Below are 113,669 nucleotides of genomic sequence, written 5' to 3'. Positions count from 1 at the left end.
ATGTCGTGGGCGCGGGCCACGGTGTTGATGCTGTCCAGTTGCACAAAACCCAACCTCTGGATCAGGTCCAGAAGGTCTGCACCTTTGGCGCTGCCCGTCGGCGGTTCAAGAAGCGCGTGCCGATCCATGAACACGGCCCGCGCTGTTCGGTTGTCCAGTTGACGAAGCGCCATCAGGTCAGCGTCGTTTCAACGTGTCACCATAGCTGATCTTGGGGGTCAGGGTCACGCGGGTGTCGACCTCGGCATTCGGGTCGGCAAGCTGCGCGGCGATGATCTCGGCCGCTTTGCGCCCGATCTCCAACCGGCAGGCGTCCATCGTGGCCAGCTTGCGCGGCAGACCTTGCAAAAGCTCAACATTATTGAACCCCGCCAGACCGATCTGGCCGGGCACGTCGATGCCCTGATCCAGCAGGTAAAGCAGGCCACCCGCGCCAATCATATCGTTGGAATAATACAGAAAATCCAGTTCGGGTGAGCGTTCCAGCATGGCCTGCGTCATCTCGCGCCCCTTGGCCAGCGCAGAGCCACCAGAGTAGAACTCACGATCTTCGATTTCGACGCCGTTCTTGCCCAGCACTTCGGTAAAGCCCTCAAACCGTTTACGAGCACGGTGGTCCAGCGGCATCTTCGTGCCCATGAACCCGATATGTTCATAGCCCGCCTTGAGGATCGCCTGAGCCATCTCACGCCCGGCCCGACGGTGCGAGATCCCGACCATTGCATCCACTGGCTTACCGTCGGTGTCCATGATCTCGACCACTGGTATCCCGGCCGAATCCAGCATGGCGCGGGCCGCGTCCGTGTGTTCCAGCCCAGCGATGATCACACCAGAGGGCCGCCACGAGAGCATCTCGTACAGAACTTTTTCTTCTTTTTCCGGCAGGTAATCGGTGACGCCGACCACGGGTTGCAACTCGGTATCTTCCAAGACCTGATTGATGCCGGTCATAACTTCGGGAAAGACCATGTTGGCTAGCGACGGGATGATGACCGCCACCAGATTGACCCGGCTTGACGCCAGCGCGCCTGCGATTTTGTTCGGGACGTAACCCAGCTCTTTCGCGGCGGCTAGAACGCGGGTCCGGGTGGCGTCGGACACATCCCCGCGGTTCCGCAGAACCCGGCTGACCGTCATCTCGGATACGCCGGACGCCTCAGAGACATCGCGAAGGGTAAGCGGGCGTTTTGTATCTGTCGTCACTGGGGCACCTGCGTTGTTGTTTTGAGGAATGGTAGCGTGAACAGAACGCATTTTACAACTGTTGCGCAAAGGTCATGACAACCAGAAAAAACACAGGTAGAGAGAGCCTTGCGCGGCCCCGTGGCTCAACTGGATAGAGCAGCCCCCTCCTAAGGGGCAGGTTGCAGGTTCGAATCCTGCCGGGGTCGCCAGCCGGAACCTGCAAATCAGCCCTTTTATGCCCGCAAAGTCCGGGTGGCAGGCTCATCCGCCCGAATATCAACCTGCTTCTGCGCTGCTGGGCCGTATTATTCTGCGACTTCCGCTTTCGCCTCGGGGTTTTTGAATTGTTCTTCAAACAGGCTGCGGAAGTTGCCGTTCTTTTGCATGAGTTCTTCCAGATTGCCTTGTTCGACCACTGCGCCGTCCTGAACGACCATGATCGTGTCGGCCTCAAGTATCGTGGACAACCTGTGTGCGATCACAACAACCGTGACGTCCTTTGTCAGCGCATCCAGTGCTTCTTTAACCAGAGATTCGGATTTTGCGTCCAGCGCGCTGGTTGCTTCGTCCAGCAGCAGAATCTCAGCTTTGCGCAAAATCGCGCGGGCGATGGCGATTCTCTGTTTTTGACCGCCCGACAGGAACGTGCCGTTTTCACCAACGGGTGTGTCATAACCGTTGGAAAGCTCGGTGATAAAGTCATGTGCGTGTGCGGCTTTCGCGGCAGCGATCACTTCTTCGTCGGTTGCATCCGGCGCTGAACAACGCAGGTTTTCCATGACCGAAGTGGAAAACAGGAATGTATCCTGACCAACATAGGAAATCTTGCGCCGCAGCGATGAGTAACTGGCGTGCCGCACGTCCTTTCCGTCGATTTCGACACTGCCTTCGTCCGGGTCAAAAAAGCGCATGATCAAACCGAAAATCGTCGATTTACCCCCGCCGGACTGACCCACAAGCGCGGTTGTTTTGCGGGCCTGGAATGTCAGGCTCATGTCTTCGATCACAGGCACCGAACCTTGATACCCAAAGGTGACGTTGCGCAGTACAACCTCACCCGGTCCGTCGCCGAGGTCATGGGCGTCCGGGCTTTCCAGCATCGAGTCTTCCTGGTCCAGAAGCCCAAACAGCAGACCAACGCCGACCATAGCTGTTTCGATCTGAACACGCATCTTGGACAGCCGCTTTGCCGGCTCGTAAGCCATTAGTAGCGCGGTAATAAACGACATCAATTGACCGGCCGTCGGCTGTTCGCTGCCTGCGATTCCGGTTGTGCTGACGATCAGGACGCCGGCGACGGCCAAACCTGCCAGAAATTCCATCAGGGGGCTGGCGATGGATTGAAGCCGCGCAATATCGTTGGCCCGCTTCTCGACAGTGCGGATCGCTGTGTCCATTCGATTGATCATCCGGTCTTCCAGAGAAAAAACCTTGATCACTTTGATGCCGGCCGAGGTTTCCTGCAGAACGCGAATGATCTCTGCCAGGGACTTGAATTCGGCCTGCATGATCGAACGGACGCTTTTCAACAGGTACCGCACCCCGACCAGAGCGATGGGACCAACGACAAAGAACATGACGGACAGAACCGGCTGTTGGTACACCATCACGATGACAAGGCCCACCAATGTCAGCGCGTCGCGGACAAAGCCGGTCACGAGAACGTCGATCAGTTTCCTGGCGGACTGCGCCCCGTTGGTCGTTCGCATCAGCAGGTTCGACGAATCGTTGTCCGAAAAGAACGAAACTCCGTGCCTAAGCAGTTTGCGATAAACTTTTTCCTGCTGCGCTGCCACGATCCGGTTTCCGGCACGGGCCAGAAACACCGCCTGAACATATGACGCCAGAGCCTTCACAAGAAACAGGGCGATGACGCCCAGAGCAATCAGATGGGCCCAGCCGCGCATTTCGGGGCTGGTCATGGCGTCCACGATGTATTCCATCATGTAGGCGGACCCTGCAGTGGTTGCCGCAACCGCGATCATCGCAACAATCGCCACGGTGTACAGCCCGCCCTGGGCAAAGAAGCTCTCGCTGATGAGGCGGCCCATATAGCCCGACCGCCAATTGTCCCAGGCGCGCTTTATCATTGCGTTCTCCAGATCGTGAAACTGTGCGCTCGCTCAGATAACCTATAACCGTTCTTCTCTAAAGTGCAGATGAAACGAAATGACCTTACGGTCCGTTTCGACAGCATGACGAGTGCCAGATAGGTATCCGTACCGTATTGGGCAAGTGCTGGCGAAAACATAGATAATCCTCACGGGTGGCCTGCAGCGGCTTTTCGTCGCCCCGGCGCGCGTGCCTGTGATTTATGTGAATTGTGCGGCCAGATAAGGGGCTGAAAAATATAGCTATTTTTTTGAGCTCGCCGTGCCGGGGCGTGCAGCAGGCCAAGCGCTTTTCCTGATTTTACAGTGTGTTACCAGCAGCGCGGCTTACTCCGACGCCGATGCCCACGCGGTGAACGTGTTCAGGTGCCGGATTGGGGTTTGAAATTGCGCGGTTTTTTGCCGCTGTGGACTTTTGGTCCGTCTTTCAAAAAAAACACTCGTTCTTTCGCGTTTCTGCTGCTTAAATGTTAGTATTAGCGACGCGGTAATTTCAATTGGTATCAAGACAGTGTCGATCACGGCCGTAATCCTCAGCCTGCCAAAAGATGTAGAGCGGCGACGTTTCTGCGAAGCAGAGCTTGCACGTCTGGGCGTGCAGCATAAATTTTCTGATGCCATATCTGGCGACCAGTTGGGCGGGTCCGAACTGAAGCGCATCTATGATGCCGAGATGAACCGCGCCAAGTTCAAACGTCCCCTTAGCCGCAACGAAGTTGCCTGCACTCTGGGACATCGACAAATCTGGCAGCACATCGCAGCATCCGATGACAGTGTCGGTCTTGTCCTGGAAGATGATGCAACGTTTATTCGGGATCCCAGATCGTTCCTGAGCGCGCTTTCAGAATGTCCCGAGTGTTTTGAAGATGTGATGATCAAACTGGATGGCGTACCGGGCAAAAATGTTCAGGTCATCAAAGAGTTTGCCGATCAGAACCTTGTTTTGTCGGATATCCTGCCACCCAGAACCACCGGTTATATTCTTGGCCGCCGGGCCGCGGCTCGGTTGCTGCAGGTAGATGCGCCGATTGCCCGCCCTGTTGATATCGACCTGAAATTCTATTGGGAGCATAAAGTGCCCATTTTGACCCTCGGCAAGCAGATGGTGGCTGAGCGGAATTCGCAAGACAGCAACATTGAATCCCATCGGAGAAAAGCCAAACCGGGCTCGCGGCTTGAACGATTTGTCCGCAATCTCGTGTATCAGGCGAAATTCACCCACGGTCGACTAAGCCACCCGCTGAACCCGGACATGATCGACGGGCTTGGCCCCCTGTTGCGGACCGATAGCCATATTCGGAACCACGTATGAACAAAAGCCTTGTGGTTGTCCGGGCAGGCGGCAAGTCGCTGCATAGTCGGTGGCTGGAAATCCCTTATGATGATCGCAACTACGATCTTTTGATCAGCTATTTTTCAGACGAAGCATATGCGGAATTCGTACCAGAGCCGGGCGTGGACGCAGTATTGGTCAAGGGCGGAAAATGGGACGGTTTGTATAAAACTCTCTCGGACCGGGATCTGGATCAATATGAGTACTTTTGGCTGCCTGATGACGATCTGGACATCAGCGCGCAGGATGTGAACGCTCTGTTCGAGGCGATGCGGTTCTACGGTTTGCGCATCGCACAGCCTTCTCTTAGCCCGAACAGCTACTTTTCGCACTTTGTGTTCAGCCAATGCCCCGGCTTCGTGCTGCGTTATACGAACTATATCGAGATCATGGCCCCATGCATGCATAGGGACATTCTGAAAAAGGCGTTGCCGCTGTTCCAAAACACCATGAGCGGTTTCGGGCTGGATTATATCTGGTGCCGCTGGGCCGAAGCCGGGGCATTCCGAACAGCCATTCTGGACGAGATCGCGATGCACCACACGCGACCGGTCGGTAAGAACCTAAAGGCGGCAATGGCCGAGACGGGCAACCTCAGTTCCGAAGAAGAGGAAGCCGTCCTGAAAGAGATGTTCGATCTGTCCCGGCGCACCGTTCCCGTGATCTTTGCCGGAATATTGCAAGGTGGGCAGCCTGTTTCGGGCAGGATTCAACTGGGGTGGCGTATGTGTCGTGGTTGGCTTTCGATGATGTCCAGCTTTCGCGATGCTGGAGAAGCGCGCGCGGGCATTCTGAAAATTGCCCGGCGGCAGTTGATCAAGCCTTTGGACATGACGACGATATCACCAAGACAAGAAGGTGTTTGAATGGAAGCGGGTCGATTTCTTATGGTTGGTGCCGGTTTGTCCGGTGCCGTAATTGGTCGTGCACTGGCAGAGGAAGGCCATGAGATCACGATAGTTGATAGCCGCGACCATATCGGCGGCAACTGCCATACGCAGCGCGACGCCGACACGGGTGTCATGATCCATGTCTATGGCCCCCATATCTTTCATACCGATGACGAAGAGGTCTGGGCCTACGTCAACCGGTACGCCAATTTCCTGCCCTACAAGAACCGGGTGAAGACAACCTCGCGGGGGCAGGTCTTTTCGCTGCCGGTCAACCTGCACACGATCAACCAGTTCTTTGGCAAGACGATGCGCCCGGACGAAGCGCATAGCTTTATCACCGAAGAACAGGCTGACACCTCGATCACCGATCCGCAGAGCTTTGAGGAGCAGGCCATGCGGTTCGTCGGGCGTGACCTTTACGAGGCGTTCTTCAAAGGATACACGATCAAGCAGTGGGGGTGTCACCCGTCCGAACTGCCTGCGTCGATCCTCAAACGTCTGCCGGTGCGGTTCAACTACGACGACAATTACTTTTTTCATCGATTTCAGGGGATGCCCGAAAACGGCTATACCGACATGATCGCGGGTATCCTTGATCACCCCTCGATCACCGTCAAACTGAACACGACCTTTGACCGCAGCATGGCCGAGGGGTTTGACCACGTCTTCTACTCGGGGCCGCTGGACGGCTATTTCGACTATGAGCTTGGGCGTCTGGGGTATCGGACGCTGGATTTTGAACGCTTTACCTATGACGGGGATTATCAGGGCTGTGCCGTCATGAATTACGGCGAAGAAGACGTCCCTTATACGCGCATCACCGAACACAAGCACTTTGCCCCGTGGGAGACCCATGACGGGTCGGTCTGTTATCGCGAGTATTCGCGCGCGGCCGAACCGGGCGACATTCCCTATTATCCGATCCGGCAGGTGAAGGAAAAAGCGCTGCTTGGTGAATATGTCGAGCTGGCCAACAAGACTGCGAACGTGACCTTTGTTGGCCGGTTGGGAACCTATCGCTATCTGGATATGGACGTCACGATCCGTGAGTCTCTGGATACGGCGGCGGCTGTTCTTTCATCGCTGGAACGGGGTGACGATCTCAAACCGTTTTTTGTTTCGGTGCTCTAAGCGCGGTCATGCCTTTTGCGTGACTGCCGAATCAGGAAACCGGCTGCGCGTGCGGTTCGCAAAAGCCACGAGTGACAGCATCACCGGCACTTCGACCAGAACCCCCACAACGGTTGCCAGGGCCGCGCCCGAGTTCAGCCCGAACAGGCTGATGGCGACGGCCACGGCCAGCTCAAAGAAGTTGGACGTGCCGATCATGGCGCAGGGTGCAGCGATGCGATGGGGCACTTTCAGCGCATAGGCCGCGCCATAGGCCAGTGCAAAAATGCCGTAGCTTTGGATCAAAATGGGCACTGCGATCAGCACAATCACCAGCGGCTTGGCCAGAATGGTTTGCCCCTGCAGGCCGAACAGGATGACCACCGTGGTGATCAGGCCCAGCACGGACCACGGCTTTACCCGCGCCGAGAATGCGTCAATGGCGTCCTGCGATCCCAGCTTGCGCCGTGTGAGCAGACCGGCAAGCAAGGGCAGTACCACATAGAGAACTGTTGCCAGAACCAAAGTCTGCCACGGGACCGAGATGTCAGTGACCCCTAACAGGAACGCGACGATCGGGGCAAAGGCCACGACCATGATCAGGTCGTTCACCGACACTTGCACCAGTGTATAGGTCGCATCCCCCTTGGTCAGTTGAGACCAGACAAACACCATCGCCGTACAGGGGGCCGCGCCCAACAGGATCAGGCCAGCCGTGTATTGCGCGGCGTCTTCCGGTTTGATCCACGGCGCAAACACGTAGTCAAAGAACAAAACAGCCAGCAAAGCCATTGTGAACGGCTTGATCAGCCAGTTGACCACCAGCGTGACGATAAGACCCTTGGGCTGACGGGCGACCCCAGCGACCGCGCCGAAATCGACGCTGACCATCATCGGATAGACCATGGCCCAGATCAGCACGGCCACCACAAGATTGACGCTGGCAAACTCGGCCGATGCGATCAATGCCACCAGACCGGGGGCTGCCAGACCGATCAGCACGCCTGCGATCATGGCAAGGGCGACCCATACGGTCAGGTAACGTTCAAAAATGCTCATGAGTACGCCTCGTTCGTCTGATCGCTGAGCTTGCCAGAGGTCAGTGCCGCAAGCGCGACCATAATAGCAGCAGTTCCCAGCACCAGTGGAAGGCCGCCGATCTGATAGGTCAGGCCGGATAGGACAGTGCCCAGCAAACGGCCCGTCGCGTTTGCCATGTAATAAAAGCCGACATCCATCGTGACCCGCTCGGACTTGGTGAAGGCAAGGATCAAGTAGGAATGCAGCGAGGAATTGACCGCGAATATCGCCCCGAACACCAGCAATCCAAGTACCAATGTCAAGGTCAGCCAAGTTTCCGGTCCCGAAGACATCAGGACAGCGACCGTCAACGCAGCCGGGACGCAGAACAAGGCCAAAGCCCAATTGCGGGCAGCCCGGATCAGGTCGCCCTCGGTCCGCTCGGACGCGCGCAGGATTTTCGGTGCGCTGGCCTGAACCGCTCCGTAGAGGATGACCCAGACGGCCATGAAGGTGCCGATCATAAAGAAAGTCGCGCGGTTTCCTTCTTCGGTCCCGTCGGACAGGACCGCGTAGAAATAGATCGGGATACCAACCACGAACCACACATCCCGCGCGCCAAACAAAAACACACGCGCTGCGGATAGCCAGTTCACGTTTGCGGATTTGGAAAAGACCTCGGAGAACTTGGCGCCCTTGCGTCCTTGCGGCAGGCCGGGTGGCATCAACACAAAGACCGCAACCAGAATGAGTGCCAGCACAATGGCCATCGCCAGTGTCGCCCACATAAAGCCCACCGTTGCCAGCAGACCGGCCCCCAGCAGAAAGCCCAAACCTTTGACTGCGTTTTTCGATCCGGTCAGAAGGGCGACCCAGCGAAACAACCCTCCGCCCGTTGTTGGGGCCAGCAGTTTTACGGCGGATTTGGATGACATCTTGGCCAGATCCTTGGCCACTCCGCTGGCGCCCTGCACGATCATCACGAAGACGACTTTGACTGGAATTGCCCAGTTAGGGTCTAATTGCGTCAGCACCAGCAGCGCCCCGACCTGTAGCGCAAGCCCTGCATACAGCGTCGAGGTCAGGCCGAACCTTGCCGCGATCCAACCGGCGGCCAGGTTTGTGACCATCCCGGCGATTTCGTACAGGACGAACAAATACGCCAGCTGCACCGGCGAGAACCCCATCGTATGAAAGTGCAACAGCACCAGCATCCGCAAGGCTCCGTCGGTCAGCATGAAAGCCCAATAAGCCGCCGTGACCGCAATATAGGCCGACAGTCCTTCGGGCCGGTCGGTCACAGCGCGTCCCCGACCATCAGCGCCACATCAACCAGACGATGCGCATAGCCCATCTCATTGTCATACCACGCGTAGATTTTCACCTGCGTTCCGTTCACCACCATGGTCGAGGGCGCGTCAACGATCGAAGACCGCTCGTCATTGGTATAATCGGTCGAGACCAGCGGCCGCGTTTCATAGCCCAGAATGCCCTTCAGTTCGCCCTCGGCAGCGGCTTTGAAGAAGGTGTTGACCTCTTCGGCGTTTGTCTCACGCGCGACCTCGAAGACGCAATCGGTCAGCGAGGCGTTCAGCAACGGCACCCGCACCGCGTGACCGTTCAGACGGCCCTTCAGTTCGGGATAGATCAGCGTAATGGCCGTGGCCGACCCGGTGGTGGTCGGGATCAGCGAATTCAGCGCCGAGCGTGCGCGGCGCAAGTCCTTGGCGGGGCGGTCCACGATGGTTTGGGTGTTGGTCACATCGTGGATCGTGGTCATCGAGCCATGGCGGAGGCCCAGATTTTCATGGATGACCTTGACCACAGGGGCCAGACAGTTCGTGGTGCAGGACGCCGCCGTCACGATGTGATGCGTGGCGGGGTCATAGGTGCCCTCATTCACGCCCATCACGATATTGGCGGTCGGGCCGTCCTTGACCGGGGCCGAGACGACAACCTTCTTCACACCGGCCTCGAAGTAAGGAGCCAGCTTTGCCTCGGTCTTGAAAACACCGGTGCAGTCGATCACCACATCTACGCCGTCCAGCGGGAGGGCGTTCAAATCCTTGGTGCCAATAAACGGAAGGCGCGTGCCATTGATGGTTACACTATCTGCGTCGTGCGCGAACTCGGCATCCCAGCGGCCATGCACCGTGTCGAACTCCAGCAGATGCGCGTGCATCTCGGGGTCACCGACCCCGTCGTTGATCCAAGCGATCTTGGCACCCTTTTCCAGTAGGGGCTTCAGGGCCAGTTTTCCCATCCGGCCAAGGCCGTTTACCGCGAAAGTGGTCATTTCGTTTCCTCAACAGGAGTTCTGCCGATGTCATCGACAGCAGTTTGCAATGCGATCCGATCCAGACTTTCGACCGGCAGAGAGGTGAACGCCTCAATCCGACGTTTCAGTGCGCCATAGGCGTTCTGGAAGGCGAGGCTTTTCTCGGCATCCGTGCCGGTCGCCTTGACCGGGTCGATCATACCCCAGTGGCCGCTGATGGGCTGGCCTTCCCAAGCCGGGCACTCTTCGTTGGCCGCCTGATTGCAGACCGTAAAGACGAAATCCATATCGGGCGCGTCCTCTGCGGCAAACTCGGACATGTGCTTTGATCGCAGGTTCGACGTATCGTGTCCCTTGTCGCTGAGTACCTGAACGGCGAAAGGGTTAAGTTCTGACGTAGGTTGCGTGCCCGCGGAATAGACGTTGAACCGATCCCCGCCCAATGTCCGCAGAAGGGATTCAGCAAAGATCGAGCGGGCGGAATTCCCCACACATAGAAACAGAACGTTAAATTTCCGATCCGTCATTTTCTCAGGTCCTTGCGGTGAGGCCATGCAGATATCAGGCCGTCCACGGCAGCAGTCGTTCAGCAGGAAATCCAGCATGTGCTGCACGTTCTTCATTTCAACCGAATAGAGCAGAGAGGTGCCCGACCGGTCCTGCGTTACCAGACCCGACCGCTGAAGCGCATTCAGGTAGTTCGACAAGGTGCTGGGCTTGATCCCCAGTTCCGCCGCCAACTCACCTGCCGGGACCGAGTCAGGAAATCGTCGCATTAACATGCGAAACACCGAAATACGCTGCGGGTGGCCCAGAATGGCAAGTTGGTTGGTTATCTGTTCTATCATATTTCATGAAATATAGAAATAGTGATGAGTCGGCAACGTCTGATCTGTATCGTTACAAATAATTCACAATCGAAGACCGAGAGCACAGTGCAAGCCGGTTCGATGGGCCAAATCCAGCGGATGAAGACTTGCACGCCACTTCGGGACCGTTTAAACGATCCTTCGCTTGCCTCAATAGCTCAGCTGGTAGAGCAGGTCCTTCGTAATTAGCGGGTCCCCGCGAGAATGGCTTGCGAAACCAACAAGTTCGCGGCAAAGGAGTAGAACTAGTAGGGCCATAGTAGGGTCCAGGAAGCCGCTGTAGCTCAGCTGGTAGAGCACGTCATTCGTAATGATGGGGTCGGGGGTTCGAGTCCCTTCAGCGGCACCAGTTCTTCTTCAATATTCAAAGATTCAACACTCAAAGTCACAGATATTTACGTTGTCGTTAGTTCAGCTTCGCCAGGTGCTACATTTACTGGGGGCTGCAAGAGCATCTCTTCAAATGCCCGCGCCATCGTCTTCTCTTCTGCCACTAGGTCTGAAGAACTGAGGTCAAACGCATAGGCAAAGAGCTTCACTGAGTTAATGGTTCCCAAGAGTCTGATACCTCTTTGTCCAGTAGCGCTACGCTGGTGCAGGAGTATCGCATTTTTGGTTTTGTAGGAGTTGGCGTAGGTAATCGCCTGATTGATATCGTTTCTGTTGGGTTTTTCTTTATACTTCACCTCAACAACCAAACAGGTGTCTCCAACTTTCTTGCGTAGCACAATGTCAGGCTGCGCCGGAGGCGAATCTTTATCATCGAAGAGCGGTTTTTTCCCAGAGCTATTTCCGTCAAGTACATGCATCTCTTTGTTGCAGTTAAGTCTCAGCGAGTTCCTGAGGTAGTCTTCAAAAAGCGTCTCAAAATTGACCACGAAAGTCCCCAATTCAATATCTTCGCCAAATTGATCAAAGGAAACCGATCTTTCCGAAAGTATCAGAGTTGCAATATCAAGAGCGCGCAAATAATAATCGCGGCCTCTTGCTAATTTCCTACCCTGAACTGCTGCGCTAGCGGCCACTAAATCACTGGGACGCAGTCTTTTGACTTCTCGGGGAATCAAACCATGAGAAGAATTCAGATTTTTGATTAGTGACGACGACAACTCGGTGCCAATTGTCTTTCTTGTCAGAATAAATTCCAACGCCGACTTTATAACCCGGTTTACTGGAACATTGGTGGTCTGTTCATGCCGCACAGTCTGTAACCACAGAGGATGACCTCGGCTGTGGCACTCCACTAATGTCCCTTGGACGCTTATCTTTCCGCGACTTCGGGAAGAGTTCTCCTTCATCGGAACGTATTCTTTGAGGAAGCCGCTGCTAAATATGGGGGACAAAGAATCGAGATAATTTCGGACAAGGAACTCGAAAGCACTTGCGCTTTTGGACATCTCTGAAGAATAGAATCTGTTGTAGCTTGATAAGTAGTCGACTTTGCTGCGCGCCATGTCCAATACATGCGCCACATTGCTGACTGGCTCCTTTGGACGAACATCAACGATTACGTTTGGCGACAAAGGAATTAAACCAATGTATGGACCTGCCGACAGTGCTACTTTCGACTTTCGGAAGTTCAAAAAGAGAAAGCCTCGTTCCTCAACGTGAGGGAAGACGCTGATTGTCCCATCTTCCATAAGCTCTTGGAGGCTTATCTCGGTGGTTTCCCGAGAATTGAGAACAATTGTCTTCACTTCTTCGTTCCGTTCCGCCTACTTTATAATCTCTTAAATCTATTTCAGATTAATGATTAGGAGTTCCCATCAGTCGTTTCTTCGTTAGTGCCTTGTGCAGCAATTTCAGCCTCACAAGTATCCCAGAGCCCCTCAACTTCCGCCAGCGCCTCCGAATCGAACCGAAATTTCTTTTGAGCGAGATGATGGATCTGAGTGGTCCAGACCCTAGAAAGGGATTCCTGGTTCTTCACTTTCCGAAAGAACGCGTGCCCGATAGAAATATGATCTTGAAGAGAATTGAAGAACTTCAATGTTGGGCCCATCAGTTCTGCTGGGTGTTGGTTGTCTTCTAGAAATTTGCGCAAAACGTCCGGATCAGGACGTAGATGTATTTTTGCCCAACGCCTTTCCATTGCGTCATCCATTTCGTCGACCGAACGGTCGTCAGGATTCATTGTCGCCAGAAAAACTAAGTTCTTGGGTATTTCGGCGAGGCGACCGGACGGGAGGTAGAATTGCACCCCGCGTAGTGAGCCTTCCATGTATGTAAGTGTTTCCCCCAATACTCTTGCTGGGTCGGTACGGCTGAATTCATCGATTACGAGCACGGTAGGGTCGCTATGCCCTTGGGCTTTATGAACCATTTGCAGCAGATGACGATCAACTAGTTCAAAGCCCTCATCTCCCCTTGGGATGTAGCCTTCCACGAAGTCTTCATACTGGTACGATGGGTGGAATTGAACCTCTCGTATAAAGTCGCTTTGGCCATTAGTAAGCTTAATTGCTAGCTGGCGGGCGTACCAGGACTTCCCGGTTCCTGGAGCTCCAACAAATAGAACACCGCCTACTTCGTCTTCAAAAATCAGTTTCTCAACTTCCTTGAGAACTGGATCGTCTGGTTCGAGTTGAGATTCTAGGCGCTCGCTTCGCCCCGATTCGTCATTCAGAGGCTTAGAAACGTCCTCCGTAAGGTAGTCAACGCGGAACGAATAAAAAATGACTATGCCGACCGAATTCTTGGAACACGGACCTGAAGCGGCAAACGCAACGATCTTGTTTGCGCACGGCGCCGGTGCGCCGATGGACTCCCCTGCAATGACAGCAATCGCGGATGCGTTGGCCGAACGGGGTCTTAGAGTGGTCCGATTTGAGTTCTCCTACATGGCTGCCCGCCGAACTGAAGGCACCAGGAAGCCCCCGCCACGCGCTGAAAAACTGAACTCGGAGTACCTAGCCGCAATCAACGCGCTCGATGTCGACGGCCCGCTGATAATAGGCAGAAAATCCATGGGCGGACGCGTCGCCAGCATGATTGCGGATGAGCTGTTTGACGCAGATCGCATCACTGGGTTGCTCTGCGTGGGCTACCCGTTTCATCCAATTGGAAAGCCTGAGAAGCTCCGGACCGAGCACCTGCAACACCTGCGAACCCCAACACTGATTTGTCAGGGAACGCGCGACCAGTTTGGCTCGAAGGATGAAGTCATTGAGTATGAGCTTTCCTCAGCAATCCAGATGAGCTGGTTTGAAGACGGCGATCACGATCTGAAACCGCGCAAGCGCGTTTCGGGCTTCACCCAGGCCAATCACATCAAATCCATGGGCAGAGCGGTTTCAAAATGGGTGTAAGATCTTGTTGGTTAGCAAGCCCCTGGAGCGCCGGGTTTGCCTTGTTTGCAGGGTTTGCTTTGCCGCCTGCAGGGCGCAAAACCAACATTTTACATAAGGGCGCTTATAAGAAGGTTTGCGAACTATCTGCCGAACACATCTAGCATCCAGACGATTGGGTTTATCAATCGATGTTTTCAGTCGGCTGGAGGTCAGCAGCTTGTTCAAAATCCTGAAGAGTTTGTGATGGGGGCAGACCGTAGGCATCCCGCATTTTGTTCCAAAATAGGTGCAGCGAGGTTCGAATATCCTCGCTAGATGCCAGTTTCAGTTCGTTGGCACTTTCGACAAACGTGTCCACTGCCTCAAAATGCTCAAAGTTGTAAGCCCCAGGCCACGAGGTTTCAGAGATATCTCCGGCGCCGAGCCTGAGTCCAAATGGACCGGCTCCGCCGACCGCCTTTATTGTATCAGCGGCATTAACCAGAAATCTCTCCAAAGGAGCAAAAGGTACTTTGGATCCAAAGATAACACGTCCGTTGTATTCATGAAACGGAGCTGTGCTAACCGCCCATACTTCGCCGGTTTTCTGAAACCACTGTGTAGCGCTGACTACTGTCATCTCCTCAGGGGCGGCTAAACCCCAAACCGACAAGGCTCCCTCTCGGTTAAGTCCCCAGTCACCATCCCTTTCACGCATGTGCAATCCCAGTTTAGACACGCGTTGTTCCATGTCGCTCCTGGTAGGGTTGGCCCATTTTGACGGTACTATCCTTGCGTAGATGCGTGTTCCTGGACTCAAACTGAGTTTGCGCTTTGGCATGCTCAAAGAAGCGTTCCTGAACTCCATCGGCTCGTCCGCCCCTTGCCAGACACATGGGTCGTCCGCTGCATGTGTTTGCCAGGCAATTTCAGCGGCCGAAGAAGCCAGCTCTTGTTTTGCCAAGATGGGAAGAATCAAAGCCTTCAACAAGTTGGCAAAACGCTTACGTTCAACATTGATCTCAGCTTTGGTCGCACCGTCGGGCAGATTGTAGGTTTTGGGCCCGCTGCGGTGCCGCCAATCGAACGGGAGCGCATCCGCCCCAGGATAATGCGCGCCATTGGCAACCAGGATGATTTTGTCCTGGCCAAGCGCGCGCTCGGCATAGCCTAATTCTGACATAACGTTAGGGTTCTGTAGATACTTGGGGCTCGGTAGTTTGTCCTTCGATGTTTTCGGTTGGAGTGAGGAAGGGTCTGTAATTCCAACCGGTGTTAGATCAGCAACAAACACATTTGCGTCGGATATCTTAGTGAGAATTGTTGAGGCAATGTCAGGCGTCCCAGCGGTGTTTTTTGTGTCGTGGTCGACTTCCGGCCTGTCAGCCTCTGTGTATTCAGGATCCTTCGCTATCATCTTGCAGGCTTCTTTGAGCGCATCTCGAACAAAGTAGTGATGTAGCTTTGGGTTACGATCACTCTGCCACGACCAGAAAACCTTCATAGAGCGCCTCAAATTAGGAAGTTTGTGCTCCAGACCATTGGTCAGTTTCGGCTGCTAGTGTCAACACAGCTTTGTCGTAGGGCTACGTTTCAAAAACTTGTCCGTTACCATTACGAGGTTCAAGGCGTTACTTGCTAGCAGTTTACATTATGGACCCTATCGGCCCGTCGTAGCTACTTCTCTCGACCGCCAAGGCCCTGAAAGATCGTGTTGATTTCCGACTCCAAGTGCTGACCACTATAAACAAACGAAGTCTCATGTCGCGCGTACTTGCCGTGTCGGTCAGCGCTAAGCCAGTTATACGATCCAATCGCCAATAGATCGTCGTCAACGGCTACGATCTTGCTGTGCAGCCGAGGCACTTCGTGGAGACGCACGCCAATCTTGGTGAGCGTGTCTTTTGCCAGCGACATTTGGGTTTGACCATCACTCGCCACGTTGGCGTTCAGAAGGGGATCTGAGAATACATCTACGCTCGCACCCCGACTTATCGCATTCTCAAAGGCAGTCAGGAAGCCGACGTTCTCCATAGTGCGGGCGATGATCCAGGGGCTAACTATCGAGTATCGGCGTCCATTACCTGCGAGAGCATCGATAAGGAAAGCATCGTGCTCAGCAGCATCGCGAAGCATCTGGAGCTCGCCACTTTCATCCTGCAGATCGCTCCTGGGCTCCGTCTCGAACTCAAGTGCGTTGTCTGTTGAGCTGAACAAAAAATCACCAAGTATTGAACGTGGTGACCCCGGAACGGCAGTAGTCAGAACGTCCATGTCACCAAAAACAAGACAACTGTCCTTGGCGCGGGATACGGTAACGTTGAGCATGCTGGCCGAGGCGTCGATGAAATTACCATCCGCATGTTTCGAATAGACCGGCGAGAAGATAACCACCGGTCTCTCTGCACCCTGCAGTGAATGAACCGTGCCGATCGTCATGCCGTCGCGCAAATCAACTGAGATACCTCTACTCGCACAGGCGGTCCTAATTTCACGCACCTGCCGTCCAAATGGCGTCACAACGCCCACGATTTGTTCGAGGCGCGCCCGATAGCGACTCTCCAGCTCCGATCTGTTGGCATCCAGCCATGCAGCAATCGTCCGGGCCTCCAACAGATTTGCGCGACTACTTCCCAGGCGAATTGCCCGCCCATCGACATGCAAATACCCCAATCCTGGTAGCTTGGCGTCGGCTGGGACTGGGCCTCGAAGTGGACGCAGTTTTCCCTTGTAGCAAAGTGCGTTGCTATACTCGATGATCTCATCAAAGCAGCGACGATGTTCGAATAGGTACAGCCCCTTTTCAAGTTCAGCATAGGGTGAGACGCGGCAAGCTTCTTGTGCAACCCGCATGGCGCTTCCGGATGTGGTGCAAAAACCTCTTTCCGACAACGCGTTCCAATCGTCATCGTTCTGCAGCAGGCCAACTTCTCGGAGGTTCCCGATATCAACTGGTTTCGGCACAGACGAGATGGGCTCAATCTGCTGGGTGTCACCAATCACGAGAGCTCGCTTCGCCAGAGAAAAACTCGCTCCGGCAACTTCCGGCAAGACTTGTCCGGCCTCATCCACAATCATTAGATCAATGAAGTCGTACAGGTACTCTTTCGCCCATTTGCCCCCAGTCTTGCGACTGTATGTCAGTTTTCCTGGCAAGCTGGCAAAAGTGGCAACGGCGCAAGGCGTAAGCATCATACGTCTTTGCCAGCGCGGAACGAGTGTTGCTTTGCCTTTCTTGTTTGATGAACCTGTGATGCCAGCGAGGTCTTCCTCCATAGCCAGCAACCAACGTCCTTCCCAATAGTGGGTCGCCAGAAGAAAGAGTTTGAAGCGAATGCTAAGATCGGCGGCGCTCTCCAGCTCTTCCACTGTATCGGCGACAGCACGCTTTGCGCGATCCCATTGGTTCTCGGCGTCCGCCAGCGAGGAACGAAGACGACGAGCCTTTTCTAGTTCCTGTTCAGCCTGCTTCGTCAACAGCTCGACAGATTGCAGTCTTTCAGCGACATGAGCTTCCACATCTGTAACGCGGTGGAACCCGTCGGCGTCCGGCAAGAACCCATGGATTGCCTGTCGGGCCGACAGCACCCGTTTCTTCTTGATGGCTGGCAGAAAACCGAAAAGTGCCAAGAATGTAGACTCCGCTGCGAGGTATGCTTCCAGGGAGGTTTTAGCGGCCTTAACCCGTTCTCGGTTCTGCTGCGCCTCGTCAGCTGCCTTGGTCAGCGCCTGTTCCGCTTCAGCAGGGCTCTCGCCGAGGGTTGCCTTTACCGCCTCTTGAGCCTTAGCCAGGGTTTTGGAGGCCTGATCTAGTTTGGAGAGCTTCTTAGCCTCTTTTGCCATTTCACTCTGAATGGCTTCCAATATGAGCTCTACGCGAGCTTCCGACACAGCAGGAAAAGCGACCTGCGCGGCTTGAAGGTATTCCTCCTTAGCCCGTGAGAAATACTCAACGCTTTCGCATGCCGTCTGAAAATCTTCTGTTTGATACTTCTTCGCAGCCTCCAACTTACGAGAGTGCGACGGCAGGAAGATTCCGAAACTTCCGATGTCGGGGAGCCACCGCCCAGCGAAAGGCCCTTTTCCCTTGGCGAAGTCTTTCCCAAAAGCATCAATAATGTTTGTGACTGCCTGGTTGTTGGTGGATGCGGCAACGATGATTGGTGGGTTCTCACCCTTGAGTGCAGCTTTGATCCAGAGGCTTGCCACCGCCGATAGCAGCATTGTCGTCTTGCCCGTACCCGGCGGTCCGTTCACCGCAATGACTTCTGCAGGAGACAACACATCAAGGTAAGATAAAACCTGGCGCTGATGCTCTGACAAAGGGAAGTGAGGGTTGGAGTGGCCTAGGCGGCGACTGAATTCACCCTCTACTTTAGGGTCAGGAGAGAATGTCGTTTTGCGAGGCGCAGCGACCTGTGTCAAAAGAGGCACGTCTGGCTTTTCACTCAGCAACTTGTCGTAGAGATCCACAATGTTGCGGATCGTGGCACTGGCATCCTCTGCTAACTCAAGGAAACCGAAGCCCATCGACTGGTAATCTTCGTCGCCATTCGGCCAGCCCTCTGCGACAGCATCAACCATCTTGCGACAATGACCGAGGTATTCCGGCCATGAATCTTCTACGATCATGTCTGGTAAAGGTGTCTTCGTGAGAAAGTCATCGAGATCGTCTACACTGCCGATTGAGAACTCGCCGGATGGAAGTGGTGACAGCACGTCTCGCGCCAGAGCGTTGCGCAACGGTGTGATCTGCCCGTCACTCTCGACTGTTGCTTCCGTAACAACTGGCGCGACGATCTCTGGTAAGCCATCGACGCGGGCCGCTCCATGAGAAGATTTTCGAGCCATCACAAGCGGCCAAAAACGTACGGCAACACTTTTCGCTGACTTCCGTCCGCCAAATACTCTATCGAGCATCGCGTCTGGGAGTTTCCCTGACCGGACTGCCTCCCCGGATACCTCGATGAACCGTTTCCGGTCTCTTTGGGTGAACTTACCGTCCCCTAGCGCACTGTCGGCCAGAGAAACACGCCAATACTCGAGGATCTTCTCAACGTCTTTGTCCATAATATACTTTGTAGCCAGGGCTCCGTGCGGATGGTCTTTTGGGAAGTCGAGCCAGCGACACAGGTAGGTCGAAGATTCGAACGCTTAGTCTGATTTGAAACCTTAGCGCATTGTTTTGCAAAGATTATGGCACCAGGTTAGGTGTAACCAGGGCGAAAAAGGCCACTGTTTTAGGTTTGCCGCACACAATCCGCTCAGAAATCCACGGGTGGATGAAAGAGAGTGTGGACCGGGCGAGCGCCTGCCGCTTGCAGCCACATTAGCCGTCTATGGGGTGGGGTGGCGAGACGGTTGGAAGTGTCCAGGTGCAGTAGAGCCTAACTTAACATAGTGGACCTTATCAGACTCAGTCTGGGAATTAAGGCACTATCGCGAAGACGCCGCCTTCGGAAAGATTGGTCACGTGGGTAACCCTGCTGCCGTCCCAATGATAGCGATAGTGACTGGCTTGCGAAGGAATGCGCGGCACGTTGGGATAGAATAGTGCCACGCACAAACCGCCTGGGTAGCGGACACTGGGGTAAAGGACCCCGCTCGATTCTTGTTCGCGCAGTTCAGTCGCAATACGTTGGCTTGCTTTGTACGAGCCGGGATCCAAACAATCGGCAAACGCCGGATCGCTTACGTCATGCAAATCAGCTTCGATTTGCCCAACAAGTTCCCGGAAAGTTGCTGAGCAAGGTGGCTCGTCTGTAGCCCTAAGAAAGTTCTCAAAATGGTATATTGTCTCAAAAAGCGCTACCTCAGAACTGTCGCCCGCGTAGTACGCGCCTTCTTCGCCACTGTGAAATCTGCCCGGACGATCTGGGCTGGCATGTACAAATGGAGCCATCACCCAACTTGCGCCTGGACCAGCCACACGTCTCTCACTCGGAACAAGCGCCAGATTTCCGACCCCTTCGAACAGCCTCGGGTTTGTTTTGCTTTCGGCAGAGGCTAAAAGCTCCCAATCGGCTGGATCGGCAATGTCCTCAAATAGAGACACCGGCGGGTATTTGCTGTTGATGATGCGATGTGCGCTAGTCCAGACAACATGTGCAATCGGGGGTAATGGTGCTGTCACCACACCCCCCTTTGCGCATCAAGATATCGCCTCACACGCATCAGGTCTGTCAGCTGTCCACCGAGCATTATTTGGAGTGCACTTAGATCGCTGAAAGCACTGTTTGGTCGTTTGATCCAACCGTAAGCCCGTGCCGGATCGTCGAATAGCAATCGCAGCGCCTTATGAATGCCAAGCAAGTTAGACATCCGAGCTTGAAGGTCGATACTTGTTCGGCCGAGGTCTCCGGACTTCCACCGCGAGAACGTCCTTAGGCCAATGCCTCCCAACAGAGTGCATGCTTCATCGTCGGTTAGCTCCCACTTGGCGAAAAGATTGACGATTGCGCGCTGCATAGCCTGTGCCTCTTCAAGAGAGATATTAGGCGCTTGAGGCGCAGGTGGTTGAGTAACAAGTTCCAGATGCGGCATGTTTTTCTCCTGCCATTTGGCGTAAGTATAGTATTATTTCGCCAGATGACAAGCTCTGTGAGTATTGGGTTGCGACGCGCCTGAGCCTAGGGTGAGGCGCGCCGCCTTTGTGAGAAATATTCACGTCTTGTCGCCGGATGGATGATTCCGACTTGGTGGGCTCCGCACGGGTTCGCCGCCATCCCCACCGCCGCACTTGATCCGCCCCACCGTGCGGCGTCTCCTGCGGTCCCCGCGCTTCCATGGGTGCGGGTCCCCGAACGCAGATCAGCCGAAATTGACCGAACTGCTAGGATCAAAAGGCCAAGGCCTCTGTCTCCGTGATCTTTTCGAACTCAGGCAGAAACTCGGAATGATACATCTCGAGATACCGCGTGACGCGTGCATTGGTTATGAGCTTGGAGACGTAGCCACGCGCGAGAACCAGATCGAGGTGATCACTGCCATAGGTGTCCTCGACGAGGCGCAGCTCTCTCTCAAGGTTCGCAGATTCACGCTCCATAAGTTCAAGCTGCTGACGGGAGATCCCTTTCACAGCTTTCGGCTTCTCCGGATCTTTCAGCTGGCTGGCCGGCGTCGCAGCCAAAAGCGAGCGGGCATAATTGACGGTGTATTTGTTCATCGTCACCATCAGTTCCGCAGCCTCGATCTGACGCAGCGGTTTCATCTTCTTGAGAATTTGGAACCCGGTCAGCGCGACCTGTTTATCTTTGAGGAGCTCTGCTGCCTCTGGGCAGATCCCATCCAGCAACCGCTTTTTGTCCTGCAGGGATTTTACATTCACATTGAGGGCTCGCGCCAGTCGCTCCTCCGGCACGCCGCGTTCGAGCGCCTTCAGGATCATCTTGTATTCCTGAATTGTGGCAAGGCGGCTGATGCGCTTGTTGTAGGTAAAGGCCTCGTCGTCCGTTGAAACCTGACACAGCGCATCCGGCTCACCGAGATCCGACAGGATCGCGAGGCGTACGTGTCCATCGAGTAGCATGTGTTTTTCGGGATCGGATTGGTCGCGGACGACGACAAGGGGCTCGACGAGACCAACTTCTTTGATGGAAGCGACGACCTGGCGGTACTTAACCGTATCCTTGGTTTCTTTGCGAACGGCGTAGAGCGGGCAGATCTGATCGAGCGGCAGCTGAATGAGGTCTTTCTCAAACGCCATGTTGATTGATTTGGAGCGTCCGGATCGTGCCATCAGAGGTCCCCCGTTCGAGCGGCCAGGCGGTCAGAAAGGTTCTTCGGGATCGTCGCCAACCCTTCGGCCCTTAGAAGGGTGACGAAGTTTTCGTCATTCAGGAGTTTGCGCAGGGCCTCTGTGATGAACATCAGCTCGTTGCGAGTCGCCGTCGCCTTGCGCAGGAGGACTTGTTTCTTCTCGACGTCGTTTTGATAGGTGCGGATCAGGCTGTCGACTGAAAGCGTTCGTTTCTTCTTTTGGTCCGCGCTCGGTTGTCCTTTCCCGTATTGCTGACGTGCTTCGACCAAGCGTTTCGCGGCCATCAGTCGGCCACCGCGCAGCTGGTTGTTCTCATAGGCCTGACGCAGAACGTCCTGAACTTCTGTATCTTTTGCTTCAGCGATATCGACGGCAACACTAACGGGAAGTTTTCCGCTTTCAACGGCTCTGAGCAGTCTATGCTCGCCGCTCTCGAGGAGCCGAAGGACGCCACGGACATATTTGAGAGAAAGCTGGGTCTTGCGTGCGATCTCGGGACCTGAGTAGCCGCGCTCATTCAAGCCTTTGATATCGCGCAGAAGATCAAGGGCGCGATGCTGTCGGCGCGCCAGGTTTTCCACGAGACTCATCACCAAACAGTCTTCGCTACTGGCCTCGATGACGATCGCCGGGATTTCTGTTTGTCCTAGTTCCTGAAACGCCTCAAATCGCCCCTGTCCACAAACCAGATCGTAACTCAAACCATCCTCATTGGTTCGCGCTGCAACAGTGATCGGCCGTTTCAGCCCGAGCTCGGCGATGTTGTCGACAATCTGTTTGAAGGATTTTCTATTTCTGATGCGCGGGTTAACTATGGTGATACGATCCATCGGGATCAATTCAGCTGCTTGCGGATGCAGGTTTTCCATCAGGCCACCTCCGGTACCGGGACATGAACCGCCATGTCGAACAAGGGGTCCAGCGTTTCGAAGCGATACGCATCAAGCGACAAGCCGTTGTGTTCAGCCAGGCGGATGCGGTTGAGAGTCATGTCGAGGCCCGGCAGCAGATAATAGTCCAGCGGCTTCTGGTTTAGCCGATCCATGCGCACGGCGATTGTGATGTCGGGTTTGAGGCTTGTGTCAAAGCGGATATTCCACCTGAGAGAACCCGCATTCGTTTCGCTGCACCGGACGATCACGAGGGATGCGGTGAATTCACTATTGATGGTGAGCAAGTCCGTTCTGGGGTGTCGTTCCACTTTGCCACCCGAAGCTTCGATGCCTGCAATCGTCTCGGTGACGATATTGGGATGAAGCTCGCGCAAGCGTCGATTGATCTCGATGTATCTGTAGTCCCGATCCGGTTTGAATCCGACGAGCTTGTAGGCGCGTAGCAGGCTACCAAACCGTGATCGATACGCGCTGCTCGAAGGGAGCGAGTCGGATTCATCTATTACGAGGCCGGACAGAAAGCCCTGGGCCTCGAATACCTCTTTCAAGCCCTCGAGCATTTCGTTGTCGGTGAGCTTGTTGGATCGCGCGTTGATAATTGCGTTTGCGGCGGCAAAGAGGTCAGGATCGACGATCCCCTCGAAAGCGCCCTCGGCTCGAACCCAGATGTTGGGATCGTTTTGGACCCGTCGCTTCTTCAGTTTGAAGGAGCTTCGGTTCCAGACGTTGTTCCCTATATATTTCTCGTTGATCAGTATTTGGTGAACGGTTCCCCGGGTCCAGGCACGATCGAGGTCCGTTAGAATGCCGCGTGCATTGAGCAGCTCAGCAATTTCGGTCTCAGACTTACGCTCTTCGACAAAAGCGAGGAAGATCTCTCGGACGATGGCGATTTCTTCGGCGGGCCCCGGAACCAGAGTAACGCGATCTGTCTGAATGCTTTTGTGTTCACCGCGCTCTAGGATGCCTTTCGCAACCCCATGCTCGTCGATCAGCATACGCCGCAGGCCGAAGCCGGGTGGACCGCCTTGGCGATAGCCGAGTTCTATTAGGCGACATTGGCCTGTGAAGACCTTCTGCGAAAGCTCGCGGCTGTACTCGCCCGCCATGGCGCGCTTGACGCCTTTGACGATCGTGGAGACCGGGCTGCCATCGTTTTCGAACTGCTCGGCGCAATAGATTATGGAGATGCCGGCGCGTTTGCAGATGTATTCGTAGTAGGCGCTTTCGTCCGCATCTTGAAACCTCCCCCAGCGGCTGATGTCGTACACCAGCACGGCCTCGTAATCTGCGCGACCGGATTGAATGTCGTCGATGAGCTGCTTGAGCCCATCGCGGCCCTGGATCCTTAAACCGCTCTTACCCTGATCCGAATACGTACGGACGATCTCGATCCCGCGTTGCTCCGCGTAGTGCGCGATCGCGTCCGACTGGTTCTCGGTCGAATAGCGTTGGTGCTCGGTCGACATGCGGACGTATTGAGCGGCGCGGCGCGGCGGCGCCCTCTTGGGAGCCATTGCCCTCTGGTCATGTTCATCCCTCCAGCTCAAGTTCCGAGCCCTTCATCTTTTGTCTTTCGCCAAATTAGTGGGAATGCTCGTGATTCCATGGGGCCGAAGCATAAACGCGGAGGTTCGGAAAAATGTTTCCTAAGATGGGCAAGAATTTTCAAGATGACGACGAAAGGAAGGTCGATCGATCAAAATACCAAATGGCCATTGCAGCCGCGCTCAAGCGGGAACTCGGCGGATCTCATCGGGCGATCAAGACATTGGTTAAATGGACAGATGTTTCGGAGCGTACCGCTAAGAATTGGCTTTCTGGGAGCCATGGGCCGTCTGGCGAGCACCTTATCAATTTGATGCGGTGTTCCGACGAGGTGCTTCTTGCCGTTCTTGAGATTGCTGATCGTGAAAGTAGCAAAGCGGGCATCCTGTTGTCAGAGTTACGTACAGCGCTGCTGCAAATGGCATCAATTGTTGACGACACGATGAAATCGTGAGTCCTAGACACTGTTCTGTGGATCGTAGATTTCCGTGCAAGCCACTGAGGGAGCGTCGAACAGGCGGCGGCCAACCTAAGGTCCTCTAAGCGGCCGTGCATGGGGTGGGGTATGCCATTTAGTAGGGGATTAGTAGGGAATGTTCATCAAACGTTCGCCAGCGCCGTCCAACACAGTCCAAGTTCGATCCTAAAAATAGTGTTTTAATCGTAGGGGTTTAGTTGACTTCAGACGGCTTCTTGCGGTTAAGTCCAACTCATGGGCGGCAAAATTCGTAAGGACAAGGTCGGGGGTTCGAGTCCCTCTTGAGGCACCAGTTTCTTCACTACATTCAAGTGAACGCTGCGTGATCAGGCGCGCTTTTCACCAATTGACGCGACGCCCAGCACCGAAAGCACCTTGGCTTCGATCTGTTCGGCGTTCATTCCTGCCACGGCATACATGTCCGCCGGGCTTGCTTGATCAATGAAGATATCGGGCAGAACCATCGACCGATACTTCAGGCCGTGATCGAACACGCCCTCGTCCGCCAGCAATTGCGCCACATGAGAGCCAAAACCGCCAATCGCACCCTCTTCGATGGTGATCAGCGCCTCGTGATTGGCCGCAAGGTCCAGGATCAGCTCGCGGTCCAGCGGCTTGGCAAACCGGGCGTCTGCAATTGTGGGCGTGATCCCACGGGCCGACAGAGCCTCGGCCGCTTTTTGCACTTCGGCCAAACGGGTGCCGAACGACAGCAGCGCCACACGCGCCCCTTTCTGGATCACACGTCCCTTACCGATTTCCAGAACCTCGCCGCGTTCGGGCAGATCCACCCCGACCCCTTCACCGCGCGGATAGCGGAAAGCGATTGGCCCGTCATCATGGGCCGCTGCCGTTGCAACCATGTGCACCAGTTCGGCCTCATCCGCGGCGGCCATGACGGTCATGCCGGGAAGATTGGCGAGATAGGCAATGTCGAACGACCCCGCATGGGTCGCTCCGTCTGCCCCCACAAGGCCCGCGCGGTCAATCGCGAACCGCACCGGCAGGCGCTGGATGGCCACGTCGTGCACAACCTGGTCGTAGCCGCGCTGCAAAAAGGTCGAATACATCGCGCAGAACGGCTTCATCCCGCCTGCGGCTAGGGCCGCAGCGAAAGTCACGCCATGCTGTTCTGCAATCGCTACGTCAAAGCAGCGCGAGGGGTAGCGTTCGGCAAACAAGTTCAGGCCGGTTCCATCCGGCATCGCGGCGGTTACGGCAACGATCTTGTCGTCCCGCGCGGCCTCATCCACCAGCGTATTGCCAAAGACCGAGGTATAGGAGGGCGCGTTTGAAGGCGCTTTCTTCTGCTTGCCCGTCACGACATCAAACTTGGCCGTTGCATGGCCCTTGTCGCGCGCCTGTTCCGCAGGGGCATATCCCTTGCCCTTTTTCGTCAGAACATGGATCAAGATCGGACCGGTCGCCCGCGCCTTGACCGTGCGCAGAACCGGCAGCAACTGGTCCATATCGTGACCGTCAAGCGGGCCGATATAGGAAAACCCCAGCTCCTCGAACAAGGTGCCGCCGACCGCCATACCCTTGAGCATTTCCTTGGCCCGTTTCGCGCCCTCTCGGAAAGGCTCTGGCAGCAGCGAAACAGCACCTTTTGCAGCGGCTTTCAGATCGTGAAACGGAGCCTCGGTATAAATCCGCGACAGGTAACTGGACAGCGCGCCAACTGGTGGGGCGATGCTCATCTCGTTGTCGTTCAAGATCACGATCAGGCGTTTCTTGAGGTGACCTGCATTGTTCATCGCCTCGAACGCCATGCCCGCCGACATCGAACCGTCACCGATCACGGCAATCGCGTCGCCCAATCCTTCGGGGGTGACGCCGCCCAGATCGCGCGCGACCGAAAAACCAAGCGCGGCACTGATCGAGGTCGAGCTATGCGCCGCGCCAAACGGGTCATACGGGCTTTCGCTGCGCTTGGTGAAACCGCTCAACCCGTCTTTCATGCGCAAAGTACGGATACGGTCGCGCCGTTCGGTCAGGATTTTATGGGGATAGCACTGATGCCCAACATCCCAGATGATCTTGTCGCGCGGTGTGTCAAACACGGCATGCAACGCCGTGGTCAGTTCCACCACGCCCAGCCCTGCGCCCAGATGCCCGCCGGTGACGGACACGGCCGAGATCGTTTCTGCCCGCAGCTCATCCGCAACCTGACAGAGTTGCGCATCCGAGAACTGCTTGAGATCCGCAGGGCGGCTCACAAGGTCCAGCAGGTGCGTGTTTGGGCGATCTGACATTTGGCGCGTTCCTGGCTTAGCTGTCCCGGGCAATAACGAAGCGCGCGGCGTCCTTCAAGGTTTCCGCAGGTGCCCCATAACCTTCAAGCGCGTCGCAGGCCCGATCCACCAGCTCGGCCGCCCGGCTCTTGGCGGTGTCCAGACCCAGAAGCGACACAAAGGTTGCCTTGCCCGCCTCTGCATCCTTTTGAAGACGTTTTCCGGCGATCGCCGCGTCCCCTTCAATATCCAAGATGTCGTCAGCGATCTGAAAAGCAAGCCCAAGATCCCGCGCGTATCGGCGCAGGGGGTCGGGATCTTCTTCAGCCAAACGCGCACCGGCGCAGGCTGACCATTCTATCAAGGCACCAGTCTTGCCAGCCTGAAGCCGCGTAATCTGGTCCAGTGACAAAGGCGATTTTGCGGTTTCCGCAGCAATATCCAGCGCCTGACCCAGTACCATGCCTTGCGCACCGCTTGCTTTGGCCAGTGTTAGGGCCAGTTCCGCACGTATCTCGGCCGATCCGACCTCGGGCCGGGTGCACATCTCAAACGCAAGGGTCTGCAACGCATCCCCGGCCAAAACCGCCGTTCCCTGATCCCATTTCACATGGACCGTCGGACGCCCCCGGCGCAGGTCATCGTCATCCATGCAAGGCAGATCATCGTGAACCAGCGAATAAGCGTGCAGCGCTTCAATCCCCGTTGCGGGCCAAATGGCCTGCGCCGGGTCCACGCCGTGCAGCCTTGCGCTTTCCAGAACCAGAAACCCGCGCAGCCTCTTGCCGCCTTCGGTGGCATAGGCCATCGCACGGGTCACATCCAGATCATCCAGCGCGCCCAGAACCAGATCGAACTGCTTCTGAATTCGCGCGGCATCCCGTGCCAGAATGTCCTGAAACATTTACAGACCTTCGACAGGAGACGTCCCGGTTGGCTGACCATCCGCGTCCAGCGTGATCGCCGCCACCTTTTCTTCGGCCCGCTTCAGCTCGTCTTCGCAGCGCTTTTTCAAGGCCGCTCCGCGTTCATACAGGGCAATGGACTGATCCAGCGCCACGTCGCCGCGCTCAAGCTGGCCGACGACGGCCTCAAGCTCTTTCATCGCTTGTTCAAAAGTCATCTGATCTACAGGAGTATCGGTCATCGGGCTGCCTTCATCAATTCTTCCACATGGGCGCGGGTGGCCTCGGCCAGTGCGTTCAGATCATACCCGCCTTCCAGAGTCGAGACGATACGCCCGTCACATACTTCATCGGCGATCTTGCACAGCTCGGCCGTGATCCACGCGAAATCGCCGGTCGACCAGTTAAGCTCCGCCAGCGGATCGTCCTGATGCGCATCGAAACCCGCCGAGATGATGATCAATTCAGGCTTGAACGCACGCAGCCGCGGGAAGGCTTGGGATTCATAAGCCGCGCGCATCTCTGCCCCACCGGATCGGGGCGGCAGCGGAATATTCAGGATCGTATCGTGGGTGCCGGTTTCATCCGGACGTCCCGTGCCGGGCCACAACGGAATCTGCTGGCTAGTTATGACCAGGGCACGGGCCTCGTCCCACAACAAATCCTGCGTGCCATTTCCGTGATGTACGTCAAAATCCACCACGGCCACGCGTTTCAACCCGTGGTGATCCAGCGCATGTTTGGCAGCCAGTGCCGCATTGCCGAACAGACAAAACCCCATCGCCGTCTCAGATTCGGCGTGGTGCCCCGGCGGGCGGATTGCACAAAACGCGTTCGGAGAGTCGCCGCTCAGGACCAGGTCGACCGCCCGAACGACAGCGCCCGCAGCACGATACGCCGCATCCACCGATCCCGGCGACATGAATGTATCACCATCAATCTGCTTGTACCCTTCCGTCGGGCGACTGCTGCGAATATTCCGAATATGGCTTTCGGGGTGAATGCGCAGCAAATCATCATCCGCGGCAAGCGGAGCCGTCCTTCGGTCCAGATCCAGCGATTCCAGCGCATGAAGAATGTGTTCAAGCCGCGCGACCCGTTCGGGGTGTCCGTCCGGGGTCACATGCTCAAGGCAATCCGCGTGAGTCAACAGAGCAGTCTTCATCAGGATCCGATCTTCATCTGGCTAAAAATATCCTCGCCGAAGGCATAAAATCGCCGCGCAGCGGCATAATCAATCCGGGGCCAACATATATCCCGCCCCGCGGACCGTCTGCAGGTAGCGGGGTTGCTTGGGGTCCTGTTCGATCTTGCGCCGCAGCCGGGTGATCTGGACATCCACCGCGCGCTCCTGTGCCTGCCCTTTGTCGCGGCCCAGATCCTCGACCAGTTTGGCGCGGCTGATGGGTTCTCCGGGTTGGGCCGAGAAAATCTTCATCAACTGGCTTTCGGTTGCGGTCAGACGCACGGGTTCTTCTCCCTGCCACATCTCGCCCCGTTCCACATCGTACCGGATCGGCCCAAGGATCAGAATCTTGCTTGCCGCTTCCTGTGCAGGTGTTTCGGGCATCCGCCGCAGAATTGCGTTGATGCGCAACAACAGCTCTTTCGGCTCAAACGGCTTTGCCAGATAATCGTCGGCCCCGGCCTCAAGCCCCGCAATGCGGTGTTCGGTTTCACCGCGCGCTGTCAGCAGCAGGATCGGGGTTGCATGTGTCTCGCGCAGCGCCTTGGTCAGGCTGACGCCGTCTTCGCCGGGCATCATGACATCCAGAACGATCAGGTCGAAATCCAGACCTGACATTACACGTCGCGCATGGGCTGCGTCCCGCGCGGCAGTGACAAGAAAACCGTTCCGCATCAGAAACTTCTTGAGCAGATCACGGATGCGCTCGTCATCGTCAACTATCAGCAGATGGGCGTCCATATCGCTCATGAGGTGGTATCCCGCAGTTTCTTATAGGCATGACGCATATCAGCATCCATCATCGCTTCAAGCACTTTGCGAAAACCCGAAACGGCCTCGGGGCCGGCGTCCTTATAGGCGGCGCGCATCCGCACGCGCTGGGCTTCGGACAGTATGGCCTCCAACTCTTCTCCCTTATCTGTCAGAAATAGATGTCTTTCGCGTTTGTCCACGGTGCCCACGCGACTTTCCACCAGACCATCGTCGATCAGGGTGCGTAGAACGCGGTTCAAGGACTGTTTGGTGACACCTAGAATCGCCAACAAGTTGTTTACGGTTGTTCCTGGCGCTCGGTTGATAAAGTGGATGGCCCTATGATGCGCCCGACCATAGGCCAGTTCAGACAGGATGCGGTCTGGGTCCGCCGTGAAACCGCGATAAGCGAAGAACATCGCTTCGATACCCTGCCGCAGTTGCTCATCCGTCAGAAACAACAGGCTTTCACCGCCAAAGACCTGGGCGGGACGGGTGTCGGACATATTTGGCCTCATTGGTTACTCGGTACCCAGTTTATGTCAGCGTTATTGACATTCCAAGAGTGGGCAGGTATCGAATCGCAGTTTTTGCGCAACATTATGTCCGGTTCGGACTTAATTGGCGCAATAATCATAAATCAAGCCCGGATCAGGAGGTTGCGCATGGCGGGGTATGACGATCGTGACGGTGTCATCTGGTTGGATGGTGAGCTGGTGCCATGGCGCGACGCCAAGGTACACATTCTGACGCACGCAATGCACTATGCTTCGTCTGTATTCGAGGGCGAGCGTGCCTATAACGGCAAGATTTTCAAAAGCCGTGAGCATTCCGAGCGTCTGATCGCGTCGGCCGAGGCGCTGGATATCCCGATGCCTTATACGGTCGATCAGATCGAAGCCGCCAAGCAAGAGGCGTTGAAGGCCAGCGGATTGCAGGACGCCTATATCCGGGCGCTTGTCTGGCGCGGGTCGGGCGATGACATGGGCGTGGCGTCGGCCAAGAACCCGGTTCGCATGGCTGTCGCCGTCTGGCCGTGGGGCGCTTATTACGGTGACGCCAAGATGCAGGGTGCCAAGCTGGACATTGCGGAATGGAAACGCCCCAGCCCCGAAACCATCCCGGTTCACGCCAAGGCTGCGGGTCTGTACATGATCTGCACCATCTCCAAGCATAAGGCCGAGGCCAAGGGCTGTTCGGATGCTCTGTTCATGGACTACCGGGGCTATGTCGCCGAAGCGACCGGTGCCAACGTGTTCTTTGTCAAAGATGGCGAGGTCCACACGCCGCTGGCCGATTGCTTCCTGAACGGCATTACGCGTCAGACCGTGATCCAGATGCTGAAAGACAAAGGCATCACCGTTCACGAGCGCCACATCATGCCCGAAGAGATGGCTGATTTTGAGCAATGCTGGCTGACAGGCACAGCGGCCGAGGTTACCCCGGTGGGTCAGATTGGCGACTACACCTTTGAGGTTGGCGATATCACGCGCGAGATCGCGCAGGACTACGAGGCGCTTGTTCGCGCTTGATCGAAGTTGGATGATTGAAGAACCCCCACATTTTGCGGGGGTTTTTCTATGGCTAGCATAAGGATGCCTTGGCGATAGAATCCGGCGGCCCGCCAACTGCCCGGTAGCAGAACGCCAGCCGATCCGAATGATAGGCTCGGGCCGGTGGTCAGGGCGAAAAATAGAGTCTAAACCTCAGAAATCCACACCGCGCTGAGCTTTGATTCCGGCCTGAAACGGGTGTTTCTCCTCGGTCATTTCCGTCACCAAATCGGCATAGTCGCGCAGCGCCTGCGGCGCGTCCCGGCCTGTTAGAAACACGCTGGTTTTGTCTGACCGACCGTTCAGCCCATCAATCACCTGCTCGACCGAAAGGTATTCATAGCGCAAGGCGATGTTGATTTCGTCCAGAACCACAAGATCGTAGTCGCCACTGGCCATCAGCGCCCGCGCCTTGTCAAAGGCGGCATTGGCGGCGGCGATGTCGCGCTCGCGATCCTGAGTGTCCCAGGTGAAGCCTTCTCCCATCGTGTGCCAGGTCACCAGATCCCGCTCCTCGAAGAAGCGTCTCTCGCCGGTTTTCCACTTGCCTTTGATGAACTGGACCACGGCAACCTTCTGACCCCAACCCAGAGCGCGGATGACCACGCCGAACGCCGCCGACGACTTGCCTTTGCCCTTGCCGGTGTTGATCAGCACCAGTCCGCGTTCGGGATCGACGGCCTCGGATACTTTCTTGCGGTGCTGGGCCTGCACCTTCTGCATCTTTTCCTTGTGGTCTTTTGCGTCGCTCATCTTGGGAACCTTTTTTGATTTTGGACCCAAACTAGGTGAAGTTCTCAAAAGGTAAAGATCAGGCTTTGGGGTCCGTTGCCTGACGCGCCTTGCCTCGGTCCAATCCCAGTTGCCGCTCGCGCAGGATAACCAGCACGTTTCCGGCGATGACCAAAGCGGCTCCGCCCAACATGACCAGTGTCGGCAATTCGTCGAACCAGACATATCCGATGACAATGGCGAACAACATGGTGGTGTAGTCATACGGCGCAAGCATTGAGGCTTGTCCGAACCGATATGAAGATGTCACCAGAATTTGTGCGACACCCCCGATCAAACCCATAACGACCAGTATTAGGGTCTGTTCCAAGGTTGGCGTTGCCCATCCCCAAAGGGCGGTCAGTGCCGAGAGCAGCGTCGCTGTGATCGAAAAGTAGAAAACAACCGCGGCGGGGTGATCGACCTGAACCAGTTGTCGGATGTGGATTTGCACAAAGGCCCGCGCCATCGTTGCGGCCAGCACGCACAGCGCACCGATTGTCGCGGCGGTATCCATGTTGTTGCCGCCCAGACGTGGCCAGATCATGATCAATACACCCAGCAACCCAATAGCCACCGCACCAATGCGGATCATGCGAATGCGTTCCCCCAGCATGATCGCCGCCAGAATCAGGGTGAAGATCGGCGTGGCGTAGCCAATGGCCGTAACTTCGGGCAAAGGCAGCAGGCTGAGGCCGGTAAAAGTCAGGCCCATGGCGCTGGTGCCCAACACTCCGCGCCAGAAATGGCCCATTGGCTTTTTGACCACCAAGCCCTGCGAAAGCTCTCCGCGCCAGGCCAGCCAGCCGATGATGACAGGCACGGCAAAGAGTGAGCGAAAGAACACCATTTCACCGGGAGGAAAGTCATCGGACAGAGCTTTGACCAGCGCTTGCATCACCATGAACAAAAAAAGGGCGCTAAGTTTCAGCGCCACGGCCAACATTGGCCTATGTGATGTGAGGGGTTTCGCCATTGGCGCGACCCTGCGCTTTTGAGGCGCAAATATCAACGCGAAGGGCTGAGTTTTAACCAGTCTTCGGGCAGCGAACCACCGATTTCCTCGGCGAAGTCTTCCAGAAACCGGATCATTCGGTGCGTTCTTTCCTTGGCAAGAGCCTTGCCGCCGTCTGTCAGCATGTCCTGAGACAAAGCCAGAAGTTTCACTTTCCAATGGTCAATCGAGAATTCCAGATCGTCCAATGGCCGATTCTCTGCAAACGGGTCAGCGGGATCATAGAGAACCCGGCCAAGCGCACCGGACACCGAGAACGTGCGCGCTATGCCGATCGCGCCCAACGCGTCCAACCTGTCCGCATCGCGCAGACTCTTTGCTTCGAGTGTTTCTGGGGGGATTCCGGCTGAAAAACTATGTGCGGCGATGGCGTGTTGCGTTGCTTGGATCTCGTGCGGGGAATAGCCCAAACTCTCTAGAATAGACTCTGATTCCTTGGCTGAAAGGCGAGAGGCCAGGTGACGGTCCGGGTCGTTCTTGGGCAAATTGACAAGATCATGCAGGTAACTTGCGGCCAAAAGCACCCGCAGGTCGGTCTTGTCGCTTGCGATTGCCCTGGCATTCACCCAGACGCGATCCAGATGCGCCAGATCGTGCGCCGGGTCTGTCTCCATCCGTTGCGCAACAATGCTGCGCAATCGACTGCGCAGATCAGCCGATCCTTCCACGGTTTTCTCCGATCTGGCCGCGATGCAGCAGAAGATGGTCAAGGATCACGCAGGCCATCATGGCCTCACCCACTGGCACCGCGCGGATGCCGACGCAAGGGTCGTGGCGGCCTTTGGTGATGATCTCGGTCTCTTCACCCGATTTGGTGATCGTTTTGCGCGTGGTCAGGATCGACGAGGTCGGCTTGACGGCAAACCGCACCACGATGTCCTGCCCGGTCGAGATGCCGCCCAGAATACCACCCGCGTGGTTGGAGCTGTATTGCGGGCCGTTCTGACCCATGAATATCTCATCGGCGTTGGCCTCGCCGGTCAGTTCGGCGGCGGCCATGCCCTCGCCAATCTCAACGCCTTTTACCGCGTTGATCGACATCATCGCGGCGGCCAGATCAGTGTCTAACTTGGCATAAACCGGCGCGCCAATCCCGGCGGGGACGCCGCGGGCCACGACCTCGACCACGGCACCGACCGAGTTGCCGGACTTTCGCAGGTCGTCCAGATACGCGGCCCAATCGTCAGCGGCCTGTGCATCGGGTGTCCAGAATGGGTTTTGTTCGATCTGCGACCAGTCAAACTTGGCGCGGTCGATCTTGTGCGGGCCGATCTGGGTCATATAGCCGGTGATCTGCACATTGGGGGCAATCTGTTTGATTGCCTCGCGCGCGAGACCTCCGGCAGCAACGCGCGACGCGGTTTCACGTGCGGAACTGCGCCCGCCGCCGCGATAGTCGCGGATGCCATACTTCTGCCAATAGGTGATATCGGCGTGACCCGGACGGAACTTGTCCATGATATCGCCGTAGTCTTTGGAGCGTTGATCGGTGTTCTCGATCATAAGCTGCACCGGCGTTCCCGTGGTCTGGCCCTCGAATACGCCTGACAGGATTTTCACCTGATCGGGCTCGCGCCGCTGGGTGGTGAATTTGTTCTGACCCGGTTTGCGCTTGTCCAGCCAGTGCTGGATCATCGCCTCGTCGATAGTGACGCCCGGAGGGCAACCATCCACCGTCGCACCCAAGGCGGGGCCGTGGCTTTCACCCCAGGTGGTGACGCGAAAGAGGTGTCCAAAGCTGTTCATCGACATGGGGCGTGCTCCTTTGAGGGTTGTGATTAGCGGGGAGAGCCTTGGGCCTCAAGCGGATTTGCGTCTGAGGGGTGGGGAGGGGGCGCTGCCCCCATCGCGGCAAGCCGCGATTCCCCCGAAGTATTTTTGAACAGAAGAAGGGTCAGGCCGGCTCCAGGAGTGCGGCGCGGGTTTCGGTGATTTTGAGCGCGGCTTGCGCGGCTTCGCGGCCCTTTTCCACGAAATGCGCGCGGTAGATGGCGTTGTGGTGGTCGGTTTCCTGATATTGGTGGGGCGTCAGCGAGACGGACAGGACCGGAACGCCCGTATCCATTCCGGCGCGCATCAGGCCGTCAACCACGGCTTGGGCCACGAAATCATGACGGTAGATGCCGCCATCCACCACGAAAGCGGCACAGGCAACCGCGGCATATTTGCCGGTTTGGGCCAGATCGCGGGCCAGCAATGGCATCTCGAACGCGCCGGGCACGTCGAAAACGTCAATCTGATCGGCGGGGATAAGCTGCTGAAACCCTTCCAACGCCTGATCGACAATATCGGAATGCCAGTTGGCTTTGACGAAAGCATAGCGGGTGTGTGTCATTATGATCTCCTTTCGCAACAGACACGTCACCCAAGGCGATCACGGGCAGGCGCGCGGCAAGGCCGGCGCACTGCACGTTCTCTTTCATCCGGACTGTAACCGTCGGCTCTGGCCTCTCACCAGATCTGCTTGTCATCCCGGATGGTCCGGGACCGCTCGCGGGCTTACGGGTCATGGCCCGCATACCGCCGGTGGGGAATTTCGCCCCGCCCTGAGAACGAGGCAGACCTTGCCAAGGACCAAGCGAATCTGCAAGGCGTTCCGTTAGGAGACATGTCATGCACCCAAATCCCGCTTTCCGCGCCGAGGACCGCGCCCGCCACATTGCCTTTGCGCGAGACCGCGCCTTTGGGGTTTTGGCGATTTCAGCGGAAACCGTCCCTTTGCTGAGCCACGTTCCTTTTCTGCTGAGCGAGGACGGATCGGTGGCCGAACTGCATCTGGTGCGGTCGAATCCGATTGTCCGTGTGCTGAATACACCCTGTGCTGCCCGGATCGCTGTGTCAGGGCCGGATGGCTATGTGTCGCCGGACTGGTATGGGATCGACGATCAGGTGCCGACTTGGAACTATGTGGCCGTTCATCTGTCGGGCCAGTTGGAGTTGAGACCGCAGGCCGAACTGGGCGACCTGCTTGACCGGCAATCCGCGTTTTACGAAGGCCGCTTGCTGCCAAAACCGCCTTGGAGTGCTGCGAAGATGACACCGGACGCTTTGGAACGGATGAAGCGCATGATCGTGCCCTGCCGGATGCGGGTTGATGATATTCAGGGCACTTGGAAGCTGAATCAGAACAAGCCGGATAGCGCGCGCGCCGCCGCCGCCGAACATATGGAAGCTGACGGCTTTGGCATCGAGGTCCGGGAATTGGCTGCCCTCATGCGGGAAACTTGAAGGCAGCCCAATTCAATGGGTGAAGGTGGCCAGATATGCCGCTATATCCTCGGCGCCTTTTTTCAGTTTGACACTCATGTTCGGTCGTGCGGAGTCGTCGTTCAGATAGTCCTGAATGAATTCAATGGGGTTCTCGGAATAGGCGGTGATGTTTTCCTGCGTCCAGACCAGCCCTTCCTGACCCGCCCGGATCATATCGTCAGTGAACATCCCGATTGGCAAACGCTCGCTTCCATTCAGGTAGTCGGGTTCGGACCCAGCGATCCGGCCAACGACGCCGTAAAGATTCGGCCCGGTAATACCGCCTTTGACCAGAACTTCACCGTCTTTGATGATCGCGTGACAGGATGAGCAGCGGTTATATAGTTGTTCGCCTTTTTCCGGGTCACCGCTGGCGGTGGCTTGGGAAGAAACGGTCAGTGCGAAGATCACGAGGGGGGCCAAGTGCTTTGACATGGGAAACGTCCTGCTAAGCGAGTGTCTTTTGCCGCCTTTCACTCATTCCCGTTTAAAGTGCAATCGAAATTTTCAGTTTTCAGGGCGCGGGAAATATCTATTTTAAATTCAATATTTAAAGGCTCCAACAGCACGTAAAGGTAGAGCGATTGATAGCCACTTCTGGGAGGAAAACCGGCAGTCCCAGATTGTCCGATGCACCGGACTCTGGTGGCGCGATCGGTTGCGTGGTGTTGCAGGGTACGAATCAAGCTGTGGGGAGCATCGGAATTTGTCTGCAAAACCAGCCTATATCTTGAAAAATTGTCGTTACGTTGTGACATGAATGCCCAGATGCGGCGTAGTGCGCGCCTATGACCGCTGGACGAACCGATTTCTCCCGGATAGATAGCCGCGATGAGACGCCGCTTTGATGCGGTGCTGATGCATGTTTGCCCGCAACCGCGGGCGCCGGAATCGGAGAAAACCTCGTGTCCCACGCAGAAGACCACGAAGGCACCCGCAGAGATTTCCTCTACTACGTCGCTGGCGGCGCAGGTGTCGTTGCGACGGGTGCAGCCGTATGGCCCCTGATCAACCAAATGAACCCCTCGGCAGACGTTCAGGCGCTGTCCTCGATCCGCGTGGATGTAAGCGGAGTTGAGCCGGGTACGCAGCTAACGGTGAAGTGGCTGGGTAAACCCGTATTCATCCGTCACCGCACCGGTGCCGAGATTCAGGAAGCCAAGGAACAGGACGCAGAAGGCGTTGGCGCCCTGCCTGATCCGCTGGCGCGCAACTTTAATATTGCAGCAGATGCGCCCGCGACCGACGAAAACCGCGTGATGCCGTCGCCCGAAGGTGAGGCACCCGGCGCGTGGCTGGTTCAGATGGGCGTGTGTACACACCTGGGTTGTGTGCCTCTGGGCGATGCCGGTGACTTTGGCGGCTGGTTCTGCCCCTGCCACGGCTCGCACTATGACCTTGCCGGTCGTATCCGCAAGGGTCCCGCGCCTGAAAACCTGCCTGTTCCGCCTGCGGAATGGACAGACAACAGCACCATCAAACTCGGCTAAGGGAGACCCAGATGTCCGGAATTCCCCACGATCATTACGAGCCGAAGACAAACGGCGAGAAGTGGCTGAACAGCCGCCTGCCCATCGTCGGCCTGATTTACGACACCATCATGATCCCCACCCCCAAGAACCTGAACTGGTGGTGGATCTGGGGCATCGTCCTGGCGTTCTGCCTGGCGCTGCAAATCGTCACCGGTATCGTTCTGGTGATGCACTATACCCCGCATGTTGATCTGGCCTTTGCCAGCATCGAACACATCATGCGCAACGTGAATGGCGGCTATATGCTGCGTTATCTGCACATGAACGGCGCGTCGTTGTTCTTTGTTGCGGTTTACATCCACATTTTCCGTGGCCTGTTCTACGGCTCGTACAAAGCCCCGCGTGAGATCACGTGGATCATCGGGATGCTGATTTACCTGATGATGATGGGCACCGCGTTCATGGGCTATGTTCTGCCTTGGGGTCAGATGTCCTTCTGGGGCGCGACCGTGATCACCGGTCTGTTTGGTGCGATCCCGTTTGTGGGTGACGCGATCCAGACATGGCTGCTGGGCGGACCCGCCGTGGATAACGCCACGCTGAACCGCTTCTTCTCGCTGCACTACCTGCTGCCGTTCGTGATTGCGGCGCTGGTGATCGTGCATATCTGGGCTTTCCACACCACAGGCAACAACAACCCGACAGGTGTTGAAGTGCGCCGCGGGTCAAAAGCCGAGGCCGAGAAAGACACGCTTCCGTTCTGGCCGTACTTCGTGATCAAGGACCTGTTCGCGCTGGCTGTCATTCTGGTCGTGTTCTGGGCGGTTGTAGGCTTTATGCCGAACTATCTGGGCCACCCCGATAACTATATCGAGGCCAACCCGCTGGTCACGCCTGCTCACATCGTGCCTGAATGGTACTTCCTGCCGTTCTACGCGATCCTGCGCGCTTTCACTGGCGAGGTCTGGGTTGTGCAGTTCGCCAGCTTCATCACTGGTGGCATCATCGACGCCAAGTTCTTTGGTGTTCTGGCGATGTTCGGTGCGATCCTGGCGATGGCGCTGGCGCCCTGGCTGGACACGTCGACTGTGCGTTCGGGCAAATACCGTCCGATGTTCAAATGGTGGTTCTACCTGCTGATCATTGACTTCTTTGCCCTGATGTGGCTGGGTGCGATGCCCGCCGAGGAGCCCTATGCGACCTTCTCGCTGATCGCGTCCGCCTACTGGTTCGCCTATTTCTTCGTGATCCTTCCGATCCTGGGTGTCATCGAAAAACCCGATGCCCAGCCGGAGACGATCGAAGAAGACTTCAACGCGCATTATGGCAAGGCTGACGCCGACGCCACGCCGGCCGAGTAAGAAGAGGGACCGGAAACATGTTCAAGAAACTTGCAATCGGTGCCGCGTTTGCTTTGGCTCTTACCCCTGCTGCGTCCTTCGCCGCAGGCGGCGGCGAGCAGCATATCGAGGATTTCCACTTCTCGTTTGAAGGTCCGTTCGGCACCTGGGACAAGAACCAGCTGCAGCGCGGTCTTCAGATCTACACCGAGGTCTGCGCGGCTTGCCACGGTCTGAAATATGTACCTCTGCGTGATCTCGAAGCGCTGGGATACTCGGAAGACGAAGTGATCGCGTATTCTGCGTCCAACTTTGAAGTGTTCGATCCCGAGCTGGATGATTTTCGCCCGGCGATCCCGACCGACCACTTCCCGGAGAACAACGGTGTTGGCGCGCCTGACCTGAGCCTGATGGCAAAGGCACGCGCCGGGTTCCACGGCCCTTATGGTCTGGGCATCAACCAGCTGTTCAAAGGCATGGGCGGTGCGGAATACATCGCTTCGCTGCTGGATGGTTATACCGGTGAGGAAAAGGAAGAGGCTGGTACAGTCCTTTATGAGAACAAAGCCTTCCCGGGCGGATGGATCTCGATGGCACCGCCGCTTGCCGATGATCAGGTGGAGTTTGCCGATGGTCACCCGGCCACGGTTGAAGCCATGTCCGAGGATATTGCTGCGTTCCTGATGTGGACGGCTGAGCCTAAGATGATGGAGCGCAAATATTCCGGCTTTGTCGGCGTGTTGTTCCTGTCAGTCCTGTCGGTGCTTCTGTATCTGGTCAACAAGCGCTTGTGGGCCGGTGTGAAAGGCAAGAAGACCGTCTAAAGTTTTCGACAGCTAAAAAATTTGAACCCCCGCGCCATCCGGTAGCGGGGGTTTTTGTTGAGGGCGCGGTGAAGGGGCCAGCCCCTTCTTGGCCTGCGGCCAATTCATCCCCGGGATATCTTTGGCCAGATGAAGCGCGGATCAGGCTTTGAGTTGGCTGTCGGTGTGATCCGTGATCGTGGCGGTGACGATCTGGCCTTCGGGTTGGGGGGTGGTGAAGGTGACTTCGGTGAATTGCTCGGTCCGGCCCATGGTGGGGTTTTCCATCAGGATGTGATGGGTTTTGCCCAGTTGCGCGGCCAGGTGTTTGGCGACCTGAGCGTCTCCGGCGGCGCGCAGGCGGGCGGCGCGGGTTTTGATGATTTTGCCGTTGATTTGCTGTGGAATGCGGGCTGCGGGAGTGCCTTCGCGTTTGGAGTAGGGGAAGACGTGCAGCCAGGTCAGATCGCAATCCGTGACCAGTTTCAGCGAGTTTTCAAAATGGGCGTCAGATTCGGTGGGGAAACCTGCGATGATGTCTGCCCCAAAGGTCATGTCGGGGCGCAGCTTGCGGGCCTCTTCGGTGAAACGGATGGCGTCGTCGCGCAGGTGGCGGCGTTTCATGCGTTTCAGGATCAGGTCGTCGCCATGTTGTAGTGACAGGTGTAGGTGCGGCATCAGGCGTGGCTCGGTCGCGATGGCCTGCATCAGGTTCTCGTCTACTTCGATCGAGTCAATCGAGCTGATCCGCAGGCGCGGTAGGTCTGGCACCAGTTTCAGGATACGCATCACCAGATCGCCCAGCTTGGGCTGTGCTGGCAGGTCGGCGCCCCATGAGGTGAGGTCTACGCCGGTCAGCACCACCTCATTGTAGCCCCGGTCCACTAGCCGCTTGATCTGGTCCACCACTACGCCCGCAGGGACGCTGCGCGAGTTGCCGCGGCCATAGGGGATGATGCAGAACGTGCAGCGGTGATCGCAGCCGTTCTGAACCTGCACATAGGCGCGCGACCGGGTGCCGAAGCCGTCAATCAGGTGGCCAGCGGTCTCGGTCACGGACATGATGTCATCAACCTGCACCGCCTCGGTCTGGCCGATGAAGTCGGCGGCCATGCCTTTCCAGGTGTCGGGCTGCATCTTCTCGGTGTTGCCGATGACCGCGTCGACCTCATCCATCCGGGCGAAGGTTTCGGGTTCGGTCTGAGCGGCGCAGCCGGTCACGATCAACCGCGCATCGGGGTTTTCCCGGCGCAGCTTGCGGATTTCCTGACGGGCTTTGCGAACGGCCTCGGCGGTTACGGCGCAGGTATTCACCACGACGGCATTGCTAAGCCCTGCTTGCTGCGACAGTTCCTTCATCGCCTCGGTCTCATAGGCGTTCAGGCGACAGCCCAAGGTGGTGAATTTGGGTGCGCTCATCCAAGCGTCCTTAGGAACTCGGGCGTCAGGGTGCCCGAGAATACGTGGCAGGTCGGGCCGGTCATCCAGACGCCGTCCTCGCGCCAGTCGATCCAGATCGTACCGCCATCGAGTTCAATCTTAACTTTTCGCCCCGTCAGGCCGCGCCGTGCGGCGGCCACCGCCGTGGCGCAGGATGACGAACCTGAGGCCAGAGTGATGCCTACGCCCCGCTCCCAAACTCGCATACGGATGTGATCTGTACCGATCACCTGTGCCACTTGCACATTGGTGCGTTCGGGGTAAAGCGGGTGATATTCGTAGCGCGCGCCGAATTCGGTCAGAGGGATGGCTTCGGCGTCCTCGACAAAGAAGGTGCAGTGCGGGTTGCCCATGCCCGTGGCCGTTGGCCCGCCCTCGATTGGCAGTTCCAGCGTGTTGACATCTTCGGCCAATGGAATGTCACGCCAATCGGTTTGAGGATGTCCCATATTGACCGACGTCAGGCCGTCGCCGACATCTTGCGCATAGAGCGTCCCGCGCTCGGTTGTCAGGGTCAGGGCGGATTTTCCGGTTTCCTGCATCAGAAACCGCGCAATGCAGCGCGTGGCATTGCCGCAAGCCGCCGAGGTCGACCCATCCGCATTGTAGAACACCAGATGCGCGTCCGATTCGCCGTTTTCGATGACGGCCAATTGGTCAAACCCAACTCCGAACTGACGGTGGCCGATTCCTTTTGCAAGTGAGGGGGAAATTTCGGCGGAATGCGCGCGTGCGTCCACAATGACAAAGTCATTGCCCAGCCCGTGCATTTTCATGAAGGGCAATCCGGTGTGCAGATTCTGTTGCATGGCGGGCATATAACGCTGCGCAGGACGGGAATCCACCCTGCGGTGCAGATTCCTCAAAAAAGGGGTTGACCCCCCAGCGCCACCTGCCTAAGTAGGCCGCCTATCGGGACGCCGAAACGCAAGAAATTGCTGGCGAAACGAGGTGCAAAAAAGGTCTTGAACCCGGTTGGGAAAATGCCTTAGAGAGCGCCACGGATCGAAGAGATCCAAACAAAAGAGTGGGCCGTTAGCTCAGTTGGTAGAGCAACTGACTTTTAATCAGTGGGTCGCAGGTTCGAATCCTGCACGGCTCACCACTTTTTGCACGAATGAAAATGTTTGACTAAGATCGAGTAGACCGTACTACGCGACTTGTGGGCTGCCGGAATCAATACGGAAGCGCTGCAGCATAGACTGATGTGTGCCTAATGGATCGCTATAACGCTGAAGGTTCTGGTCGAGATATATTCTGAGTATAGCCGCTGGCCCTCGCTACTCGATCCTCGGTAAGATTCGCCGCGCAACTTTGGGTGCAGAGTGGCAGATTGGTTGAAATCGGCCAGTGCTGCGTCAACTGATGAAAAAGCCTATCACATTACCGTCGAGTTGCCGGGCGTGTTTGAGGAAGACGTCGGGTATTCGGTCAACAATGGATACCTGATCGTGCACTGCGACATAGAAACGGAAAGCGAGAAAAAAGGGCGACACCTGGTACTTGAACGGGAAGGAACGGGGCTTTGAAGGAACCTTCCGATCGCCCGAAGATGCCGACGGCGCGAAAAAAGCGCACCTATGAAAGATGGTGTATATCACCGACTAGTAGAGCTGTTCAAAGAGAGTTTATTCTGTCATTCATGTCGAAACAAAGGGGCGAATTTAAACGGGCCTAAATGATAGTATCTCATTCGTTTCGTTTCTGTTTCATCAAAACTAGGAAAACCGCAGGTACTTCAATCGAAGTTGCTCTGGCACCGCTGTTAGGGCGGAATGACTGGTTGTCTCCGTTAAAAGAGCATGACAAGCGGACGAACCGCTTGGCGCGTTCTTTTGCACGGCAGTTGCGAACGCGCATAGAAGATGTCCGTCCGCGAAATCCACACTTACCTGTTTCGACTATCGACACATACTTCTCTGATGACACGCAAGGGTATTTCAGATTTTGCGTTGAACGAAACCCATGGGACAAAGCCGTGTCCGCTTTTTTTTGGCTCACGAAACGGCGCGGTACATTTCCCGGTAAAACCGTTGAGGAACAGTTCTTCAATTTTGTGTCTGGCCCGCGTTTGGGACACTTCAGTGACTTTGGCCTTTACTCGGCAAATGGGCAAATCGCGGTCGACATCGTGCTGGAATATTCTCAACTGCGCGAGCAACTCTTTGAACTTGCCGCAGCCGATAGGATTCCGTTTTTTGATATTGGAAATACTCGTATGAAGTCAGAGCAGCGACCCGGAAGAACCAGCGACCTGACCAAGTTATACGGCAAAGATTTCAGCAATGAGGCAAGTGATATCATCAGACGCGTGTTCCATCGTGAAATCGAACATTTTGGCTATGAGCCGACAAATCTTCTGCCCTAGTCTGCATAATGGCGAAGAATGACCTAAACGAACGCTGAAGCAGCTTCACTTTGTTGCAAAAAATACCGTCTAGCCGCGTAACCGCGTTGCAAACCAAGCCCATGGCGATGATTGATTTGGCAGCCATGAGCGCCGCCTCGAAATCTCGATGAGAAGATTTTGGACTTTTTGAGCATTTGATAACCCCAGGAATTGTAAGAATTCCCCGACGGAGCTAAGACGTTTCACAACTAACGGGGGCACGAGTGACGAAACCGATTTCCGCAGGCTCGGCACATTTCGCGACGTTTAACAAATTACCGCGCGAGAAACTGGTGGTAGAATTTCAGTCGCCATCTCTATCGCGGCTAGAGCAGGTTACAGCGACGGAATAAGACCCATCATTCTTTTAGATGGTCGCTGCGATAAGGAGCAGATTCAGTTGCCGCTTCTAATGGAGTTTCAGAAATCGTGGTCGCAAGTCGCCATCTGCGGGTGATTCTGCTCTCTTGCGTTTCTGAAATAGATACATAGTGAGAAAAAATCTTTGTATTGTTTCTGATTTAAGGTCGTCTTTTCCGCGAAAACTGGATTGGCAGAGGACAAAGTGGCAAAGGCCGCTCTGGGGTTGTGCGTTGGACGATTTCGAAGGGCGACGTACCGTACAGGTTAGCAGAGCCTAAAATTCACGACTTCGATTGGCGGCCGGTCCTGCATGGTCTGCGAACAGCAGACTTGTGTAGTAGAAATAGGCATCCCGAGAGGCGTGGGACCGAAAACAACTCTGCATGACACTTTGAAACTCGTTTAGTAGTGTAAAACACTGTAATTCTCTGCGTTTGTGCTACCCTCGCGGTAACATGCTGTGTTTTTCTTAACGAGTTTGGGGTGCGCCGGAAGATGACGGACAAAATCAACATTGCCGTGGTCGGCCTCGGGAAGATGGGATTGTCGCATTTCGCGATGGTCAATATGCATCCGTTGGCCAATACGGTGGCTTGTGATGGTGCTCGGTTCATTCGTGATGTGCTGACCAAGAACACCGACGTGACCATTCACAGTGACTACGCCGAGATGCTCGCCACTCAGGACTTGGATGCGGTCGTGATCGCGACACCGTCCCGTCTGCATGCCCCTATGGTGACGTCTGCCCTGGATAAAGGGTTGCATGTCTTTTGCGAAAAGCCGTTTTGCCTGGACTGGCAGGACGGTGAGCGCCTTGCGCGGGTTGCCAAGGAAAAAGGCGTCGTGAACCAAGTCGGCTATCACTACCGATATGTTGGCGCTTTCCAAGAGGTGAAAAAGATCTTGGACTCAGGAGCGCTGGGCACCATCACGCACGTTCAGGCCGAGGCATATGGCCCCGTGGTTCTGCGCCCCAAGCGCACGACCTGGCGTACGGATAAGGCCGAGGGCGGTGGATGCTTGTACGACTACGCGGCCCATCCCTTGAACCTGTTGAACTGGTATTTCGGCGCTCCGTCGCAGGTATCGGGATCAGTGCTGACCCAGATTTTCTCGGAAGGCACGGATGATCAGGTGATGTCGACGTTGCGCTGGGACAATGGTCCGACGGCGCAGCTTTCGGTTAACTGGTCTGACGAAAGTCATCGCAAAATGTCTACCAAGATCACGATGATCGGAACCAAAGGGCGCCTGTTTGCAGACCGACAGGAGTGCCAGGTTTATCTGCGCAGTGCTGATCCCGCTTTGCCGGGCTATACCGAAGGCTGGAATGTCAAATACACCACCGAACTGACAGAAGACGCGTGGTTCTATCTGCGTGGCGAGGAGTATTCGGCCCAGCTTGATGATTTCATCACTGCGGTGGCCCAAGGCAAGTCAGCTCCGGTTGAGAATGATTTTGCGTCTGCCACCGAGACGGACAAGACCATGTCGATGATTCTTGCCAATGCCGATACCGGCACACCCACAGGTGAAGCCCCAACAGTCACACAGCCCGCACCCGCGAAACGGCGCGGATGGTTTCGTCGTTAAGGAGTGCAAGACGTGGACAAGTTGCTTTTCGGCGATAATCAGTTCTTCGGTATCAACCACATGTCCGAAGAAAAGGCTCGGGCGCAGGCCATGCGCTTTCAGCGGACAGACGCAATCATGGACGTTCTGGATGTAGCCTATGACGAAGGTATCCGCACGTTCATGTGCACGACGCATGATCGTATTGCAAACGTGGCGGATCGTGTGCGCGCGAATCCAGAACGCTATGGCGACTTTCAGTTCTATCCGTGTATGCCCTACGCGCATAAATACGCGAATGCCGTGACCGAGCATGGAATGTTGGGGGCCGTCAGAAGCTTTATCCCTAATGACGGGCTGTTGACGACTGCGCTTGCAGGGACAAAGGCATTGGCCTCGAAAGAGGTGGACGGCATCGCGAAGGTGATGATCGACATGGAAATGAAGATGTTCGCGGGCACGAAAACCCCGGTCATCTTTATTCAGAATGTTTTTGCCGATTTGTTGATGGGCATGGGATTCCATCGGGCCTTCCGTATCTTCCACGATCACATACAAGAGAAATACGGCGCGGAACCTGCCTATATCACGATGAACATGCCTATGCTTTTGGACGTTCTTGAGGGGCAGGGTGTCGAGCGCCCGATAATCTGTTCCAATATCAACAAGATCGGTTTTCGGATGTCCGGAGGGTTTGATGCCTATCTGGATGCGCTGAAATCCGGCCGCGTGCGTGCCGTTGCCATGTCGGTTTACGCGTCAGGAGCGATCCCGGCCGATGAAGCAATCCACTGGATTTCAGAGCTTCCAGGCGTTGAATCAATCGTGTTCGGAGCCTCCAGCGCAGGCAATATCCGAGGGACAAAGGCATTGGTAGACAAGTATATGACCGGTGAATAGGCGAACACCTTTCACCCGTGCTGCGTGTTCAAGCCCCTTGGTGACGTTAACTGTTTTCCGAATGGCAACAGTAATTCACGAGTGGATTCATTCTGCGAATCGATCGTTTGGATAGTACCACGTTTTTAAAGTAGAACTCTGAAAAATAAGCGTTTCCAATTTGGCAACAATTCGTTTCCGCAAGATTCGTGGACACAGTTTTGCCACAATGTCATCATCTTCATGTGGGCGGCATGTTATGGTTTTGAGCGCGTACCAGTTTATTCTTAGCTGGTCAGAGGGGGTTGTAGAGTGCAACTTGCCGCCCCGCGATTATCCACCTTATCGCAGATAGTTCTCGAGGGCGGTGGCCTGTGTGTCAGGTCGCGGTAGCAACTGTTGCCAAATCGGGTTTTGCACCTGCACCGGCCAGCAAACCAGCTTCGATTTCGGCAAGACGCTGACGCCGATTGACCATCGCCTGAGTCTCGGGGAGTTGCAGATGGCTCAGAATTTGAGCCCACCGGTGCAGCCAGTCGTGTTTGCGCAAAGCGCCAGCCAAGTTAACCCTGCGCATTCGATCCAGTTCGGCTCTGTCGTCAAGTAGGGCTACGATCTTCTCAATGGCGGCGTCCGGGTCCTCTGGCAATCGAACCACCGATTCCGGCCAGTCAAAAAATTGAACATAGTCGTCCGTTTCGGGCGCATACCCAACCTGCGCGGCACCACCTGCGATGCCCTCGACATGGCGCGGCCCCCACGCGATATTTCCTTTGACCTGATCTGCGTGCCCAATTTTGGCGATATCCACCATGAACAGCTTGGCGTGCTGAACCAAGTTCGCCAGCAAATCCCGATGCACGGCATGTTGGGCCGTGATCGGAGGCTTAGTCGCGGAATCATACAGGTAGAAACCAGCGCGTTCCTTGATCCTTTGCAGCAATCTTTCATGCAGTTCAGGGCGTCTGCGCCCCATATAGTAGACGTCCACTGGTCTGTCGGCGATCAAAGATTCGGGAACAAATCGAACCATGTCCGCCGCGCCCGGCAAGTGAATGACCGGCTTGCCCGTCCTGCGCTGAAGCTCATCGCAGGTTTCGGCAAACGCGCAGCATATCAGGTCAAACTGCGCCAGTGACGTAATCAGCGGTGCGTGGAGGTCCAGCTCTTTCGTCCAGACTTCCTCGAGAACGCAAACGGCAAGACGGCATCGTTCCCGCCAATTTGGCACGGCATCAAGCGCCAAAAGCTCCTCTGGTTTCTGGGCATCGCAGAAAAACACATCATAGTCGCGATCCAGATTGGTTTTTTGTACGCCGGACGGCCAGTACCTGAAAAGATCGGTGCGTTTGGACAGCCATCTCTTGGGGTTAATCGGAAAGCGGCGTTCCCTGACGTGTTTTGGGGCCAGTACCTCGGCATTCTCGATTTCGGCAATGACGTCTTCAAACTCAAACCCGGAACAACGTGAAACGTTGTCGTTCAAGCTCCGCTGGGAAAAAATCAAGACCTCTCTGGGCGTTTCTGCGGGCTGGGTTGGGCTGGTCAAACGCGTATTCCTTTTTAAGAATTCCAGATCGAATCTATTTCACAATCAGATGGTCGCCTATTCAAAGAATTTTTCCTCAAAACGTTCCCCTTGATCGAATGACCAAAGCCAATGACCGGGATTTGAGCGTTACCTGGACGATATCGGCTGCCCCGTTCAAAAACTATGGAAATAATATGCGTTGTCTGATTAGATTTTTGCGTCCGGTTCGCTGTACGGGCTTATTTCAAGGGTCAGTTTTACTTGGGATCCTTGCCTGGTTTCAGGATGCGGGCCGATGGATATTTGGTGGCCGTTGGAACAGGCGGGTGGTTTATGATTTTTACTGAAACGCCTTTGCAGGGCGCGTTCGTAATTGATCTTCAGGAAATCTCGGACGATCGCGGCTTTTTTGCCCGCGCCTTTTGCGCTGAAGAATTCGAGAGGCATGGCCTCAAGCCGACGATTGCGCAGGTAAACCTTTCATTCAATGAGAAAAAGGGAACGATCCGTGGTTTGCATTACCAGCAAGCGCCCGCGGCTGAGGCCAAGTTCATGCGCTGTATCTCGGGTGCGATTTACGACGTGATTGTTGACCTGAGGCCGGACAGCCCGACCTATCGCCAGCATTTCGGAATTGAGCTGTCCGCGCAGAACCGTCGTGCGCTGTACGTGCCAGAGATGTTTGCGCATGGCTATCTTGCACTGACGGACGGTGCGCAGGCGTTCTATTCGGCCAGTGAATTCTACACACCCGGAGTGGAGGGGGGGATTCGATACGATGATCCCGCGCTTGGGATACAATGGCCGATTTCTGCCGCGATTGTTTCCGAAAAGGATGCATCCTGGCCATTACTTGAAACGTAACAGCCCACAGATTCTGTGACCGGAGCTTGAACCCAGATGAATTTGAAGGCCCAAAATTCAAAAGTGCTGGTCACTGGCGCCTCTGGCTTTATCGGTCGGGCCTGTGTGCGAAACCTTGCTGACGCAGGGTACAGGGTTGTCGCGACCTATCGCACCGATCCGCCCCCGCCAATGGACGGTGATGTGGACTGGGTAAAGATCGACATGGCGGATTCAGCTGCAGTCGGGGACTTGTTGCAGCGCCAGCAGCCCAGCCATTTGATGGCTTTGGCGTGGTATATGGGGCCGGGCAACCAGCAGTCGCTGGAAAACTTCCGCTGGATACAGCATTCGATTGATTTGCTGTTCTCGTTCGCCGAGGCCGGGGGGCAGCGTGTCGTGTTTTGCGGCTCGTGCATGGAGTATGATTGGAGCGCGCCCGTCAAACTGCGCGAAGGGGTGACCCCACTGGTTCCGGCCACGGAATACGGAGCGGCCAAGGCTGGCCTTTCGGTTGCGTTTGACCGGATGTGTGCTGCGCTGGGGCTATCTGGAGCATGGGCGCGACCGTTCTTCCTGTACGGGCCGGGCGAAAGCCCAAAGCGGCTTGCGGCGGATGTGATCGTTTCGCTGCTGGAAGGGCGCGAAGCCCTGTGCACGCATGGCCGTCAGAAACGGGACTTTCTGCATGTTGACGATGTTGCCCGCGCTTTGGTCGATCTGCTGGGCAGCGATCTGCAAGGCCCGCTGAATATCGGCAGCGGCACCGCGATCCCGCTGGCCGATCTGATCAACGTGATCGCCCGACAGATCGGGGCCGAAGATTTGGTTCGCTTGGGCGCACGCGAAGCCCGGGCGGGTGATCCGCCTTTGGTCGTGGCCGACAACGCGCGCCTGAGTCGTGAACTGGGCTGGTCCCCGAAGTATAATTTGGAAACCGGAGTTGCGGATACCATCGCCTGGTGGCGCCGCGAAATTGTGAAAGAAACCTGATATGAGTAACGAGAACATAGTTATCCTTGGCTCTGGCATGGCCGGACTCGGCGCGGCGCATCATCTGCATGCTCAGGGCGTCTCGAGCAGAATGTATGACAAGAACCCGTTCCCCGGTGGTCATACCGCGACCTTCGCCCATGACAGCGGTTTCATCTTTGACGACGGGCCGCATATCTCGTTCTCGAAGGATCCTCGCATTCAAGAGCTGTTTTCAAACAATGTCGGTGGCAAGTTTGAGAAACTGCAGGCTTACGTGAACAATTATTACCACGGCGCATGGGTCAAGCACCCGGCTCAGGCGAATCTGCACAACCTGCCGGATGAGTTGAAAACCCAGTGTATTCTGGACTTTATCGAAGCCTCCAAGCAGGACGTGGTGGAAAAACCCGCCAATTACCTTGAATGGCTGATTTCGGTCTTTGGTGAGACGTTTGCCACGCATTTCCCGGCTGTTTATGGCAAGAAATACCATACCGTTGACGCCGATCAGATGAGCACGGTTTGGATGGGGCCGCGTTTGTACCGCCCGTCGATGGAGGAGGTGATCCGCGGCGCGGTTTTCGCGGAAACGCCTGACGTGCACTATATCACCGACTTCCGTTACCCGACCGAAGGTGGATTCATTTCCTATCTCAAGCCGTTCATGAAAAAGACCGACCTGCATCTGGATCACAAGGTTGTCGCCATTGATCCCGTTGCAAAAACCGTCCGGTTTGAAAACGGCGTGACCGAGCAATATGGCAAGTTGATTTCATCCATCCCGCTGCCGGATTTGATCCCCATGGTCATAGGTGCGCCCCAGCATGTTCTGGATGCTGCGGCAAAACTGGCCTGTACCACCTGTGTGACTGTGAATATCGGGCTGGCGCGCGATGATTTCACGCCTGCAACCTGGACATATATTTATGACGAGGACATCGTCTTTACCCGGTTGAGCTTCCCGCACAAGATGTCGACCCAGACCTGCCCGCCGGGATGTGGCTCTATTCAGGCGGAATGCTACTATTCACATAAATACAGGCCGCTGGATGTCGCGCCCGAAGAGTTGATCCAGCCGGTGATCGATGACCTCGTCAAGATTGGCCTCATCGCCGAGGACGAAAAGATTCTGCACACGGATGCCCGTCTGATCACCCACGCCAACATCATCTTCGATCTTGACCGCGAAGAAGCGCTGCCCATCGTTCACAAGTGGCTGGACGAGGTTGGCATAACCTATGTCGGACGGTTCGGAGAATGGGGCTATCAGTGGACGGACGAGGCGTTCAAATCCGGTGAGCGCGGCGCCCGAAATGTCATTCAAGAGCTTCAGGCCGTCTAACGCAGTTCGTGCCGATCACGAAGCGATCGGCACGGTTCTGCGAAAATCCTGATCCAGTTGGTTTTCCCGCAAAAGGGCTTCCAGCTGGGCCAGACGTTTGTACTTGCGACCTTCAAAATCCTCGACCTGCAAGTCGCAGGCTTTGACCGCATCATATAATTGCTGCGCCCCCCGGACCGCGTCCCATTTGGGTTGAAAGCCCGGGATAGATTTTTCGATCTTGGCCGAGCTGACCCGGTATGATCGATTGTCAGGTCCGGCATCGGCCGCATAGTCGATTTTCGCACCCGGAACCGTGTCGGCCACGATTTCGGCCAGATCGCGGATCTGATAGTTGTTTTCGGTTCGGCAAACGTTGAACGCCTCGCCCGAAATCTCGGCAGGGTCGGCCTGGAGCGTGGCGAGGAAGGCGCGGGCCATGTCTTCGACGTGGATGATCGGACGCCACGGCGTGCCATCCGACATCATCAGGATGCGACCCGAGGTATAGGCATGTGCGATCAGGTTGTTGAGAACAATGTCGAACCGCATTCGGGGGCTTGCGCCATAGGCGGTGGCAAAGCGCAGGAATGTGGGCGTGAAGCTGTCATCTGCCAGCGGTTTCAAATCCCGCTCGGCCAGAACTTTGGACACGCCGTAATCCGTCTGTGGGTTAAGCTGGCCGTCTTCATCGACAAAATCCTCTCCGGCCCGACCATAGTTCGAGCAGGAGGATGCGAAAACAAACCGCCGCACACCAGCGGCCTTGGCCTGTTTCGCCACATGGATTGTGCCTTCGTGGTTGATCTGCTGCGTCAGGCCGGGGCGAAGCTGTCCCAACGGATCGTTCGACAGCGCCGCCAGATGCACCACCGCGTCAAAGCCTTTGAGGTCGTCAACCGTCAGGTCGCGAATGTCCTTACCCAGGTTCGGGATCGTGGGAACAGCACCGCCGGGCGCGAAATCAGCCCGATCAAAGAGATTTATATCGCACCCAGTCACCTGGATTCCCGCCTCGGCCAATACCGGGGCGGTGACCGTCCCCACGTAGCCGAGATGACCCGTTAACAGGACTTTTTGAATGCTCCCATGTTGCCCACGGTCGGTTGCCATTTTTCCACATCTCCTCAAGCCGGCGTTTGTCCGCCAGATGGTCCATACAATACCAGAAACCAGGATGGCGGTAGGCCATCAACTCACCCAACTCCATCAGCTTGGGCAGGGGGCCTTCTTCCCACATGATCTCATCGCCGTTCACGCTGGCGACGGCGTCGAACACCTCGGGCTCAAGCACAAAGAACCCGCCATTGATCCAGTCGGCTGCTGTCTCGGGTTTTTCCACGAAGCCTTCCACCAATCCGTCCTCGCGCACCTGCAGATGCCCGAACGTGGTCAGCGGGCGCACCATCGTGATCGTGGCCAGCTTTCCATGCGATTTGTGAAAGGCAACAAGCGCGTCCAGATCGACGTTTGAAACACCGTCCCCGTATGTCAGCATAAACGTGTCGTCGCCCAGGTACGGTTGCAGTCGGGCCAGCCGCCCACCGGTCATGGTTTCCGTCCCGGTGTCGATCAGATCGACTGTCCAAGGCGGCATCTGCGCGTCCAAAACACTGTTGTGATAGTCGGGTTCGCCAAACAGCTCGCGCTTGGCGAAGTCGATCCTGAGATTCCCGTCGTATTGGCAGAGATCGGAAACATAGCGTTTGATCAGGTCGCCCATGTAACCAAGGGCCAGCACGAATTCATGATGCCCATAGGTCGAGTAATGCTGCATGATATGCCACAGGATCGGCCGGTTGGCGATCTCGACCAGTGGCTTGGGGCGAACGCGGGTTTCCTCGATCAGACGAGACCCTTTACCACCTGCAAAAATGGCTGTTTTCAATGGTGCCTCCCCAACGGATACAAGAACTGGCAAAAGATTCAAAAGTACGAATGGATAAAGTCCACAACACTGTGCGGGTTGCTGTCAATCATTGAAGGCCCGAGCGACAATGGAAATTGTTCTGGTTTGGGAAACAGTGAGTAAAATAACGACTCTTTGATTTCCGTTCTCGTGGTATGACAATCAGTTTAATGTTCATGCAGCTTCTCTCACCCACAAGCGACTGCTAGCACGCAAGGCTTTGGCGATGAGATTCGCCTTGGTCATATACATAACCGGTATAATCCACTGGCCGTTCAATCGGCTTAGGACAGAGCTTTCTGTGATGTTCAAAAAGATGAAGCTCAGGCCCAGGACGAACAGAAGAACCAGATCGTCCCGGTCTTTCAAGTGGCGCATGCAGTAAAAAATGGACCCAAAAAACCGGATCAATGCCAGGAACAGCAAAGCCACTCCGACAAACCCGATATGGAACCAGGTCTGAAGCATCCCGTTATGAGAGTAGTGAGGCGAGAATCCCAAATTGGCCTGGCTTTCGTACACTCGCATATGTGGCGCCTCGCTGTGCCAGTATGCTGCATACCCGTATCCGAGCCAAAATCGATCCATAAGATAGGGCCACGCAATTTCCCACAGGGGAATTCTGTTGGACAAGGTCGGCTGTCGTCCGATCAGCGCAAAAAGCGGATCGGCAATGTCCGAGGCGAGGATCAAAGCGGAAAAGCCAATCACAAAAGCCGAAAAAAGAAAGAACGCCAATGCCCAAAGGTATTCCAAACGCGGTGCGATCTTGCTGATGAAAAATCCGGAAAGAAGGAAAGCGCCGATTATATGTGAGGTCCTGGAATCGGATGCGATCAATAGAACGACGGCGACAACAATTGTCAGTTGGAAGAAAACGCGCAGTTTTCCTTTTGTTTTTTGGGCTGCGAACCAGGATGTCAGAATGGCCAGCAAAGAGTTCGCGCCCAACTCGTTTTTGTGCAGAAAGATACCGGTCCAGAACCCTTCCCAAGTATCCAGACCCCTGGCCTGCGGCAGGGCAATAACGGCGGCGAGCGACAAAAACATGGAGATCGCGAAATAGGTCGCAAGAAACAAAAGCAAGCCGCGCAGGGACATCATGCTGCCCAGAGCGAGACCAAAGAGTGTCGTCACGACAAGGGGAACAGCACGCTCCATCGTCAGCAATGGGTAGTTGCTCCAGGACGTCGACAGGACAACCAGAATGATCATGATCGCGATTTCCGGCGAGGCGAAAGCGCCTCTGAGGAGGTGCCGGTAATACAGCATCGTAGTGGCCAGTATTGGAACGGTGGTCAGGATCTCGATCTTGTTGGCGATGGTGTTGCCGTACAGGATAACGCCAAGGATATCTGTCCCGACAATGATCAGAAACACCATGCAAACCGCCAGGACAACGTGATGGAACGAGGTTCCCACGGTCTGCTGATAAGGGATATTTCGATGGGAAATCGTCATTCCACAGTAAACACACCCAGCAAAACAAAACTCAGAAAAACGCGATTCAGCAGATCAGAATGATCTCTATATAGCAAAACTTACAAATCTGACGTGGACCTGTCTATCTCGTCGCGAATTGCCGCGCGGACTTTGGGTCGAAACCCAACCCGGCCGACGCAATCGGAAAATCGACAATCAGCAGTGAATATGATTTAACGAACGCGGCTTCTGCCAAGGTTTGTCGCGACGCATTTCTCCAGAACGGCAAACACCCTGGTCAATTCGGCACGGCTGGGCGTTTTGGGCAGCGGTAAGTTTATTTTGTTTGAGTCGATGTCGGCATCTGGCCATTGGGTTGTTTAATGAGTGCACTGCCACTGATCATGCTAAGCGGTCTTTCATGACTTGGTACTTTGTCCCCAGGATGGTGTCCGCATTCATGGCGATCGCGATTCTCGTGGTCATGACGCGCGTGTTGGGCCCGGCCGAGTTCGGTCGGTACACACTGACCCTGCTGGTGGGGATGCTTCTGTTTTCCTTCACGTTTTTCTGGCTGGTTATTTCGGTGGGCCGGTTTCACCACGCCAAAGAGTTTGAAGGCCGGACAATCGGAACAGTTCTTGGCTCTGCCATACTTGTCGCGCTTTTTCTTTCGGCGGTTGTCGGTCTGGCTTACTTGGTCCTGCCCATTGACCGGGCAAACAGCTTTTTGTTCGCAGCCGTTTTCTGCCTCGGTCACGCGGTTCACGAAATTGGTGCGGTGTGCCTGCGGCAATATGAAGAAGGGCCGAGGTTCGCGGCTGTTACTTTGCTGAGGCACGCTCTGGGTGTGTCTCTGGCGGTCGCTTTCATCATGAACGGTGGCGGCTACGAGAGTGCCGTGATCGGCATGTCGCTGGGTGCAGCTCTTACCGGGGTTTATGCGTTGGTAATAACGGTCAAGCGATCCGGCATTTATTTTCCGAGACGCACCGAAGCAAAGACCTATCTGTTTTTCGGCTTTCCTCTTGCCGTTGTGGGCTCTGCTTCGGTTTTCCGCGAGATGTCCACGCAATCCCTGCTTGCGGTTCTCGTCGGGATCGAGGCCGCAGGCTATTTCGCTGCCGCGCAAGCCCTGGCGATGAGGTCTTTGGTGCTGACGATGAGCACGCTTTCAAACGTGGTCGCACCATCGGTGTTCGAGGCGCATGAAGTTAAGGGTATCGCTCAGTCCGACAGGGTACTGGAGCGGTATTTTTCATTTCTGATGCTGATCTCGATACCAATTGTTGCCGCCTTGATCAGTGCAGCTGACGTGTTCGCGAACTTGCTTTTTGATCAGGGCTTTGCCGTGGAAACCGCTGGTTACCTGCGCGTGTTGGCAATCGCGGCCTTTGTCACCGGGCTGCAAGGCGCCTATTTCAGCTATTCGTTCATGAGGTCAAAAAAGACTGGGCTGCAATTGGTAATCACGTTCGGCACGCTGATCGTGCACGCCTTGCTGTCATTAGGCGTGATCTATCTGTTCGGTGCGCCCGGCGCGTCTTACGCCTTTTTGTTCAGCGCGTTCGTCAGTTTCCTTGTCTACTACCATGTTGGACGCAAGGTTGATCCACTCAAAGTGCCGGTTCAGGAATTGACCAAAGCCTTGGTTGCCGCGCTGGTATTTGTGCCGTTCGGCCTGTTGGCTGAATCGTCCTCTGAACTGACGACTCAATTCGCATTGCTCGTGCTGGGCACATTGGTCATGTTTGCGGTTCTGGTTGCCATTCGCCAGACTGCCGCTGTGACGGTTTGGGAAAGAGCAAGATTCCGCGTTTCCTAGCCAAATCCGCATCTCGAAAATAATGTTTTGTTAACAATCCGTTAACATAGGTGATGCCAATGTTTTTGCCATGAATTGGCGTATTCTTGCCCAGTTCCAATGCGTTTCTTGGCTCAGGCTGTGAGACGCCTCGTGGTTGGCTGAATATGATGTTAGATTGTCACTGACCTCAAGATTTTGTGTCACTTCAAGGCCAATCAGGCGGGTTGATCTATAATCAAACCAAGCCGCCCGAAAACACGAGAGCATGAGGTCAACAAGGGCAGGTGCAGAAGAAAATGAGAAAGACCGAAAAAGAGCAACGTACTAGATGGTAATAGTATACCTACTCTCAGGACCGCTGGTCGCTTTGTTGTGCTTCGTCGCGTTTTATCTTTCCGGCGCAAGCACCGGGACACTTGTGTTTGGCAGTCTGATCATCGGATGCCTGACACCGCTTTTGGTTGCTGTGCTGCAATTCGCGTTCAGCCGCAAGATGCGCTTGAAAGTGTTCAGAAAACTGCCCTCGAAAATCGGGCAGTGAGAGAACAGGCGAAACTCAGTTAGAAAGCCGGAAACGGGGCGTTGGATCGACCTCGTGGGTCGGGCCGATTTGACGGCTGCCCGGTAAATGGGCAATTGCCTAAGACAAGCGCAAATCCCCAACAAATAAGTTGTTTCCTTTAGGCATAAGTGCGATCATATCGCGGGGCAAATATCCCGGAAAGCGTTATAGCTGAGTCGGGGAATACGTGGGTGGGAATTCGCACTTGGTGCGTAGACCCCAATATCGAGCAAATAATATTTATACGTTGCCGCGGCAGCCTAGCTTAAGGGCCAAGCGAGCAGCGAGGCGTTTTGCGTTGTGTCTTTTGAATGCGCGCGCCGTGTAGTTGTTGTGTTGTCCTGGGGGTTATTATGAACCATGTTCGAAGTTCTATTCGGATAGAAGATTCTGAAATTTGCAAACCAAATCAAGGCTCTATTTCTGAAGTTGTCGAGTTCTACAATTTAAAAAGTTTCTACGCCGTCAAAGGCAAACGTCTGCTGGATATTTTTCTCATCCTTGTCGGCGCTCCGTTCGTTTTGCCGCTTATTCTGGGCATCGCGATACTTGTTAAACTGGATGGCGGTCCTGCCATCTATCGTCAAAGACGCATTGGAATCGGTGGGAAGGAATTTGATTTTCTCAAGTTCCGTTCGATGGTGCCGAATGCGGATCTGATGTTGGAAAAGCATCTAAAAGAGTGTCCGGCGGCTGCGGCAGAGTGGCACAAGCATCAAAAGCTTGAGCATGATCCGCGCGTCACGAAATTCGGTCGTTTCATTCGGATGACCTCTTTGGACGAGCTGCCGCAACTTTGGAATGTGCTTGTCGGCGACATGAGTCTTGTTGGTCCACGGCCAATGCTGCCCGAGCAGCAAGTTCTTTATCCGGGCCGGGAATACGGCCTGATGAAGCCGGGCATCACCGGTTTGTGGCAGGTGTCGGACCGCAACGATGTAGAGTTTTCGCATCGCGCAGTTTTTGACAGCGACTATGCCCGGAAAATTGGGTTCTGGTTTGATCTGAAAATACTGTTCCGCACCGTAGGGGCGGTCTGCAACGCAACCGGATACTGAATGTGCGGGAAGTGTTGCCAGTAGGAAACGTGGTGACCGTTATGAAATTGGTACAGAGTGATTTGTTAGGAAAAGCGTCAGACTGGGTTGGAAATCAATTTCGGTTTCTGGGTCGTGGCGCGGTATTTGGTTTATTCTTGTTTAACGCTGGGGCCGCTCTGGCGGATTTTGATCTTGAGCCCGGTGACACGGTTCAGGTGACGTTTACTGGCTTGTCTGCCCTGTCTTTTGAATCGCTGATAGACGTGGATGGCTTTGTGAACCTGCAATGGCTGGGGCAGTTCAAAGCGCAAGGTATATCCCTGGAAGAGTTGGAGCAGCGTGTCCGACTGGACGCTGCCGGGAAGATTGTAAAGCAATACAACGGTGACGGGCAGATTTTCATCATTCAGTTGGATGGTGATGAAGTCGAGATTTCCCGGAACGGGTACAGGCCAATCATCATTGGTGGCGACGTCGCGCGTACTGGTCAGGTAGATTACCGTCCCGGCGTCACCGCGCGCGAAGCTGTTGCACTGGCGGGTGGTGTCAGAAGCCAGCTTTTGACGGATGATGTCAGCATTGATCCCATCCAGTTGATGCGGTGGCAGACGGCCTATGGTCAGGCCGCGCTGGATCATGCGGAAGCCCTGGTTCAGAAATGGCGCACCACCTCGGAGCTCTTGGATGACATGTCGCATCCACAGCCGCTTATTGATCACGTGTCCGTGTCAGAGAAAGTCCTGGAGGACTTGATCACCGAGCAAGTCAAGATTCGCACCATAAACCTTGCCAACGAAACCGGTGAGCGGCACTTCTTTGAAGAAGCTCAACAACAGGCGGGGCAGCGGATTTCGATTCTGCAGAAACAGAAATTCGAGCTGGCCAAGGCACTCGCCGCCGATGAGGAAGAAGAGGCAAGGGTCATCAGCCTTGTTGATCGTGGGTTGGCTCCGGGGTCTCGCATCGCGGATACACGCCGCACGACCGTTCTGTCCGCAACGCGGCTGTTGGACGTGGAGGAAGACCTTGCAACAACCAGTCTGGTTCTGACCAGGTTGAGGCGCGATCGTGAGCAATACGAACAGGAACGGTCTCTGCGGCTTTTGCAAGAACGGCGGGGCGCGAACCTGGCCATTCGAGATGCCAGTTTGCAAATGGACACGATCGCCAAATATCTGGCCGGAGCATCCAGCGAGATCGGTGTAGACAGCCTGATCACGGACATCGATTACACGGTCGAGATTTACCGCCTTGTTGACGGTGAACTGAAGTTATTTCCGGCGGACAAGCTGACCCGGTTACTTCCCGGCGACAGCTTGGAAATTTCGGTGGAGGAAATGGCGCCCGAGGCTCCGTTAACCGAGTAAACCCAACCTGATCATTCTGTGGAACCCTGTCTGGTGACGGGCAATGTATGGGCTTTGGTGACGAGCGCGGTTTTGGGTGTGGGAAGACCCGCCGCCGAACATCTAGGGCTTGGGTGCGCTTAGTTGCAGGTAACTCAGGCGGCGCGCCTCTCGCCTGCCGCGCGATACTGTGTCCAGGATAAGAGCGCAGGCAACGCACATAAACGAAACCAGGAAACCTGTCAGGGCCGCGAATAGCGAAGGAAAGCGGTCGACTTCCGCGGTTTCAAGAAACTCCAGGAACACCGAAAGAAACACCAGGCCGGAGGGTATGAAAACCAGCCCTGCCAACGAGCAGAAGAACAGCATTGGTTTTTCTTCTTTCACAAGAAACCCAATCATTTTCAGGATTCTAAGCCCGTCCCCATAGGTGGACAGTTTCGAGACCGAGTTTTCGGGCCGTGCCCGATACTTGACCTGAACCTCATCAATCGGAAGCCTCATCTGAAGGGCGTGGACAGTCAGTTCCGTTTCGATTTCAAAACCGCTGGACATACTGGGAAAGCTTTTGACAAACCGTCGGCTGAAGACCCGATACCCCGACAGCATATCGTCCAGATTCCTGCCGAAAAACAGCTTGACCATAAACGTCAGCAAACGGTTTCCGAACTTGTGACCGGGGCGGTACGCGGCGTCGTCCGAGTGCTTTCGCGCGCCATTCACCATATCCAGATTGTTGTTTCGCAAAAGCTCGATCAGGTCACCGGCATTGCTGGCGTCATATGTGGCGTCGCCGTCCGCCATGACGTAAACGTCGGCCTCAACATCAGCAAACATGCGCCGGACCACATTGCCCTTGCCCCGGTTGAGTTCGGAGCGGACGGTCGCGCCTGCCTTTTGCGCGACTTCGATTGTGGCATCTGACGAGTTATTGTCGAACACGTAGACGTCTGCATCCGGCAGCGCGGTCTTGAACTCGGAAACGGTGAGTTCGATTGCGGCTTCTTCGTTGTAGCAGGGCAGAATGACTGCAATCCGATACGCGTCATCAGAAGCAACATGATCCGGGATGCCTTCCTGCAGATTTGACGTCACTTCCTCTTTAAACACAGTATCCTTCCTCCAAAAAATCGAAAATTCATGGATTGACAGAATATGTTTTGGGATACCAGATAATCACATATGCCAAAAGAAAAATTGACATAAGGGTCAAAGCTCTAACCCTTGATGAGACCAATTTGCTGCGATCCTCCAGCTTTGCTTTGTGGGGCGCATGCGAAACGGGATCACGTGCGGAAGCTAATATCAGTTGCGGGGGCGGAATTCGGAAAATGCCTTCCTCAGAGTTCTTGAAATTCATGATTGTCGGCGGGGTCGCTTTCCTCGTGGACGCTGGGTTGTTGTTGATTACAACCGAACTGTTGAACCTACCGCCCGAGATAGGGCGTATCTTTTCGTTCTTAGGAGCGGTTACGACAACTTGGTACCTGAACCGGACATACACGTTCACAACGGCAAGCCGCCCCACTTTGAAAGAGTTCGTAAGCTACGTTCTGGCCATGAGTTTCGGTCTTGCGGTCAATTACGCGGTATTTGTCGCGTTGATCCGGCTTAACGAAATAGCTGGTGCCTATCCGGTTCTGGCCTTGGTGCCATCGACCCTTGCCGGGATGATCATCAACTTTCTATTTTCGCGCCGGATCTTGGGGGCCAAAAAAGCCGCAAAATAGAAGCGCGCCTTGGCGTTTGGGGCCAACGGATCGCGCAAACCGCATTTCGTTAACCAAGATTTGGGTCGCCATACCGTTTGGCTTGCTTCATATCGACCCGCGTCGCCACCAAAGCTGATGGTCGCACGTCAGCGTTGTCCAGCTCTCGAATTGCCTGGTAAACGGCATTTCTGTGCGTTTTGTTCCACCGGGTGAACAGAATGACACGCTGAGAAAGCTGGGACAGATACGCAGATTCCACGGCTGCCAGAAGGGGCGGAGTATCCAGCAGGATGACTTCGTACACATCCGACAAGGCAATCAACAGATTGATGAATCCCGGAGACCGCAGGAATTCTTCCACCAGAGCGACCTGCGTGCCCGTATCCTGACTGCCCGCAAGCGGCAGGATATCAAGCCCGTCTTGGGGGGTTGCAACTATGTGATCCATGAAAGACGCAGGGTTCGACGTGCAGTATTTGAGTTCGTCGACTGAAAGCTGCGACAGGTCTTGATACGCAGATGAGACGGTATCGCAATCAATGATCAAAGTTCTGAATTTGGTCTTGGCGCAGACAGACCCGATCAGCAACAGAGAAGACGTTTTACCTTCGTCCGGCAATGCGGATGCCCCAGAGAAGATCACACATCCATTGTTCGGCAAGTTCTGGTTGGGCTTACCATCCAGGCTCTTTGAAAAGAACTCGACAGCCTGCGAAAATGAAGGTTCATCCTGTTGCCGCAACGACCGCAACCCGACATCGCTGCTGGCCAGCAGTTTCTTTCCGTAGCGCATGAATTCTGGGTCCAGCTTGCCTTCGCTGGTGAAGAAGGCTTCAAACTGCGGGACATGTTTGATTTCAGGAAGGATGGCCGACAGCTTTACCCCGGTTGCACTTTCAAATTCGTGTGTGGTTCTAAGCCGCTTCTGAAAGATTTCGCGGAGTACGGTCCAGACCAGACCAAGGAAAATAATCGCGAACATAACTGCGATGGATGTCTGCGACCGTTTTGGCTCTGACGGATCGACAGATACGCGCGCCCGCTCGATTAGATGCGCCCCGGCGTCCAGATAATCGCCCTGTTCCGCCCGGCGTCCAAGCTGGGATACAAAGTCACGATAAATCGCTTCTGTAACCAGAATTTCGTTTTCAATCCGTTTGGTGACAGAATCGTGCTGGACCTGTTCGGCCTGTTGCTCTTTGAAAACTTCAATGCTTCGCGTCAGATCGTTCAGCTGGTTCTCCAACTGCTCTACCCGCTTTTCGGCGATGTCCTGCGCCGCGCTCAGGCGCTGCAGCGCCTCTTCCGACCCGGTCGCTTCGCTGATATCCGGGGGCAACATCCCGATCTGGGTCGCAAACTCAATCGCGTCCTGCGACTTGCCCTGCGCCCGAAGGGTTTGGATTGTATTCGCCTGTTCCCGAATCCGGGCCAGTTCCTTTTCAGCAAGCGCCGCTCGCCTTTCGGATTTAATCCGCTGCGCCTTGATGGTCGCGTATTCATCCGGGGAATAAGGCGTTTCGATAGAATGGGTTTCGAGGTCGGAACTCAACTTGTTCAGATCTTCGCGCAATTGCCCGATCCGGGTGGTTAGCCAACTTTGAGATTGCCCCAGATCATTGCGTTTCATCGCGGTCAGGTTCGACAGGTATTCACCCGCCAGGTTATTGGCGATGTCGGCGGCCTTTTGTGGTGACTTGGACGTAACGCGGATCTGGTAAACTGCCGAAATTTCACCCACCTGTTCGATGCGGGTGGCTTGCGACAGGTTCTCGATTGTCGTTTCGCGGAGCAGTTCTTCTTCAGAGCCCAGCTCGGTTTCAGTCTGTTCGCCTCCGCTCAAGGCGCTGACCAAACTGTCCTTGATCTGGCGCGCCAACGTGATTGGAGACAGGTTGACGCCTGTGCCTTCTCCGGAAAATTCCGGGTCCGATTGTAGCTGCATCCGGTCAACAACGCTTTCGATCAGATCCGTAGAACGCAGCAGTTCCAATTCACTTTCCAATGAAGTTAGCGACAGCGGCAGGCCCGAAACATGCGGCGTGAACTGCGTTTCGGTCTGAACGCGCGTCTCCATCATGACTTTTGCACTGGACGTATATTTTGTGTCCAAGGTGTAAGTCAGAACATAAGCGATGACCGCGCCGATAAACCCAAGTGCCACGACCCACGGCAGCGAACGTCTGATGGCCCATGCTATGTTGGACAGCGTTCTAAGCTCTGGGTCACCTGCCGCAGCTAGGCCCACCCCCGAGAGTTCCACGTCCAATCCTCTGCGATACTGATCAGTCATAACTAATAACAACGTGCGGTATGGATAGGTCCAAACATACGGCGAGTGGCCCTAAATCAACAGTGAAAACAACATTTGGCGTCAACAATGGGCCTAGAAAACCACGTTTAGCGACTAAAAGATAGGATATTAGGCCCAATTGCCGTTTTGGTCCCATGTGCACCGATAAACTTGGCAATGCGGTGAGAAGGTATTCGCGAGAATCGGCAATACTGATAACCTGTGCGCGTATTTGTTATTTTGACGAGTTGGTTGTGAGATGAATCAGATTATCGACAAGCGTTTGTCGCATACGATTGTAGCAGGAATGCCCGTCGCGCTGGTCAGCGACGCTGAGCTGACCTCTGCCATGCTGGACGATGTCGAAGGGCGCAGAAGCGGCCGCAACCAGCGGGCGTTGACGGTGTTCGATGCCAACGCATACGGCATATCGCTTTATGACGAAGATGCGCAATTCGCCGAGGTCATAGATTCGGCCGACATCGTTCACGCTGACGGACAGATCGTGGTCTGGGCCTCCAAGTTGAAGCGTGGGTCGCACGCAATACCAGAGCGCACCGCAACAACCGACTTCATCCATTCCGCCGCGGCCGCGGCTGCCGAGAACGACGTGGGATTTTATCTTCTGGGCAGCACCGAAGAGATCAATCGCGCCTGTGCCGAAAAGCTGACCGAACTTCATCCCGGTCTGAAAATCGCGGGTCGGCGAAACGGTTACTTTGATGAATCCGAAGTCGAATCGGTCATTGATGACATCAATGCAAGCAAGGCTGACATCCTCTGGGTTGGGCTGGGCAAACCGAAGGAACAGCTTTTTTCCACCCGTATCGCGCCCCGATTGACGCATTGTGCCTGGGTTGTGACCTGCGGCGGCTGTTTTCACTATGTCGTCGGAGATTACGCGCGCGCGCCTGTGTGGATGCAGAAAATTGGGTTAGAATGGCTGCATCGCACCGCGACCGGTCCCGGGCATATTCGCAAGAGGCATTTTAACAGGTTCCCACGCGCGCTGGGCATTGTCCTGAAGAAAGATGTGTTCAAACGCACCCAGCGGTGATGAGGTGCGCAAAGGCTGGCCAAGCAGAATATCCCGACGTTTGCCAGCGGTGTTTGTAGGTTGATTTGTTCATAGGGGATTTTGTGTGGCGAAGGTGGACTTCATAGGAATTGGTGCGCAGAAGGCAGCAACGACTTGGCTGCACCATGTTCTTTCAGAGCACGAATCCGTAACGACGAACGAAGCCAAGGAACTGAACTTCTTCACGGCGAACTATGATCGCGGCTACACGTGGTACGAAAGCTGTTTCGCAGATTCCCCTCCTGATAATTTATGCGGAGAGTGTTCGCCCACCTACTTCTTCAGCTCTGACGCGCCCCGCCGCGCCCGCGACTATAACAAGGACCTCAAGCTGATCTGCATCCTCCGGGATCCGATCGGGCGGGTTTTTTCCAATCACCTGCATGAAATTCGCAAGGGCCACATTGCGCCGTCAACGTCGGTTGAAGCAGGTTTGGCGCGCAACCCCGCCTATGTGCAGCAAAGCCAGTACAAGGCAAACCTGAAGAACTGGCTGACCTATTTTGACCGGGATGCGTTGCTGGTTTTGTTCTCGGAAGAAGTCGCCGCAAATCCAGACGAGTCGTATGACCAAATTTGCAAGCATCTTGGTATTTCGCCCGGATCCGGGTCAGATGCGATTTCAGAAAGATTTCACGAAAACGTCACCTACAAGAACCAGACTCTTCAAAAGTCGTTGCGTTTCGGAGGCGATGTTATGCGATCTCTGGGCATGGAAGGTGGGGTGAAAAAACTCAAAGCCCTTCCGGGGTTGAAGCAGGTGCTGTCGATGAACAAGCAGCATCTGAAGATCATGGTCCCACCGCCAACGTCAGAGACACGTGAGATGCTTGCGAACCAGTTCAGGCCCGACATGGAATATGTGGCGGAACTGACCGGCCGCCAAAGCCTGCCCTGGTCCACTTGGAGCGACATGCGGCCGGACAGTGCCGAGCATAAGGGATAACGATGCAGGGATCATTGGCGGCTCAAAACTCTGACAGCGTTGGCCCAAGTGGCCCGAGCCGCGAGATCAGCGAGGTGCAGCAGCGATGACCTCTGGCCGTCGGGACAACGCTGCGCCGCATGTCGCCATTTGTGTCGCCACTTTTCTGCGGCCGCAGGGTTTGCAATCCCTCATTGAAAGTCTGAACGGGCAGGACATGCAGGGTCGCAATGTTCAGGTGACACTTGTGATCGCCGACAACGCCCCCGAAACGCCCGCAAGCGACATGCTGGGCGATATTCAGCAGCTCAGTCGTTGGCCGGTTGTTTATGTCTTTGAATACGAGCGTGGAATTGTGTCTGCGCGAAACAGAACGTTAAGCGAAGCCCCGATGGATGCGGACTTCATCGCCTTTCTTGACGATGACGAACAGGCGTCTGAGGGCTGGCTGATCCAGATGCTGGATACGATGGGGCTGCCAGACACCGTGGCTGTCCAAGGCCCGGTTGAGCCGCGGTACCGGCAAAAGCCACCGGATTGGATCGAGGCGCTGAACCTGTTTCGCATGGGTCCTTATGACCAAGGGGCCAAGCTGGTGTCTGCGGCAACAAACAATTCGATGGTTGATGCCTCTGTCATTCGTGAGCGGGGATTCAGGTTCGACCCGCGTTTCAACATAACCGGCGGTGAAGACGAGGAATTTTTCACGAGACTGCGCGCCAGTGGCGGAACAATCAGGGCGGCTGCGGGTGCGCTGGTCTGGGATGACGTGCCCGAAAACCGGACGACCTTGCGTTGGCTGGGTCGAAGGTGGTTCCGCATGGGCAATACGCTAAGCCGAATTGCGTTGATCAGGCGGCAGGGCGTTGCGCTGCGCGCTGCGAAAAGTGTTGCGGCCCTTGGGTGGGGCGGGATCATGTGCCTCTGCCTTGGCTTCGGTTCTCGGGCCAGATGGTATCGGGGTTGGCTCGAAATTCTGAGGGGGGCAGGCATGGTCGCAGGTCTGTTGCATTTCAACTTCGCTGAATACAGCAGCACGGCCGTCAAGGTCGATCGGGTAGAGGAGGGATGAGAATGGCTCGGGCATCCTCGGACCCAGTGTTCTCGGTCATTGTTCCCGCGCGCAACATGGAACGATTTCTTGAGGAAACGCTGCAGAGCGTGCGCGACCAGACCTTTGACGCATTCGAGGTCATCTGCATCGACGATGGGTCAACGGACGGGACGCGCCAGATCGCTGACAATTTTGCGCAACTGGATAGCAGGTTTCGTGCGGTGGCAGGTCCGGCCAAAGGCGTCAGTGCGGCTCGGAACATGGGGCTAGAGCTTGCCAAGGGTCGTTTCGTGCTTTTCTTGGACGCCGACGATCTGTTGCATCAGCGGGCGCTGGACGAATTCCAATCGTCACTGACGACAAACGACGCGGTCGGGGCGGTGGCGGGTGTGCAGAGGATAGACGTGAATGGGCAACCCATGCGGGGGGCGGATAACCGTCAGCTTGTTCCCGCGCAGGATCAACTGGCCGCGTTGCTGCGAAAGAACTTTGTGGTCAACGGAGGAGCGTTGGCTCTCAGGACGGACATCGCGCGGCAAAGCGGCGGGTTTGATGAAGCCCTTGTCAATGGCGAGGATTGGGAGTTCTGGTGCCGCGTCGCCCTTCTGGGTGTTTTCACCGTAGTTCCGGGACCGGCGCTGTTGCACTATCGGCAAGTTTCCAGTGGCGCGAATTTCCGTGCGCGCGGCCCGGTCTTTGCACATCGCGCGCCGTGTATCGAGAAAGTGGCAGTGAACCCGTCAATGAAGGAAAGGTTTGGTCCGCGCCTCGGGTCCCTTTTGCGAGCCAGACAGATCGACGTGTTCTGGTCGGGTGTCCGCAATCAATATCAATACGGGCGCAAGTCGACCGCCCTTTTTGAAGGTGCTTGCGGGGCCGTTCTGTACCCTGACAGCCTTTTGCGCCCCCGTTTGATCTGGCGCTTTTTGCAGAGTTTGGAGCGAACAGGGAAATAAGTTAGGGTCACAGAGTTTGAGCCGAGAGGAGGATGCGGCAGATGACGTTTTCTAGACGTGCCATTTTGCTTCAGGGCACCGCGCTGGCACTTGCCGCGCCCTTCGCCAGTGCGTTGGCCTCAGTCCTGAATCCGGGTATTTCGGTGGAACCCGCGATCAGCTTTGTTGGGGGTGACATCGTCCAGGTCACCTTGGTAGACACGCTTTTTGATCACCCGCAGAGTGTCGAGGTAAAAGCGGGTGACACGCGGGAATGGGCTCCTGATCCTTACGACTCGTTCGGCTCTGTCGGCCGGCTCAATGGGCAGAAGGGGTATTTCTCGGGCGACGCGAACGTGACGCAGCCCCAGTTGTTCATGGCCTGGCCGACTGAGGTGCCGGGAAGCAGGCTGTCAGGCTTTCGCACCGGACCCGAACCGCACCAGAAGCGATCATTGGCGGACCAGCCCTCGAAATGGACGGTTCTCGTCGACGGCGCAGCAGCCAACGTCCTGGTGGTCTATCGCAAATCCGTTCCAATTCGCACTGTGGCTCTGGATGTGGGCCGTTGGGACAGCACCAAGCGGCACATCCTGACATTTATTCTGGATCGACCGGTGCCGGACGGCGCTACCATCTCGGTGGAAGGCCCATCCGTTTCAAAAATCGAAAGCCAAAAGTCAAAAACGGCCTTCAGCGAAGCCGTACATGTCTGCCACGCCGGATACCCGCTGACCGGACCCAAAAAGGGATATGTCGGAGAGTGGTGGGGGCATGACAAGGACGGCAACAGCGGTAACACGGATGCAATCCTTTCAGACCAAACCGGGTGGAGCGTCATAAACGAACAAGATGGCACGGTTGTGCGCACGGGAACGCTTGAATTGGCAAAGCCAGCGACCGAGCCGCATCGGGGCGAGGACAACTTCAACGGTTGTGACATTTACGAGGCTGACTTTTCGGATTTGAATGGTGAAGGCGAATACCGTTTGCAAGTGAATGAGCTGGGAGTCTCATTCCCTTTCAAGATTTCGGCCGCTCCGTATGCCGAGGCGCTTAGGCTGGTGGCGCGATGGTATTTTCATCAGCGGTCAGGCTGCGAAATTGCCGAACCATACGGAGAAGGCAGAACGCGCCCTCGCAACGGCCACCCCGAAGACGGTTTGCTGGTGTGGCAGACGGATGTGCTGATCGGAAATAAGACCGACGGGTACGGTGAGGCCAGTTCAGACCAGGCGCTGCGTAAACAACCCCACGGGAACAGCGGTGCGCAGGGGGCAACAGCAGCTTGGTCCGAGCACCTTAATCCCAACGCCTGGGGGGGCTGGCACGACGCCGGAGACTGGGATCGCCGTATTCAGCATACGGAAGTCATCTATCACATGGCTCATATCATCGAGACGTTCGAGTATGCGCGTTCTCTGGATCTGAACATCCCCGAAAGCGGCAGGTCCTTTGCCGACGACAGCGTCAAGGCGCGTAAGAATGACTCGGATCGGGGTGACGGAGAAACGGTTCTGCCTGATCTCATTCACGAGGCGCTTTGGGGTATTTCGCTTTGGCGCAGAACACAGCGCGAAGACGGCGGAGTCAGCGGTGGTGTTGAGTACTCAAAATCTGGGATTTTCGGCTCTGTGTCGTGGAATCCCGTTCAGATTACCTACTGCTACGGGCCGGAAGATTGGGCTGGATATCTGTTTGCACGCAGTGCGGCAAAGCTTGGGCTTGTGATCAAACAGGTCTGCGGCGACCACGCGCTTGGCGATGAGCTCATACAGGAATCTCTGCGCGCATGGAATTGGGCAGAACAGGAATTTCTGTCCAAGGATCCCTACGGCGCGCTTTCCAAACCTGTGCAGGAGGCGTCAGAGACTCAGGATACGACCGCGCAACAAGAACCCGACCCAGAGCGCGAAAGATGGGTCAGCGTCGTTTCACGGGCGCGCGTCGCTGCTGCGGCAGGTGTCTTTCGCGCCAGCGGAGACGCAGCCGCCCAGAAGGTATTTGAGGACAACAATCCCTTTGCCCCGATGTCGGACGAGCCGATTGAGTACATAAAACGGGAAGTCCTTCAATTTTCCTATTTCGAATATCTGCAGGCCGCCAAGGAAGGCAGGCCCACCAAGCCCGATATCGTCAATGCTATCAAATGGTGGACAGTAAATCGCATCAAGAACTCGGAACGCATGGGTCGTGATTATGGGCTGCACAGTACGGCCACATACCCGTGGGGTCTTGGATGGCTTCGTTTCGGGCCGGGCTCGAACTGGAGGGCTGCGCACTACGCGCTGTACTACGCAGCCAATGGTGAGATTCCGGCTGAAATGCGGGACGCCGTGATCGAAGGCATGTGGTTCGGACTAGGCTGCAATCCTTCCAATGTGAGTTTCGTTCAGGGGTTGGGGCATAGGGATTATGCCGACCCGCTGTATCTCGACGGAAGGGGAAAACCGCCTATTCCTGGCCTAATCAGCTTTGGAGTGACAGGCGGCACATTGTATGAATGGGAGCGCCACAAGACAGAAGGGTCGATCTATCCGGCTGACCAACTGGCCTGGCCGATATACGCTCAGATATTTGAAAGCCGAACGATCGCAAAAGCGTCAGAGCACGACATCAAGGCCAACGTGATGGAATGGCTGATTGCCTGCGCAATGGTCAATTATCAAGCCCAGGAGCCGTCTCAGTAAATCTTGGGCAAGTGACGCTAGACCGGTTTCATTCGTGCTACTCCATTCAGCCTTGGACCCCTGCGCACGGTCCCTGCGCTTTGGTTTGTGAAACATCTGTCTTGTGCCTTTAATCACAATGGCGTCGGTTGCCCTTTCGCGCTCTGTTCGTCTTGGATATGACGGTTAAAGCGTCGGCGATACGCGCCGGTCGTCCATGCCTGTGTTGCACAACTGGGAGCGCGTAAATGACGTTTCGCCTTTTGGCTCTTGCCGCGATAACCGTTTCTTTTCCGATGATAGCGCAGGCGCAATCCGAAGGGGCGGCGCAGTCCGGCCTTTTGATGGAGTTAAATACCGTTCAGGATGTCGAGGGTGCCTGCCGGCTTACCTTTCTGGTCGACAACAAGACCGGAGAGGCAATCGACTCGGTCAGTTTTGAAACGGTGATTTTCGATGCGTCCGGCAGTGTGGTCCGCTTGTCGCTGTTCAATTTCCGTGACCTGCCGGTTGACCGGCCTCGAGTGCGCCAGTTTGATTTGCCGGGTCTGACCTGTGATGGGCTGGGCCAAGCGTTGATCAATGGGGCAAACACCTGTGTTGTTGCCGGGACAGACAGTCAGCTTTGCGATGACGCGCTAAAGCTGAATAGCCGGACAGATGTGGAGTTGCTTGGATGAGCCCGCTGATCGCCCTTCGTGATATACTGGCCCTTGGCGGGCCGGTCGTCGGAATTCTCATCGCAATGTCCGTGGTGACGCTTGCGGTTACCCTTTACAAACTATGGCAGTTTGCGGCTTCGGGTGTCGGTCGCCACCGTGTTCTGTCTGAGGCGCTGGCTGCGTGGGACAACGGCGACACGCAGGGTGCTCGGGCGCGATTGGCGGAAAGCCGCAGCTATCTTGCCCCCTTGGTTGGGGCCGCTATGGATGCACCTGCCACGCCCGGTCTTGATCAACGACTGGATGCAGAAGCGGGGCTTGCACTTGCCGGGCTTGAGCGCGGGTTCCGACTGTTGGACACGGTGGCGCAGCTTGCGCCCCTGCTGGGGCTTTTCGGAACGGTGCTTGGGATGATCGAAGCCTTCCAGAGCCTTCAGTCTGCGGGGTCATCGGTTGATCCATCCTTGCTGGCCGGAGGCATCTGGGTCGCGCTGGTGACAACGGCGGTCGGACTTGCGGTTGCGATGCCCACGTCGATGGTTCTTTCATGGTTTGAAAGCCGCACAGCCCGGGAACGGGTTTTCGCGGACAAGGCGCTGCGCACGGTGCTGGTGCCGGGTCAGGGTATGTCCAACCCGGCCGAGACCAAAGCCGCGCTAGCCGCGCCTGAACATGCGTAACCGGGCACCCTTTGTCCGTAGGCCATTGTCGATGACTCCGCTCATCGACGTGATCTTTCTGCTGCTGCTGTTTTTCATGCTATCCTCGACATTCTCCAAATATGGCGAGATCGAGCTGAGCAATGCGACAGGCGGCGGGTCCGCTTCCGAAGCACAGGTCGAACGGCACTTCGTGCAACTCGGTGCTGAACGGCTGGATTTGAACGGTGCGCCGATAACATTGAATGAGCTGGGCGATCAGGTGGAAACAGGGCAGGTCCTTGTCAGCCTTGACCCCGACACGACGGCGCAGCGATTGGTTGACCTGCTGGTCCGGCTGCGCGGACGCGATGGGCTTAGTGTTCTGGTGCTGGAATGATCCGTTTCAAACGCCCTCGCCGCAAGCGCGACTCTACCATTGCCATGATCAACGTCATATTTCTGATGCTGATCTTCTTTCTGATCGCGGGAACCGTGGCGTCGCCGCTTGATCCCGACCTGAATCTCGTGGACACATCGGACCTTCAGGGGCGAGAGCCGCCGGACGCGCTTGTTCTTCACAGGGACGGTCGGATCACCTTTCGCGGCAAGGACATCGACCTTCAAAGCTATATGGACGGTCGCGAACCCGGAGCGGTACGTATTGTGCCCGACCGGGCGGCCTCTGGTCCGCGTCTGGTCGAGGTGACGGGGGATTTGCGCAGGCTGGGTGCAACGTCCGTGTATGTCGTTACTGAAAAGGCGCTGGAATGATCCGGCGATCGGTCGTCATAGCGGCTGTCGCCATACTTGTGTCTCTGCTTCTGCACGTGACGGGTTTGACATTCACCGCGCCAAGACTGGCCGAGCAACCGGCAGGTGAAAGCCCGGACGACAAGGTCGAGCTGGGGAATTCGTTCGAGGAGCTGGCCGAAGACAGCATTGAGCCGGTTGAACCAGAACCGAATGAAGCCCCTGAGCCGTTGGCCGAAGAACCCCCGGACCCGCCGGAAGTCCCCGTCAGCGAAGCGCTCGTGGCGTCGGAGGACCCGCAAGTTACACCCTCGCCTGATCTGGGCTCTGCAGAGGTGGTGAACCCCGTGGCGACCGAACCGGTCGAGCCTGACGTTGCCGAAACCGAGAGCACGTCCGATGGTGATAAAACCGCCAGCGAGGACATCGACGAAACACCGCCTGTCGCGCCGCAGGAGGTGGTTGAAACGCCGCAAGGTGAGCCTGACTCCGCAGCCGGTCCGGATGAAGCCCAGCCGGTCGAACCCTCGCAGCAACTCGCTGCGTTACCAGCGCCAGAAGTGGCTCCTGTCCCGGAGGTTTCGACGGTACCGGCTGTTCCGCTGGAAAGTGAGACCGTTGAACCGGACGTACCGGATGCATCAAACCCGGAAACGGCAGACGAAGCCTCGGAGCTGGCCGTGACATCTTCGATACGACCACAGCGCCCCGAACGCAGCGCCGCCACACAAAGGCAAGGGGTTCCGAACGGAGCGCGGGATTTCAGCAACCTTCAGTTCCCGTCCCAAGAGATCGAGTCACCTTTGACGACCTATCAGCGGAGGGGGATTGACGCTTTCACTTCGGGAAATACCGGAACCCGATCTGGTGGCCGCGGCCCTGGAAACTCGAACACCACCAACTATGCGGGACGGGTTCTGGTGCATCTCAACAGGGCACCGGTCGTGTTCGTGTCAGCTCGGGGTTTTGCGCAGGTCTTTTTCGAGATTAATCCAGATGGCACCTTGGCCTGGGTCGACGTGGTTGATAGTTCAGGATCACCCGAGGTTGACCGGGCGGCCAAGGCACAGGTGCGCGCGGCGTCTCCATTTCCACCTCCGCCAGGCGGTGCGAGCCGCAAGTTGTCGTTTTTCTATACGAGTAATTGACTATGCTCTGACTCTTTCGTCGTAACGCGTCTTACCCGCTGCGACAGTCGAACTGTCGCTCTGGCTGCACGACGCCACGAATCTTGTTTTTAACGATGTCCTCCGCCTTATAAGCTTGTGATCACAAACTCCGATTTGGCGTAACACTGGTAGTCCCAAAGTGATTTAAAGAGGGGGTATCATATTTTTTTAGTCAACTTTTTGTAACAATCGCGTGGATGCAGGAAAAACTCCATGAAAACATGCGCTTAGGTTTCAGCGGTGTGGGCTATGGGTATGTGCAAGGTTGCAACAGAATCCGACGCCGAGGGAAAGAATTTGTGCGCGTCCATTGTGCGCATGACGAATTTGAACGAATACGCGGGCAGCCGCTCTAGCGCGGCTATACTCCTCTCAAAAAACTTATGGATTAACCATGAAAAAAGTTCTCTTTGCATCGACTGCGCTGCTTGCAACCGCAAGCGTTGCCGCAGCGGAAATCCGGTTCAGCGGTTACGGCCGTTTCGGTCTTGGCTATGAAGAAGATCGCACGGGTACAGTTGCGAACTTCACCACCACCGCAAGCGGAGACATCGTTCGCGGAGCCAACGGTGTAGCTGACCCTGACGCGGTAGCCACAGAAGTTGACACCGACAGCACCATCCTGGTCTCGCGGTTCCGTCTGAACATCGACGCAAACGTCGAAACCGACAGCGGCGTTGAATTCCAGGGTCGTGTTCGTCTGCAAGCTGACGACGACGCGGGCAATGGTGAGCAGAACGAAGCCGGTCTGAACGGCGCACGTTTCTCGGTCATCTACAGCGGTCTGCGTGTTGACGCCGGCAACGTCTCGGGTTCGTTCGACAACCTGGGTGACTACTTCGGTACCGAGCCGGGCCTGGAACAGTTCCTGGGTCAGTACTCGGGCGTTAATTACTCGTTCCTCGAGTACAGCTCGACCGGTTCGGGCGCAAACGGCGTGTTCTTCCAGTACGCAGTTGGCGACCTGTCGTTCGGTGCTTCGTATGACCAGCGCACCCTGGCTCTGGCGGGTCAACCGCAAGACGCAGACCGTTGGGACATCTTCGCAAGCTACGTCTTCAACAACATCACCGCATCGCTGGCCTACGGTCAGACCGATCTGGTTGACGGCGAAGACCAAAGCCTGACCGTCTTCACGCTGGGCGCTGAACTGGGCGACTTCTACGGCACCCTGTTCGTTGCAGACGATGACGTCATCGACGACGCAGAAAACGGCACCGCATACGGTTTCTCGGTTGCTTACGACCTGGGCGCAGCGACCACCCTGCAGCTGGTTTACGGCGACGGTTCGGCTGACGACGACACCCGCAACATCGGTGTTGGCGCCATCTACGACCTGGGCGGCGGTGCATCGCTGCGCGGCGCAGTCGGCGAAATCAAGGACGGCGACGACGATGGCCGTATCCGTGCTGACTTCGGTGCTCAGTTCAACTTCTAAGTTGACCTGAACCATCAAGGTTCAAGGGCGGGTCTTCGGACCCGCCCTTTCTTGTTTCAACCTTCTACTTCTTTTCAAAAAAGAGAATGACTTCGCCCAGCCGGACGCCGTACCGAGAGACATAGGCGCGGTTCAGCAGGCGATTGTCCGACAGCAGCCACATCCAGTCATCGAAATTGACCCGCATCGTGCCGTCCTTGACGGGCAGGTCGATCTTGTATTTCCAGTTGAACGTGTCTCCACGCTCTACTCCGCTGGCGGTTCCAAGAACGCCGGGTGCGGTGCCGGTCCAGGTGTCTTCACCCGTTTTGGTCAGCGTCCAGATCCGCTGTTCCGTGGCCCCATCGTCATAGACGAAATCCTCAACCAGCGTGAGGGTTTCACCGTCCCATGTGCCGTCGATGTCGACGGTGAACCGGCGCGGGACGTTGCCCAGAACGTCCTGAAACTGGCCATATGCGACGGTCTTGCCTTCAAAAAATTCCTCTAGGTTCAACTGGCGGTCAGACAAGAAGGTTTTGGGCACGCGCGGCTTGGCCGAGCAGGATGCCAGAACGGTCACGCCGACAATCGCAATCGCCGAGATCACAAAGCGCCGCCAGTTCATTGAACCGCCCTCGCTTCTGACGCGCTGTCATAGCCATTCGCGCCGTTCAGATGGGCGGCCTTTGCCTCGGGTGCGGGGCGCATCGTTGCGACCAGTTCAGCGACCTTTACGCCGAATTTGCGCATCTCGGACCTGTTCATGATCACCCCGTTTTCGGTCAGGTACATCCAGTCGGTAACATCCAGCGTATGTCCTCCGGCGTCTTCGGGCAGCATGATGCGATAGGTCAGTTTGACGGTCGCGCCCGAAATCGTGCCTTTCCCCTCGCCCACGATATCATCCGCTGTTGCGGTAAAGGTGTTCCCGGTGCCCAGTGTCAGATACCATTTGCGGGCCATTTCCTTGCCATTGGAATATGTGAAGTATTCGGACAGCGTTCCAGTGTTTCCGTCCCATTCCCCGACCATGCGGGCGACGAAGCTGTTCGACATCTTGCCGTTGGGCCCATAGATCAGCCCTTCGGACAGGATTTCCCCGTTGAGAGCCTCTTTCATTTTGAACGTGGGTCCAGTCCCGGCATAGTCCGAAGGCGACTGCGCGCGAAAGCTCAGAAAGCGGCCTCTGGCGATGAGAAAGGCGAGGATGGCGAGTAGAAGGGCGGCAACGAGAGTCATTTGGCTGATACCTCAGTTGGCAGCGTCAGGACCATTCCGAACGCGCCGAGTTTCAGGATACAGGGAAGAACGGCATAGGCGAGGTTGAGCGTCTGCAACGCCGCCGCCGAATTGGTTTGCCCCGGTGTGAAGCCGCTGCGTTCCAGCAACGGCAGAGTGAAGAAGGCCGCGAGCGCAAGGCCCAGCTTGCCAGCGAAAGACCAAATGCCAAACGCAGCGGACGCGTTCAGACCAGCACGGGTCAAGGCGACCGAAAACATCGCGGGCAGCACGACCATGTCCGCGCCCAACGCCGCGCCTGAGGCAAGGCAGATCAGGGCAAATCCTGTCAGGTTTCCGGCGGATAACGAGGCCGCGCCGATAAACCCCGCAATCGCCAGTGGCATCGCGATCATCAGAGTCTGTTTCGGACCAATTCTATTGCTGAGGCGTGCCCAAAGCGGAACGCTTGCCCCGGCGCTGAGGAAAAACAGGATCAGCAGTGGACCGGCCTTGCCGGGCAGTTGCAGGCGGTCTTCCACAAAAAACAGGAACAAGGTCGAGGTTATTGCGACGGGCAAGCTGTTGATCAGTGCCAGCGCCAGCAGACGCAGTGCTCCGGACTGTCCTAGCCCGGTAAGCGACAATCCCTGACCGGTGATCGGGGTGCGCTGCCAGATGGGAAAGGTCACAACCAGCGTGACGATTGCCAGAACACCCAGAAACAGACCGAAGGCAGGGTAGCCCTGCGCACTTGCGCCAAAAGCCACAAACAGGGCGGGTGCACTAGCGGCAAGAACGACTCCGGCCAGTTGCCCGCCTTCGCGATAGGCCGCAAGGGTCATCAGGTCTTTGGCATCCGCGCGTTTCGCCAGCGTCGCGCTGCGGCCGTATAGAAGGATGGTCCCAAGGCTGTAGGCGGAAAAGAGAAGTATCAAGATAGACACTAACACAGACAGTTTTGCCCCATCGGGCAGGGAAAACAGCAATGGAAATCCAACAGCGAGGCCAAGTGCGGCCAGTGTCGCAAACAGCGCCTGCGCCCGCGGCCAACGATCTATGGCCCAGCCGATCAGAGGATCCTGTATCAGGTCCACCAGACGGATCACCAGTAGCACGGTTCCGATGACCCCCAGCCCAATGCCCAGATTGACGGCAGCAAAACGCGGCAGGTGAATGTACAGCGGAATACCCGCCGCAGCGAGCATCAGCGCATAGAGACTGACGCGCGGGTACAGCATCACTGCCCCTTCAACTGGCGGGTAAAGCTGGCGCTTCGCGTGTCTGCGCCAAGGAAAATGGACATGAAGGCGCGTTTTGCGCCGGGATAGGACAGGGTGCAGGTCTTTTGGCCGTTGCGCCAGAACCCAATCTTGTTGGGGCCTTCGGATATGGCGATATAGTTATCGCCCTTACCGACCGCCTTATAACACTGCTGAAGCGCGCTTTGCGACGGCGCGGGGTTTCCCTGTCGCGCCATCTCCTCCAACGTGGACTCGACCAGAGCCTTTTGCTTTAGCGTCTTCCGATATGTCAGCTTCAGGCCAAAATCGGCGTCCCAACTGAACGCCGCGCCGTTCGGGGTGAAAAGCTGGGCGTCGTAAACTGGTATGCCCAGAAACCGGAAGGTCGCGCTGCCGATCTGCTGCGGGCTGGATAGGGTTTGCGAGATCGGCGAGGCCGCCAGCCCGCACGGTATCAGCACGACAAGGCAGACCAGCGCAGCGCGTGACGTATCACAGATCCGCTGAGACAGGGATGGCCGGATCTTTTGCAAGAATGCCATTTTCAGCTCCGAGGGTTTGCGGGGCGCCGTTCAAAAGCCCGACGACATGCATCGCGCTGGCGATCCCGTCTTCGTGAAAACCGTGCCGGTTATAAGCTCCGGCAAACCAGGTTCGGTTCTGTCCCTGCATCTCGCGGATTTGCCCTTGGGCTTTCAGGGCTTCCTTGTCGAACACCGGATGAGCGAACTCGACCTGGTCATAGATTTTATCCGCAGGAATTTCTGAACCCGCGTTCAGCGATACAAACAGTGGATCGCTGTCGGGAATGTTCTGAAGGCGGTTCATCCAATATGTTACGCCCACATTTCCAGCCTGCGAGCGATAGGTCCAGCTGGACCAGCACGCGCGTCGCCGGGGCATCTGGCCGGGGTCGCAATGCAGGATCGCGGTGTTCGGCTGATACCGGATCGCGCCCAGAGCGTCCCTTTCGGCCGGTGTCGCGCTGTCGCCAAGGATGGCCAGCGATTGATCGGAATGGGTGGCCAGAATGATCTCGTCAAACTGGTCGATCTGACCCTGGCTGTGAACCGTGACACCGGAATCATCGCGCTTCACGTGATCGACGGGTGCCGCCAGGCGGACGTCGCAGCCGCGCCCGCGCAAGGCGGCGTCTATGCGGCGGACATATTCGATACTGCCGCCTTTGACCGTGTACCACTGGTGCTGTTTGGCGCGTCCACTGGCCAAAAGCGCATGGTTGCGGAAAAATTGCACCAGAGACCGCGCCGGGAACTGATCCACGAACTCGACCGGGGTCGACCAGATCGCACCGCACATCGGCATCAGATAGTTGTGGCGGAACCAGTGACCCAGACGCAGTTGGTCGACCAGCTCACCAATAGTGGTGTCATCGTCCTGCGCGGCAATGGGGGCCTCTTTGCCGAACCGCAGGATGTCCGCGATCATCTTGTAATAAGCCGGACGCGCCAGATTGCGTTTTTGAGCCGTCAACGTGCGCAGATTGTTCAGGCCGTATTCGATGCGGCCATTGTCGATTGTCGCGCCAAAACTCATTTCCGACTTGATGACGGGAACATTCAGCTCATCGAACAGTTTGGTCAGATAGGGGTAGGTCACATAGTTGAAGACGATGAAACCGGTATCCACCGGCTGATCGCCATTCTTTCCCGCCATCACCGTTCTGGCGTGGCCGCCCAGTCTGGGCTCGGCCTCAAAGACGGTCACGTCGTTGTTTTCTGAAAGGTAGTAAGCTGCGGAGAGACCTGAGATTCCTGCGCCAATTACTGCGATTTTTTTCCGGACGCCCCGGGATTCATCGAACATTCAAGCCTCGTTATGTGACATTTTACAATAAGATACGCAGACTGGGCCGGGGTGGATCAATCGGGTTATGAGAAATTCAGCTATGAGCACTGCAAAATCTTTAGGCGTTGAGGCCCATTTCCGGCCCCGGCGCGTGATCCATTGCCTTGGCGCGTCCGTAAAAGCATCACACGGAACGAAACGGTCGACGCATGAGCAGCTTTGATGGAAAAACCTATTGGATTATCGGCGCAAGCGAAGGGTTAGGGCGCGCTCTGGCCGACGCGCTTGGCCGTCAGGGGGCGCATCTGATCCTGTCCGCGCGCAATGCGGACCGTTTGGACGAAATCTGCGCAGCGCTTCCCAATGCCCGGTCCATTCCGATGGATGTAACCGATTTAGAGTCTGTTCGTGGCGCAGTTGCCAAGGCCGGGCCTGTCGATGGGCTGGTCTATAATGCGGGCGCTTATTATCCGATGCGCAGTCCTGACTGGAACACCGAAGCGGCCTTGGCCATGAGCGATGTCAACTATCTGGGTGCCGTTCGCGTGTTGGGGGAAACTGTCCCGGGATTTGTTCAAGCCGGTCGCGGTGAGATCACCCTGATCGGGTCTTTGGCGGGCTATCACGGCCTGCCGGCCGCTATCGGGTATGGGGCAAGCAAGGCGGCATTGATTTCCTTGGCGGAAACCATGCGACACGATCTGGCTGGAACCGGCGTAACGGTGCGCATCGTCAACCCGGGTTTCATCAAAACCCGCCTGACCGAGAAGAACAGTTTCAAGATGCCGATGCTGATGACGCCCGAGGATGCGGCCGCGCGCGTGGTCAAGGCGATGTCGCGGCGTCGGTTCCGCACCGATTTCCCGGCTCCGTTTTCCTGGGTGATCCGATTGATCGACTATCTGCCAGATATTCTTGTTTTTCGCGGAAAATAGACTCTAACAAAACTGACCGTGGCAAAACCAACCCGCTGACATGGTGCCGCCATGTCCGTAGAACAGCCAGAGCCGTTCCCCTTGTTCGGTCACCACCACCCAGTAATCGCGCACGCCGCTGCGCCAGTTGGGATCGTCCAGCCACCATTCCGGCGCGATCCGTTCCGGGCCGGTCGCCTGCGCCAATTGCCAGTCGCGCCCACGCCAACGAAAGGCGCTGGGCACGTCCGGAGTGTCCGGGGCCATTACCGGTTCGGGCTGCCACATCTGCAAGGGGCGCGGGCGCGGCGGCGCAGGCCAGTCGCGCGCCGGTTCCGACCATGCGGCGGCCAGTGTCTGCGCGGTCTTCTCGGGGATGTGCGAGGCCGCAGGGTGTCGCCGTGTGATCGCCTCCAGCCCGACCCGCGCGCCCAGTTTGCCGATCAGATCCTCGACGGCGGTGTTGCCGTCCAGCCGCTCGCGCACGGCGCGGCGTGCCTCGGCATGGCCCGTCATGGTGCGGGCGTGGATCGGTTCGGTCTGCACCGCCTCAAGCCGCAACATGTCGATGCCATAGCCCGCGTCGATCTTGTCAATTTTCATCTCTAACAAAGGGCGAATGCGGTGTTTGTCATAAGTCGGACGCGCCAGACCGACCTCGATAACCTCGGCTGCCTGATCCGCGCGATGCGCCTCAAGCCGCAATGTTCGTACCCCGCGCGCTTTCTCCTCCAGCTTGGTGCAGAGCGTCGGCAGAACCCGGTCGATCGCGGCCATCACATCCTCTGTCAGGCCAATCGGGTTGGGCAGAGTCATCCGCACCGCAAAGTGATGTGGCGCGCGCGCGGGTGAGACCGGCTCGGGCGCGCTGCCCATCGCCTGATCCAGCCGCAACACCAGCCCCCGCCCGAACCGCCGCGCCAATGACGCGCGTGGTTGGCCCAGCAAATCCCCGATCCGGCGCAGGCCCAGACGGTTCAACTGTGCCACCACCTGATCCTCAAGCCGCAGCGCCGCGATGGGCAAGGGGCTGAGCGCGCCATAAGATTGCCCCGGTGCCGCAATGCGTGCGCCCCCGCCCAATGCCATCACCTGCGGTGCGGCCCCGCCCTTGGTCCAGTGCCGCCGCTTGGTGGCACGGGCGCGGGTGGCGCGGGCCTCTTGGCTGATGGCGTCGCCATTGCGGTCGGATGTGGCCTCTTGCCCCGCGTATCGTGCCAGCGCCCAGGCCGCACCCAGCGTGTCGGCGATGCCCATCTGTACGCTTAGACCCATATCGGCGCAGTCGGTTTCGATCACGTTCAGCAACGCCTCTTCCCCGCCGAACAGATGCGCGCAGCCTGACAGGTCAACGATCAAGCCATCCGGGGCTTCCTCGGCCACCCACGGGCTGAACTTGCCCACCCAGCGGCGCAACGCAGTCAGAAAGGCAGCCTCGGCCGGGGCGTTTCGGGGGCGGGTGATCAGGGCGGCGCACATGGCGTGGGCATCACGCACGGGCTGACCCACGCGCAACCCGGCGGCCTGCGCCTGATCATTCAGCGAGGTGACAACCTGCATGTTTGACTGTTCAGCCACTACAGCCAAAGGCCCATCCTGCAGCCCCCGCGCAGCGCGGACCAGCCGTTCAGCCCCCAGGCGGGGGAACCAGAGTGAGAGTATTCGGCGTTTGGGCATCGGCAGACATCAAAATGTTCCCATTTTGTTCTTATCCGAGAATCACACCCCGAGTCCACGCCTACCCGCAGGTCAGGCGTTGAATGATCCCTGTGCCATTGATGTACACGTTCAGCCGGTCAATGCGGTAATCCTGCGTGGCGATATCATCGGGGCCAAGAACGCGCGACCGTTCCGGCAACTGCGCCTGAATGGTCGAGACCGGTTGGCCGACGGAATCGGAAAATGCCTCGCCCTGACAGAAGGCCAAATCAACCGGAGCGGCTTCGGGTTGGGTCGCGGCGTCTTCGGTCGCGGGTGTCTCAGCACAGGCTGCCAACAGGACCAGCGCGGGAAAAAATCGATGCATTGGCGTTTCTCCTACTGACAACGTCGTTACTGCAATATCAAACAATTAGCCAATCTGTCACGAAAGCATAGTTGAAAATACCCTGCAATTAACGCAGGGTCGGGGCAAATCAGACACGGAGATAAGTACAATGCGTACCCGCGCCGCCGTCGCCGTTCAGGCGGGCAAACCTTTGGAAGTGATGGAAGTGAACCTTGAAGGCCCAAAAGCGGGTGAGGTTCTGGTCGAGATCAAAGCCACCGGTATTTGCCACACGGATGAATTCACCCTATCGGGTGCCGATCCAGAGGGGTTGTTTCCCGCCATTCTCGGCCATGAAGGTGCCGGAGTCGTGGTTGAGGTCGGTCCGGGTGTGACCAGCCTAAAGCCGGGCGACCATGTGATCCCGCTCTACACCCCCGAATGTCGCGAGTGTGAATACTGTCTGCACCCCAAGACCAACCTGTGCCAGGCGATCCGCGAAACGCAGGGCAAGGGTCTGATGCCCGACGGCACGTCGCGCTTTTCGACCTTGGATGGTGATCCGATCCTGCACTACATGGGCTGCTCGACCTTCGCCAACCACACGGTTCTGCCCGAGATCGCGCTGGCCAAGGTGCGCCCGGACGCGCCTTTCGACAAGATCTGCTATATCGGCTGCGGCGTGACCACCGGTATCGGAGCCGTCATCAACACCGCCAAGGTGGAAATCGGCAGCCGCGCCATCGTGTTCGGTCTGGGCGGTATTGGCTTGAACGTGATTCAGGGTTTGCGTCTGGCCGGGGCCGATCAGATCGTCGGCGTCGATCTAAACCCTGCCAAGGTCGAGATGGCGACCAAGTTCGGCATGACCGATTTCGTGAACCCGGCCGAGGTCGAGGGCGATCTGGTGCCCTATCTGGTCAATCTGACCAAGGGCGGCGGTGACTACACCTTTGATGCCACCGGCAATGTGGGCGTGATGCGCGCCGCACTGGAATCGGCGCATAAGGGCTGGGGTGAATCGATCATCATCGGCGTGGCACCTGCGGGGGCCGAAATCTCGACCCGTCCGTTCCAACTGGTCACCGGGCGGTCGTGGCGCGGCACGGCCTTCGGTGGCGCGCGGGGCCGGACCGACGTGCCCAAGATCGTCGACTGGTACATGGACGGCAAGATTGAGATCGACCCGATGATCACGCACACCATGGGTCTGGACGACATCAACCATGGGTTTGACCTGATGCATAAGGGTGAGAGCATCCGTTCGGTCGTAGTATACTGATAAAGCTAAAATAAATTCACGGGGCGGGCTTTTGCTCGCCCCTTTTGTTCTTACATTCACCCTCGAGAATACTATTTCAGGTTGAGGGATTGAATTGACAACACGGAATACCGACCGCCTTGCTGTCGTCGGCAGTCAGCAGGGCAATATCTATCCAGACTTTGACGCACAAACATACGGGCACAAAAGATTGAGCGATTTGGTGCGGGCCATCGACCGTTTTGACAAGAGCGGTACAAACGGCGATCTCAAGATCAGATGTGGGGAAGTTTGAAGAGAGAGATTTATTTCCCCGGCCGCGATGCACCCGTATCCGACCGAGGTGAGCGTACCCGCAGAACCGGAGTGTTGACCGATGAGGTATTCGCCCGGCTCTCGCGCCAGACGACAAAGACGCCGGAGGCGATGATGATGCTGGCCCCGACCGCGACCCAGCCGTCGGGTCGTTCGCCGAAAAAGATCATGCCGAACAGCGTGGCCCAGATGATCTGGCTGTACTGGCTGGGTGCGACGACTCCGGCGGGCGCAGCGCGGTAGGCCAGAATGATCAGGTGCTGGGCGATGACTGAAAACACTCCAACCAGCGCCATCATCGCCAGATGCAACAGCGAGGGCGGCAGGTAGACGGCGGGTTGGGCCAGACTCATCACCGCGATGGCCAGCAGCATCGGGTAGAGGATCAGCACGGCCGAGCGTTCCTCATTCCCGATTTTGCGCACCAGAACGGACGCAAACGCGCTGCAAAACGCAGCGGTCAGGGCGGCAAGATGGCCAAGCGTGATGTCCGTCGCCCCGGGGCGCAAAACGATCAGCACGCCGATCAGACCAACGCCGACGGCGGCCCAGCGTTGGGCGCGCACGACCTCTCCCAAAATGGGGATCGACAGGACTGTTACGATCAGCGGGAAGGAAAACAGCAGCGAGTACACCTCGGCCAGTGGCAGGACAGAAAAGGCATAGAACGCGCAGGACATTGCCGTAACCATCAGGCCGGACCGCAACAGCACCAGCCACGGGTGGTGCGGCAGGAAGTTCCCGGTGGTGCGGTCGGTCAGGATCGTCACCGCCATTGGCACGAACGAGAAAAGCGTGGCGAAAAAGATGATCTGCATCACCGAGTAGGTGCCACCCAGCACCTTGATCAGCGCGTCATGGCTGGCAAAAACCGCAAAGCCAAGAAACGCATAGCCAAGTCCCCGGAGGGTGGTGTTCTGAGTGCTCATTGCTGTGGTCTCGGTCACTGGGTCGGTGTGGCGGCGATCTGCCATTACAGCGCGGACCAATTCCCCGGGCTGTCTTTTGTGTTGATTAAACCCAATTTGGCGAGGCGCATAGCCCTTATTTTATCGCTAACATGGCAAAGCCGCCATGATCTGTGGTCATCGCAGGATCGGCGGCGCGTCCTTTGGCTGGCGCGCGGATTGCACCCCGGCCTTCATCCCCACGCCGATTCTGCGCGCCAGCGCGACCCACGGGGTGGCGGTTTCAGGCGGTAGGGTATGGGCAGCGACCTCCTCGAACAGGTCGAGCCAATGGGCGAACATCTCGGGCTGAACGTCTGGACGTTCAACATGAACCCGCTGCGGATTACCGTCATAGCTGCGCTCAAACAGGATGGCGTTGCGCCAGAAGGCGGCGATCTTGTCCTCATGCGCGGGCCAGTCGTGGACGTGTTTGTTGAAGACCGGTCCCAGCACTGCATCCTCGCGCACGCGGGCATAGAAGGCGCGGACTTGTGCGTTGATCTGGTCCGGTGTCGCGGGAAAGCGCGGCGGCAGGGTGGGTCGGGTCATCTGTGTCTCGGGTTTCGGCTCTGTTTCGGGCATACCCGGCTGTGCGTTTAGGCAACAGGCGTGGTTTTGTCGCGCGGCTCGGGCGTCAGCAGATGCCGGATCAGGGCCACCGGATGCGCCTTGAGGCTGAGGCGGGTGGCCACGTAATCCTCGATCACCTGCTCGCCCAAAGTCATCTGCGGCAGATAGGCTTCGGGTTCATCCAGCGCCTCGCCCTCCAGATCCTGCGAGAACAGCGGCAGGGGTTTCGCGGTGGCAATCGCCTTGGCTTGCCACAACGCCTCGCGCCGGGTCAGATCGCAGGCGGCGAAGGCATCAGCCTCGGCCAGCCGTTCGATCACCGCAGGGCCAAGCCCCGCGCGCCGCCATACGTCATCGACCTGATGGTAGCCATTGCCGCGCGCGGCGGTCAGCCAACTGGCGTCTTCCTCGCCCAAGCCCTTGATCTGGCGGAACCCCAGCCGCAGGGCCAGCCCGCCATGACCGTCGGGTTCCATCACATTGTCCCAGAAACTTGCATTGATGCAGATCGGGCGCACCTGTACGCCATGTTCACGCGCATCCCGCACGATTTGCGCCGGAGCGTAAAACCCCATCGGTTGCGAGTTCAGCAGCGCGCAGGCAAAGATGCCCGGATGGTGGCATTTGATCCAGGCCGAGGCATAGACCAGCAGCGCAAAGCTGGCCGCGTGGCTTTCGGGGAAGCCGTAGGAGCCGAAGCCCTCGATCTGGGAAAAACAGCGCTCGGCAAAGTCGTCGTCATAGCCGTTCCGCTTCATCCCGCGCAGGAACAGCGCGCGGAATTCGCTGACATTGCCGTGCTTTTTGAACGTCGCCAGCGATCGCCGCAGCCGGTCGGCCTGTTCCGGGGTGAACCCCGCACCGACAATGGCGATCTGCATGGCCTGTTCCTGAAACAGGGGCACGCCCAGCGTTTTGCCCAGCACCTCGCCCAGCGCGTCCGAGGGGAAGCTGACCTCCTCCTCTCCGTTCCGGCGACGGATATAGGGGTGGACCATGTCGCCTTGAATAGGGCCGGGGCGGATGATGGCGACTTCGATCACCAGATCATAGAAATTGCGGGGCCGCATCCGGGGCAGGAAGTTCATCTGGGCGCGTGATTCCACCTGAAACACGCCGACACTGTCCGCCTTGCACAGCATGTCATAGACCACCGGATCCTCGGGCGGCAGGGTGGCGAGGGTATAGCCCGTCTGGTGGTGCTGCGTGATCAGGTCGAACGCCTTGCGGATGCAGGTGAGCATCCCAAGGCTGAGCACATCGACCTTCAGAATACCCAGACTGTCGATATCGTCCTTGTCCCAGCAGATGACCGTGCGGTCCTCCATCGTGGCGTTTTCGATGGGGACAAGCTCGTCCAAGCGTCCTTCGGTGATGATGAAACCGCCCACATGCTGCGAGAGGTGACGGGGAAAGCCGTCGATCTCATAGACCAGCATTAGAGTCTGTTTCAGCCGTCGATCTTCGGGGTCGAGGCCGATTTCGCGCATCCGTTCGGCCTCCAACCCCTTGGCCGAGAAGAACCCCCAGAGCTGCGAGGACAGTGCCGAAATGGTGTCCTCGGTCAGGCCCATCGCGCGGCCGACCTCACGGATGGCGCGCTTACCGCGATAGTGCACGACCGTGGCGCAGAGCCCCGCGCGTTCGCGGCCATAGCGGTCATAAATATGCTGGATCACCTCCTCGCGGCGTTCATGTTCAAAGTCGACGTCGATATCGGGGGGCTCGTCCCGTGCCTCAGAGACGAAACGCTCAAAAACCATCGTGCCCATCTCGGGGCTGACCTCGGTGATGCCGAGGCAGAAGCAGACCACCGAATTGGCCGCTGAACCGCGCCCTTGGCACAGGATGCCGCGCGAGCGGGCGAAATGGACGATATCGCGGACGGTCAGGAAATAGGGTTCATATTTCAGTTTGCCGATCAGGGTCAGCTCATGCGCCAGCATTTTGTGCGCTTTCTCTGACGCGCCTGCCGGATAGCGCCATTTCAACCCCTCATGCGCCAGGCGGTGCAGGCGTTCGGTCGGGGTTTCCTGTTCGCTGCCCTCGCTAGGGTATTCATAGCGCAGCTCATCGAGTGAAAAGGTGAGCTGCTCGCTGAGCATATGGGCGCGGGTGACAGCGCCCTCATGACCCGTGAAGATACGTAGCATTTCGGCCTCGGACCGCAGGCGCTGTTCACCATTGGTCAGCGCATTGCGGCCCAGATCATCGACCTTACGACGCAGGCGGATGGCTGTCAGCACATCGGCCAGCTTGCGGCGGGTGCCGTGGTGCATCATCGGCGCGGCACTGGCGAGGGTGGGGATGCCGAGTTGCTTTGATTCAGTCTCTAATAAAGGAAAATATGTGGTATCCGCACCGTCATACCTGGGATGCATCAGCAGATGCATCCGCCCGGCAAAGCGGCGCGTCAACTGCTGCGCCTGTGTCCGCCACGCGTCCGCGCCGCCCTGTGACCGGGTCGCCTGTGGCCAGAGCAGCAGGTGGAGACCGTCGGAAAACTCCATCAGGTCGGACAGGTGCAGGATGCAGTCACCTTTTTCAGCCCGCAGGCGGCCTGCGGACAGGATACGGCACAGGTTGCCCCAGCCTTGTCGGTTCAGCGGCAGGGCGGTGACGGTGGGTGCGTCGGTAAAGATCAGCCGCGCGGCAGGGATCAGGCGGGGGACCGCGTGGATCGGATACGAGGGCGGTTTGGGGATGTGATCGGGGCAGGGCGGGCCGACAGAGGTGTTCTGCGCCTCCCACTCTAGCCGTTCGCGCACCTTGCGGGCGATCTCGCGCGCTTGGGTGTGGGCGCGGACGATCCCGGCGACCGAGTTGTCGTCGGCAATCGCGATGGCGGGCAGGCCCAGGGTGACGGCACGCTCCATGTACTCCTCGGGGTGGGACGCCCCGGTGAGGAAGGTGAAATTCGACGTGATCGACAGCTCGGCATACATGGCGATTCCATATTATATTCACCTTTTGTTCTTTTTCGAGTCCTTTGCGCAGGAAACGGGTCGCTTGGCTTTGCGACGCTGGGCAGGGTGGGCAAAAAGAGAGGCCTGACATGTTCAAGATCACTGCACTGCCCACCGACGAGGTGCGCGCCCTCCAAGCCGGTGGGCCGGACGCCTACAGCACAGCCCCCGAACGGGCCATTTCAACCGGTGCAGGCAATCCCTGCCGGCACTGTTTGCAGAACATCCCGGAGGGCGAAGGCATGTTGATACTGGCGTATCGCCCTTTTTTAGAGACACATTCTTACGCAGAAACCGGCCCGATCTTTTTGTGCAGCAGCCCGTGCGACCGTACGAAGGCGACGCAATGCCCGAAATCCTGACCACCGCGCCCGACTATCTGATCAAGGGGTATGGAGGGGACGACCGGATTGTCTATGGCACCGGGGTGATTGCCCCGGCGCAGGGCATCTCGACAGCGGTTGAGGGGATATTCGCCCGGTCAGATGTCGCCTATATTCACGTTCGGTCTGCGCGAAACAACTGTTACCAGGCCCGGATCGACCGCATTTAACCTGTTTGAGGGCGCAGCTACATGCCTTTGCCAACCACCGATGATCCTGATTGCCGCATCGCGCATGCGGCACTTGCCCCCGGTTTGCGCATCGCTCATAAACGCAGTGATATATGCCCCGCGAGGCCGACAACCGAAGAAGGATCGCCAGCCGTGACCATCGAAGCGCCGGAAACCAAAATCGTGGAATCCACCCGAGTTGCCTGTGATGGCGGCGAAGGTGCGTTGGGCCATCCGCGTGTCTGGCTGCAAATCCCCGAAGATACCGGCTGGGTCGAATGTCCCTATTGCGACTGCAAATATGTCCTGAAGGGCAAGGATTAACTTTCTGACGCAAAACTGTTACAGAGGCTGACGCTCGGCAGGATTTGGTGTACCAAGCCCCCTAGTTTTGTGTTTTTTGAAACGGATCCCAAATGCCTTTTTCAGTGCGCCTGTTGCACCTGACGGATCATGACCTTGTGGCCACGGGCGGGCACCGGAATGTTTACGCCTGCCCCGATCACCCTGACTTGCTGGTTAAGGTCACGCGGCCGCGCACACGGCGAAATCGGTCGTTTTCCAAGCGGCTGGTGCGGCGTTTGTTGCCGGATTCAACCTATCGCAACGCGCTGAAAGAGCTGGAGTGCGAGATGAAAGCCGCGTTGAAAAGCGGGCTTGATGTCGCCCGGCTGCCTTTGGCGCGATCATTTGGCGTGGTGCAGACAGATGTCGGGCCGGGGGTTGTGGTTGAGCGGATGGATGGCGCGGACGGTGCACTGGCGCATGACCTCAAGGCGCTGTGTGCGCAAGGTCCGCTTGACCCCGAGACGCTGGCCAAGCTGAACAGCTTTGTGCAAAAGCTGTTTGATCTTCAAATTGTGGGCCGGGATATCCATGCGCAGAACGTGGTTTACGGTCTGCGCGACGATGTACCGATGTTTGTCCTGATCGACGGCTATGGCGAGCGTAATCTTGTGCCCTTGCGCAGCCTGAGTCGCCGGTTGAACGATCGGTCCCTGAACAAGCAGATGCAGTTGATCGCCACGCAGACCGGATTGCATTGGGATAAGGCAGCCCGAGCGTTCAGCGAAGTCCAAGGCCCCGCGGGATCGGTTTGATCGTCAACCCACGTTCTTGACTGGCCTCCTACGCGTCCCTGTGGCAGAACCACATCTGACCGACAGGGAGAGCGCGCATGAGCAGTTTCGGAAAAGGGTGTCACCTTCATCTGATCGACGGATCGGCCTTTATTTTCAGGGCTTATCACGCGCTGCCTCCACTGACGCGCAAGTCTGACGGGCTGCCGATCGGGGCGGTGTCAGGGTTCTGCAACATGCTGCAGAAATATGTCGAAGGGAATGATGGCCCGGATGCGCCGACGCATGTGGCGGTGATCTTTGACAAAGGCTCGCACACGTTCCGCAATGACCTCTATGACCTTTACAAAGCCAACCGCGAGGCGATGCCCGAGGATCTGCGCCCGCAGATGCCTCTGACCCGCGAGGCGACGCGCGCCTTCAACATCGCCTGCAAAGAGCTGGAAGGCTACGAGGCCGATGACATCATCGCGACGCTTGCGGTGCAGGCGCGTGAGGCAGGCGGGCGGGTGACCATCGTCAGCTCCGACAAGGATTTGATGCAGTTGGTGGGCGACGGCGTGGAAATGCTGGACGCGATGAAGAACAAACGCATCGACCGCGATGGCGTGTTTGAGAAATTTGGCGTTGGGCCGGAACGGGTGGTCGATGTGCAGGCGCTGGCCGGGGATTCGGTGGATAACGTGCCGGGCGCTCCGGGCATTGGGGTCAAGACTGCCGCCTTGCTGATCAATGAATACGGCGATCTGGAAACCCTGTTGGACCGCGCGGAAGAGATCAAGCAGCCCAAACGCCGCCAGACCCTGATCGAAAAGCGCGACCAGATCGAGCTGTCGAAGAAACTGGTGCAGTTGGACGAAAACACGCCTCTGGATTTCACACTGGACGATCTTGAGGTGAAAGATCCCGAGCCGGACGCGCTGATGGGCTTTCTGGCCGAGATGGAGTTCCGCACCCTCACGAAGCGGATTGCCGATAAGCTTGGCGTTGACTCTCCTGTGATCCCGGAAGCCACCACGCCCGAGGTTGTATCAGAGGCCGAGGCGGTTCCGTTCGATGCCTCGAAATACGAATGTGTGCGGGATGCGGCGGCTGTGCAGGTGTGGATCGACCGCGCCTATGAAACCGGATGGGTGGCCGTTGACACCGAGACTACCGGTTTGAACGAGATGATTGCCGATCTGGTAGGTATTTCGTTGTGTGTTGAGGCGGGTTCGGCTTGTTACATCCCACTGACGCACCGGGACGGGGCCGCCGATGACCTGTTTGGGTCAGATGCGCTGGCCGAAGGGCAGATGCCGCTGGATGAGGCTCTAACACTGCTGAAACTGATGCTTGAGGATCCGTCGATCCTGAAGATCGGGCAGAACATGAAATATGATGCCAAGATTTTTGCGCGCTATGGCGTGGAAGTGGCCCCAATCGACGACACGATGCTGATGTCTTATGCCATGCATGGCGGCGAACATGGGCACGGGATGGATACCCTGTCCGAGCGCTATCTGAGCCACACGCCGATCCCGATCAAGCCGCTGCTGGGCTCGGGCAAATCGGCCATCACTTTCGACAAGGTGCCGATAGATGAGGCCACCGCCTATGCCGCCGAGGATGCGGATATCACGCTGCGCCTGTGGAAACTGTTCAAACCGCAACTGCATCAGGTGAAGGTGACAACGGTGTATGAGACGCTGGAACGCCCTCTGGTGCCGGTTCTCAAAGAAATGGAAATGCACGGCATCAAGGTTGACCGCGATGTCCTGAGCCGTATGTCCAACAGCTTTGCGCAGAAAATGGCCGGATTAGAGGCTGAAATTCATGAACTGGCCGGTGAGACCTTTAATGTCGGCTCACCCGCGCAACTGGGTGAGATTCTGTTCGACAAGATGGGGCTTGAGGGCGGCAAGAAGGGTAAGACCGGGAAGTACTCGACCGGGGCCGATATTCTGGAAGACCTTGCCACCGAGCATGAGTTGCCGCGCAGGGTGCTGGATTGGCGGCAGCTTTCCAAGCTGAAATCGACCTATACGGATGCGCTGCAGACCCATATCAATCCAGATACGGGCAGGGTGCATACCTCGTACTCGATCACGGGGGCAAACACGGGCCGTCTGGCCTCGACCGATCCGAACCTGCAAAACATTCCGGTGCGCACCGAAGAAGGCCGCCGCATTCGTGAGGCGTTTATCGCCGAGCCGGGTAACGTGATGGTCAGCCTCGACTACAGCCAGATCGAGCTGCGGATTTTGGCCCATATCGCTGATATTCCGGCGCTGAAACAGGCGTTCGCGGATGGGTTGGACATTCACGCCATGACCGCGTCCGAGATGTTCGACGTGCCACTGGACGAGATGACGCCGGACATCCGCCGTCAGGCCAAAGCGATCAACTTTGGTGTGATCTATGGGATTTCGGGCTTTGGTCTGGCCCGCAACCTGCGCATTCCGCGGGCCGAGGCGCAGGGGTTCATCGACCGGTATTTCGAGCGATTCCCGGGTATCAGAGCCTATATGGACGACACGGTCGCCTTTGCCAAAGAGCATGGATATGTGCAGACGTTGTTTGGTCGCAAAATCCACACGCCTGAGATCAACGCCAAGGGGCCGCACGCAGGCTTCTCGCGCCGGGCGGCGATTAACGCGCCGATTCAGGGAACGGCGGCGGATGTGATCCGGCGCGCGATGGTGCGGATGCCAGATGCCATTAACGGGCTGCCTGCAAAAATGCTGTTGCAGGTGCATGACGAATTGCTGTTTGAAGTGGCCGAAGATGCGGTGGATCAGGTGATCGGTGTCGCGCGCGACGTGATGGAAGGCGCATCGGACCCGGCGGTGAAGTTGGACGTCAAGCTGAGCGTTGATGCCGGGCAGGGGGCGAACTGGGCCGAGGCGCACTGAGGTTCAACGGGGCGCTTCTCATCAGGTCCGATGGACCCTCTTCGCAGCGCGTCAGTCCTGCGGCCTGACCAGGCGATTGACCAACCGTTGCACGGCAGGACCGAGAATCAGAATGACCGAGAATGCGATTGGCCAGCAAAAGGCCCACGATGCCATCCAGTCGCCCATCGTGCTGGGTCCAAACCCGATGGCCTTAACCGTCGCAATACCCGTCACGATGCAAGACATCAGGCCTGACATGATCAGGCTGAACAGAGCGCGGGCATAGCGGTTAGGGATCATCGGTTAATTCCTAAAGGACTCCACGCCATTCATCTGAGGGATTTTTCGCAAAAATTCCAGTGCTAGGCGCGCATCCAGCCCAGACTGTCCGTCGTTTTCGGTGTCGAAGGCAGGTACTCGGCGCTGACCCATCCTTTGTAGCCTGTATCGTCGATAGCGTTGAACAGGGCGGGAAAATCTGTCGGTCCCTGCCCGGGTTCGGACCGGTTCGGTGCGGCCCCGATCTGGGCGTGGACCACATTTGCGTGGAACCGGGTCCACACGTCCAGCGCGTCGCCGTGGATCATGTGGGCGTGAAAGCTGTCGAATTGCAGGCCGATATTCGGACGGTCCACGCGATTTAGAACATCCGCTGCCAGATCATAGTCGTTCAGGAAATAGTCTGGTTGTGAAACCGGGTTGAGTGGTTCAATCGTGAACTGTTGCTTAGGTGCGAAATCGGCGGCCCATTTCAGGTTCTTCACGAAACAATCCAGCGCGTCCGGCCCTGCGGAATAGCCGGACATGATGTGGATCAGCCCCGGTTTCAGAACATCGGCGTAACGCATCACGCGACGAATATCCGATTGAAACCGCGCTTCGCCGCCGGGGACCGCCGCATAGCCCGGCTGTCCGCCCGTGTAATTCGGTGGCGGCGCGTTGATCAGGACAAGATCCAACCCATTGGACAGCAAGGCCCGCCGAGTTTCCTTCGCGGCCAGATCATAGGGAAACAGAATCTCAACGGCTTGAAATCCGGCCTCAGCCGCCGCCTGAAACCGGTCGAGATAGGGAAGTTCTGCAAAAAGCAGTGAGATATTTGCGGCAAATTTGGGCATTGGCAGGTCCGGATATTTGGTGACCGGACCATAGCTGTCGGGTGATTTCAGGGAAAGGGACTGAAAACGACAGATTGTCGAAAATCGGCCAGATCGCCCGATGCAATTCAGAGACATTCGGGACAATGCGGCGAATCATTTTCGGTCGCCGTTCCAACAGAAGGTCTGACACCATGGCAATGAGCCCTGACCCCGTGCGCGGGAACACTCTTTCTGTGTCTGCCGAGCGCAGTTCTGCCTTACCTGGCAATGGCTTGGCCGTGGCCAGCATGCTGACATGGGCGGCCGGGTTTCCTGCGGCCGAGGTGCTGTTGCAAAGCTGGCCGCCGGTCGCGCTTTTGGTGGCGCGACTTGCGATTGCGGTGTTGGTGATGGTGCCGATCTGGGTGCTGTTTGACGGGCCATCTCGGGTGCTGCGCGCCCGCTGGGGACATGCGATGCTGGTCGGAGGAACGCTGGGGGCGGGGATGTTCCTGATCATTCTGGCGCAGAAGCTGACCGACCCGGTGACCGTTGCCATCATCGCCTCGTGCGCGCCCTTGTTTGCGACTCTGCTTGAGCTGGCGACGGGCGCGCGACGCTTGCGGTGGAATTTTGCCATCGGAGTCGTCGTGTCGATCGTCGGAGGGTTGATCGCGACCAGCGCGGTGGCCCCTGCGCAACTGGGACTGGGCGCGGGGTGTGCCATTGTGTCGACGGGGCTGTTTTGCTGGGCAAGCATGGCAACCGCGCGGGACTTTCCAGAACTCAGCCAGACCGGGCGCAGTACCATTACATTCGTGGGCGGGCTGGTCGTGGCCGTCATTCTGTTCTTCGCGGCAGGGCAGTTGGGGTTGGACGTCATCCCCACAGCTCGGGTCGACATTCAACAGGCGGGGATGCTGGTGATCTATGCGCTGATCTCGATGGGGCTGAGTCAGGTGTTCTTTATCGCCTCGGTCGGGAAACTCGGCGTGGCGCTGGCGTCTTTCCACATCAACATTGCGCCGTTTTACGTGATGTTGATCATGCTTGTGCTGGGGGACGAGTGGAACTGGACCCGCGCGCTGGGCGCGGGGATCGTGGCTGTGGCCGTAGTGCTGGCGCAAGACCGTCGGGTGGCGCGCCGGGCCTAATCCGGCAAGTCCTCGGACCGGATCAGGGGGAAAAACTGCCCATCTGACCAAACGCCAAACCATTCACCATTGTGTTCGGCAATGTCGACCAGCCGGTAGAAACTTTTGCGGTCGATCCGCGCTTCGAGGTTGGCGCGCACCAATATGTAGGGCGCGGGTTCTTCCGTTTCAGGGTCGATGACAATGCGGATCGGGTGGTCCGGCCCTGCAACAGCGGTATCGCCCACATGGGTCGTGAAAGTCAGCACCTGCGCCGCGCCTGTGCCCGCAGCATCGAAATCGACCGCCACAAAAGGAGCGTCCTCGACGGTGATTCCCACCTTCTCGACCGGGGTGACGAGGTAATATTTCCCCTCTTCTTTCTTAAGAATTGAGGAAAAAAGCTTCACAAGCTCGAACCGGTTGATCGGTGACCCTAGATAAGACCAAGAGCCATCTTTGGCGATATGGATGTCCAGATCGCCGCAAAACGGAGGATTCCACAGGTGAACAGGGGGTAAGCCCTTGGTTTTGGCGGCTTTGACTGATGCCGCAATGCCATCAGGGGAAGGTGTCACAGGTTTTTGTCCGCTCATTACTTTTGCCATTTCCTTTTCGCGCGATACACTTCAACCATATTAGTCCACGGAAGGGAAAGTCATGACCGAACCTGCCGACCTCGTGTCCGAGATCGAAGCGCTGGAATCGAAACTTCAAGAGGCCAAGTCCTCGATCACCCGCCGCTTTATCGGACAGGAGAGGGTCGTGGACCTGACGCTGACCGCGCTGCTGTGCGGTGGGCATGCGCTGCTGATCGGGTTGCCCGGTCTGGGCAAGACAAGATTGGTTGAGACGCTGTCGACCGTGATGGGCCTGCACGGCAATCGCATCCAGTTCACGCCGGACCTGATGCCGGCCGACATTCTGGGGTCCGAGGTTTTGGACACCGCAGAAGATGGCAGCCGCCATTTCCGGTTCATTTCAGGCCCGATCTTTTGCCAGCTCCTGATGGCCGATGAGATCAACCGCGCCAGCCCCCGGACCCAATCGGCGCTGTTGCAGGCGATGCAGGAACGCACGGTGACGGTCGCTGGTGAAGACCGTTCGCTTGGAACGCCGTTTCACGTGCTGGCGACGCAGAACCCGATCGAGCAGGAGGGCACCTATCCGCTGCCCGAGGCGCAGTTGGACCGTTTCCTTGTGCAGATCGACGTGGAATACCCGGATCGCCAGACCGAGCGTGACATTCTGTTGGCCACCACGGGCGTCGAGGAAGACGACGCGCATGAGATTTTCACCAAAGAGGAGTTGCTGGCCGCGCAGGTGCTGCTGCGCCGGATGCCGGTTGGCGACTCGGTCGTTGAGCTGATCCTTGATCTGGTTCGCGCCTTCCGCCCGGACGAGGCTGGCGTGTCGGAACGTGTGGCCGAAACCGTTGCATGGGGGCCGGGTCCGCGCGCGGCGCAGGCGCTGATGATGACGGTGCGGGCACGGGCGATGTTGCAAGGGCGACTGGCCCCGAATGCCGAGGATGTGCTGGACATGGCCCGCCCTGTCCTCAGCCACCGGATGGCGCTGAACTTTGCAGCGCGTGCACGCGGAGATAGCCTTGCCGATCTGATCGAATCCACCGCCGCCGGTCTGATCCGCGCCGAGGCCGCGGCGTGAATGCCGCGCTGACCCTTCGCGAAAGATCCGAGGCCGAGGCGTCCCGGCTGCCGCCCCTGTTGGCGCGCGCCGAACATCTGGCGGGAACAGTTCTGCTGGGCGATCACGGGCGCAGACGCTCGGGTCTGGGTGATGACTTTTGGCAATACCGTCCGGCCCAGATCGGCGACAGCCGCCGTATGATCGACCATCGGCGATCTGCGCGGGGGGATCAGCAATTTGTGCGCGAACGCGAATGGCAGATTGCGCAATCGGTGATGCTCTGGGTCGATCAGGGCGCGTCGATGCGGTTTGCGTCCGACAAATCCCTGCACACCAAAGCGGACCGGGCGCGTCTGCTTGGTCTGTCAACGGCGATCCTGTTGGTGCGCGGCGGGGAACGTGTCGGCCTGACCGGAACAACTCTTCCGCCCCGGCGCGGCAATGCGCAGATCGTGCGGCTGGCGCAGGCATGGTCCGAAGATGCCGAGGCCGATTACGCCCCGCCCGAACACAGGGCCATGATCCCGCACGCGCGCGCCGTCTTCATTTCCGATTTCCTCGGGCCAATGGATGAGGTCGAACTGGCCCTGACCAAAGCTGCCGACCGGGGCGTGCGCGGTGTTCTGTTGCAGGTTCTGGACCCGACCGAGGAGAGCTTTCCCTATCGTGGGCGGACCATATTTGAAAGCGTTGGCGGCACAGCGCGACACGAAACCCTCAAGGCCGGAGAGCTGCGGGATCGCTATCTTGAGCGGCTCGCCAGTCGCAAGGACGCGCTGACGCAACTGTGCCGGGCGACCGGATGGCAACTTGGGTTGCACCACACGGGTGACAGCGCACAAGCGGCTCTGTTGTGGCTCTATCGTGCGCTGGACGGGGGAACGGCATGACGGTTCTGGCGGGTATTGGATTTACCGCACCGTGGGTGTTGCTTGGTCTTTTGACCCTGCCCATCCTGTGGCTGATCCTGCGCGCCGTGCCACCCGCGCCGATCCGCAGGTTGTTTCCGGCGGTCACGCTACTGCTTGGGTTGAAGGACGAAGAAAGCGTTTCGGACCGCACCCCGTGGTGGTTGCTGCTGTTGCGCATGCTGGCAGCGGCGGCGATTATCATCGGGTTGGCCGGTCCGGTTCTGAACCCATCGCGAGAGCAAGCCGGATCAGGGCCATTGATGTTGGTGCTGGACGGAAGCTGGGCGGGCGCAACCCGTTGGTCTTCGACGCTGGATCAGATCGACGTGCAACTGACCGAGGCCGGTCGCGCCGGGCGCACGGTCGCGATCCTTAACCTGACAGATCCCGAAGTCCCTGTATTCCAGGCTGCCGAGGCGTGGAGCGGTCGATTGCCGGGGTTGGTTCCGATGCCGTGGCAGCCCACGGCGGAACAGATTGAACAGGCTTTGGCCGCGATGGATCAGGTGGATGGTGGGTTTGAAACGCACTGGTTCAGTGATCGTCTGGCCTTTGAGGGCAGTGAAACGATGCTTACGGCTTTGCAGGCGCGCGGGGGTGTGACCGTGTATCAGTCGCCCTCGTCCGTTGTTGGGTTATTGCCGGCTGGCTATCAGGACGGTGTCATTCAGTTGACTGCGCAACGGGCCGAGGCTGGCCTGGCTGAGCGCATCACGGTTCTGGCGCAGGGCCGCGATCCGGCCGGGGCGATGCGGGTGTTGCAATCCGCCGAGGTGGAATTTGCAGGGGACGAAACCCAGGCCCAGATAGAACTGGCCCTGCCGTCAGAGCTGCGCGCCCGGATCACGCGGTTTGAAATTCAGGGCCAGCGGTCTGCCGGGGCCGTGACGCTGACCGATGACAGCCTGCGGCGGCGCGAAGTTGCCTTGATCGCCGGAACGCTGAATCGCGAAGGGTTGGAGCTGCTGTCGCCGCTGCATTATCTGACGCAGGTTTTGATCCCGACTGCGGATTTTGTTGATGGCGGTTTGCTGGATGTGCTGCCAGCCAACCCGGATGTGATCGTTCTGGCTGATGTTGCCAAACTGTCAGGGGGCGAACAATCGGCGCTGGTCGAATGGGTCGAAGAAGGCGGCTTGTTGCTGCGGTTTGCGGGGCCGCGCATGGCCGCCAGCGATCTGGGCCGTGACGAGGAAGATATCCTGTTACCTGTCCGCCTGCGCAGCGGTGGCCGATCCGTCGGCGGCGCGATGAGCTGGGGTGAGGCCAAGGGGCTGGCGCCGTTCCCTGAAAGCTCTCCCTTTTACGGCCTGAAAGTGCCCGGAGATGTATCTGTCACCACGCAGGTCATGGCGCAACCAGACCCTAATCTGGCGGATCGCGTGATTGCATCGCTGTCGGACGGAACGCCACTGGTGACCCGCAAGGCGCTTGGGCTGGGTCAAGTTGTGCTGTTCCACGTGACGGCTGACGCAGAATGGTCCAGCCTTCCCCTGTCTGGTCTGTTTGTCGAAATGCTGGATCGGCTGGCCGTCGCCTCGGCCGCGAAGTCTCGGCAGGAGTCCCAGTTGCAAGGCACCACGTGGGAGCCCATTCAGGTGATGGATGGGTTTGGCACCTTGTCCGATGCCGGCAATCTGTCGGGCGTCGATGGTGTCGATCTTGTGTCCGGTGCAATTGGCCCGGATCTGCGTCCGGGGCTGTACGAAAGCGGCAAGCAAAAGCTGGCGCTGAATGTCCTGACCAGCGACACGGTACTCAGCCCCGCTGTCTGGCCGTCGGATGTGCCCATCAAGGGGCAGGAGGTCAGTACCGAAACGCCCATCGGGGGTATCTTGCTAAGCATTGCGCTGCTGTTGCTGACGGTGGACGTCATTGCGTCTCTGGCGCTGTCGGGACGGTTGGGATTGGCCAAGGCCGCGGCCACGGCGGTCGGAGTTTTGTTGTTTGTGCCCCAAGCAGACGCACAGTCACCAGCGGACACCGATTTTGCCCTGAACGCCACCAAGGAACTGGTGCTGGCGCATGTCCTGACGGGTGACGCGCAGGTCGATGACATTGCGGGTGCCGGCATGCGGGGTCTTGCGCAAACCCTGTTCTATCGCACGTCTGTCGAACCGGCCGAGCCGATCGGCGTTGATCTGGAACGGGACGAACTGGCCTTTTTCCCGCTGCTCTACTGGCCCATTACCCCTCAGCAGCCGCAACCGTCCGACGAGGCATATGCCAAGCTCAATGCTTACCTCCGCTCGGGCGGGATGATCCTGTTTGATACGCGGGATTCGGATGTGGCGCGATTTGGCGCCTCCAGTCCCAATGGGCGCAAGTTGCAGCAGTTGGCCGCGCCTTTGAACATCCCTTCGTTAGAGCCTGTTCCGCGCGACCACGTACTGACGCGCGCTTTCTATCTGTTGCAGGATTTTCCGGGGCGCTACGCCGGAACCGAGGTTTGGGTCGAGGCCGCGCCGTTGGATGCCGAACAGATCGAGGGGATGCCGTTCCGCAACCTCAACGACAACGTGACGCCGGTGGTGATCGGTGGCAACGACTGGGCCGGAGCATGGGCCGTTGACCGCAACGGTCAGGCGTTGCTGCCCGTCGGACGCGGCTATGCAGGTGAGCGTCAGCGAGAGCTGGCCAACCGCTTTGGTGTCAATCTGGTCATGCACGTTCTGACCGGGAACTACAAATCCGATCAGGTGCACGTGCCTGCCTTGCTGGACAGGTTGGGACAATGACAGGAACCGTTATCTTTGATCCCCTGATCCCGTGGCCCGTTTTGGCCACCATTGCCGCGATTGCCCTTGCCGGGGTGGTTCTGGCCCTGTGGCGGGGGCTGTCCGGGTGGGCCTTGCGCGGATTGGCGGCCCTTGTCGTGATTGGGGCGCTGGCTGGTCCGGTCTACCAGATCGAGGATCGCGTACCCCTGACGGACATCGTGTTGATGATCGAGGATGAAAGCGCCAGTCAGACCCTCTCGGACCGGGCCGAGCAGACCGCACTGGCGGCCGAGGAACTGGCCGCCGAGATCGAGTCGCGTGACAATACCGAGCTGCGCCGGATCAAAGTCGGTGATGGTGACGGCGACGAAGGTACGCAGGTCATGGCCGCGCTGAACGAGGCCTTGGCCGAGGAGCCGCGCGCGCGGATTGCAGGAATTCTCGTGGTATCCGACGGGATTGTGCACGATGCAGATCAGGCACCGGACCTGCCAGCACCGATGCATTTGCTGCAAACCGGGCGCGCCACCGACTGGGACCGCCGCCTGATTGTGCGCAATGCCCCGGCCTTTGCCATTATCGGCGAGCCGGTGACCCTGACTCTGCGCGTTGAGGATAGCGGCGCAGCCCCTGCTGGCGCGACCAGCGCCGCGCTTGAAATCTCGGTCGACGGGGCCGAGCCTCAGCAATTCTCGATCCCCATTGGCGTCGACGTGGAATTGCCCGTCAGCCTTCCGCATGGCGGGCGCAATGTCATTCAGTTCACGGTGCCCGAAGCCGAAGGCGAACTGACAGATCGGAACAACACGGCGCTGATCCAGATGAACGGTGTTCGTGATCGCCTGCGCGTGCTGCTGGTATCGGGCGAGCCCCATCCCGGAGGCCGAACCTGGCGCAACTTGCTGAAATCCGACAGCTCGGTCGATCTGGTACATTTCACGATCTTGCGGCCACCCGAAAAACAGGACGGCGTTCCGGTGGACGAGTTGTCGCTGATCGCGTTCCCGACTCGAGAGCTGTTTCTGGAAAAGATCAACGATTTCGATCTGATCATCTTTGACCGTTACAAGCGGCGGGGCATTCTGCCGGCGATCTATCTGGACAACGTCAACAACTATATCAACGAAGGTGGAGCCGTTCTGATCGCGGCCGGGCCTGACTTTGCCAGCGCGGACAGTATCTTTCGCTCACCTCTGGCCCCGATCCTGCCTGCGCAGCCAACTGCGCGGGTGATTGAGGAACGCTTTGTCCCGATGGTGACCGATCTGGGGCATCGCCATCCGGTTACGACCGACCTTGGGGATTCCGAACAATGGGGCGCGTGGCTGCGCCAGATCGACGTAAAGCACCGCTCGGGCGAGTTGCTGATGACCGGGATTGATGACCGGCCCTTGCTGGTCCTTGACCGTGTAGGCGAAGGGCGCGTGGCGATGCTGGCCTCGGATCACGCGTGGCTCTGGAGTCGCGGGTTCGAGGGGGGCGGGCCGCAGCTTGAACTGTTGCGCAGACTGGCGCATTGGATGATGAAGGAACCCGAGCTTGAGGAAGAAGCGCTGTGGGCCGAAGCCAATGGTCAGATCATGCGGATCATTCGGCAGACCCTTGAGGATGAGATCGGGCCGGTCACGGTCACGCGCCCGAATGGGGAAACGCTGGACATCACGCTGGACATGATTTCTCCCGGCCGGTTTGAGGCACAGTATTTCGGGCCGGAAATCGGACTTTACCGTTTGCAGGAAGGCGAGTTGTCCGCCGTTATCGGGTTGGGTCCGGCCGCGCCGAAAGAGTTTGAGCGCACCATCGCAACCTCGGACATTCTGGATCCGCTGCTGGCCGAGTTGCGCGGTGGGGCGATCACGCTAGAGGATGGTCTGCCCGCCATTCGCAACGTGCGGGCCGGACGACCGGCATCCGGGCGTGGTTGGATTGGCCTGACACCGCGCGACGCTTACGAAACCCGGGACGTGACGCAGGCCGGTCTGCTGCCGCCGTGGTTGGTGCTGGTTCTTGCAGGCGGCTTCCTGCTGGGCGGTTGGTTGCGCGAGGGGCGTCGCTGACGGCCCAAACCTGTGACCCGAACTGCCCAGGGATCGCTTAAACACTTCTTCATGCTCTGACTGGATGTTGATCTCGGGATAGTTCGGGATCACCAAAGATGAGTCTTGCAGCAAAACTGGCACAGGAACGACGCGCACGTCTGGCGGCAGAGCGTCTTTTGGAAATGAAGCAGGCCGAATTGTCCGCCGCCAACCGCAAGCTGGGCCTACATGCGATGGCGTTGACCAAGCGCATCGGCGAAACGCAGGCCGAGGTGGAAACGGTTCGGGGCGAGAACGAAAAGGTCAAATCCGACCTGACGCTGGCCAATGCCAAGATCGAAGTGGCCGAACGGCGCTTGTGGCATTCGATTCAGACGTTTCAGGACGGGTTCGCCTTTTTTGACGGGGATAACCGCCTGATCGGGGCGAATACGGCCTACCTTAGCTTGTTTGACGGGATCGACGAAATTGCGCCGGGCATCGCATATCCACGGATACTTGAGATTCTGACGGCTGAGGGGTTGATTGATCTCGGGTCCGAGGGGGCATCGGACTGGATTGAGAGGATGCTTGAAAGGTGGGCGCAACCGAACCCGAACGCGGAGGTTATCCGCCTTTGGAACGGACACTATTTCAAGCTGATCGACCAGCGGGGCAATGGTGGCGATGTTGTAAGTCTGGCGCTGAACATCTCGGCCTCGGTCCGGCATGAGGCCGAGCTGACGGCAGCACGCGAACGCGCCGAAGCCGCCAACCGTGCCAAATCCGCATTTCTGGCCAACATGAGCCATGAGATACGCACTCCGATGAACGGCATCGTCGGGATGACCGACCTGCTGACCGAAACCCCATTGGACGAGGAACAAAGGCTCTATCTCAATACGATCCGCAATTCGGGCGAGGCGTTGCTGGTCATCATCAACGACGTTCTGGACTACTCGAAGATCGAGGCGGACAAGCTGATCCTGCACCCTGAACAGTTCGACTTTGAGCGTTGTATTCTTGAGGTTGCGATGTTGTTACAGCCAAGTGTCCGCGACAAGGGTCTGACGCTGCTGGTGGATTACGACCTGTTTCTGCCAACGCTATTTGTGGGCGATCCGGGGCGTGTTCGTCAGGTTCTGACAAATCTGGTGGGCAATGCGGTGAAGTTCACCGCCAACGGCCATGTGCTGATCCGCGTCACCGGGGTGCCCAACTCTGATACCAAGACTTGCGATATCCACGTGGCCATCGAAGACACCGGGATCGGAATCGAAAAGGACAAGATCGACCATATATTTGGAGAGTTCAATCAGGTCGAAGATGAACGCAACCGTCAGTTCGAGGGGACCGGGCTGGGTCTGGCTATCACGAAACGCCTCATCACCCTGATGGGCGGCACGATCTGGGTCGAAAGCGAACCGGGGCGTGGTTCGTGTTTCGGGTTCCGCGTGCCGATGCCGACGGTTGAAGGTGTGCAGCCTGCCCCTCCGGATCTCGGCGGGGGGCTGCACCATGTAATGGTGGTCGAGGATTTGGCGGTGAACCGGGCCATTCTGTCGAAGCAGCTCGGCCGATTGGGATCGCGCGTCACGGTGTGTTCTTCCGGCGGAGAGGCATTGACCGCAGTTGACGATACCGTGGACCTCCTTTTGTGCGACCACGACCTGCCGGATATGGATGGGCTGGAATTGGCAACCATCCTGAAGGATCGCGGCTGGAATGATCTTCCGGTTGTGGTGATGTCCGCCAATCCAGCCGTCATCCACGCAAACCCGGCCCGCCACCTGATCGAAGGGGTTTTGCAAAAACCAATTCCCCGGGCCGAGCTGTATTCCAGTCTGACCGCTTTGGCCCAAAAACCCCGGCCAAGTATCGTTTCAAAGGTGATCCCGAAAATCGATGAGATCGAACAGTCACAGGTGATTTCGCAGGGGCGTGTGATGCGCGTTCTGGCCGCTGAAGATAACCGGACAAATCAACTGATTCTGGAAAAGATGGTCAAGGATCTGAACATCGACCTGCGGTTTGCCGGAAACGGGCTTGAGGCCGTTGAAGCCCACCGTGAATTCGATCCGGATCTGATCTTCATGGATATTTCAATGCCGAAAATGGACGGTAAGCAGGCCACCGGTGAAATTCGGCGGCGCGAGATTGAGACGGGCCGCCATGTTCCGATTGTCGCGCTAACTGCACATGCGATGTCAGGGGATGATCAGGGGATATTGTCGGCAGGTTTGGACCATTTCCTGACCAAACCTCTGCAAAAACAGAAAATCCATCAGACAATCCTGACGCATCAACCCGAGGGCACTCAGGCAGTCGTTGCCGGACAGCCCTAACCGAATTAGGCTGAGCGTATGTCAGATGAACGCGGTTTTCAGCCTCGCGCGCTGGGCGAGATTGCCATTCGATGCGCCGATATGCCGGCGATGGTCGAGTTTTATGAAACAGTGATCGGCTTACGGCGTCTCAGCGGCGACCATGACAGCGCGATCGTTTTCTTTGAGATCGCGCAGGGTTTCGGCGGGCATACTCAGGTGCTTGCCCTGTTCCACCATACAGCCGCGCCACGTCCCGGCCTGCATCCCACAGGTGATCAATCCCCGGTGACCGGCGGCGCGTCGGCTTTGCATCACATCGCCCTATCGCTGCCCTTTGAAGAACAGGACGCTGTCCTGCGTTGGTATGAACACATTGGACAGCCCTACCGGGTCGAGCAATTCGGCTGGATTGGCTGGCGCGGCATTTTCACCGAAGACCCCGAGGGCAACACGGTTGAACTGGTCGCTTACGACCGGTCAATGCTGAGTCAGGCTTGATAAGGGCGCACGAAAACGGGTTTGTCCTCGGTCGACAGATCAGGCCGGTATTCATAGCCGCCGCTGTCAAAATCCAACAGCCCCGCAGGATCGGTCAGGCGGTGCTGGATAATGTATCGCGCCATCGCGCCGCGTGCTTTCTTGGCGAAAAAGCTGACAATCTTGGGTGTGCTGGCTTTGTCCTCCATGAAAACAGGCGTGATCACCCGTAGTTTCAGCGCTTTGGGATCGACCGCGCCGAAATATTCCTGACTGGCGCAATTCACCAGCACGTCCGACCCGATCTGGGCGCCTTGTGCGTTCAGCGCCTTACTGAGGTGATCGCGCCAGTATTCATACAGGTTCTTGCCGCGCCGGGTTTTCAGCTTGCTGCCCATCTCAAGCCGATAGGCTTGAATCGCATCCAAAGGGCGCAGCACGCCATAAAGCCCGGACAGAATGCGCAGGTGGTCCTGCGCCCATGCCATTTCATCGGCATCCAAAGACGCGGCCTCAAGCCCTTGATATGTGTCACCGGCAAAGGCCAGCGCAGCGGGGCGGGTCTGGTCACCCTCCGGCGCATCGGAAAAGGCGCGATACCGGTCGCGGTTCAGGCGGGCCAGATCGTCGCTCAGGTCCATCAGTTTTTTCAGATCGCCCAGCGTTAGATTTCGGGCGGTTTTCGACAGCCGGATCGCGTCGTCCTGAAAATCGGGTTGGGTCGCGGTCACATCGCGCTCGGCCCAGTCCAGCCGCTTGGCCGGGGAAATCACTACCAGCATATCCGCCCTAACTCCTTGCCTTATTGTGCGTACCTAGCCCGCCTGTTCCAGCACGTCCAGAAAGGCGGCCCCAAACCTTTCGTGACGACGATCCCCCAGCACCTGTTCCAAACCGCGCTGATCTCCGGGGCGCAGTTGTGCGACCTTGGCCAGTTGCGCGGCCGAGCAGGTCAGCGGCTTGTCGATCCCCTCGGGCCCACGTGCAAGATCGCTCTGCACGGCCAGCAGTTGATCGTAGATGTCACCCTGTTCGCGGCCCGCCAGTTTGCGGCGAGCGGGATGTACTGCCTCAACCTCTCCGGTGATGACCTCTAGGAACGTATCGCCATAGCGTTCCAGTTTTTTCGCCCCCACGCCGCCGATCCGGGCCATGTCGTCCAGAGTCATGGGGCGGGTTTCGGCCATCTCGATCAGGGTGCGGTCAGGGAAAATGACATAGGCAGGCACCCGTTGCGATTCTGCCAGTGCACGACGCTTGGCCTTGAGCGCCGACAGCAGCGGCGCGTCTTCTTCGGCCACCATCGCTTTGACGGCGGGGCGGCGGGTGGCTTTGCGTATCGTGTCCTTGCGCAAGTTGATCTGCGCCTCGCCTTTCAGGATCGGTTTGGCGGCCTCGGTCATGCGCAGCGCGCCGTGGCGGTCAGGGTCGGGGCGCACCAGATCGTGCCCCATCATCTGCCGGAAAATCGCCTGCCATTGCGGGCGGGACCAGTCCTGGCCGATGCCCCATGTGGACAGGGTGTCGTGTCGTCGCGCGCGGACCTTGTCGGTTTCATTGGCCAGCAGGATGTCGATCAGATGGCCCGACCCGAACCATTCTTCGGTGCGCAGGATGGCGGACAGGGCCATGCGAACTGGCGTGGTGCCGTCGAACACCTCGGGCGGGCTGTCGCACAGATCGCATTTGCCGCAGGGTTCAGCCCGTTCGCCGAAATAGCCCAGCAGGGTCTGGCGGCGACAGGCCAGCGCCTCGGCCAATCCAAGCAGAGCGTTCAGACGGGCATGGTCGGCCATGCGACGCTCAGCCGGGGCCAGCCCTTCGTCGATTTGCGAGCGGCGCAGGCGGATGTCGTCAGGGCCGAACAGGGTCAGTGTCTCGGCCGGGCCGCCATCACGCCCGGCGCGGCCGATTTCCTGATAATAAGCCTCGATGGATTTGGGCAGGTCAGCGTGGGCGACCCAGCGGATATCGGGCTTGTCGATGCCCATGCCAAAAGCAACCGTGGCGACGACGATCAAGCCGTCTTCGCGGGCGAAACGGGTTTCGACGATGCGGCGATCCTCGGGGTCCATGCCGCCGTGATAGTGGCAGGCGACGTGCCCCTCGGCGCGTAGGGCTTGGGCCAGCACTTCGGTCTTGTTGCGGGTGCCGCAATAAACGATGCCGGATTGCCCTTTGCGCGCGGCGGCGAAATCGAGGATTTGTTTGCGCGGCCCATCCTTGGCGGCAAAGGCCAGATGGATGTTGGGTCGGTCAAACCCGCGCAGGAATTTGCGGGGCGCGGTGCCGTCGAACAGTTTCTCGACAATCTCATCCTGCGTTTCCGCATCCGCCGTGGCAGTGAAGGCGGCCAAGGGCACGTTCAACGCGCGCCGCAACTCTCCGATCCGCAGATAATCCGGGCGAAAATCGTGACCCCATTGGCTGACGCAATGCGCCTCGTCCACCGCGATCAGGCTGACATTGATCCGCCGCAGCATCCCCAGCGCGGACCCGGCGGCCAGACGTTCGGGTGCCATATAGAGCAGCTTTAGCCGCCCGGCCTCGAGCGCCTCCCACACCGCGTCGGTTTCTTCAGGGGTGTTGCCGGATGTCAGAGCGCCAGCTTCGACCCCAGCCTCTTGCAGTCCGCGCACTTGATCGCGCATCAAGGCGATCAGAGGGGAAATCACCACCGTCACGCCATCGCGCAACAGGGCAGGCAGTTGAAAGCACAGGGATTTTCCGCCACCCGTGGGCATGATGGCCAGCACGTTTTCGCCCACAGTCACGGCATCGACGATCTCCTCCTGACCCGGTCGGAAGTCGTCGAATCCAAAGACATCTCGCAGCAGGGGCGCGGCGTCGAACATGTGGGGATTGCCCTGTTTTTAGGTTTGTCTGCTCTTAGGGCAGGACAATCACATACTAAGATTCGGTGAACAAGAGGTCAGACGAAATAGACCATATTGTTGATCAGAATGATCCGCAGCGCATAGACACCGACCAGAACGACCAGAGGCGTCAGGTCCAGACCGCCCATATTCGGCAGAACCCGGCGGATCGGGCCGTAGATGGGTTCGAGTATCCGGTTCAGGCCAAACCAGATTTGCGCCACCAACTGCTGGTGCAGGTTGAGAACCTGAAAGTTGATCAGCCAGCTCATGATCACATGGGCCAGAATGATGAACCAGACAATGTCCAGGATCAGCAGCAGGATTTGGATCAGTGACAGCATGGGGCCTCCGGTATTTGCGTCAGACGAGACGTAAGCGCCCACGCTCCAAAGAGCAAGTCTGCGCCAACAGAACGCTTGCGAAACCGTCCAAAGCCCCGTCTTATGAAAAATAACAAGAACAGGGGCGGTCATGGCAGAGATTTCCAAGCGCAAGCGCATCTGGGGCTGGTGGTTTTTCGACTGGGCGACGCAGCCATATCACAGCCTTCTGGTCACCTTCGTCTTTGGCCCCTATTTCGCCGGGGTTGCTGCGGGGTATTTCGCAGGAACCGGACTGGACTCACAAGCTGCGGCTGCACGGGCGCAGACGGTTTGGGCGAACTGCCTGACCATCACCGGGCTGATCATCGCCTTTGGTGCGCCGCTTTTGGGCGCGATGGCAGATGTGTCAGGGCGGCGCATCCCGTGGATATTCGGGTTTTCCGTCATGTATGTCGTGGGGTCTGCGGCGCTGTGGTACACGCTGCCGGATGGTTCAAACATGTGGCTGATGCTGTCGGCTTTTGGTCTTGGATTTGTCGGCGCGGAATATGCGCTGATCTTCATAAACTCGCAGTTGCCCGATCTGGGCGATGACAAGGAAGTGGGTGAGATTTCCGGCTCGGGCTTTGCCTTCGGTTATTTCGGAGGGCTGATCTCGTTGGCGATCATGCTGCTGCTGTTTGTCGAGCAGGCCAACGGCAAGACGCTGATCGGACTGGACCCCGCTTTTGGGTTGGATGCAACGCAGCAGCAGGGCACCCGGTTCGTCGGCCCGTTCACGGCGGGATGGTTTATCCTGTTCATGGTGCCGTATTTCCTTTGGGTGCGGGACGATTCATCTGCCAAGAAACGCGGTTCGGTCAGCGACGCGCTGGGCCTGCTGGCACATTCGATTTCCAACTTGCGACACCGGCTCAGTCTTGCCAGCTATCTGGGATCGTCCATGTTCTACCGCGATGCGCTGAATGGGTTGTATAGCTTTGGCGGTGTCTACGCCCGGCTGGTGCTGGAATGGGACCTCATCAAGATCGGCGTCTTCGGGATCGTCAGCGTTCTGGCCGCTGCCGCCTTTTCGTGGGTAGGCGGGAAGCTGGACAAGAAAAACGGCCCTAAACCGGTCATTCTGGTCAGTATCTGGGTTCTGATCCTGGTTTGCGTCACGATCGTTTCCATGGACCGGACACAGGTTTTCGGCATCGCTTTGCCCGAAGGATCGGGCCTGCCGGATCTTGTGTTCTTTGCCTGCGGCATCCTGATTGGCGGCATGGGCGGCATTTTGCAGTCGGCCAGCCGGTCAATGATGGTGCGTCACACAGATCCCAAAACCCCGGTGGAAAGCTTTGGTCTCTATGGCTTGTCGGGTCGCGCTACGGCCTTTGCCGCACCTCTATTGATCGGGATTGCCACAACCGTGACCGGCAGCGCGCGTCTGGGGGTGTCACCGATCATTCTGTTGTTTATTCTGGGTCTAATACTGATGCGCTGGGTGAAACCGGAAGGGGATCAGAGCAGATGATATTACAGCGTTTTTTGGCGATTTTGGCCTTAGTCACACTGGCAGGCTCCGCAGGGGCGCAACCCCTGGCCAAGCAATTATTCGGAGCTCAAAAGCAAAGTTCACAACAAAAACCCGCCGCTTTCGGCAGTTATTCGCGCGGATGCGCTGCGGGGTCGGTGCAGTTGCCCGAAACAGGCCCGACATGGCAGGCCATGCGCCTGTCGCGCAACCGCAACTGGGGGCACCCGGTGGCGATTGACTATGTGCAAGACCTCAGCCGGTTTGCGGCCAAGCAACCGGGGTGGAATGGTCTCTATATCGGGGATATCAGCCAGCCGAGGGGTGGGCCGATGACATCGGGGCACCGGTCGCATCAACTGGGTCTGGACATCGATATCTGGATGCTTCCGGGCAATGACATGCGGCTCAGCCGAAAGGCGCGTGAGAATATCTCGTCCATTTCCCTGCGCCGTGCAAACGGGGCTTTCGTCAATGGCAACTGGACCAAGCAGCATCACGCCGTTCTGCGTGAAGCGGCCAAGGACAAACGGGTTGCCCGAATTTTCGTCTTTCCCGGTGCGAAGGTGCAGATGTGCAAAGAGGAAAAAGGCAACAGGGCGTATCTGCGCAAGATCCGGCCCTGGTGGGGACATCACTACCATTTCCACGTGCGGCTTGCCTGCCCACGCGGATCCAGAGGGTGCGTTAATCAAGATCCGCCGCCCAAGGGTGACGGGTGCGCCGAAGCGCAGCAGTGGGTGAACAACATCCTGAACCCGCCGCCTCCCGACCCAAATGCGCCTGCACCCAAAAAGCGTAGAGAATATCGTATGGCGGACCTGCCCCAGCAATGTACCACCGTTTTACAATCCAACTGATAGCCGCGCTGTTTCTGGCGGGACCCATCTGGGCAGTCGAAGTCAAATCGGCCTCGGAACATGGGACCTATGTCTGGCACCATCCGGATGAGTGGTTCGGCGGATTTTCCGCTCTGTACCTCTCGGAAAATGGTCGGCACCTGATCGCGCTGAGTGACAGGGCGCGGCTTGTGCACGCCGAAATCGAGCGCAAGGGCGATGGTATCGCAGGTGTTGAGATCACGGGACATTGGCCAGTTCTGTCCAGCACCGGCCAGCGATTGTCCGGCATTGCCGGAGATTCCGAAGGGCTGGCGACCATCGCCGACGGCAGCTATTACATCTCTTTTGAAGGCGTGCATCGCGTCGCTCATTATTCGACCCCTGGATCAAAGGCGCATGTGCTGCCCCGCCCAGAAGCGTGGGATCAGCTGAGTCTTAACGGCGCGTTCGAAGGACTGGCGATCGACGGTCAGGGGCGGCTATATACACTGACTGAAAAAAGCCGGACCGAGGACGGGGACATCCCGGTCTATCGCTGGGATGGGCAGGGTTGGTCGACGCCATTTGTTTTGCCGCAAAGGGGAAAGTTCCTGCCTGTTTCCGCCGATTTCGGCCCTGACGGGCGTCTCTACGTTCTGGAGCGTTCGGTGTTTTTGACAGGGTTCCGCTCACGCCTGCGCCGGTGGCAGATTGAAGCTGACATGCCAACCAGAGAAGAGGTGTTGTTCACGACTGGCGCGGGCAAGCATGACAACCTCGAAGGCTTGTCGATCTGGCGCGACGATCAAGATCGCCTGCGCGCCACTATGGTGTCAGATGACAACTTCCTCGCGCTGCAGCGTACCGAACTGGTGGAATACCTGCTGCCTGATTGACAGCCACCGATCAAGCGTCTAGAAGCGCGGCTTGCCTTGGGACGGTCCCTTGGCCAAGTCGCCGCTACCTTGTCAAAACGGGCATCTGAAAATGCAACGCAGCTATCTACCCGGCATTCTTGCCATGGCCACCATTGTTGTGGCCTCGAACATCCTGGTCCAGTTCCTCATCCTGGACGGTCTGTTGACCTGGGGTGCTTTCACCTATCCTCTGGCTTTTCTGGTCACTGACATCATGAACCGCGTCTATGGCGTGGGTCCGGCCCGCAAGGTCGTATTCGCGGGGTTTGTCACCGGCATCATCTGTTCGTTGATCGGCAGCCAGATCATGCTGCAAGGCGACGGCTTCACCTATGCTGCCGTGCCGCTGCGCATCGCCGTGGCCTCGGGCACTGCCTTCCTGATCGCGCAACTGACCGACGTCACCGTGTTCAATTCGCTGCGCGGTGGCCGCTGGTGGCGCGCACCGCTGGTCTCGACGTTGGTCGGATCTGCGCTGGATACAGCGATCTTCTTCACCCTGGCCTTCTCAGCCTCGGTCACCGTCTTCGGCGCAAATGCCGATGCCGCGATCAACTGGGCGTGGGAACCGGTGCCCTTCATGCTGTCGGGGCCGATGGCGCCGCTGTGGGTCACGCTGGCCTTTGCTGATTGGCTGGTGAAACTGTCGCTGGCGCTGATCGCACTGATCCCGTTCAAAGTGATCGTTGCGCGGTTGTCCGCGCAGCCCGCGTAAAAAGTGCTTTGAGAATGGCGCATCTTGTGTCACCATCCTTATCAACCGCAACAGATAGATAAGGAGGTGATCCAGTGTCGAGAAAGAGATTGGAGAGAGGTGTCGGAACAACCGGGGGGATCGCCTGTTAAGGCAGCCCTTGGCGGAGCGCTCGCTCCGGCTGGTCGATTGATCTAACCGACCCATCTCCTGAACTTTCGTAGGGCCGTCCCATCGGGGCGGCCCTTTCTGTTTTCGTGTCCGCCCGTTAAGGTCCGCCCCATGTTGCGCATTACCGACGAAATAATCCTGCAGGATTGGGAAATGACCGAGAGCTTCGTCCGCTCCTCCGGTCCCGGCGGGCAAAACGTGAACAAGGTTTCAACTGCGGTTGAACTGCGGTTCGAGGCGGCGCGCTCGCCCTCGTTGCCTGATCCAGTCAAAAACCGACTGAAACGGCTGGCCGGGCGTCGGTGGACCAAGGATGGCGCAATCATCATCCAATGCGAGGAAACTCGATCGCAGGCGCGCAATCGCGACATTGCCCGTGCTCGGTTGGCAGAACTGATCGCGCGCGCATTGGTGAAACCGAAACGGCGTATCGCGACAAAACCCACTTACGGTTCGGTTAAACGGCGACTGGCAGCGAAAAAGGCACGCTCTGACGTTAAGGCGCTGCGGGGTCGGGTGTCGGAAGATTAATCTGGAAAGTTCGCGGTGCCTTGCTACTCTGGCGCGTAAAGACGACTGGGAGGCAAGGTTATGAGGCTAGAAGGAAAAACCGCTATCGTGACCGGTGGTGCCTCGGGGTTTGGGGCAGGTATCGTCCAAAAGTTCCTGTCCGAAGGCGCGCGCGTGATGATCGCTGATATCAACGGCGAAGCGGCCCATGACATGGCTGCGTCACTCGGGGCGCAGGCCAGCGCGCAACAGGTCGATGTGGCTGATGGCGCGTCCGTTAGGGCAATGGCGGACACTGTGGCAGATACATTCGGGCATCTGGACATCTTGGTGAACAATGCGGGTGTTACGCATCTGCCGACCCCGCTCGAGGACGTGGCCGAGGACGACTTTGACAAGGTCTACCGCGTGAATATGAAGTCAGTCTACCTGACCGCTCGCGCCTTTGTTCCGCAAATGAAGACGCGACAGCAAGGCGCCATATTGAACGTAGCCTCGACCGCCGGATTATCACCGCGACCGAACCTGAACTGGTATAACGCGTCAAAGGGCTGGATGATCACTGCAACGAAAACGATGGCTGTGGAACTTGCGCCTTCAGGCGTGCGTGTCAACGCGATCTGCCCGGTCGCGGGGGAAACGCCCCTGCTGAAATCCTTCATGGGCGAGGACACGCCCGAAATACGCGCCAAGTTTTTGTCAACGATACCGCTGGGCCGGTTTTCCACACCGGAAGACATGGCAAACGCAGCGTGTTTCCTGTGCTCGGACGAGGCCAGCATGATCACCGGTACCGCTTTGGAGGTCGACGGTGGCCGCTGTATCTGATCCGCGCTTCATCTGGCCAAAAATATCCCCGCCGGAGGCAGCGCGCTTGCGCGCTTACTGGCCTAAACGTCAAAGAAACACATGATCCCTGGACCAAAGAACCTGATCACCGATGTCCCCGGCCTTTTGGTCGGCAACGCGCAGGATCATACCCTGAAATCCGGCGCGACCGTCTTAACCGCCGAGTCGCCGTTCACAGCGTCAGTTCATGTCATGGGC

General features: G+C 57.4%; 107 protein-coding genes, 3 tRNA genes and 1 riboswitch (2 of these 111 running past the window's edge). Of the genes, 58 read left to right on the top strand and 52 right to left on the bottom strand.

Annotated features, from left to right (window positions below):
• Positions 1-173 carry the 5' end (the start) of a DNA glycosylase AlkZ-like family protein gene (locus tag ACR0KS_RS11480; RefSeq protein ID WP_170564340.1) on the bottom strand. 1,039 nt of this gene lie to the left of the window's left edge, so only the first 173 of its 1,212 coding nucleotides appear in the window; the start codon lies at positions 171-173; the stop codon falls past the left edge of the window.
• Positions 174-177: 4 nt separating this feature from the next.
• Positions 178-1,203 carry a LacI family DNA-binding transcriptional regulator gene (locus ACR0KS_RS11475; RefSeq protein WP_480693214.1) on the bottom strand — a complete coding sequence of 342 codons (1,026 nt, stop codon included), beginning with the start codon at positions 1,201-1,203 and terminating at the stop codon, positions 178-180.
• A gap of 114 nt (positions 1,204-1,317) precedes the next feature.
• Between ACR0KS_RS11475 and ACR0KS_RS11470 the strand changes: the two genes are divergently transcribed.
• Positions 1,318-1,394, top strand: a tRNA-Arg gene (locus tag ACR0KS_RS11470).
• Positions 1,395-1,490: 96 nt separating this feature from the next.
• Here ACR0KS_RS11470 and ACR0KS_RS11465 read toward each other — a convergent pair.
• Entirely contained in the window at positions 1,491-3,275 is a 1,785-nt protein-coding gene (locus ACR0KS_RS11465) for an ABC transporter ATP-binding protein (RefSeq protein WP_170564337.1), read from the bottom strand.
• 532 nt (positions 3,276-3,807) lie between these two features.
• On the opposite strand from ACR0KS_RS11465, the gene ACR0KS_RS11460 reads away from it, so the two are divergent.
• Genes ACR0KS_RS11460 through glf form a run of 3 tightly spaced genes read left to right on the top strand, consistent with a single transcriptional unit; the run spans position 3,808 to position 6,653 of the window.
• Positions 3,808-4,608 carry a glycosyltransferase family 25 protein gene (locus ACR0KS_RS11460; protein WP_170564334.1) on the top strand — a complete coding sequence of 267 codons (801 nt, stop codon included), beginning with the start codon at positions 3,808-3,810 and terminating at the stop codon, positions 4,606-4,608.
• Complete coding sequence (locus ACR0KS_RS11455) at positions 4,605-5,495, top strand: hypothetical protein (RefSeq protein ID WP_170564331.1); 891 nt, start codon at positions 4,605-4,607, stop codon at positions 5,493-5,495. The genes ACR0KS_RS11460 and ACR0KS_RS11455 overlap by 4 nt, the downstream gene beginning before the upstream one ends.
• On the top strand, positions 5,496-6,653 hold the full coding sequence (gene glf, locus ACR0KS_RS11450) for a UDP-galactopyranose mutase (RefSeq protein ID WP_480693213.1): 1,158 nt from the start codon (positions 5,496-5,498) through the stop codon (positions 6,651-6,653).
• A gap of 6 nt (positions 6,654-6,659) precedes the next feature.
• Here glf and arsB read toward each other — a convergent pair whose 3' ends face one another.
• From arsB to ACR0KS_RS11430, 4 genes are read right to left on the bottom strand one after another with little or no spacing between them, the layout of a single operon-like run.
• Positions 6,660-7,691 (bottom strand): ACR3 family arsenite efflux transporter, encoded by a 1,032-nt coding sequence (arsB, locus tag ACR0KS_RS11445; protein WP_170564328.1) that lies wholly within the window; start codon positions 7,689-7,691, stop codon positions 6,660-6,662.
• On the bottom strand, positions 7,688-8,953 hold the full coding sequence (arsJ, locus tag ACR0KS_RS11440; RefSeq protein ID WP_170564325.1) for an organoarsenical effux MFS transporter ArsJ: 1,266 nt from the start codon (positions 8,951-8,953) through the stop codon (positions 7,688-7,690). The genes arsB and arsJ overlap by 4 nt, the downstream gene beginning before the upstream one ends.
• A complete protein-coding gene (locus ACR0KS_RS11435; RefSeq protein WP_170564323.1) occupies positions 8,950-9,948 on the bottom strand; it encodes an ArsJ-associated glyceraldehyde-3-phosphate dehydrogenase in 999 nt (332 codons plus the stop codon). The genes arsJ and ACR0KS_RS11435 overlap by 4 nt, the downstream gene beginning before the upstream one ends.
• Positions 9,945-10,778 (bottom strand): arsenate reductase/protein-tyrosine-phosphatase family protein, encoded by an 834-nt coding sequence (locus tag ACR0KS_RS11430; protein WP_170564320.1) that lies wholly within the window; start codon positions 10,776-10,778, stop codon positions 9,945-9,947. The genes ACR0KS_RS11435 and ACR0KS_RS11430 overlap by 4 nt, the downstream gene beginning before the upstream one ends.
• 294 nt (positions 10,779-11,072) lie before the next feature.
• On the opposite strand from ACR0KS_RS11430, the gene ACR0KS_RS11425 reads away from it, so the two are divergent.
• A tRNA-Thr gene (locus ACR0KS_RS11425) sits at positions 11,073-11,148 on the top strand.
• Between the two features lie 46 nt (positions 11,149-11,194).
• Here ACR0KS_RS11425 and ACR0KS_RS11420 read toward each other — a convergent pair.
• Positions 11,195-12,496, bottom strand: coding sequence for a 5-methylcytosine restriction system specificity protein McrC (locus ACR0KS_RS11420; protein WP_170564317.1), 1,302 nt, complete (start codon positions 12,494-12,496; stop codon positions 11,195-11,197).
• A gap of 56 nt (positions 12,497-12,552) precedes the next feature.
• Complete coding sequence (locus ACR0KS_RS11415) at positions 12,553-13,341, bottom strand: McrB family protein (RefSeq protein WP_480693224.1); 789 nt, start codon at positions 13,339-13,341, stop codon at positions 12,553-12,555.
• A 133-nt stretch (positions 13,342-13,474) separates the two neighbouring features.
• Between ACR0KS_RS11415 and ACR0KS_RS11410 the strand changes: the two genes are divergently transcribed.
• The gene (locus ACR0KS_RS11410; RefSeq protein ID WP_480693212.1) at positions 13,475-14,107 is read left to right on the top strand and encodes an alpha/beta family hydrolase; all 633 of its coding nucleotides are present in this window, start codon (positions 13,475-13,477) and stop codon (positions 14,105-14,107) included.
• Positions 14,108-14,270: 163 nt separating this feature from the next.
• On the opposite strand, the gene ACR0KS_RS11405 is transcribed toward ACR0KS_RS11410, so the two are convergent.
• From ACR0KS_RS11405 to ACR0KS_RS11375, 7 genes are all read right to left on the bottom strand, one after another.
• Positions 14,271-15,572, bottom strand: a complete 1,302-nt coding sequence (locus ACR0KS_RS11405) for a hypothetical protein (protein WP_170564314.1) — start codon at positions 15,570-15,572, stop codon at positions 14,271-14,273.
• Between the two features lie 173 nt (positions 15,573-15,745).
• Positions 15,746-19,138, bottom strand: a complete 3,393-nt coding sequence (locus ACR0KS_RS11400) for an AAA domain-containing protein (RefSeq protein ID WP_170564311.1) — start codon at positions 19,136-19,138, stop codon at positions 15,746-15,748.
• Between the two features lie 358 nt (positions 19,139-19,496).
• Positions 19,497-20,201, bottom strand: a complete 705-nt coding sequence (locus ACR0KS_RS11395) for an RES family NAD+ phosphorylase (protein WP_480693211.1) — start codon at positions 20,199-20,201, stop codon at positions 19,497-19,499.
• A complete protein-coding gene (locus ACR0KS_RS11390) occupies positions 20,198-20,611 on the bottom strand; it encodes an MbcA/ParS/Xre antitoxin family protein (protein WP_170564308.1) in 414 nt (137 codons plus the stop codon). Before ACR0KS_RS11390 ends, ACR0KS_RS11395 begins: the two co-directional genes overlap by 4 nt.
• Positions 20,612-20,906: 295 nt before the next feature.
• A complete protein-coding gene (locus ACR0KS_RS11385; RefSeq protein WP_170564305.1) occupies positions 20,907-21,806 on the bottom strand; it encodes a plasmid partitioning protein RepB C-terminal domain-containing protein in 900 nt (299 codons plus the stop codon).
• The gene (locus tag ACR0KS_RS11380) at positions 21,806-22,696 is read right to left on the bottom strand and encodes a plasmid partitioning protein RepB C-terminal domain-containing protein (RefSeq protein ID WP_170564302.1); all 891 of its coding nucleotides are present in this window, start codon (positions 22,694-22,696) and stop codon (positions 21,806-21,808) included. Before ACR0KS_RS11380 ends, ACR0KS_RS11385 begins: the two co-directional genes overlap by 1 nt.
• A complete protein-coding gene (locus ACR0KS_RS11375; protein WP_480693223.1) occupies positions 22,696-24,237 on the bottom strand; it encodes a recombinase family protein in 1,542 nt (513 codons plus the stop codon). Before ACR0KS_RS11375 ends, ACR0KS_RS11380 begins: the two co-directional genes overlap by 1 nt.
• Positions 24,238-24,362: 125 nt before the next feature.
• On the opposite strand from ACR0KS_RS11375, the gene ACR0KS_RS11370 reads away from it, so the two are divergent.
• Positions 24,363-24,722, top strand: a complete 360-nt coding sequence (locus ACR0KS_RS11370; RefSeq protein ID WP_480693210.1) for an XRE family transcriptional regulator — start codon at positions 24,363-24,365, stop codon at positions 24,720-24,722.
• 350 nt (positions 24,723-25,072) lie between these two features.
• On the opposite strand, the gene dxs is transcribed toward ACR0KS_RS11370, so the two are convergent.
• The 6 genes from dxs to ACR0KS_RS11340 all read right to left on the bottom strand — a co-directional run bounded on the left by dxs (position 25,073) and on the right by ACR0KS_RS11340 (position 30,330).
• Positions 25,073-27,001, bottom strand: coding sequence for a 1-deoxy-D-xylulose-5-phosphate synthase (gene dxs / locus ACR0KS_RS11365; protein WP_170564299.1), 1,929 nt, complete (start codon positions 26,999-27,001; stop codon positions 25,073-25,075).
• A 16-nt stretch (positions 27,002-27,017) separates the two neighbouring features.
• On the bottom strand, positions 27,018-27,884 hold the full coding sequence (locus tag ACR0KS_RS11360; RefSeq protein ID WP_170564296.1) for a polyprenyl synthetase family protein: 867 nt from the start codon (positions 27,882-27,884) through the stop codon (positions 27,018-27,020).
• Positions 27,885-28,127, bottom strand: a complete 243-nt coding sequence (locus ACR0KS_RS11355) for an exodeoxyribonuclease VII small subunit (protein ID WP_170387976.1) — start codon at positions 28,125-28,127, stop codon at positions 27,885-27,887.
• Positions 28,124-29,050 carry a histone deacetylase family protein gene (locus ACR0KS_RS11350; RefSeq protein ID WP_170564294.1) on the bottom strand — a complete coding sequence of 309 codons (927 nt, stop codon included), beginning with the start codon at positions 29,048-29,050 and terminating at the stop codon, positions 28,124-28,126. Before ACR0KS_RS11350 ends, ACR0KS_RS11355 begins: the two co-directional genes overlap by 4 nt.
• 69 nt (positions 29,051-29,119) lie before the next feature.
• Positions 29,120-29,821: a response regulator gene (locus tag ACR0KS_RS11345; protein ID WP_170564291.1), complete on the bottom strand. Its 702-nt coding sequence runs from the start codon at positions 29,819-29,821 to the stop codon at positions 29,120-29,122.
• Positions 29,818-30,330, bottom strand: a complete 513-nt coding sequence (locus ACR0KS_RS11340; protein ID WP_170387970.1) for a MarR family transcriptional regulator — start codon at positions 30,328-30,330, stop codon at positions 29,818-29,820. Before ACR0KS_RS11340 ends, ACR0KS_RS11345 begins: the two co-directional genes overlap by 4 nt.
• Positions 30,331-30,489: 159 nt before the next feature.
• Between ACR0KS_RS11340 and ACR0KS_RS11335 the strand changes: the two genes are divergently transcribed.
• The gene (locus ACR0KS_RS11335; protein WP_170551118.1) at positions 30,490-31,356 is read left to right on the top strand and encodes a branched-chain amino acid aminotransferase; all 867 of its coding nucleotides are present in this window, start codon (positions 30,490-30,492) and stop codon (positions 31,354-31,356) included.
• 174 nt (positions 31,357-31,530) lie between these two features.
• Here ACR0KS_RS11335 and cobO read toward each other — a convergent pair whose 3' ends face one another.
• From cobO to ACR0KS_RS11310, 5 genes are all read right to left on the bottom strand, one after another.
• The gene (gene cobO / locus ACR0KS_RS11330; protein WP_170483359.1) at positions 31,531-32,130 is read right to left on the bottom strand and encodes a cob(I)yrinic acid a,c-diamide adenosyltransferase; all 600 of its coding nucleotides are present in this window, start codon (positions 32,128-32,130) and stop codon (positions 31,531-31,533) included.
• Positions 32,131-32,188: 58 nt separating this feature from the next.
• The gene (locus tag ACR0KS_RS11325) at positions 32,189-33,124 is read right to left on the bottom strand and encodes a DMT family transporter (protein ID WP_170551113.1); all 936 of its coding nucleotides are present in this window, start codon (positions 33,122-33,124) and stop codon (positions 32,189-32,191) included.
• Positions 33,125-33,156: 32 nt separating this feature from the next.
• Positions 33,157-33,831 (bottom strand): HD domain-containing protein, encoded by a 675-nt coding sequence (locus ACR0KS_RS11320; RefSeq protein ID WP_170564288.1) that lies wholly within the window; start codon positions 33,829-33,831, stop codon positions 33,157-33,159.
• The gene (gene aroC, locus ACR0KS_RS11315) at positions 33,815-34,915 is read right to left on the bottom strand and encodes a chorismate synthase (RefSeq protein ID WP_170564285.1); all 1,101 of its coding nucleotides are present in this window, start codon (positions 34,913-34,915) and stop codon (positions 33,815-33,817) included. Before aroC ends, ACR0KS_RS11320 begins: the two co-directional genes overlap by 17 nt.
• A gap of 142 nt (positions 34,916-35,057) precedes the next feature.
• Positions 35,058-35,498, bottom strand: coding sequence for a 6,7-dimethyl-8-ribityllumazine synthase (locus tag ACR0KS_RS11310; RefSeq protein ID WP_170483368.1), 441 nt, complete (start codon positions 35,496-35,498; stop codon positions 35,058-35,060).
• Between the two features lie 72 nt (positions 35,499-35,570).
• A riboswitch (FMN riboswitch) is annotated at positions 35,571-35,721 on the bottom strand.
• A 55-nt stretch (positions 35,722-35,776) separates the two neighbouring features.
• Between ACR0KS_RS11310 and ACR0KS_RS11305 the strand changes: the two genes are divergently transcribed.
• Positions 35,777-36,391: an FMN-binding negative transcriptional regulator gene (locus tag ACR0KS_RS11305; protein WP_170564282.1), complete on the top strand. Its 615-nt coding sequence runs from the start codon at positions 35,777-35,779 to the stop codon at positions 36,389-36,391.
• Positions 36,392-36,403: 12 nt separating this feature from the next.
• On the opposite strand, the gene ACR0KS_RS11300 is transcribed toward ACR0KS_RS11305, so the two are convergent.
• The gene (locus ACR0KS_RS11300; protein ID WP_170564279.1) at positions 36,404-36,847 is read right to left on the bottom strand and encodes a cytochrome c family protein; all 444 of its coding nucleotides are present in this window, start codon (positions 36,845-36,847) and stop codon (positions 36,404-36,406) included.
• Positions 36,848-37,317: 470 nt separating this feature from the next.
• Between ACR0KS_RS11300 and petA the strand changes: the two genes are divergently transcribed.
• From petA to ACR0KS_RS11285, 3 genes are read left to right on the top strand one after another with little or no spacing between them, the layout of a single operon-like run.
• Positions 37,318-37,902 (top strand): ubiquinol-cytochrome c reductase iron-sulfur subunit, encoded by a 585-nt coding sequence (petA, locus tag ACR0KS_RS11295; protein ID WP_170387950.1) that lies wholly within the window; start codon positions 37,318-37,320, stop codon positions 37,900-37,902.
• Positions 37,903-37,913: 11 nt separating this feature from the next.
• Positions 37,914-39,245 carry a cytochrome b gene (petB, locus tag ACR0KS_RS11290; RefSeq protein WP_170387948.1) on the top strand — a complete coding sequence of 444 codons (1,332 nt, stop codon included), beginning with the start codon at positions 37,914-37,916 and terminating at the stop codon, positions 39,243-39,245.
• Positions 39,246-39,262: 17 nt separating this feature from the next.
• On the top strand, positions 39,263-40,048 hold the full coding sequence (locus ACR0KS_RS11285) for a cytochrome c1 (RefSeq protein WP_170564276.1): 786 nt from the start codon (positions 39,263-39,265) through the stop codon (positions 40,046-40,048).
• 141 nt (positions 40,049-40,189) lie between these two features.
• Here ACR0KS_RS11285 and mtaB read toward each other — a convergent pair whose 3' ends face one another.
• Together mtaB and dapF are read right to left on the bottom strand one after the other, a co-directional pair.
• Positions 40,190-41,446, bottom strand: coding sequence for a tRNA (N(6)-L-threonylcarbamoyladenosine(37)-C(2))-methylthiotransferase MtaB (gene mtaB / locus ACR0KS_RS11280; protein ID WP_170564273.1), 1,257 nt, complete (start codon positions 41,444-41,446; stop codon positions 40,190-40,192).
• On the bottom strand, positions 41,443-42,285 hold the full coding sequence (dapF, locus tag ACR0KS_RS11275) for a diaminopimelate epimerase (RefSeq protein WP_170564270.1): 843 nt from the start codon (positions 42,283-42,285) through the stop codon (positions 41,443-41,445). Before dapF ends, mtaB begins: the two co-directional genes overlap by 4 nt.
• 211 nt (positions 42,286-42,496) lie before the next feature.
• Here dapF and ACR0KS_RS11270 point away from each other — a divergent pair.
• The 5 genes from ACR0KS_RS11270 to ACR0KS_RS11250 all read left to right on the top strand — a co-directional run bounded on the left by ACR0KS_RS11270 (position 42,497) and on the right by ACR0KS_RS11250 (position 46,691).
• Positions 42,497-42,572, top strand: a tRNA-Lys gene (locus ACR0KS_RS11270).
• Between the two features lie 220 nt (positions 42,573-42,792).
• Positions 42,793-42,996: an Hsp20/alpha crystallin family protein gene (locus tag ACR0KS_RS11265; protein WP_480693209.1), complete on the top strand. Its 204-nt coding sequence runs from the start codon at positions 42,793-42,795 to the stop codon at positions 42,994-42,996.
• Positions 42,997-43,145: 149 nt separating this feature from the next.
• On the top strand, positions 43,146-43,835 hold the full coding sequence (locus ACR0KS_RS11260; protein ID WP_170564268.1) for a sulfotransferase family 2 domain-containing protein: 690 nt from the start codon (positions 43,146-43,148) through the stop codon (positions 43,833-43,835).
• A gap of 879 nt (positions 43,836-44,714) precedes the next feature.
• Entirely contained in the window at positions 44,715-45,812 is a 1,098-nt protein-coding gene (locus ACR0KS_RS11255) for a Gfo/Idh/MocA family protein (protein ID WP_170564265.1), read from the top strand.
• A gap of 12 nt (positions 45,813-45,824) precedes the next feature.
• Complete coding sequence (locus ACR0KS_RS11250; protein WP_480693208.1) at positions 45,825-46,691, top strand: hypothetical protein; 867 nt, start codon at positions 45,825-45,827, stop codon at positions 46,689-46,691.
• A 358-nt stretch (positions 46,692-47,049) separates the two neighbouring features.
• Here the strand turns inward: ACR0KS_RS11250 and ACR0KS_RS11245 are convergent, their stop codons facing one another.
• Positions 47,050-48,156 carry a glycosyltransferase gene (locus ACR0KS_RS11245; protein ID WP_170564262.1) on the bottom strand — a complete coding sequence of 369 codons (1,107 nt, stop codon included), beginning with the start codon at positions 48,154-48,156 and terminating at the stop codon, positions 47,050-47,052.
• 378 nt (positions 48,157-48,534) lie between these two features.
• On the opposite strand from ACR0KS_RS11245, the gene rfbC reads away from it, so the two are divergent.
• The 3 genes from rfbC to ACR0KS_RS11230 are packed head-to-tail and all read left to right on the top strand — an operon-like array spanning position 48,535 to position 51,361.
• Positions 48,535-49,065, top strand: coding sequence for a dTDP-4-dehydrorhamnose 3,5-epimerase (gene rfbC, locus ACR0KS_RS11240; protein ID WP_170564259.1), 531 nt, complete (start codon positions 48,535-48,537; stop codon positions 49,063-49,065).
• A gap of 36 nt (positions 49,066-49,101) precedes the next feature.
• The gene (locus ACR0KS_RS11235) at positions 49,102-50,037 is read left to right on the top strand and encodes an NAD-dependent epimerase/dehydratase family protein (protein ID WP_170564256.1); all 936 of its coding nucleotides are present in this window, start codon (positions 49,102-49,104) and stop codon (positions 50,035-50,037) included.
• Position 50,038: 1 nt separating this feature from the next.
• Positions 50,039-51,361 (top strand): NAD(P)-binding protein, encoded by a 1,323-nt coding sequence (locus tag ACR0KS_RS11230; protein WP_170564253.1) that lies wholly within the window; start codon positions 50,039-50,041, stop codon positions 51,359-51,361.
• Between the two features lie 15 nt (positions 51,362-51,376).
• On the opposite strand, the gene ACR0KS_RS11225 is transcribed toward ACR0KS_RS11230, so the two are convergent.
• The 3 genes from ACR0KS_RS11225 to ACR0KS_RS11215 form a co-directional block, all read right to left on the bottom strand.
• The gene (locus ACR0KS_RS11225; protein WP_480681450.1) at positions 51,377-52,387 is read right to left on the bottom strand and encodes an NAD-dependent epimerase/dehydratase family protein; all 1,011 of its coding nucleotides are present in this window, start codon (positions 52,385-52,387) and stop codon (positions 51,377-51,379) included.
• Positions 52,314-53,228 carry a sugar phosphate nucleotidyltransferase gene (locus tag ACR0KS_RS11220; protein ID WP_480693207.1) on the bottom strand — a complete coding sequence of 305 codons (915 nt, stop codon included), beginning with the start codon at positions 53,226-53,228 and terminating at the stop codon, positions 52,314-52,316. Before ACR0KS_RS11220 ends, ACR0KS_RS11225 begins: the two co-directional genes overlap by 74 nt.
• Before the next feature lie 195 nt (positions 53,229-53,423).
• Positions 53,424-54,710, bottom strand: a complete 1,287-nt coding sequence (locus ACR0KS_RS11215; protein WP_170564250.1) for an O-antigen ligase family protein — start codon at positions 54,708-54,710, stop codon at positions 53,424-53,426.
• Between the two features lie 382 nt (positions 54,711-55,092).
• Here ACR0KS_RS11215 and ACR0KS_RS11210 point away from each other — a divergent pair, with 382 nt between their 5' ends.
• The 4 genes from ACR0KS_RS11210 to ACR0KS_RS11195 all read left to right on the top strand — a co-directional run bounded on the left by ACR0KS_RS11210 (position 55,093) and on the right by ACR0KS_RS11195 (position 59,447).
• Positions 55,093-56,496 carry an oligosaccharide flippase family protein gene (locus tag ACR0KS_RS11210; protein WP_170564248.1) on the top strand — a complete coding sequence of 468 codons (1,404 nt, stop codon included), beginning with the start codon at positions 55,093-55,095 and terminating at the stop codon, positions 56,494-56,496.
• A 310-nt stretch (positions 56,497-56,806) separates the two neighbouring features.
• A complete protein-coding gene (locus tag ACR0KS_RS11205; protein WP_170483397.1) occupies positions 56,807-57,019 on the top strand; it encodes a hypothetical protein in 213 nt (70 codons plus the stop codon).
• 374 nt (positions 57,020-57,393) lie between these two features.
• Positions 57,394-58,098 (top strand): sugar transferase, encoded by a 705-nt coding sequence (locus ACR0KS_RS11200; protein ID WP_170483399.1) that lies wholly within the window; start codon positions 57,394-57,396, stop codon positions 58,096-58,098.
• 41 nt (positions 58,099-58,139) lie between these two features.
• Positions 58,140-59,447, top strand: coding sequence for a polysaccharide biosynthesis/export family protein (locus ACR0KS_RS11195; protein ID WP_170564245.1), 1,308 nt, complete (start codon positions 58,140-58,142; stop codon positions 59,445-59,447).
• A 102-nt stretch (positions 59,448-59,549) separates the two neighbouring features.
• On the opposite strand, the gene ACR0KS_RS11190 is transcribed toward ACR0KS_RS11195, so the two are convergent.
• A complete protein-coding gene (locus ACR0KS_RS11190) occupies positions 59,550-60,536 on the bottom strand; it encodes a glycosyltransferase family 2 protein (RefSeq protein WP_480693206.1) in 987 nt (328 codons plus the stop codon).
• A gap of 221 nt (positions 60,537-60,757) precedes the next feature.
• On the opposite strand from ACR0KS_RS11190, the gene ACR0KS_RS11185 reads away from it, so the two are divergent.
• Positions 60,758-61,156, top strand: coding sequence for a GtrA family protein (locus tag ACR0KS_RS11185; RefSeq protein WP_170564242.1), 399 nt, complete (start codon positions 60,758-60,760; stop codon positions 61,154-61,156).
• Between the two features lie 49 nt (positions 61,157-61,205).
• Here ACR0KS_RS11185 and ACR0KS_RS11180 read toward each other — a convergent pair whose 3' ends face one another.
• A complete protein-coding gene (locus tag ACR0KS_RS11180; RefSeq protein WP_170564239.1) occupies positions 61,206-63,431 on the bottom strand; it encodes a Wzz/FepE/Etk N-terminal domain-containing protein in 2,226 nt (741 codons plus the stop codon).
• 259 nt (positions 63,432-63,690) lie between these two features.
• Here ACR0KS_RS11180 and ACR0KS_RS11175 point away from each other — a divergent pair, with 259 nt between their 5' ends.
• From ACR0KS_RS11175 to ACR0KS_RS11125, 11 genes are all read left to right on the top strand, one after another.
• Positions 63,691-64,488 (top strand): WecB/TagA/CpsF family glycosyltransferase, encoded by a 798-nt coding sequence (locus ACR0KS_RS11175; protein WP_170564236.1) that lies wholly within the window; start codon positions 63,691-63,693, stop codon positions 64,486-64,488.
• 85 nt (positions 64,489-64,573) lie between these two features.
• Positions 64,574-65,455, top strand: coding sequence for a sulfotransferase domain-containing protein (locus ACR0KS_RS11170; RefSeq protein WP_170564233.1), 882 nt, complete (start codon positions 64,574-64,576; stop codon positions 65,453-65,455).
• Positions 65,456-65,540: 85 nt separating this feature from the next.
• The gene (locus ACR0KS_RS11165; RefSeq protein WP_170564232.1) at positions 65,541-66,506 is read left to right on the top strand and encodes a glycosyltransferase; all 966 of its coding nucleotides are present in this window, start codon (positions 65,541-65,543) and stop codon (positions 66,504-66,506) included.
• A 2-nt stretch (positions 66,507-66,508) separates the two neighbouring features.
• The gene (locus tag ACR0KS_RS11160) at positions 66,509-67,444 is read left to right on the top strand and encodes a glycosyltransferase family A protein (RefSeq protein WP_170564229.1); all 936 of its coding nucleotides are present in this window, start codon (positions 66,509-66,511) and stop codon (positions 67,442-67,444) included.
• A 41-nt stretch (positions 67,445-67,485) separates the two neighbouring features.
• Entirely contained in the window at positions 67,486-70,113 is a 2,628-nt protein-coding gene (locus tag ACR0KS_RS11155) for a cellulase N-terminal Ig-like domain-containing protein (protein WP_170564226.1), read from the top strand.
• 227 nt (positions 70,114-70,340) lie between these two features.
• On the top strand, positions 70,341-70,772 hold the full coding sequence (locus tag ACR0KS_RS11150) for a hypothetical protein (protein ID WP_170564223.1): 432 nt from the start codon (positions 70,341-70,343) through the stop codon (positions 70,770-70,772).
• Positions 70,769-71,434, top strand: coding sequence for a MotA/TolQ/ExbB proton channel family protein (locus ACR0KS_RS11145; protein WP_170564220.1), 666 nt, complete (start codon positions 70,769-70,771; stop codon positions 71,432-71,434). The genes ACR0KS_RS11150 and ACR0KS_RS11145 overlap by 4 nt, the downstream gene beginning before the upstream one ends.
• A 31-nt stretch (positions 71,435-71,465) precedes the next feature.
• Positions 71,466-71,792: a biopolymer transporter ExbD gene (locus ACR0KS_RS11140; RefSeq protein ID WP_170564218.1), complete on the top strand. Its 327-nt coding sequence runs from the start codon at positions 71,466-71,468 to the stop codon at positions 71,790-71,792.
• On the top strand, positions 71,789-72,166 hold the full coding sequence (locus ACR0KS_RS11135) for an ExbD/TolR family protein (RefSeq protein ID WP_170387901.1): 378 nt from the start codon (positions 71,789-71,791) through the stop codon (positions 72,164-72,166). Before ACR0KS_RS11140 ends, ACR0KS_RS11135 begins: the two co-directional genes overlap by 4 nt.
• Positions 72,163-73,293 (top strand): TonB family protein, encoded by a 1,131-nt coding sequence (locus ACR0KS_RS11130; protein WP_170564215.1) that lies wholly within the window; start codon positions 72,163-72,165, stop codon positions 73,291-73,293. Before ACR0KS_RS11135 ends, ACR0KS_RS11130 begins: the two co-directional genes overlap by 4 nt.
• 415 nt (positions 73,294-73,708) lie before the next feature.
• Complete coding sequence (locus tag ACR0KS_RS11125; protein ID WP_170564212.1) at positions 73,709-74,752, top strand: porin; 1,044 nt, start codon at positions 73,709-73,711, stop codon at positions 74,750-74,752.
• A 64-nt stretch (positions 74,753-74,816) separates the two neighbouring features.
• Here the strand turns inward: ACR0KS_RS11125 and ACR0KS_RS11120 are convergent, their stop codons facing one another.
• Genes ACR0KS_RS11120 through ACR0KS_RS11100 form a run of 5 tightly spaced genes read right to left on the bottom strand, consistent with a single transcriptional unit; the run spans position 74,817 to position 79,023 of the window.
• Positions 74,817-75,359 (bottom strand): DUF3833 domain-containing protein, encoded by a 543-nt coding sequence (locus tag ACR0KS_RS11120; RefSeq protein ID WP_170564208.1) that lies wholly within the window; start codon positions 75,357-75,359, stop codon positions 74,817-74,819.
• Positions 75,356-75,973 carry a DUF3833 domain-containing protein gene (locus tag ACR0KS_RS11115; RefSeq protein ID WP_170564205.1) on the bottom strand — a complete coding sequence of 206 codons (618 nt, stop codon included), beginning with the start codon at positions 75,971-75,973 and terminating at the stop codon, positions 75,356-75,358. Before ACR0KS_RS11115 ends, ACR0KS_RS11120 begins: the two co-directional genes overlap by 4 nt.
• Positions 75,970-77,193, bottom strand: coding sequence for an MFS transporter (locus ACR0KS_RS11110; RefSeq protein WP_170564202.1), 1,224 nt, complete (start codon positions 77,191-77,193; stop codon positions 75,970-75,972). Before ACR0KS_RS11110 ends, ACR0KS_RS11115 begins: the two co-directional genes overlap by 4 nt.
• Positions 77,193-77,738, bottom strand: coding sequence for a hypothetical protein (locus tag ACR0KS_RS11105; RefSeq protein WP_480693205.1), 546 nt, complete (start codon positions 77,736-77,738; stop codon positions 77,193-77,195). Before ACR0KS_RS11105 ends, ACR0KS_RS11110 begins: the two co-directional genes overlap by 1 nt.
• Positions 77,689-79,023, bottom strand: a complete 1,335-nt coding sequence (locus ACR0KS_RS11100; protein WP_170564196.1) for an FAD-dependent oxidoreductase — start codon at positions 79,021-79,023, stop codon at positions 77,689-77,691. Before ACR0KS_RS11100 ends, ACR0KS_RS11105 begins: the two co-directional genes overlap by 50 nt.
• A 191-nt stretch (positions 79,024-79,214) precedes the next feature.
• On the opposite strand from ACR0KS_RS11100, the gene ACR0KS_RS11095 reads away from it, so the two are divergent.
• The gene (locus ACR0KS_RS11095) at positions 79,215-79,940 is read left to right on the top strand and encodes an SDR family NAD(P)-dependent oxidoreductase (RefSeq protein WP_170564194.1); all 726 of its coding nucleotides are present in this window, start codon (positions 79,215-79,217) and stop codon (positions 79,938-79,940) included.
• 3 nt (positions 79,941-79,943) lie between these two features.
• On the opposite strand, the gene ACR0KS_RS11090 is transcribed toward ACR0KS_RS11095, so the two are convergent.
• Together ACR0KS_RS11090 and ACR0KS_RS11085 are read right to left on the bottom strand one after the other, a co-directional pair.
• A complete protein-coding gene (locus tag ACR0KS_RS11090; protein WP_170564191.1) occupies positions 79,944-81,596 on the bottom strand; it encodes a Y-family DNA polymerase in 1,653 nt (550 codons plus the stop codon).
• Between the two features lie 61 nt (positions 81,597-81,657).
• Complete coding sequence (locus ACR0KS_RS11085; RefSeq protein ID WP_170564188.1) at positions 81,658-81,945, bottom strand: I78 family peptidase inhibitor; 288 nt, start codon at positions 81,943-81,945, stop codon at positions 81,658-81,660.
• 130 nt (positions 81,946-82,075) lie between these two features.
• Here ACR0KS_RS11085 and ACR0KS_RS11080 point away from each other — a divergent pair, with 130 nt between their 5' ends.
• On the top strand, positions 82,076-83,188 hold the full coding sequence (locus ACR0KS_RS11080; RefSeq protein WP_170564185.1) for an S-(hydroxymethyl)glutathione dehydrogenase/class III alcohol dehydrogenase: 1,113 nt from the start codon (positions 82,076-82,078) through the stop codon (positions 83,186-83,188).
• Between the two features lie 94 nt (positions 83,189-83,282).
• Positions 83,283-83,462, top strand: a complete 180-nt coding sequence (locus tag ACR0KS_RS11075) for an OST-HTH/LOTUS domain-containing protein (protein ID WP_170564182.1) — start codon at positions 83,283-83,285, stop codon at positions 83,460-83,462.
• A gap of 10 nt (positions 83,463-83,472) precedes the next feature.
• Here the strand turns inward: ACR0KS_RS11075 and ACR0KS_RS11070 are convergent, their stop codons facing one another.
• From ACR0KS_RS11070 to ACR0KS_RS11060, 3 genes are all read right to left on the bottom strand, one after another.
• Complete coding sequence (locus ACR0KS_RS11070; protein ID WP_170564778.1) at positions 83,473-84,411, bottom strand: DMT family transporter; 939 nt, start codon at positions 84,409-84,411, stop codon at positions 83,473-83,475.
• 156 nt (positions 84,412-84,567) lie between these two features.
• A complete protein-coding gene (locus ACR0KS_RS11065) occupies positions 84,568-84,981 on the bottom strand; it encodes a group III truncated hemoglobin (protein ID WP_170564179.1) in 414 nt (137 codons plus the stop codon).
• 47 nt (positions 84,982-85,028) lie between these two features.
• Entirely contained in the window at positions 85,029-87,947 is a 2,919-nt protein-coding gene (locus ACR0KS_RS11060; protein WP_170564177.1) for an error-prone DNA polymerase, read from the bottom strand.
• Between the two features lie 110 nt (positions 87,948-88,057).
• Between ACR0KS_RS11060 and ACR0KS_RS11055 the strand changes: the two genes are divergently transcribed.
• From ACR0KS_RS11055 to polA, 5 genes are all read left to right on the top strand, one after another.
• Positions 88,058-88,330, top strand: coding sequence for a DUF1203 domain-containing protein (locus ACR0KS_RS11055; protein WP_480693204.1), 273 nt, complete (start codon positions 88,058-88,060; stop codon positions 88,328-88,330).
• Positions 88,315-88,521 (top strand): DUF1203 domain-containing protein, encoded by a 207-nt coding sequence (locus ACR0KS_RS11050; RefSeq protein ID WP_480693203.1) that lies wholly within the window; start codon positions 88,315-88,317, stop codon positions 88,519-88,521. The genes ACR0KS_RS11055 and ACR0KS_RS11050 overlap by 16 nt, the downstream gene beginning before the upstream one ends.
• Positions 88,522-88,674: 153 nt before the next feature.
• A complete protein-coding gene (locus ACR0KS_RS11045; RefSeq protein ID WP_170412992.1) occupies positions 88,675-88,845 on the top strand; it encodes a zinc-finger domain-containing protein in 171 nt (56 codons plus the stop codon).
• A 92-nt stretch (positions 88,846-88,937) separates the two neighbouring features.
• On the top strand, positions 88,938-89,621 hold the full coding sequence (locus tag ACR0KS_RS11040) for a YrbL family protein (protein ID WP_170564175.1): 684 nt from the start codon (positions 88,938-88,940) through the stop codon (positions 89,619-89,621).
• A gap of 77 nt (positions 89,622-89,698) precedes the next feature.
• Positions 89,699-92,494 (top strand): DNA polymerase I, encoded by a 2,796-nt coding sequence (gene polA, locus ACR0KS_RS11035; protein WP_170564171.1) that lies wholly within the window; start codon positions 89,699-89,701, stop codon positions 92,492-92,494.
• A 51-nt stretch (positions 92,495-92,545) separates the two neighbouring features.
• On the opposite strand, the gene ACR0KS_RS11030 is transcribed toward polA, so the two are convergent.
• Complete coding sequence (locus tag ACR0KS_RS11030) at positions 92,546-92,776, bottom strand: DUF2798 domain-containing protein (RefSeq protein ID WP_170387865.1); 231 nt, start codon at positions 92,774-92,776, stop codon at positions 92,546-92,548.
• A 62-nt stretch (positions 92,777-92,838) separates the two neighbouring features.
• Positions 92,839-93,594, bottom strand: coding sequence for a TIM barrel protein (locus ACR0KS_RS11025; RefSeq protein WP_170564168.1), 756 nt, complete (start codon positions 93,592-93,594; stop codon positions 92,839-92,841).
• Positions 93,595-93,773: 179 nt separating this feature from the next.
• Here ACR0KS_RS11025 and ACR0KS_RS11020 point away from each other — a divergent pair, with 179 nt between their 5' ends.
• A complete protein-coding gene (locus ACR0KS_RS11020; RefSeq protein WP_480693202.1) occupies positions 93,774-94,709 on the top strand; it encodes a DMT family transporter in 936 nt (311 codons plus the stop codon).
• Here the strand turns inward: ACR0KS_RS11020 and ACR0KS_RS11015 are convergent.
• Positions 94,706-95,284: a DUF1285 domain-containing protein gene (locus ACR0KS_RS11015; RefSeq protein WP_170564162.1), complete on the bottom strand. Its 579-nt coding sequence runs from the start codon at positions 95,282-95,284 to the stop codon at positions 94,706-94,708. The genes ACR0KS_RS11020 and ACR0KS_RS11015 overlap by 4 nt on opposite strands.
• A gap of 64 nt (positions 95,285-95,348) precedes the next feature.
• Here ACR0KS_RS11015 and ACR0KS_RS11010 point away from each other — a divergent pair, with 64 nt between their 5' ends.
• From ACR0KS_RS11010 to ACR0KS_RS10985, 6 genes are all read left to right on the top strand, one after another.
• Positions 95,349-96,356: an AAA family ATPase gene (locus ACR0KS_RS11010; RefSeq protein ID WP_170387857.1), complete on the top strand. Its 1,008-nt coding sequence runs from the start codon at positions 95,349-95,351 to the stop codon at positions 96,354-96,356.
• Positions 96,353-97,228 carry a DUF58 domain-containing protein gene (locus tag ACR0KS_RS11005; protein ID WP_170483471.1) on the top strand — a complete coding sequence of 292 codons (876 nt, stop codon included), beginning with the start codon at positions 96,353-96,355 and terminating at the stop codon, positions 97,226-97,228. The genes ACR0KS_RS11010 and ACR0KS_RS11005 overlap by 4 nt, the downstream gene beginning before the upstream one ends.
• Positions 97,225-99,987, top strand: a complete 2,763-nt coding sequence (locus ACR0KS_RS11000) for a DUF4159 domain-containing protein (RefSeq protein ID WP_170564159.1) — start codon at positions 97,225-97,227, stop codon at positions 99,985-99,987. Before ACR0KS_RS11005 ends, ACR0KS_RS11000 begins: the two co-directional genes overlap by 4 nt.
• On the top strand, positions 99,984-102,026 hold the full coding sequence (locus ACR0KS_RS10995; protein WP_170564156.1) for a hypothetical protein: 2,043 nt from the start codon (positions 99,984-99,986) through the stop codon (positions 102,024-102,026). Before ACR0KS_RS11000 ends, ACR0KS_RS10995 begins: the two co-directional genes overlap by 4 nt.
• Before the next feature lie 98 nt (positions 102,027-102,124).
• Positions 102,125-104,332 carry a response regulator gene (locus ACR0KS_RS10990; RefSeq protein ID WP_170564153.1) on the top strand — a complete coding sequence of 736 codons (2,208 nt, stop codon included), beginning with the start codon at positions 102,125-102,127 and terminating at the stop codon, positions 104,330-104,332.
• A gap of 18 nt (positions 104,333-104,350) precedes the next feature.
• Positions 104,351-104,812, top strand: a complete 462-nt coding sequence (locus ACR0KS_RS10985) for a VOC family protein (RefSeq protein ID WP_170412293.1) — start codon at positions 104,351-104,353, stop codon at positions 104,810-104,812.
• Here the strand turns inward: ACR0KS_RS10985 and yaaA are convergent.
• The 3 genes from yaaA to ACR0KS_RS10970 all read right to left on the bottom strand — a co-directional run bounded on the left by yaaA (position 104,803) and on the right by ACR0KS_RS10970 (position 108,011).
• Entirely contained in the window at positions 104,803-105,573 is a 771-nt protein-coding gene (yaaA, locus tag ACR0KS_RS10980) for a peroxide stress protein YaaA (protein ID WP_170564151.1), read from the bottom strand. The genes ACR0KS_RS10985 and yaaA overlap by 10 nt on opposite strands.
• A gap of 33 nt (positions 105,574-105,606) precedes the next feature.
• Positions 105,607-107,646 (bottom strand): DNA helicase RecQ, encoded by a 2,040-nt coding sequence (recQ, locus tag ACR0KS_RS10975; RefSeq protein WP_170564147.1) that lies wholly within the window; start codon positions 107,644-107,646, stop codon positions 105,607-105,609.
• Between the two features lie 77 nt (positions 107,647-107,723).
• Positions 107,724-108,011 (bottom strand): YggT family protein, encoded by a 288-nt coding sequence (locus ACR0KS_RS10970; RefSeq protein ID WP_170387840.1) that lies wholly within the window; start codon positions 108,009-108,011, stop codon positions 107,724-107,726.
• A gap of 130 nt (positions 108,012-108,141) precedes the next feature.
• Between ACR0KS_RS10970 and ACR0KS_RS10965 the strand changes: the two genes are divergently transcribed.
• From ACR0KS_RS10965 to ACR0KS_RS10935, 7 genes are all read left to right on the top strand, one after another.
• Positions 108,142-109,509: an MFS transporter gene (locus ACR0KS_RS10965; RefSeq protein ID WP_170564144.1), complete on the top strand. Its 1,368-nt coding sequence runs from the start codon at positions 108,142-108,144 to the stop codon at positions 109,507-109,509.
• Positions 109,506-110,369, top strand: a complete 864-nt coding sequence (mepA, locus tag ACR0KS_RS10960) for a penicillin-insensitive murein endopeptidase (RefSeq protein ID WP_170564140.1) — start codon at positions 109,506-109,508, stop codon at positions 110,367-110,369. The genes ACR0KS_RS10965 and mepA overlap by 4 nt, the downstream gene beginning before the upstream one ends.
• Entirely contained in the window at positions 110,342-111,226 is an 885-nt protein-coding gene (locus ACR0KS_RS10955) for an esterase-like activity of phytase family protein (protein WP_170564137.1), read from the top strand. Before mepA ends, ACR0KS_RS10955 begins: the two co-directional genes overlap by 28 nt.
• Positions 111,227-111,317: 91 nt before the next feature.
• On the top strand, positions 111,318-111,962 hold the full coding sequence (locus ACR0KS_RS10950) for a queuosine precursor transporter (RefSeq protein WP_170564134.1): 645 nt from the start codon (positions 111,318-111,320) through the stop codon (positions 111,960-111,962).
• 261 nt (positions 111,963-112,223) lie between these two features.
• A complete protein-coding gene (gene arfB / locus ACR0KS_RS10945) occupies positions 112,224-112,643 on the top strand; it encodes an alternative ribosome rescue aminoacyl-tRNA hydrolase ArfB (protein WP_170564130.1) in 420 nt (139 codons plus the stop codon).
• Between the two features lie 60 nt (positions 112,644-112,703).
• The gene (locus tag ACR0KS_RS10940) at positions 112,704-113,450 is read left to right on the top strand and encodes an SDR family oxidoreductase (RefSeq protein ID WP_170564127.1); all 747 of its coding nucleotides are present in this window, start codon (positions 112,704-112,706) and stop codon (positions 113,448-113,450) included.
• An 81-nt stretch (positions 113,451-113,531) separates the two neighbouring features.
• A protein-coding gene (locus tag ACR0KS_RS10935) for a P1 family peptidase (RefSeq protein ID WP_170564124.1) crosses the window boundary here: on the top strand, positions 113,532-113,669 show its 5' portion. 894 nt of this gene lie beyond the right edge of the window; only the first 138 of its 1,032 coding nucleotides appear in the window; its start codon is at positions 113,532-113,534; its stop codon lies off the right edge, out of view.

This window comes from Ruegeria sp. BC7, from assembly GCF_056539165.1.
The sequence above is the reverse complement of the archived record's forward strand: the minus strand, read 5'-3'. Positions and strand labels throughout refer to the sequence as shown.

What these genes read in the sequence shown, in the direction of transcription:
- ACR0KS_RS11465 (WP_170564337.1), bottom strand. Translation starts at nt 3,275, where the DNA reads ATGATAAAGCGCGCCTGGGACAATTGGCGGTCGGGCTATATGGGCCGC.
- ACR0KS_RS11455 (WP_170564331.1), top strand. Translation starts at nt 4,605, where the DNA reads ATGAACAAAAGCCTTGTGGTTGTCCGGGCAGGCGGCAAGTCGCTGCAT.
- glf (WP_480693213.1), top strand. Translation starts at nt 5,496, where the DNA reads ATGGAAGCGGGTCGATTTCTTATGGTTGGTGCCGGTTTGTCCGGTGCC.
- arsB (WP_170564328.1), bottom strand. Translation starts at nt 7,691, where the DNA reads ATGAGCATTTTTGAACGTTACCTGACCGTATGGGTCGCCCTTGCCATG.
- ACR0KS_RS11435 (WP_170564323.1), bottom strand. Translation starts at nt 9,948, where the DNA reads ATGACCACTTTCGCGGTAAACGGCCTTGGCCGGATGGGAAAACTGGCC.
- ACR0KS_RS11430 (WP_170564320.1), bottom strand. Translation starts at nt 10,778, where the DNA reads ATGATAGAACAGATAACCAACCAACTTGCCATTCTGGGCCACCCGCAG.
- ACR0KS_RS11410 (WP_480693212.1), top strand. Translation starts at nt 13,475, where the DNA reads ATGACTATGCCGACCGAATTCTTGGAACACGGACCTGAAGCGGCAAAC.
- ACR0KS_RS11405 (WP_170564314.1), bottom strand. Translation starts at nt 15,572, where the DNA reads ATGAAGGTTTTCTGGTCGTGGCAGAGTGATCGTAACCCAAAGCTACAT.
- ACR0KS_RS11400 (WP_170564311.1), bottom strand. Translation starts at nt 19,138, where the DNA reads ATGGACAAAGACGTTGAGAAGATCCTCGAGTATTGGCGTGTTTCTCTG.
- ACR0KS_RS11390 (WP_170564308.1), bottom strand. Translation starts at nt 20,611, where the DNA reads ATGCCGCATCTGGAACTTGTTACTCAACCACCTGCGCCTCAAGCGCCT.
- ACR0KS_RS11385 (WP_170564305.1), bottom strand. Translation starts at nt 21,806, where the DNA reads ATGGCACGATCCGGACGCTCCAAATCAATCAACATGGCGTTTGAGAAA.
- ACR0KS_RS11380 (WP_170564302.1), bottom strand. Translation starts at nt 22,696, where the DNA reads ATGGAAAACCTGCATCCGCAAGCAGCTGAATTGATCCCGATGGATCGT.
- ACR0KS_RS11375 (WP_480693223.1), bottom strand. Translation starts at nt 24,237, where the DNA reads ATGGCTCCCAAGAGGGCGCCGCCGCGCCGCGCCGCTCAATACGTCCGC.
- ACR0KS_RS11370 (WP_480693210.1), top strand. Translation starts at nt 24,363, where the DNA reads ATGTTTCCTAAGATGGGCAAGAATTTTCAAGATGACGACGAAAGGAAG.
- dxs (WP_170564299.1), bottom strand. Translation starts at nt 27,001, where the DNA reads ATGTCAGATCGCCCAAACACGCACCTGCTGGACCTTGTGAGCCGCCCT.
- ACR0KS_RS11360 (WP_170564296.1), bottom strand. Translation starts at nt 27,884, where the DNA reads ATGTTTCAGGACATTCTGGCACGGGATGCCGCGCGAATTCAGAAGCAG.
- ACR0KS_RS11355 (WP_170387976.1), bottom strand. Translation starts at nt 28,127, where the DNA reads ATGACCGATACTCCTGTAGATCAGATGACTTTTGAACAAGCGATGAAA.
- ACR0KS_RS11350 (WP_170564294.1), bottom strand. Translation starts at nt 29,050, where the DNA reads ATGAAGACTGCTCTGTTGACTCACGCGGATTGCCTTGAGCATGTGACC.
- ACR0KS_RS11345 (WP_170564291.1), bottom strand. Translation starts at nt 29,821, where the DNA reads ATGAGCGATATGGACGCCCATCTGCTGATAGTTGACGATGACGAGCGC.
- ACR0KS_RS11340 (WP_170387970.1), bottom strand. Translation starts at nt 30,330, where the DNA reads ATGTCCGACACCCGTCCCGCCCAGGTCTTTGGCGGTGAAAGCCTGTTG.
- ACR0KS_RS11335 (WP_170551118.1), top strand. Translation starts at nt 30,490, where the DNA reads ATGGCGGGGTATGACGATCGTGACGGTGTCATCTGGTTGGATGGTGAG.
- cobO (WP_170483359.1), bottom strand. Translation starts at nt 32,130, where the DNA reads ATGAGCGACGCAAAAGACCACAAGGAAAAGATGCAGAAGGTGCAGGCC.
- ACR0KS_RS11325 (WP_170551113.1), bottom strand. Translation starts at nt 33,124, where the DNA reads ATGGCGAAACCCCTCACATCACATAGGCCAATGTTGGCCGTGGCGCTG.
- aroC (WP_170564285.1), bottom strand. Translation starts at nt 34,915, where the DNA reads ATGTCGATGAACAGCTTTGGACACCTCTTTCGCGTCACCACCTGGGGT.
- ACR0KS_RS11310 (WP_170483368.1), bottom strand. Translation starts at nt 35,498, where the DNA reads ATGACACACACCCGCTATGCTTTCGTCAAAGCCAACTGGCATTCCGAT.
- ACR0KS_RS11305 (WP_170564282.1), top strand. Translation starts at nt 35,777, where the DNA reads ATGCACCCAAATCCCGCTTTCCGCGCCGAGGACCGCGCCCGCCACATT.
- ACR0KS_RS11300 (WP_170564279.1), bottom strand. Translation starts at nt 36,847, where the DNA reads ATGTCAAAGCACTTGGCCCCCCTCGTGATCTTCGCACTGACCGTTTCT.
- petB (WP_170387948.1), top strand. Translation starts at nt 37,914, where the DNA reads ATGTCCGGAATTCCCCACGATCATTACGAGCCGAAGACAAACGGCGAG.
- ACR0KS_RS11285 (WP_170564276.1), top strand. Translation starts at nt 39,263, where the DNA reads ATGTTCAAGAAACTTGCAATCGGTGCCGCGTTTGCTTTGGCTCTTACC.
- mtaB (WP_170564273.1), bottom strand. Translation starts at nt 41,446, where the DNA reads ATGAGCGCACCCAAATTCACCACCTTGGGCTGTCGCCTGAACGCCTAT.
- dapF (WP_170564270.1), bottom strand. Translation starts at nt 42,285, where the DNA reads ATGCCCGCCATGCAACAGAATCTGCACACCGGATTGCCCTTCATGAAA.
- ACR0KS_RS11260 (WP_170564268.1), top strand. Translation starts at nt 43,146, where the DNA reads ATGATAGTATCTCATTCGTTTCGTTTCTGTTTCATCAAAACTAGGAAA.
- ACR0KS_RS11255 (WP_170564265.1), top strand. Translation starts at nt 44,715, where the DNA reads ATGACGGACAAAATCAACATTGCCGTGGTCGGCCTCGGGAAGATGGGA.
- rfbC (WP_170564259.1), top strand. Translation starts at nt 48,535, where the DNA reads ATGATTTTTACTGAAACGCCTTTGCAGGGCGCGTTCGTAATTGATCTT.
- ACR0KS_RS11235 (WP_170564256.1), top strand. Translation starts at nt 49,102, where the DNA reads ATGAATTTGAAGGCCCAAAATTCAAAAGTGCTGGTCACTGGCGCCTCT.
- ACR0KS_RS11230 (WP_170564253.1), top strand. Translation starts at nt 50,039, where the DNA reads ATGAGTAACGAGAACATAGTTATCCTTGGCTCTGGCATGGCCGGACTC.
- ACR0KS_RS11215 (WP_170564250.1), bottom strand. Translation starts at nt 54,710, where the DNA reads ATGACGATTTCCCATCGAAATATCCCTTATCAGCAGACCGTGGGAACC.
- ACR0KS_RS11210 (WP_170564248.1), top strand. Translation starts at nt 55,093, where the DNA reads ATGACTTGGTACTTTGTCCCCAGGATGGTGTCCGCATTCATGGCGATC.
- ACR0KS_RS11205 (WP_170483397.1), top strand. Translation starts at nt 56,807, where the DNA reads ATGGTAATAGTATACCTACTCTCAGGACCGCTGGTCGCTTTGTTGTGC.
- ACR0KS_RS11200 (WP_170483399.1), top strand. Translation starts at nt 57,394, where the DNA reads ATGAACCATGTTCGAAGTTCTATTCGGATAGAAGATTCTGAAATTTGC.
- ACR0KS_RS11195 (WP_170564245.1), top strand. Translation starts at nt 58,140, where the DNA reads ATGAAATTGGTACAGAGTGATTTGTTAGGAAAAGCGTCAGACTGGGTT.
- ACR0KS_RS11185 (WP_170564242.1), top strand. Translation starts at nt 60,758, where the DNA reads ATGCCTTCCTCAGAGTTCTTGAAATTCATGATTGTCGGCGGGGTCGCT.
- ACR0KS_RS11180 (WP_170564239.1), bottom strand. Translation starts at nt 63,431, where the DNA reads ATGACTGATCAGTATCGCAGAGGATTGGACGTGGAACTCTCGGGGGTG.
- ACR0KS_RS11175 (WP_170564236.1), top strand. Translation starts at nt 63,691, where the DNA reads ATGAATCAGATTATCGACAAGCGTTTGTCGCATACGATTGTAGCAGGA.
- ACR0KS_RS11165 (WP_170564232.1), top strand. Translation starts at nt 65,541, where the DNA reads ATGACCTCTGGCCGTCGGGACAACGCTGCGCCGCATGTCGCCATTTGT.
- ACR0KS_RS11160 (WP_170564229.1), top strand. Translation starts at nt 66,509, where the DNA reads ATGGCTCGGGCATCCTCGGACCCAGTGTTCTCGGTCATTGTTCCCGCG.
- ACR0KS_RS11155 (WP_170564226.1), top strand. Translation starts at nt 67,486, where the DNA reads ATGACGTTTTCTAGACGTGCCATTTTGCTTCAGGGCACCGCGCTGGCA.
- ACR0KS_RS11150 (WP_170564223.1), top strand. Translation starts at nt 70,341, where the DNA reads ATGACGTTTCGCCTTTTGGCTCTTGCCGCGATAACCGTTTCTTTTCCG.
- ACR0KS_RS11145 (WP_170564220.1), top strand. Translation starts at nt 70,769, where the DNA reads ATGAGCCCGCTGATCGCCCTTCGTGATATACTGGCCCTTGGCGGGCCG.
- ACR0KS_RS11140 (WP_170564218.1), top strand. Translation starts at nt 71,466, where the DNA reads ATGACTCCGCTCATCGACGTGATCTTTCTGCTGCTGCTGTTTTTCATG.
- ACR0KS_RS11135 (WP_170387901.1), top strand. Translation starts at nt 71,789, where the DNA reads ATGATCCGTTTCAAACGCCCTCGCCGCAAGCGCGACTCTACCATTGCC.
- ACR0KS_RS11130 (WP_170564215.1), top strand. Translation starts at nt 72,163, where the DNA reads ATGATCCGGCGATCGGTCGTCATAGCGGCTGTCGCCATACTTGTGTCT.
- ACR0KS_RS11125 (WP_170564212.1), top strand. Translation starts at nt 73,709, where the DNA reads ATGAAAAAAGTTCTCTTTGCATCGACTGCGCTGCTTGCAACCGCAAGC.
- ACR0KS_RS11120 (WP_170564208.1), bottom strand. Translation starts at nt 75,359, where the DNA reads ATGAACTGGCGGCGCTTTGTGATCTCGGCGATTGCGATTGTCGGCGTG.
- ACR0KS_RS11115 (WP_170564205.1), bottom strand. Translation starts at nt 75,973, where the DNA reads ATGACTCTCGTTGCCGCCCTTCTACTCGCCATCCTCGCCTTTCTCATC.
- ACR0KS_RS11110 (WP_170564202.1), bottom strand. Translation starts at nt 77,193, where the DNA reads ATGCTGTACCCGCGCGTCAGTCTCTATGCGCTGATGCTCGCTGCGGCG.
- ACR0KS_RS11105 (WP_480693205.1), bottom strand. Translation starts at nt 77,738, where the DNA reads ATGGCATTCTTGCAAAAGATCCGGCCATCCCTGTCTCAGCGGATCTGT.
- ACR0KS_RS11100 (WP_170564196.1), bottom strand. Translation starts at nt 79,023, where the DNA reads ATGTTCGATGAATCCCGGGGCGTCCGGAAAAAAATCGCAGTAATTGGC.
- ACR0KS_RS11095 (WP_170564194.1), top strand. Translation starts at nt 79,215, where the DNA reads ATGAGCAGCTTTGATGGAAAAACCTATTGGATTATCGGCGCAAGCGAA.
- ACR0KS_RS11090 (WP_170564191.1), bottom strand. Translation starts at nt 81,596, where the DNA reads ATGCCCAAACGCCGAATACTCTCACTCTGGTTCCCCCGCCTGGGGGCT.
- ACR0KS_RS11085 (WP_170564188.1), bottom strand. Translation starts at nt 81,945, where the DNA reads ATGCATCGATTTTTTCCCGCGCTGGTCCTGTTGGCAGCCTGTGCTGAG.
- ACR0KS_RS11080 (WP_170564185.1), top strand. Translation starts at nt 82,076, where the DNA reads ATGCGTACCCGCGCCGCCGTCGCCGTTCAGGCGGGCAAACCTTTGGAA.
- ACR0KS_RS11070 (WP_170564778.1), bottom strand. Translation starts at nt 84,411, where the DNA reads ATGAGCACTCAGAACACCACCCTCCGGGGACTTGGCTATGCGTTTCTT.
- ACR0KS_RS11065 (WP_170564179.1), bottom strand. Translation starts at nt 84,981, where the DNA reads ATGACCCGACCCACCCTGCCGCCGCGCTTTCCCGCGACACCGGACCAG.
- ACR0KS_RS11060 (WP_170564177.1), bottom strand. Translation starts at nt 87,947, where the DNA reads ATGTATGCCGAGCTGTCGATCACGTCGAATTTCACCTTCCTCACCGGG.
- ACR0KS_RS11055 (WP_480693204.1), top strand. Translation starts at nt 88,058, where the DNA reads ATGTTCAAGATCACTGCACTGCCCACCGACGAGGTGCGCGCCCTCCAA.
- ACR0KS_RS11050 (WP_480693203.1), top strand. Translation starts at nt 88,315, where the DNA reads ATGCCCGAAATCCTGACCACCGCGCCCGACTATCTGATCAAGGGGTAT.
- ACR0KS_RS11040 (WP_170564175.1), top strand. Translation starts at nt 88,938, where the DNA reads ATGCCTTTTTCAGTGCGCCTGTTGCACCTGACGGATCATGACCTTGTG.
- polA (WP_170564171.1), top strand. Translation starts at nt 89,699, where the DNA reads ATGAGCAGTTTCGGAAAAGGGTGTCACCTTCATCTGATCGACGGATCG.
- ACR0KS_RS11030 (WP_170387865.1), bottom strand. Translation starts at nt 92,776, where the DNA reads ATGATCCCTAACCGCTATGCCCGCGCTCTGTTCAGCCTGATCATGTCA.
- ACR0KS_RS11025 (WP_170564168.1), bottom strand. Translation starts at nt 93,594, where the DNA reads ATGCCCAAATTTGCCGCAAATATCTCACTGCTTTTTGCAGAACTTCCC.
- ACR0KS_RS11020 (WP_480693202.1), top strand. Translation starts at nt 93,774, where the DNA reads ATGAGCCCTGACCCCGTGCGCGGGAACACTCTTTCTGTGTCTGCCGAG.
- ACR0KS_RS11015 (WP_170564162.1), bottom strand. Translation starts at nt 95,284, where the DNA reads ATGAGCGGACAAAAACCTGTGACACCTTCCCCTGATGGCATTGCGGCA.
- ACR0KS_RS11010 (WP_170387857.1), top strand. Translation starts at nt 95,349, where the DNA reads ATGACCGAACCTGCCGACCTCGTGTCCGAGATCGAAGCGCTGGAATCG.
- ACR0KS_RS11000 (WP_170564159.1), top strand. Translation starts at nt 97,225, where the DNA reads ATGACGGTTCTGGCGGGTATTGGATTTACCGCACCGTGGGTGTTGCTT.
- ACR0KS_RS10995 (WP_170564156.1), top strand. Translation starts at nt 99,984, where the DNA reads ATGACAGGAACCGTTATCTTTGATCCCCTGATCCCGTGGCCCGTTTTG.
- ACR0KS_RS10990 (WP_170564153.1), top strand. Translation starts at nt 102,125, where the DNA reads ATGAGTCTTGCAGCAAAACTGGCACAGGAACGACGCGCACGTCTGGCG.
- ACR0KS_RS10985 (WP_170412293.1), top strand. Translation starts at nt 104,351, where the DNA reads ATGTCAGATGAACGCGGTTTTCAGCCTCGCGCGCTGGGCGAGATTGCC.
- yaaA (WP_170564151.1), bottom strand. Translation starts at nt 105,573, where the DNA reads ATGCTGGTAGTGATTTCCCCGGCCAAGCGGCTGGACTGGGCCGAGCGC.
- recQ (WP_170564147.1), bottom strand. Translation starts at nt 107,646, where the DNA reads ATGTTCGACGCCGCGCCCCTGCTGCGAGATGTCTTTGGATTCGACGAC.
- ACR0KS_RS10970 (WP_170387840.1), bottom strand. Translation starts at nt 108,011, where the DNA reads ATGCTGTCACTGATCCAAATCCTGCTGCTGATCCTGGACATTGTCTGG.
- ACR0KS_RS10965 (WP_170564144.1), top strand. Translation starts at nt 108,142, where the DNA reads ATGGCAGAGATTTCCAAGCGCAAGCGCATCTGGGGCTGGTGGTTTTTC.
- mepA (WP_170564140.1), top strand. Translation starts at nt 109,506, where the DNA reads ATGATATTACAGCGTTTTTTGGCGATTTTGGCCTTAGTCACACTGGCA.
- ACR0KS_RS10955 (WP_170564137.1), top strand. Translation starts at nt 110,342, where the DNA reads ATGTACCACCGTTTTACAATCCAACTGATAGCCGCGCTGTTTCTGGCG.
- ACR0KS_RS10950 (WP_170564134.1), top strand. Translation starts at nt 111,318, where the DNA reads ATGCAACGCAGCTATCTACCCGGCATTCTTGCCATGGCCACCATTGTT.
- arfB (WP_170564130.1), top strand. Translation starts at nt 112,224, where the DNA reads ATGTTGCGCATTACCGACGAAATAATCCTGCAGGATTGGGAAATGACC.
- ACR0KS_RS10940 (WP_170564127.1), top strand. Translation starts at nt 112,704, where the DNA reads ATGAGGCTAGAAGGAAAAACCGCTATCGTGACCGGTGGTGCCTCGGGG.